At 72.1% G+C, this 115,343-nt stretch carries 85 protein-coding genes, 1 tRNA gene, 1 other RNA gene and 1 pseudogene (1 of these 88 cut by a window edge); 42 read left to right on the forward strand and 46 right to left on the reverse strand.

Going from position 1 to position 115,343, the window contains the following annotated elements; genetic code table 11:
* Positions 1 to 626: 626 nt before the first annotated feature.
* From WME98_RS08630 to WME98_RS08640, 3 genes are all read right to left on the reverse strand, one after another.
* Positions 627 to 1,091: a hypothetical protein gene (locus WME98_RS08630; protein WP_437950837.1), complete on the reverse strand. Its 465-nt coding sequence runs from the start codon at positions 1,089 to 1,091 to the stop codon at positions 627 to 629.
* Complete coding sequence (locus tag WME98_RS08635; RefSeq protein ID WP_437950838.1) at positions 1,088 to 2,278, reverse strand: AAA family ATPase; 1,191 nt, start codon at positions 2,276 to 2,278, stop codon at positions 1,088 to 1,090. The genes WME98_RS08630 and WME98_RS08635 overlap by 4 nt, the downstream gene beginning before the upstream one ends.
* A gap of 145 nt (positions 2,279 to 2,423) precedes the next feature.
* On the reverse strand, positions 2,424 to 3,299 hold the full coding sequence (locus tag WME98_RS08640; RefSeq protein WP_437950839.1) for a protein-L-isoaspartate O-methyltransferase family protein: 876 nt from the start codon (positions 3,297 to 3,299) through the stop codon (positions 2,424 to 2,426).
* A 131-nt stretch (positions 3,300 to 3,430) separates the two neighbouring features.
* Here WME98_RS08640 and WME98_RS08645 point away from each other — a divergent pair, with 131 nt between their 5' ends.
* From WME98_RS08645 to WME98_RS08655, 3 genes are all read left to right on the forward strand, one after another.
* Entirely contained in the window at positions 3,431 to 4,570 is a 1,140-nt protein-coding gene (locus tag WME98_RS08645) for a serine hydrolase domain-containing protein (protein ID WP_437950840.1), read from the forward strand.
* Positions 4,571 to 4,645: 75 nt separating this feature from the next.
* On the forward strand, positions 4,646 to 6,748 hold the full coding sequence (locus WME98_RS08650) for an AarF/UbiB family protein (protein WP_437950841.1): 2,103 nt from the start codon (positions 4,646 to 4,648) through the stop codon (positions 6,746 to 6,748).
* Between the two features lie 10 nt (positions 6,749 to 6,758).
* Complete coding sequence (locus WME98_RS08655) at positions 6,759 to 7,280, forward strand: hypothetical protein (protein WP_437332936.1); 522 nt, start codon at positions 6,759 to 6,761, stop codon at positions 7,278 to 7,280.
* A 51-nt stretch (positions 7,281 to 7,331) separates the two neighbouring features.
* Here the strand turns inward: WME98_RS08655 and WME98_RS08660 are convergent, their stop codons facing one another.
* On the reverse strand, positions 7,332 to 9,929 hold the full coding sequence (locus tag WME98_RS08660; RefSeq protein ID WP_437950842.1) for a protein kinase domain-containing protein: 2,598 nt from the start codon (positions 9,927 to 9,929) through the stop codon (positions 7,332 to 7,334).
* 158 nt (positions 9,930 to 10,087) lie between these two features.
* Between WME98_RS08660 and WME98_RS08665 the strand changes: the two genes are divergently transcribed.
* The 5 genes from WME98_RS08665 (at position 10,088) to WME98_RS08685 (ending at position 15,758) form a co-directional block, all read left to right on the forward strand.
* Positions 10,088 to 10,783 carry a TIGR00266 family protein gene (locus WME98_RS08665; protein ID WP_437950843.1) on the forward strand — a complete coding sequence of 232 codons (696 nt, stop codon included), beginning with the start codon at positions 10,088 to 10,090 and terminating at the stop codon, positions 10,781 to 10,783.
* Positions 10,784 to 10,802: 19 nt separating this feature from the next.
* Positions 10,803 to 11,471: a TIGR00266 family protein gene (locus WME98_RS08670; RefSeq protein WP_061623585.1), complete on the forward strand. Its 669-nt coding sequence runs from the start codon at positions 10,803 to 10,805 to the stop codon at positions 11,469 to 11,471.
* 16 nt (positions 11,472 to 11,487) lie between these two features.
* Positions 11,488 to 12,174: a TIGR00266 family protein gene (locus WME98_RS08675; RefSeq protein WP_061623586.1), complete on the forward strand. Its 687-nt coding sequence runs from the start codon at positions 11,488 to 11,490 to the stop codon at positions 12,172 to 12,174.
* A gap of 443 nt (positions 12,175 to 12,617) precedes the next feature.
* Positions 12,618 to 14,135, forward strand: coding sequence for an FHA domain-containing protein (locus WME98_RS08680; RefSeq protein ID WP_437950844.1), 1,518 nt, complete (start codon positions 12,618 to 12,620; stop codon positions 14,133 to 14,135).
* Positions 14,136 to 14,183: 48 nt separating this feature from the next.
* Entirely contained in the window at positions 14,184 to 15,758 is a 1,575-nt protein-coding gene (locus WME98_RS08685; RefSeq protein WP_437950845.1) for a GDSL-type esterase/lipase family protein, read from the forward strand.
* Between the two features lie 2 nt (positions 15,759 to 15,760).
* Here WME98_RS08685 and WME98_RS08690 read toward each other — a convergent pair whose 3' ends face one another.
* Positions 15,761 to 17,425: an NTP/NDP exchange transporter gene (locus tag WME98_RS08690; RefSeq protein ID WP_437950846.1), complete on the reverse strand. Its 1,665-nt coding sequence runs from the start codon at positions 17,423 to 17,425 to the stop codon at positions 15,761 to 15,763.
* A 229-nt stretch (positions 17,426 to 17,654) separates the two neighbouring features.
* Between WME98_RS08690 and WME98_RS08695 the strand changes: the two genes are divergently transcribed.
* The gene (locus WME98_RS08695) at positions 17,655 to 19,223 is read left to right on the forward strand and encodes a BamA/TamA family outer membrane protein (RefSeq protein WP_437950847.1); all 1,569 of its coding nucleotides are present in this window, start codon (positions 17,655 to 17,657) and stop codon (positions 19,221 to 19,223) included.
* Positions 19,224 to 19,245: 22 nt separating this feature from the next.
* Here WME98_RS08695 and WME98_RS08700 read toward each other — a convergent pair whose 3' ends face one another.
* Positions 19,246 to 21,021: a hypothetical protein gene (locus tag WME98_RS08700; protein WP_437950848.1), complete on the reverse strand. Its 1,776-nt coding sequence runs from the start codon at positions 21,019 to 21,021 to the stop codon at positions 19,246 to 19,248.
* A gap of 53 nt (positions 21,022 to 21,074) precedes the next feature.
* Entirely contained in the window at positions 21,075 to 22,157 is a 1,083-nt protein-coding gene (locus tag WME98_RS08705) for an alpha/beta fold hydrolase (RefSeq protein WP_437950849.1), read from the reverse strand.
* Positions 22,158 to 22,501: 344 nt separating this feature from the next.
* On the opposite strand from WME98_RS08705, the gene WME98_RS08710 reads away from it, so the two are divergent.
* The gene (locus WME98_RS08710) at positions 22,502 to 23,281 is read left to right on the forward strand and encodes a hypothetical protein (RefSeq protein WP_437950850.1); all 780 of its coding nucleotides are present in this window, start codon (positions 22,502 to 22,504) and stop codon (positions 23,279 to 23,281) included.
* Between the two features lie 215 nt (positions 23,282 to 23,496).
* Here the strand turns inward: WME98_RS08710 and WME98_RS08715 are convergent, their stop codons facing one another.
* Positions 23,497 to 23,787 (reverse strand): oxidative damage protection protein, encoded by a 291-nt coding sequence (locus tag WME98_RS08715; RefSeq protein WP_437950851.1) that lies wholly within the window; start codon positions 23,785 to 23,787, stop codon positions 23,497 to 23,499.
* 501 nt (positions 23,788 to 24,288) lie between these two features.
* On the opposite strand from WME98_RS08715, the gene ssrA reads away from it, so the two are divergent.
* Positions 24,289 to 24,633, forward strand: a transfer-messenger RNA (tmRNA) gene (gene ssrA / locus WME98_RS08720).
* A gap of 912 nt (positions 24,634 to 25,545) precedes the next feature.
* Positions 25,546 to 26,319, forward strand: a complete 774-nt coding sequence (locus WME98_RS08725) for a hypothetical protein (RefSeq protein WP_437950852.1) — start codon at positions 25,546 to 25,548, stop codon at positions 26,317 to 26,319.
* 501 nt (positions 26,320 to 26,820) lie between these two features.
* On the opposite strand, the gene WME98_RS08730 is transcribed toward WME98_RS08725, so the two are convergent.
* The gene (locus WME98_RS08730; RefSeq protein WP_437950853.1) at positions 26,821 to 27,687 is read right to left on the reverse strand and encodes a hypothetical protein; all 867 of its coding nucleotides are present in this window, start codon (positions 27,685 to 27,687) and stop codon (positions 26,821 to 26,823) included.
* 800 nt (positions 27,688 to 28,487) lie between these two features.
* Between WME98_RS08730 and WME98_RS08735 the strand changes: the two genes are divergently transcribed.
* Positions 28,488 to 29,270: a response regulator gene (locus WME98_RS08735; protein ID WP_437950854.1), complete on the forward strand. Its 783-nt coding sequence runs from the start codon at positions 28,488 to 28,490 to the stop codon at positions 29,268 to 29,270.
* A gap of 709 nt (positions 29,271 to 29,979) precedes the next feature.
* On the opposite strand, the pseudogene WME98_RS08740 reads toward WME98_RS08735, so the two are convergent.
* A pseudogene (locus WME98_RS08740) lies at positions 29,980 to 30,684 on the reverse strand (hypothetical protein); the annotation flags it as partial.
* Positions 30,685 to 31,106: 422 nt separating this feature from the next.
* Here WME98_RS08740 and WME98_RS08745 point away from each other — a divergent pair.
* A complete protein-coding gene (locus WME98_RS08745; protein ID WP_437950855.1) occupies positions 31,107 to 31,691 on the forward strand; it encodes a hypothetical protein in 585 nt (194 codons plus the stop codon).
* A 96-nt stretch (positions 31,692 to 31,787) separates the two neighbouring features.
* Here the strand turns inward: WME98_RS08745 and WME98_RS08750 are convergent, their stop codons facing one another.
* Entirely contained in the window at positions 31,788 to 33,200 is a 1,413-nt protein-coding gene (locus tag WME98_RS08750) for a hypothetical protein (RefSeq protein WP_437950856.1), read from the reverse strand.
* Positions 33,201 to 33,396: 196 nt separating this feature from the next.
* Positions 33,397 to 34,011 (reverse strand): TetR/AcrR family transcriptional regulator, encoded by a 615-nt coding sequence (locus WME98_RS08755; protein WP_437950857.1) that lies wholly within the window; start codon positions 34,009 to 34,011, stop codon positions 33,397 to 33,399.
* 295 nt (positions 34,012 to 34,306) lie between these two features.
* Between WME98_RS08755 and WME98_RS08760 the strand changes: the two genes are divergently transcribed.
* From WME98_RS08760 to WME98_RS08770, 3 genes are all read left to right on the forward strand, one after another.
* Positions 34,307 to 35,107 (forward strand): GNAT family N-acetyltransferase, encoded by an 801-nt coding sequence (locus tag WME98_RS08760; RefSeq protein ID WP_437950858.1) that lies wholly within the window; start codon positions 34,307 to 34,309, stop codon positions 35,105 to 35,107.
* A gap of 270 nt (positions 35,108 to 35,377) precedes the next feature.
* On the forward strand, positions 35,378 to 36,664 hold the full coding sequence (locus tag WME98_RS08765; protein WP_437950859.1) for a hypothetical protein: 1,287 nt from the start codon (positions 35,378 to 35,380) through the stop codon (positions 36,662 to 36,664).
* 129 nt (positions 36,665 to 36,793) lie between these two features.
* Entirely contained in the window at positions 36,794 to 37,837 is a 1,044-nt protein-coding gene (locus tag WME98_RS08770; protein WP_437950860.1) for an AraC family transcriptional regulator, read from the forward strand.
* A 15-nt stretch (positions 37,838 to 37,852) separates the two neighbouring features.
* On the opposite strand, the gene WME98_RS08775 is transcribed toward WME98_RS08770, so the two are convergent.
* From WME98_RS08775 to WME98_RS08800, 6 genes are all read right to left on the reverse strand, one after another.
* Complete coding sequence (locus WME98_RS08775; protein ID WP_437332962.1) at positions 37,853 to 38,413, reverse strand: DUF6817 domain-containing protein; 561 nt, start codon at positions 38,411 to 38,413, stop codon at positions 37,853 to 37,855.
* 52 nt (positions 38,414 to 38,465) lie between these two features.
* Complete coding sequence (locus WME98_RS08780) at positions 38,466 to 39,671, reverse strand: cytochrome P450 (RefSeq protein ID WP_437950861.1); 1,206 nt, start codon at positions 39,669 to 39,671, stop codon at positions 38,466 to 38,468.
* A 35-nt stretch (positions 39,672 to 39,706) separates the two neighbouring features.
* The gene (locus tag WME98_RS08785) at positions 39,707 to 40,969 is read right to left on the reverse strand and encodes an MFS transporter (protein ID WP_437950862.1); all 1,263 of its coding nucleotides are present in this window, start codon (positions 40,967 to 40,969) and stop codon (positions 39,707 to 39,709) included.
* A 26-nt stretch (positions 40,970 to 40,995) separates the two neighbouring features.
* Positions 40,996 to 42,057: an aspartyl/asparaginyl beta-hydroxylase domain-containing protein gene (locus WME98_RS08790; protein WP_437950863.1), complete on the reverse strand. Its 1,062-nt coding sequence runs from the start codon at positions 42,055 to 42,057 to the stop codon at positions 40,996 to 40,998.
* Positions 42,054 to 43,226: a cytochrome P450 gene (locus WME98_RS08795; protein ID WP_437950864.1), complete on the reverse strand. Its 1,173-nt coding sequence runs from the start codon at positions 43,224 to 43,226 to the stop codon at positions 42,054 to 42,056. Before WME98_RS08795 ends, WME98_RS08790 begins: the two co-directional genes overlap by 4 nt.
* A gap of 541 nt (positions 43,227 to 43,767) precedes the next feature.
* On the reverse strand, positions 43,768 to 43,914 hold the full coding sequence (locus tag WME98_RS08800; protein ID WP_437950865.1) for a hypothetical protein: 147 nt from the start codon (positions 43,912 to 43,914) through the stop codon (positions 43,768 to 43,770).
* A gap of 382 nt (positions 43,915 to 44,296) precedes the next feature.
* On the opposite strand from WME98_RS08800, the gene WME98_RS08805 reads away from it, so the two are divergent.
* A tRNA-Gly gene (locus WME98_RS08805) sits at positions 44,297 to 44,371 on the forward strand.
* Positions 44,372 to 44,435: 64 nt separating this feature from the next.
* Here the strand turns inward: WME98_RS08805 and WME98_RS08810 are convergent.
* From WME98_RS08810 to WME98_RS08820, 3 genes are read right to left on the reverse strand one after another with little or no spacing between them, the layout of a single operon-like run.
* Positions 44,436 to 45,455, reverse strand: coding sequence for a DUF2891 domain-containing protein (locus tag WME98_RS08810; protein ID WP_437950866.1), 1,020 nt, complete (start codon positions 45,453 to 45,455; stop codon positions 44,436 to 44,438).
* Between the two features lie 10 nt (positions 45,456 to 45,465).
* On the reverse strand, positions 45,466 to 46,422 hold the full coding sequence (locus WME98_RS08815; RefSeq protein WP_437950867.1) for a DUF979 domain-containing protein: 957 nt from the start codon (positions 46,420 to 46,422) through the stop codon (positions 45,466 to 45,468).
* Positions 46,419 to 47,111, reverse strand: coding sequence for a DUF969 domain-containing protein (locus WME98_RS08820; RefSeq protein ID WP_437950868.1), 693 nt, complete (start codon positions 47,109 to 47,111; stop codon positions 46,419 to 46,421). Before WME98_RS08820 ends, WME98_RS08815 begins: the two co-directional genes overlap by 4 nt.
* A gap of 205 nt (positions 47,112 to 47,316) precedes the next feature.
* On the opposite strand from WME98_RS08820, the gene WME98_RS08825 reads away from it, so the two are divergent.
* Complete coding sequence (locus WME98_RS08825; RefSeq protein WP_437950869.1) at positions 47,317 to 47,772, forward strand: GNAT family N-acetyltransferase; 456 nt, start codon at positions 47,317 to 47,319, stop codon at positions 47,770 to 47,772.
* 67 nt (positions 47,773 to 47,839) lie between these two features.
* Here the strand turns inward: WME98_RS08825 and WME98_RS08830 are convergent, their stop codons facing one another.
* The 3 genes from WME98_RS08830 to WME98_RS08840 are packed head-to-tail and all read right to left on the reverse strand — an operon-like array spanning position 47,840 to position 51,227.
* Positions 47,840 to 50,122 (reverse strand): molybdopterin cofactor-binding domain-containing protein, encoded by a 2,283-nt coding sequence (locus WME98_RS08830; protein ID WP_437950870.1) that lies wholly within the window; start codon positions 50,120 to 50,122, stop codon positions 47,840 to 47,842.
* A gap of 2 nt (positions 50,123 to 50,124) precedes the next feature.
* Positions 50,125 to 50,583 (reverse strand): (2Fe-2S)-binding protein, encoded by a 459-nt coding sequence (locus WME98_RS08835; protein WP_020739441.1) that lies wholly within the window; start codon positions 50,581 to 50,583, stop codon positions 50,125 to 50,127.
* Entirely contained in the window at positions 50,580 to 51,227 is a 648-nt protein-coding gene (locus tag WME98_RS08840; RefSeq protein WP_437950871.1) for an Isoquinoline 1-oxidoreductase subunit, read from the reverse strand. The genes WME98_RS08835 and WME98_RS08840 overlap by 4 nt, the downstream gene beginning before the upstream one ends.
* Before the next feature lie 642 nt (positions 51,228 to 51,869).
* Between WME98_RS08840 and WME98_RS08845 the strand changes: the two genes are divergently transcribed.
* The 7 genes from WME98_RS08845 (at position 51,870) to WME98_RS08875 (ending at position 62,741) form a co-directional block, all read left to right on the forward strand.
* Positions 51,870 to 53,324 (forward strand): serine/threonine-protein kinase, encoded by a 1,455-nt coding sequence (locus WME98_RS08845; protein WP_437950872.1) that lies wholly within the window; start codon positions 51,870 to 51,872, stop codon positions 53,322 to 53,324.
* Between the two features lie 12 nt (positions 53,325 to 53,336).
* Positions 53,337 to 54,272, forward strand: coding sequence for a PEGA domain-containing protein (locus tag WME98_RS08850; RefSeq protein WP_437950873.1), 936 nt, complete (start codon positions 53,337 to 53,339; stop codon positions 54,270 to 54,272).
* Positions 54,269 to 54,991, forward strand: coding sequence for a hypothetical protein (locus tag WME98_RS08855; RefSeq protein WP_437950874.1), 723 nt, complete (start codon positions 54,269 to 54,271; stop codon positions 54,989 to 54,991). Before WME98_RS08850 ends, WME98_RS08855 begins: the two co-directional genes overlap by 4 nt.
* 136 nt (positions 54,992 to 55,127) lie before the next feature.
* Positions 55,128 to 58,898 (forward strand): ATP-dependent RNA helicase HrpA, encoded by a 3,771-nt coding sequence (hrpA, locus tag WME98_RS08860; protein WP_437950875.1) that lies wholly within the window; start codon positions 55,128 to 55,130, stop codon positions 58,896 to 58,898.
* Positions 58,899 to 59,022: 124 nt separating this feature from the next.
* Positions 59,023 to 60,054, forward strand: a complete 1,032-nt coding sequence (locus WME98_RS08865; protein ID WP_437950876.1) for a hypothetical protein — start codon at positions 59,023 to 59,025, stop codon at positions 60,052 to 60,054.
* Positions 60,048 to 61,499: a serine/threonine-protein kinase gene (locus tag WME98_RS08870; RefSeq protein WP_437950877.1), complete on the forward strand. Its 1,452-nt coding sequence runs from the start codon at positions 60,048 to 60,050 to the stop codon at positions 61,497 to 61,499. Before WME98_RS08865 ends, WME98_RS08870 begins: the two co-directional genes overlap by 7 nt.
* 162 nt (positions 61,500 to 61,661) lie before the next feature.
* Positions 61,662 to 62,741 carry a hypothetical protein gene (locus WME98_RS08875; RefSeq protein WP_437950878.1) on the forward strand — a complete coding sequence of 360 codons (1,080 nt, stop codon included), beginning with the start codon at positions 61,662 to 61,664 and terminating at the stop codon, positions 62,739 to 62,741.
* A 68-nt stretch (positions 62,742 to 62,809) separates the two neighbouring features.
* Here WME98_RS08875 and WME98_RS08880 read toward each other — a convergent pair whose 3' ends face one another.
* The gene (locus tag WME98_RS08880) at positions 62,810 to 63,676 is read right to left on the reverse strand and encodes a LysR family transcriptional regulator (RefSeq protein WP_437950879.1); all 867 of its coding nucleotides are present in this window, start codon (positions 63,674 to 63,676) and stop codon (positions 62,810 to 62,812) included.
* A gap of 97 nt (positions 63,677 to 63,773) precedes the next feature.
* Here WME98_RS08880 and WME98_RS08885 point away from each other — a divergent pair, with 97 nt between their 5' ends.
* Together WME98_RS08885 and WME98_RS08890 are read left to right on the forward strand one after the other, a co-directional pair.
* Positions 63,774 to 64,688: an MBL fold metallo-hydrolase gene (locus tag WME98_RS08885; protein ID WP_437950880.1), complete on the forward strand. Its 915-nt coding sequence runs from the start codon at positions 63,774 to 63,776 to the stop codon at positions 64,686 to 64,688.
* Between the two features lie 202 nt (positions 64,689 to 64,890).
* On the forward strand, positions 64,891 to 65,910 hold the full coding sequence (locus tag WME98_RS08890; RefSeq protein WP_437950881.1) for a saccharopine dehydrogenase NADP-binding domain-containing protein: 1,020 nt from the start codon (positions 64,891 to 64,893) through the stop codon (positions 65,908 to 65,910).
* A gap of 55 nt (positions 65,911 to 65,965) precedes the next feature.
* Here the strand turns inward: WME98_RS08890 and WME98_RS08895 are convergent, their stop codons facing one another.
* Together WME98_RS08895 and WME98_RS08900 are read right to left on the reverse strand one after the other, a co-directional pair.
* Entirely contained in the window at positions 65,966 to 66,703 is a 738-nt protein-coding gene (locus tag WME98_RS08895) for an enoyl-CoA hydratase/isomerase family protein (protein ID WP_437950882.1), read from the reverse strand.
* Positions 66,704 to 66,830: 127 nt separating this feature from the next.
* On the reverse strand, positions 66,831 to 67,442 hold the full coding sequence (locus WME98_RS08900) for a Dps family protein (protein ID WP_061628737.1): 612 nt from the start codon (positions 67,440 to 67,442) through the stop codon (positions 66,831 to 66,833).
* A gap of 361 nt (positions 67,443 to 67,803) precedes the next feature.
* Here WME98_RS08900 and WME98_RS08905 point away from each other — a divergent pair, with 361 nt between their 5' ends.
* Together WME98_RS08905 and WME98_RS08910 are read left to right on the forward strand one after the other, a co-directional pair.
* On the forward strand, positions 67,804 to 71,658 hold the full coding sequence (locus tag WME98_RS08905) for a serine/threonine-protein kinase (protein ID WP_437950883.1): 3,855 nt from the start codon (positions 67,804 to 67,806) through the stop codon (positions 71,656 to 71,658).
* A 243-nt stretch (positions 71,659 to 71,901) separates the two neighbouring features.
* Positions 71,902 to 73,458, forward strand: coding sequence for a formylglycine-generating enzyme family protein (locus WME98_RS08910; RefSeq protein ID WP_437950884.1), 1,557 nt, complete (start codon positions 71,902 to 71,904; stop codon positions 73,456 to 73,458).
* 81 nt (positions 73,459 to 73,539) lie between these two features.
* Here WME98_RS08910 and WME98_RS08915 read toward each other — a convergent pair whose 3' ends face one another.
* On the reverse strand, positions 73,540 to 74,838 hold the full coding sequence (locus WME98_RS08915; protein ID WP_437950885.1) for a hypothetical protein: 1,299 nt from the start codon (positions 74,836 to 74,838) through the stop codon (positions 73,540 to 73,542).
* A gap of 545 nt (positions 74,839 to 75,383) precedes the next feature.
* Between WME98_RS08915 and WME98_RS08920 the strand changes: the two genes are divergently transcribed.
* Positions 75,384 to 76,607: a hydroxymethylglutaryl-CoA synthase family protein gene (locus WME98_RS08920; RefSeq protein ID WP_437950886.1), complete on the forward strand. Its 1,224-nt coding sequence runs from the start codon at positions 75,384 to 75,386 to the stop codon at positions 76,605 to 76,607.
* A gap of 82 nt (positions 76,608 to 76,689) precedes the next feature.
* On the opposite strand, the gene WME98_RS08925 is transcribed toward WME98_RS08920, so the two are convergent.
* Positions 76,690 to 77,112, reverse strand: coding sequence for a hypothetical protein (locus WME98_RS08925; protein WP_437950887.1), 423 nt, complete (start codon positions 77,110 to 77,112; stop codon positions 76,690 to 76,692).
* 500 nt (positions 77,113 to 77,612) lie between these two features.
* Between WME98_RS08925 and WME98_RS08930 the strand changes: the two genes are divergently transcribed.
* The gene (locus WME98_RS08930) at positions 77,613 to 81,254 is read left to right on the forward strand and encodes a DNRLRE domain-containing protein (RefSeq protein WP_437950888.1); all 3,642 of its coding nucleotides are present in this window, start codon (positions 77,613 to 77,615) and stop codon (positions 81,252 to 81,254) included.
* A 28-nt stretch (positions 81,255 to 81,282) separates the two neighbouring features.
* Here the strand turns inward: WME98_RS08930 and WME98_RS08935 are convergent, their stop codons facing one another.
* The 6 genes from WME98_RS08935 to WME98_RS08960 form a co-directional block, all read right to left on the reverse strand.
* On the reverse strand, positions 81,283 to 82,752 hold the full coding sequence (locus WME98_RS08935) for an NCS1 family nucleobase:cation symporter-1 (protein WP_437950889.1): 1,470 nt from the start codon (positions 82,750 to 82,752) through the stop codon (positions 81,283 to 81,285).
* Positions 82,753 to 82,836: 84 nt separating this feature from the next.
* Positions 82,837 to 84,225, reverse strand: coding sequence for an NAD-dependent dihydropyrimidine dehydrogenase subunit PreA (gene preA, locus WME98_RS08940; RefSeq protein ID WP_437950890.1), 1,389 nt, complete (start codon positions 84,223 to 84,225; stop codon positions 82,837 to 82,839).
* 3 nt (positions 84,226 to 84,228) lie between these two features.
* Positions 84,229 to 85,638, reverse strand: a complete 1,410-nt coding sequence (locus WME98_RS08945) for an FAD-dependent oxidoreductase (RefSeq protein ID WP_437950891.1) — start codon at positions 85,636 to 85,638, stop codon at positions 84,229 to 84,231.
* Positions 85,639 to 85,669: 31 nt separating this feature from the next.
* Complete coding sequence (gene hydA / locus WME98_RS08950; protein ID WP_437950892.1) at positions 85,670 to 87,073, reverse strand: dihydropyrimidinase; 1,404 nt, start codon at positions 87,071 to 87,073, stop codon at positions 85,670 to 85,672.
* A gap of 184 nt (positions 87,074 to 87,257) precedes the next feature.
* The gene (locus tag WME98_RS08955; protein WP_061622469.1) at positions 87,258 to 88,130 is read right to left on the reverse strand and encodes a nitrilase-related carbon-nitrogen hydrolase; all 873 of its coding nucleotides are present in this window, start codon (positions 88,128 to 88,130) and stop codon (positions 87,258 to 87,260) included.
* A complete protein-coding gene (locus tag WME98_RS08960) occupies positions 88,130 to 89,578 on the reverse strand; it encodes a CoA-acylating methylmalonate-semialdehyde dehydrogenase (RefSeq protein ID WP_437950893.1) in 1,449 nt (482 codons plus the stop codon). Before WME98_RS08960 ends, WME98_RS08955 begins: the two co-directional genes overlap by 1 nt.
* Before the next feature lie 595 nt (positions 89,579 to 90,173).
* Between WME98_RS08960 and WME98_RS08965 the strand changes: the two genes are divergently transcribed.
* Entirely contained in the window at positions 90,174 to 90,602 is a 429-nt protein-coding gene (locus tag WME98_RS08965) for a hypothetical protein (protein ID WP_237244411.1), read from the forward strand.
* A 75-nt stretch (positions 90,603 to 90,677) separates the two neighbouring features.
* Entirely contained in the window at positions 90,678 to 93,023 is a 2,346-nt protein-coding gene (locus WME98_RS08970; protein ID WP_437950894.1) for an Rv1355c family protein, read from the forward strand.
* 27 nt (positions 93,024 to 93,050) lie between these two features.
* Here the strand turns inward: WME98_RS08970 and WME98_RS08975 are convergent, their stop codons facing one another.
* Entirely contained in the window at positions 93,051 to 93,431 is a 381-nt protein-coding gene (locus WME98_RS08975; RefSeq protein ID WP_437950895.1) for an STAS/SEC14 domain-containing protein, read from the reverse strand.
* Positions 93,432 to 93,575: 144 nt separating this feature from the next.
* On the reverse strand, positions 93,576 to 95,717 hold the full coding sequence (locus WME98_RS08980) for a hypothetical protein (RefSeq protein ID WP_437950896.1): 2,142 nt from the start codon (positions 95,715 to 95,717) through the stop codon (positions 93,576 to 93,578).
* Positions 95,718 to 96,114: 397 nt separating this feature from the next.
* Here WME98_RS08980 and WME98_RS08985 point away from each other — a divergent pair, with 397 nt between their 5' ends.
* Both WME98_RS08985 and WME98_RS08990 read left to right on the forward strand, forming a co-directional pair.
* Complete coding sequence (locus tag WME98_RS08985; RefSeq protein WP_061624282.1) at positions 96,115 to 96,900, forward strand: TerC family protein; 786 nt, start codon at positions 96,115 to 96,117, stop codon at positions 96,898 to 96,900.
* Between the two features lie 168 nt (positions 96,901 to 97,068).
* Positions 97,069 to 97,527, forward strand: a complete 459-nt coding sequence (locus WME98_RS08990; RefSeq protein ID WP_437950897.1) for a response regulator — start codon at positions 97,069 to 97,071, stop codon at positions 97,525 to 97,527.
* Positions 97,528 to 97,608: 81 nt separating this feature from the next.
* On the opposite strand, the gene WME98_RS08995 is transcribed toward WME98_RS08990, so the two are convergent.
* The 3 genes from WME98_RS08995 to WME98_RS09005 all read right to left on the reverse strand — a co-directional run bounded on the left by WME98_RS08995 (position 97,609) and on the right by WME98_RS09005 (position 101,860).
* Positions 97,609 to 99,723, reverse strand: a complete 2,115-nt coding sequence (locus tag WME98_RS08995; protein WP_437950898.1) for an alpha/beta fold hydrolase — start codon at positions 99,721 to 99,723, stop codon at positions 97,609 to 97,611.
* A gap of 182 nt (positions 99,724 to 99,905) precedes the next feature.
* Entirely contained in the window at positions 99,906 to 100,664 is a 759-nt protein-coding gene (locus WME98_RS09000) for a ferritin-like domain-containing protein (RefSeq protein WP_437950899.1), read from the reverse strand.
* Positions 100,661 to 101,860, reverse strand: a complete 1,200-nt coding sequence (locus WME98_RS09005; RefSeq protein ID WP_437950900.1) for a hypothetical protein — start codon at positions 101,858 to 101,860, stop codon at positions 100,661 to 100,663. The genes WME98_RS09000 and WME98_RS09005 overlap by 4 nt, the downstream gene beginning before the upstream one ends.
* 172 nt (positions 101,861 to 102,032) lie before the next feature.
* On the opposite strand from WME98_RS09005, the gene WME98_RS09010 reads away from it, so the two are divergent.
* From WME98_RS09010 to WME98_RS09035, 6 genes are all read left to right on the forward strand, one after another.
* A complete protein-coding gene (locus WME98_RS09010; protein WP_437950901.1) occupies positions 102,033 to 103,559 on the forward strand; it encodes a deoxyribodipyrimidine photolyase in 1,527 nt (508 codons plus the stop codon).
* Positions 103,560 to 103,795: 236 nt separating this feature from the next.
* Positions 103,796 to 104,470 carry a VTT domain-containing protein gene (locus WME98_RS09015; RefSeq protein ID WP_437950902.1) on the forward strand — a complete coding sequence of 225 codons (675 nt, stop codon included), beginning with the start codon at positions 103,796 to 103,798 and terminating at the stop codon, positions 104,468 to 104,470.
* Between the two features lie 105 nt (positions 104,471 to 104,575).
* A complete protein-coding gene (locus WME98_RS09020; RefSeq protein ID WP_437950903.1) occupies positions 104,576 to 106,171 on the forward strand; it encodes a serine/threonine-protein kinase in 1,596 nt (531 codons plus the stop codon).
* On the forward strand, positions 106,162 to 107,175 hold the full coding sequence (locus WME98_RS09025; RefSeq protein ID WP_437950904.1) for a tetratricopeptide repeat protein: 1,014 nt from the start codon (positions 106,162 to 106,164) through the stop codon (positions 107,173 to 107,175). The genes WME98_RS09020 and WME98_RS09025 overlap by 10 nt, the downstream gene beginning before the upstream one ends.
* Before the next feature lie 260 nt (positions 107,176 to 107,435).
* Positions 107,436 to 107,861 carry a YciI family protein gene (locus WME98_RS09030; RefSeq protein WP_437950905.1) on the forward strand — a complete coding sequence of 142 codons (426 nt, stop codon included), beginning with the start codon at positions 107,436 to 107,438 and terminating at the stop codon, positions 107,859 to 107,861.
* A 75-nt stretch (positions 107,862 to 107,936) separates the two neighbouring features.
* On the forward strand, positions 107,937 to 109,232 hold the full coding sequence (locus WME98_RS09035) for an RNA polymerase sigma factor (protein ID WP_437950906.1): 1,296 nt from the start codon (positions 107,937 to 107,939) through the stop codon (positions 109,230 to 109,232).
* A gap of 12 nt (positions 109,233 to 109,244) precedes the next feature.
* Here the strand turns inward: WME98_RS09035 and WME98_RS09040 are convergent, their stop codons facing one another.
* From WME98_RS09040 to thrS, 6 genes are all read right to left on the reverse strand, one after another.
* Positions 109,245 to 110,060, reverse strand: a complete 816-nt coding sequence (locus WME98_RS09040; protein WP_437950907.1) for a Uma2 family endonuclease — start codon at positions 110,058 to 110,060, stop codon at positions 109,245 to 109,247.
* A 102-nt stretch (positions 110,061 to 110,162) separates the two neighbouring features.
* Complete coding sequence (locus WME98_RS09045; protein WP_437950908.1) at positions 110,163 to 111,494, reverse strand: aminotransferase family protein; 1,332 nt, start codon at positions 111,492 to 111,494, stop codon at positions 110,163 to 110,165.
* Between the two features lie 273 nt (positions 111,495 to 111,767).
* Entirely contained in the window at positions 111,768 to 112,088 is a 321-nt protein-coding gene (locus tag WME98_RS09050; RefSeq protein WP_061622141.1) for a hypothetical protein, read from the reverse strand.
* A 259-nt stretch (positions 112,089 to 112,347) separates the two neighbouring features.
* A complete protein-coding gene (locus WME98_RS09055) occupies positions 112,348 to 112,824 on the reverse strand; it encodes a MarR family winged helix-turn-helix transcriptional regulator (protein ID WP_437950909.1) in 477 nt (158 codons plus the stop codon).
* A gap of 99 nt (positions 112,825 to 112,923) precedes the next feature.
* Positions 112,924 to 114,357, reverse strand: a complete 1,434-nt coding sequence (locus tag WME98_RS09060; RefSeq protein WP_437950910.1) for a cytochrome P450 — start codon at positions 114,355 to 114,357, stop codon at positions 112,924 to 112,926.
* Positions 114,358 to 114,476: 119 nt separating this feature from the next.
* A protein-coding gene (thrS, locus tag WME98_RS09065; protein ID WP_437950911.1) for a threonine--tRNA ligase crosses the window boundary here: on the reverse strand, positions 114,477 to 115,343 show its 3' portion. Its footprint extends 333 nt past the window's final position; only the last 867 of its 1,200 coding nucleotides appear in the window; its start codon lies off the right edge, out of view — the gene reads right to left on this strand; its stop codon occupies positions 114,477 to 114,479.

Raw genomic sequence — 115,343 nt, forward strand, 5'->3', positions numbered from 1 at the left:
CGCGGATGCGGATGCGGAGGGAGCGCGATCCCGAGACGCACGCGCCGGCGGGGGTCTCCGCGCGGCGGGGGCGGGTGGGCGCTCGGCCATCCGCCAAGACGGGAGCGTGGGCGCTTACGCCGAGAACACCGCCCGGCATGTCTCACTTCGGGCCATGCCTCCTGGGACGTTTCGTCGCGCGCCACACAAGGCGCGCCTGAGACGCAGAGCCCCCTGAAACCTTATGGCACCTCGTTCGGTGCTCGCCGCGCCCACCCGCCCCCGCCGCGCGGAGACCCCCGCCGGCGCTCACCGCAAGGCCGGAAGACGGCGGATTCGATGAGCCACGAGGCGCCGAACGCTGGCACGGACCGTCACAGCTCGCACCCGGACACGGAAGTGTGTCATCCGGACGCGAAAGAGCGCCATCTGGACAGGGAGGTGTGTCATCTGGACAGGGAGGTGTGTCATCTGGACAGGGAGGTGTGTCATCTGGACAGGGAGGTGTGTCATCTGGACATGCTGCGGGTCGAACCGGACGACACAGCCCTCGGGGCTATGGCCGTGCGGCGGCTCCCGTGGTCGAGGCGACGGAGCATCGGGTCCGGAAGCGCAACGAGCGCCCCGCGGCCGAGGACAGGGGCATCTCAGCCGCGTTCCACGATCGGCACGAGATGCTCGCGCAACTCGCGCACGAAGCGAGCGAGGCCGCACGCTCCACCATGCGCCTCGAGACGTTCGAGGGGAACGTCGGCCCAGCGCACGAGGGCATCCCGCCCGGTCGTGGTCAGCACCGCGAGGACCCGCTTGACGTCCTTACGATCCGCTTCGTTCTTCGAGGTGAGCTGCTCCGGCTTCGTGCAGGGGTCGAAGTGGAGCTCGCCGCGAAGGGCCGCATGCCGCTTGCGCTCTCGGTCGTCCTCGGGGATCCACGCTGCAATCAGCCGCCAGCTCCGGCACGGGGAAAGGCCGTCCTCCATCGACGCCCGACACCCCTCGAAGGTCTCCGCCACCCAGGAGATCTCGTCGATGAGCACCCGGTCCACGAGGGTCTGGACGATCCGTACGTCGCCGGCGCTCTCGGCGGCGACTCCCAGGGCGACAGCGCTCACCCCACGCCCTCGCTCACCCACCCCTCATCGACGAGGCTCCACAACTCACCCGGACGAAGGTAGGCGCCCCGCTTCTGCGACGTCGGATGCTCGTCGAGCCGACGCAGCGCCGAGCCGCGCGCTCCAGCGCGACTCATGACGATCACCTCCTGCACGCGCAGCTCGTCGAGGAGGAACGGCGAGTGGCTCGTCGCCACGATCTGCAGGTGAGGCGTGGTGTCGAGCACGCCACGGAGGTGCGCGACGAGCTTGCGCTGCGCGACCGGGTGCAGCGCCTTGTCCAGATCGTCGAGCAGGACGAGGCGCGGCGCGTCGAAGCGCACGACCGTGATGAGGCCGAGGGCGAGCAGCGTCCCCTCGGAGAGCTGACCGGCAGGCACCCACCCCAGCCCTTCCCACTCGACCTCGAAGCGGGCGCCGGTGACGTCGCGCGATTGTTCGGTCCAGAAGTCCTGACCATCGACGGAAATCCGATGTGTTTCCCGACGCTTGAGGCGAGCGGGGAGCGCGCGGATGCGCCGCGCGCCGGGGACGATGGTCGCCAGATCGTGCTCGATGGCTTCCAGCGTTCCGTCTCGCAGCCCCTGCACGTATTGCAGCACGGAAGCCAGACCCTCACCGTCGTGGCCGACGCCTGGAATCTCCTCTTCGGAGTAGTGCTCGGCGGCGAGCGTCTCGGCGTGCAGCTTGAGCCGGACGACCGATCCGAGCTTCGCCTCGCGGGGGCCTCGAAAGAAGAGCCGTTCTTCCTCCTGGTCGCCGCTGGGCAGACGGAGCTCCGTCTCCTGCCCTTCCTTGCCGAACCACAGGTGGAACCGCTCAGGTTCCGGCTCCTCCTTCGCGGCCCCTGCGCGGATACCGAACCGCCTGCCGTCCGCCAGGACGGCTTCCAGCGCGAGCTCGGTGGCGTCCGGCTTCGCGACAAGGTCTTCCACCGCGCGTTTGCTCCAGAAGGGCGACCCCGGACGGAGGGTCGCGGGCTTCGCGGCGGCAAGCTGGAGCAGGTAGTGCATCCCCTCCAGCACGGTGCTCTTGCCCACGGCGTTCGGGCCGACCAGCACGTTGAGCGGACCGAGAGGCAGCCTCACGTCGCGAAGCAGCTTGAAATTCTTGAAGTGCGCTTCCGTCAGCATCGCCGCTCTCTCGTTAACCCGAGCTTGGGGCCGGGTACAGGAGCCTCCCCGCACCGCTGCGGCGCGGCGCCGTGAACCAGGGGGCGCGCATGGCCAGCCTCCGATAGCCCCGGGGCGCACACCCGCGCGCGATGCGCCGGCGGACGCGGGCCGGCCCGCCGCCGGCGGCCGCGCTCACCGGCTTCGCCCAGCGAGCTGCCTACCCGCGACCGCGCTCCGCCACGTAGCGGACCGCGCCGTGCACCTCGCGGAGGAGCGCGCCCTGCCGGCGCTCGACCCGCATGAGCTCCTGGTGGCCCTCCCACGCGCCGACCGGCGCGACCAGGACGCCGCCGTCGGCCAGCCGCTCCTCGAGCGCGGCGGGGGGCTCGATCAGCGCGTAGGTCACCGCGACCTTCCAGGGGCGCTCCGACGGCATCGCCCGCCCGGACGCGAGCACGCGCTCGGCGAGCGAACGCCCGTCGCCGCACAGCAGCGCGACGCTCGCGCCCTCGTCGGACGGACCGGCGCCGCTGCCCGCGAGCGCCGCGTCGTCGCCATGGCGATCCGGCCGCGCGCCGAGGAGCCGCGCCGCGCGCGCGTGCAGGGCAGGATCGATCTCGATCGAGGCGACGTGCCCGGCCGGGCCGACGATGCGCCGCGCGAGCGCCGCCCCGTAGCCCGTGCCGGTGCCCAGCTCGAGCACGCGATCGCCCGGCGCGAGGCCGAGCAGGCTGAACGTGAGCAGGTACGCGTGCGGCGCGCTCACGGTCGCGTGCCCGGCCCGGTCGAGCGGCAGCGGCGTGTCGTCCGCGGAGGCCGCGAGATCCTCCGGGAGGACGAAGCGCTCGCGCGGCACGAGCAGGATCGCGTCGAGGTAGTGCGCGGGGAACTCGAAGCGGCGCGCGAGCTCGGCCACGAGCGGCGCGCGCGCCACGCGCCCAGCCTCGGCGAGCTCGACGTCGAACGCGATCGCGGCGTCGAGCTGCTCGGGGACCGGCGCCCAGCGATCGGGCCGGCGATCGTCGTACCTCGCCGCGAGCGCGGCGAGCGACGCAACGGCGGCGCGTGATTCGGTGCTCGAGGGAGAGTTCACCGCGAGATCCTGAAGCAGGACCGGCCGCGCCGCTCGATCTTTCGAGGAACGTTCCGCGTTTCCCCGAGCCCGGTCCAGCCCGCCTCCAGAGCGCGTTTGACAGGGGCGCACACCCCTCCTCATCCTCGGCCATGGCCCTCGTCGACCTCACGCCGATCGCTGCGCTCGCGGTCGAAGAACACCGCGCCGCGCCCTGCGCCTGCGTCGCCGCCGCCGTGCGCACACGGGACAACGTCCGGTACGGATCGGGCGCGGCCGGACGGCTGTGGTTCGAGGACAGCCCGCCGGCGGGCGCGGGCGGCGCGCCGCCCGCGGCGACGATGGACGCGATCTTCGACCTCGCGTCGGTGACGAAGCCGTTCACCGCGCTGGCGTTCGCCCGGCTCGTTCGCGCCGGCAAGGCGAGGTACGACGAGCCGCTCGGAGAGGTGCTGCCCGAGCTCGCCGGCACGCGATCGGCGCGCGTGCCGCTCGAGCTCCTCGCCGCGCACCGCGCCGGGCTCGAGGCGCACCGCACGCTCCACCCGCCGGACGACAGCGCGCCGATCGATCCCCTCGAGGCGCTGCGCGCCTGCGCGGACGGGCGCCGCGAAGGGTGCGCGGGCGATCCGCCCGAGGGCGGGTTCCCGCCGGTGTACAGCGACCTCGGGTACCTGCTCCTCGGCGCCGCGGTCGCGCGGCGCGGCGAGGCCGAGCTCGACGAGGTCGTCGCGCGCGAGGTGACCGGCCCCCTCGGGCTCGCGGTCGCGCCGGCCCGCGCGCTCGGGCGCCGCGATCCGCGGTTCGACGAGCGCGTCGCGCCCACCGAGGACGTGGCGTTCCGCGGGGGCGTGATCCGCGGCGCGGTGCACGACGACAACGCCTGGACGATCGCGCAGGGCGGGATGGCCGGGCACGCGGGCCTCTTCGGCGACGCGATGTCCGTGGCGCGGCTCGGGGTGGCGCTGCTCGAGGCGCTCGCGGGCGAGCGGCCGGAGTGGCTCTCGCGCGACGAGGTCCGGCGGCTGATCGAGCCGCGGCCAGGCGGGTCGCTGCGCGCCGGGTTCGACGGCAAGAGCGGCGAGAGGCCGAGCGCAGGCGCCCGCTTCGGCCCGCGGACCTTCGGCCACCTCGGCTTCACCGGGACGAGCCTCTGGATCGACCCGGACGCCGAGCTCGTCGGCGCGCTGCTCACGAACCGCGTCCACCCGACGCGCGCCTCCGACGCGATCCGCCGCGCGCGACCCGCGGTCTACGACGCGATCGCGGAGGCCATGGCGGTCGCGCGATGACGCGACGAGGGCATGGCGCGCCGCATCGAGCCCGCGTGTTCGCGGGCTGACGCCGAGCGATGCTAGGCTGCCGCGGTGTCACACGGCGCCGCCCCGGAACAGCAGGGCCCGTCCCCCGGGTTGCTTCGCTCGCCCACCGAGCCCGCGCGCGCGCCCGGCGAGCTGCGCCCCGGCGCGATCCATCGGGAGCCCGACGGCGCCACGCCGATGCCGCCCGACGGCACGGCCACCACGTCGACGCCGCCCGAGGGCGCGGCCACCGCATCGACGCCGCCCGACGGCGCGGCCACCGCGTCGACGCCGCCCGACGGCGCGGCCACCGCGTCGATGCCGCCCGACGGCGCGACCACCGCGTCGATGCCGCCCGACGGCGCGGCCACCGCGTCGAGGCCGCCCGACGGCGCGACCACCGCGTCGAGGCCGCCCGACGGCGCGGCGACGTCGAGGCCGCCCGATGCTGTCGGCGCCGCGCCCGCGGCCCTCGAGCCGGCGCGGCGCCCCGCGGCGGCGCCCCGCTCGTTCCGGCAGAACGCCGCGCAGAGCGGCCGCTTCGTCCGCGCCTACCTGACGACGTTCACCGTCATCGCGAGCTACCTCTGGTTCTTCTTCCTGCGCCGCCTCCTCGGCGACGCGTGGGCGCAGGGCCGCGTGGACGAGGTCCACGCGAGGAACGCCCGCCGCATCGAGCGCACGATCGTCGAGCTCCAGGGCCTCTTCATCAAGGTCGGCCAGATGCTCAGCATCATGGCGAACTTCCTCCCCGCGACGCTGCGCGCGGGGCTCGAGGGGCTCCAGGACCAGGTGCCGCCGCGCCCCTACGAGGAGATCGAGGCGCGCATCGCCGAGGAGCTCGGGCGCCCCATCGACAAGGTCTTCGCCCGCTTCCACCGCGAGCCGCTCGCGAGCGCGTCGCTCGGCCAGGTCCACGAGGCGTGGCTCATGGACGGCACCCGCGTCGCCGTGAAGGTCCAGCACCGCGACATCGACGAGATCGTCCGCCTCGACCTGCTCACCATCCGCCGCATCATGGCGATCGTCGCGAAGTTCGTCCCCGTGCAGGGGCTCGACGCCTACTACCACCAGATCCGCTCGATGATCCTGGAGGAGCTCGACTTCGTACGCGAGGCCAGGAACATCGTGCGCATCGCCGACAACTTCGCGAAGCAGCCGCAGGTCCGCTTCCCCCGGCCCATCGAGCCCTACTGCACGCGGCGCGTGATGACGACGACGTTCGTCGAGGGGATCAAGGTCGGCGACGTCGCGGCCCTCGAGGCGCACGGCGTCGACCGCAAGGCGCTCGCCCGGCACATCGTGCAGGTCTTCTGCCAGCAGATCTTCATCGACGGCATCTACCACGCGGATCCGCACCCGGGGAACATGCTGGTCGGGCCGAACGGGGAGCTCATCCTGCTCGACTTCGGCGCGGTCGCCGAGCTCTCCCAGGAGATGCGCGAGGGCATCCCCGAGTTCCTCGAGGCCGTGATCCGCCGCGACACCGAGGGGATCATCAAGGCGCTGCGCAAGATGCGCTTCTTCTCGCGCCGCGACACCGTCGACGTCAGCGAGAAGGTCGTCGAGTTCTTCCACCAGCGCTTCCAGGACGAGGTGAAGCTCGAGTCCTTCAACCTGAAGGACATCAAGCTCGACCCGCAGAAGGGCATCGAGAGCCTCATCGACCTCAGGCGCATGAACATCGGCCTGAAGGAGCTCTCCGGCGCGTTCCACGTGCCGCGCGACTTCGTGCTGCTCGAGCGCACCCTGCTCCTGCTCACCGGCGTCTGCACGCAGCTCGATCCGGACCTCAACCCCATGGATGTCGTGCGCCCGTACCTGCAGGACTTCGTCCTCGGCAGCCGCGACTGGGCGCAGATCGCCCTCGACGCGGCGAAGGACATGGGGATCAAGGCGCTGACGATCCCGGACGACCTGCGCAAGTACCTCACGCGCGCCAACCGCGGCGAGGCCGAGGTGAAGATCCGCGGCCTCGCCCAGGCCGCGTCGCTCGTGTACACGGGGGTGCGCCAGCTCATCTACGCGGCGCTCGCGATCGCCGCGGGCTTCGCGGGGCTAGAGCTCTACCTCGCTGGCCACGCGGCGCTCGCGCGCTATTGCCTCTACGGCGCCGCGGCGGCCGGCGCGCTGCTCGCGGGGAGCATCCTGTTCACGAACCGAGGTTGACGACAACGCTATGAGCTCGATCGATCTGTCGCAGTACGAGGCCGAGATCGCGGCCGCCGAGGCCGAGATCACGCGGATCAGGGAGGCGAACGCGGAGCTCGCCGAGGCGTACCGCGGCGACCCGGGGGAGGACGCGCGCGAGATCCTCCGCCGCGGAGCCGCGTCGCTCGCCGCCGCACGCGACCGCCTCGAGGCGGCGCGCGTGGCGCTGACGCTCGCGCGGACGACCGGCTCGCCGCACGGGCTGCTCGCGCGCGAGGGGGTCGTCACGGGCTCGGTGGCCGTCGCCATCCCCGCCGGCTCGTCGAGCGGCGAGCGGTCCCGGCTCATCGACGCGGCGCTGTCGGCCGAGCTCACGAGCGCGGCGCGCCAGCTCGGGGTCGTGCTCGCCGCCCCGGCGGCGCGCTACACGCGGGAGCGGCCCGGGCGCGACGCGGAGGGGCGCACCCTCCTCGACGTCGCCGGGCACGTCGAGGGCGACGTGCTGATGCCCGCCGTCTCCCGCGGCGCCAAGAGCGCGCGCAGGGGCTGAGCGGCGAGCTGGGCGGCGAGCTGGGCGCCGATCGCGCGCGGCCCGCGGCGCTCAGGCCCTGAACGCGGCGACGACCGCCGCGGCGCGCTCCTCGACGCGCGCGCGGAGCGGGGCGAAGCGCGCGGAGGACCGCGCGCGATCGAGCACCGCGCAGCGCTGCATCCAGAGGGCGTCGAAGAGCCCCGCCTCCACCGCGCCCGCGAGCGTGCGGAAGAGCGCGTCGTCCTCGCCGAGGAAGGCGAGGATCTCCGCCTCCATCTGGAGGAAGAGCGGGCGCAGGCGGCTGCCCGGCTCCGAGCCGTCCGACTTCGCGCGCAAGTACGCCCGCTGCTCGTCCGAGAGCCGCGACGTCGCGAGCACGTCGCGGTAGATGCGCGCGTACTGGACCGGGACGTTCTCCGCCGACGGCGGCAAGAGGTCGTCGATGGGGTACGGGGCGCCGCGCCACAGCCCGAACCGGGCGCGCATGATCGCCTTGTGGAAGCGGCTCGACGGGTCCTCCGCGGGCGTGTCGAGCAGCACGCCGGCCCCCGCCCAGTCGCCGACCAGCGCCCGGCCGCGCGCGAGCTCCCAGCGCGGGAACAGCTCGCCCGGGTCCAGCGACAGCGCCGTGTCGAGCCGGAAGACCGCCTCGTCGACGAGCCCCGCCTCGAGGAGGATGCGGCCGAGCAGCTCGTGCGCCTTGGCCAGGCTCGGCGCGCGCTGGAGCGCCTTGCGCAGCGCCGGCACGGCGCCGATGGGGTCGCTCGCGCTGAAGCGGACCGTCGCGAGCGCCACCCACGGCTCGCCGAGCGAGGGGGCGAGCGCGATCGACCGCTCGGCCGCCTGCTGCGCCTTCGCGAGCTGCGCCCTGCCGTCGCCCTGCGCGGCCATCAGCCGCGCCGAGGCGATGGCGTAGCCGGAGAGGATGCTCGGGTCGTTCGGAGAGAAGGACAGCGCCTCCTCGAAGAGCGACACGGCCGGCGCGGCGTCGCCGTACCAGAGGTGCCGCAGCTGGTGGCGGGCGCGCAGGTACAGGTCGATCGCGCGCGGGTCGCTCGGCGCCTCGCGCTCGCGGCTGGCGGCGTCGACGGTGAGCGCCCCGGCGATGGCGCTCGCCGCGTCGTCGCTCACCGCGAGCAGCGCCTCGGGCGAGCTGTCGAACCGCTTCGCCCAGAGCTGGAACCCGTCCTCGACGCTGATGACGCGCGCGGTCACGCGCACGCCCGCCGGCGGCAGGCGCGAGCCCGGCCGCGAGTACGGCGCCGACGGCTGCGAGCGCGGCGCGTCGTGCCCGTAGCCGCCGCCGGTGCGGCGGAGCGACCCCTCGACCACGACCTGCACGCCGAGCTCGCGGCCGATGTCCCGCGGGTCGCGGCCGTCGAGCCGCACCCGGGACACCGCGGCGCGCGGCCGCACCTTGAGGCCGGCCGTCATCGAGAGGGTGTCGGTGAGATCCTCGGTGAAGCCGTCGGCGAGGTACTCGTCGTCCGGGGCGCCGACGTTGCGGAACGGGAGCACGGCGACCGTCTTCAGCCCCGGCGAGGACGCGGACGAGGGCGGCGACGTGGGCGTCGGCGTGGGCGCGGGCGCCGACAGCGTCGGCGACATGAGCCGCGGCTGCGGCGCGGTGACCGCCTCGACCGACGCGGCGACGCGGGTCGGGTTCTGCTCGATCGGCTGCGGCGCGGTCGGCGCGGCCGTGGCCGCGGACGCGGCGATCACCGAGGCGAGCGACTGCGCCGGCTGCGGGGCGATCGACACCCGCGAGCGCGCGAGCAGGAGCGCGCGGTGGGCCTCGGCCGCGCTCGCGTAGCGATCCTCGCGGCGCGTCGCCATGCACCGCAGGACGACGTCCGCGACGGCGAGGGGCACGTCCGGACGGACCGAGCGCGGATCCGGCGGCGGGGACCTGAGCCGGGCCATCGCGGCCGCGATCGCGCCGGCGCCCGGCCAGGCGCGCCGGTGGGTCAGGCACTCGAAGAGGATCATGCCGAGCGCGTAGATGTCGGTGCGCGCGTCGATGTCGGGCTCGCCGGTCAGCTGCTCCGGCGACATGTACGCGGGGGAGCCGAGCACGAAGCCGGACGACTCGCCGGCGCTCGGCCCCGACGAGGTGCGGGCGATGCCGAAGTCGGTGATCACGACCCGCCCGCCCCTGTCGAGGAGCACGTTCTCGGGCTTGAGGTCGCGGTGCACGATGCCGGCCGCGTGCGCGGCGCCGAGCCCGTCGCACAGGGCGCAGCCGATGCCGATGACCTGCTGCGCCGGCATCGGGCCCGTCCGCGCGAGCACGCTGTGCAGCGACTCGCCGTCGACGCACTCCATCGTGAGGAACTTCTCGCCCTCGTGGTCGCCGAAGTCGAACGTCCGCGCGACGTTCCGGTGCGTCACGCGGCGCGCGAGCTTCACCTCCTGCCGGAAGCGCTCGAGCATCCCGGCCGAGTCGGCGAGATCGCGCCGCAGCATCTTGAGGGCGACCACCTCGTCGAGCTCGAGGTCGCGGACGCGATAGACGCTGCCCATGCCGCCGGTGCCGAGCAGGCCGAGGATCTCGTAGCGCCCGGCGATGCGCTGGGGCGCGGCGACGAAGCCGGACCCCTGGCCCTGCTCGCTGCGCGGCTCGGTGCGGGGCGTCGGCTCGGAGGCCGTAAGTCGCCTGTCGCTCACGCGCTCAGTCTACCCACGCCGAAGGGTAGAAGTCAGCGCGAGCGAGCCGCTGGACAGAAAACATGAAATACGCCGCGCCGGCTCACCTCGACACACCTTCTTCCCGCTTCCGCTCCCGCCGTGGGTCCGTTATATGTACGTGCCCCGCGGGTAGACGAATGCAGCATCGCACCAAGCATGAGCCGTCGTCCGCGCTGCTGGAGGTCAGCCTCGATCCGGGCGAGGCGCTGCTCGCGGAGGCGGGCGCGATGGTCGCGCGCTCGCCGAGCCTGCGCACGGTCGTCCGGCTCAACGCCGGCCGCGGCGCCGGGCTCTTCGGGCGGCTCAAGGCGCTAGTCGTCGCGCTGCTCCGGAAGCTCGCGGGCGGCGAGACGTTCTTCGTGAACCACATCGAGGCGCCGGAGGGCGGGTGGGTGTGGCTCGCCCCGCCGCTCAGCGGCCGCGTCAAGCACGTCCCCCTCCGCGGGGAGACGATGCTCTTCAGCGCCGGCTCCTACCTCGCGAGCGCGGGCGACATCGACGTGAAGGTGCGCTGGGGTGGGCTGCGCGCCGTCCTCGCGCGCGAGGGCGTCTTCTTCATCGAGGCCTCCGGCGTCGGCGATCTCTGGATCACGAGCTACGGCGCGATCGAGGAGCTCCCCTGCGACGGGTCGCTCATCGTGGACAGCGGGCACCTCGTCGGGTTCGACGCGTCGCTCGCGCTCAAGATCAGGAGCCCTGGCGGGGGGCTCATGGGCCTCATGGTCTCCGGCGAAGGCGTGGTGTGCGAGTTCACCGGCCGCGGCCGCGTGCTGATCCAGTCGCGCAGCGCCGGCGCGCTCGTGGGGTGGCTCGCGCCGCTGCTCCCGCCCTGAGGGGCGACGGAGACGTCCGATGCAGGTGAATCTCCTCTACCGTCCCTCCCAGGCCCTCGCGCAGTGCTGGCTCGCGCCGGGCGAGCACGTGATCGCCGAGAGCGGCGCGCTCGTGGGCATGTCGACCAACGTGCGGGTGGAGACGCAGTCGGGCGGCATCATGTCGGGCCTGAAGCGGATGCTGGCCGGAGAGTCGTTCTACCGGAACTCGTTCATCGCGGAGGGCGGCCACGCAGAGGTGCTGTTCGCGACGCCGCTGTCCGGGGACATGGCGGTGCTCGAGGTGGGCGACAGGCAATGGTGCGTCCAGAGCAGCGCCTATGTCGCGTCCAGCCCGGAGGTCGACGTGAAGACGCGCTCGGGCGGCCTGCGCGGCTTCTTCTCGGGAGCGGGGCTCTTCGCCCTCGAGACGGCCGGGCAAGGTCAGATGATCATCGGCGCCTTCGGCGCGCTCGAGGAGCTCCCGGTGAGAGGCCACGTCGTCATCGACACGGGCCACCTCGCAGCGTGGGAGTCGACGCTCTCGTGCCGGATCGGCAAGAACACGTCGACGTGGCTCGGCACGTGGCTCTCGGGCGAGGGGCTCGTCTGCCACGTCGAGGGCAGCGGCAGCCTGTGGGTCCAGTCGCGCAACGCCGGCCGGTACGGCGCGGCGATCGGCGCGCGGCTCGCCCCGCGGCAACCCTAGAGACCGAGGGGACGGCGTGCGCGACGAGATCCGAGACAACCCCGAGTTCGGCGTCCTCCACGTGACCTTCGAGCACGCCGGCGAGCAGATCATCGCCGAGAGCGGCGCGATGGTCGCGCGCGACGCGGCCATCGACATGAAGACGAGCCTGCAAGGCGGGCTCGCCAGCGCGCTCAAGCGCAGGCTGACGGCCGGAGAGAGCCTCTTCCAGAACACGTTCACGGCGACCGCGCCCATGCAGTCCATGCGGCTCGCGCCGGCGCCCGAGGGGTCGATCGAGCGCATCATCCTGCGCTCGGGGATGGAGGTCTTCCTCCAGTCGGGCGCCTATCTCGCCTCCACGCCCGGCATCACGCTCGACACGAAGTGGCAGGGGGCCAAGGGCTTCTTCGCCGGCGGCCTGTCGCTCCTGCGGGCCTACGGCGAGGGGCTGATCTGGTTCTCGAGCTACGGCGGTATCCACGCGATCGACGTCGGCCGCGAGCACCAGGGATATATCTGCGACAACACACACCTGCTCGCGTTCACCGAGGGCCTGCGGTATCAGGTGCGCAAGCTGGCCGGCCTGAAGGGCCTGTTCCTGTCCGGCGAGGGGCTCGTCTGCGAGCTCCAGGGCCACGGGCGGCTCTGGCTGCAGACCCGGAACCCGGGGGCGCTGTCGGCGTTCCTCCACCCGTTTCGGCCCGTGGGAGGCGGCCATTAGCCCGCTGCGCGCCGCGCCGAGCGCGGACCCGGGGCGGAACGCCGCGCGGCCGCGACGTTCCGCCGCGGCTGTGCGCGGGCGCGGCGACGCCGCTTGCGGGCGCGGCGACGCCGCTTGCGGGCGCGGCGACGCCGCGTCCAGCCGGCGGCGCGCGGCGCACGGCGGCTCTCGGCGCCTGCGAGCGCGCCCTCGCCCGCGCGCCCGCCTGCTGGCCCGCCGGGTTCTTGCCCGGCGCCGTCGGCCGCCGGCCGCCGGAGGCCGGCGAAACGCCGCGGTCCCGGCCGCTCGCCATCGGCCGACGCGCCGTCATTGCCTTCCCGGAGGCGGACTCGCTAAAGTAGTCCGGCCTCGAAGAGGAGGCTCGCACGGCGAGCGGCGGATGCCACCGATCCACAGCGGCTCGCGGGGCGAGCCTGGCGTCGCCTGAATGCCCCGAACCCGCTATGTGGAAGCTGACGATCGAGGATGACGAGGGGAAACAGACGGGGCTCCCCCTCGCCCATGAGGAGTATGCGCTCGGGCGCGGAGAGTCGAACTCGATCCGGCTGACCGACCGCAACGTCTCGCGGCGCCACGCGACGCTGGTCAAGAACGGCCAGGGCTGGATCATCCGCGATCTCGAGAGCTACAACGGCACGTTCGTCAACGGCGGCCGCGTCACCGGCGAGCAGCACCTGCGCCACGGCGACCTCGTGCAGCTCGGCGACTACCGCATCGAGATCGTCGATGAGGCGCTCTCGTCCGCGGTGACGAGCCCGACGCCGCCGCCCGGCAGCCGCAGCACCGCGCACCTGCCGCTCCACACCCGCCCGAACCGGCTCGTCATGGTCGTCGGCCCGACGCCCGGCGCGGAGTTCCCGCTCGACGGGGAGCGCTTCACCATCGGGCGCTCCGAGGACGCGACGATCTCGATCAACCACAGCTCCGTGAGCCGCCTGCACGCGGAGCTCATCAGCCTGGGCAACGGCCGCTACGAGGTCGTCGACAAGCAGAGCGCCAACGGCGTGCGCATCAACGGCGTCGAGCTGAAGCGCGGGCTGCTCGAGGCGGGCGACGCGCTCGAGCTCGGCGACGTGCGGCTCCGCTTCGTCGCCGCCGGCAAGATCTTTCGCGCCGGACCGGACGGCGGCGGCGCCTCGGCGGGCGTGTACGGGAGCGTGGCGCCCGCGGTGCAGTCGTCCCGCTCGCTCGGCGGGGCGAGCAAGGCGGTGGGGATCCTCCTCGCGGTGGCGGTGATCCTCGCCATCGCCGTGGTCGCGGTCACCCGCGCGCGCTCGCAGGGGCCGGCGGCGCCCGAGCCGGACGCGCGGCCCGCGACGCCGGAGGTCGGGGGGAACGACGCGCAGATCCTCGACGCGGCGCACGAGCACCTCCGCGCGGGGAACATCGACGCCGCGCACCGGAAGCTGCAGGAGATCGCCGAGACGGCGCCGGCCCGGGAGACGCAGCGCTTCCGGGAGATCGAGGAGCGCTGGGCGGAGGGGATGTTCCAGCAGGTCGAGCGGGCCGCGACGAAGAGCGAGAAGCTCTCGCTGCTCAACGAGATCGCGAAGACCCCGGGCGTCCCGACGGCGCTCCGCGAGCGGGTGGCCGAGATGCGGCGGCAGGTCGACCCCGAGGCGCCGCCCGAGCCGGAGCCCGCGCCGCAGGGCGCGCCGCAGATGTCCTGGTCCCCGCAGCAGCACGCGCACACGCCCACGCCCGCGCCGCCGGCCTCCTCGACGCCCAGCGCCGCGGGCACCGGGGCCCCGCAGGCGAGCGCTCCGCTCGACTCGAGCTCGTACCCGGCGCAGCGAAAGGCGCTCGAGCCGAAGGTCTGGGGCGGGCGCGCGTCGGCCAGCGAGATCAAGCTGCTGCGCGCGATCTGCATCCACCAGGGCGACATGAGCTGCCGCGACAGGGCGACCGCGGCCCTGGACAAGCTGGAGAAGCGCAACGCTCCTCCGGACGCCGGCCTCTGAGCGGGGACGCCGTCGCAGAGCGCCCCCTCCTCTCCCGTCCGCGCATCGATGATGTCCACGAGCAGCACCAGCGCCCACGAGCCGGCCGTCCACGGGCCTTCCGATCGCGAGCCGGCCGACCACGGCGCTCCCCCGCCCGGCGGCGCGCCGCCCGCGGGAGGCGCGCCGGCGGGCTCGCCGCCGCGGAACGGGCTCGTCTCGCCGGCGGCCGGCGCGCTGGCCACGCTCGCGCTGCTCGTGCTCTTGCCCTACGCGCACCCGCGCCTCTCGCGGCTGCGGCTGCTCACGCCGCTGCCCGAGGGCGAGGGGCTCGTCGTGGTCCCGGCGCCGGCGCCCGTCGCGTCGGTCGGGGAGACGACGCTCGCCACGGAGACCACCGAGCAGGCCGAGCTGCGCCAGCCCGAGGAGGTCGCGCTGCCGCCCGCGGCCGCCGAGCTCGTGCCGGCCGCGGTCGCCTCCGAGGGGAAGCCGCCGCGCCCGATCGAGGACCCGAGCGGCAAGGCGATGACGCCGTTCTTCCGCGCGCTCGCCGCGGTGGAGCGCAAGGCGCCGGGGTCGATCGCGCGCGTCACCTACTTCGGCGACTCCATCGTGGCGAGCGACTTCGTGACCGCGACGCTGCGGCGCAAGCTGCAGAAGCGGTTCGGCGACGCGGGCCACGGGTTCATGCTGATGGCCAACGCATGGCCTGGATATTTCCACAACGACGTGGTGCGCTCCGCCGGCCCGGGCTGGCAGGTGAGCCGCGTCGTCGGCCCGTTCGCCAAGGACGGGCTGTACGGGCTCGGGGGCGTGTCGTTCCGCTCGCAGGGCGCGGGGGTGTTCTCGCGCTTCGCGACCGCGGAGACCGGGAGCTACGGGCGCGCGGTGTCGCGGTTCGCCGTCGATTACCTGAAGCACCCCGACGGCGGGCGGATGGAGATCAAGATCGACGGCGAGAGCCGCGAGACGATCGACACGCGGGCCGACGCGACCAGCTCGGCGATCGCGACCTACGAGGTGCCCGACGGGCCGCACGCGCTCGAGGTGTGGGCGCGCGGGCCGGGGGTGCGCGCGTTCGGGGTCTGGATGGAGCGGGACACGCCGGGGGTGGTGCTCGACGCGATCGGCATCCAGGGCTGCCGCATCCGCTTCCTCGACAAGAGCGACGACGCCCACTTCGCCGAGCAGCTGCGCGCGCGGAACCCGTCGTTGACGGTGTTCCAGTACGGCATGAACGAGAGCGAGGACGGCGAGCTGTTCCCGCTCGATCAGGTCGAGTCGACGATGAAGGCGGTGCTCGATCAGGTGAAAGCGGCGCTGCCCGAGTCGTCGTGCCTGCTCGTCGGCCCGATGGACCGCGCCGACAAGAAGGGCGAGGTTTACCGGAGCCGGCCGGTGATCCCGAAGCTCGCGGCGATCCAGCGCCGGGTGGCCGGGCAGGTCGGGTGCGGCTACTTCGACACGTTCGGCGCGATGGGCGGCTCCGGCTCGATGGGGGTGTGGGTCCAGCGGGGGCTCGGCGGCGCCGATCTCGCGCACCCGTCGGGCGCGGGGGCCGAGGTGATCGGCCGCTGGGTGTACCTGGCCCTGATGGAGGCCTACGAGGCCTGGAAGGCGGAGGCGGCGGCGGGCCGGCCCTGAGGCTACGCGGCCTTCAGGTCCTCGGCCTCCGGCTCGTCCGCGGCGCGCCGCTTGTGCTCCCGGGCGATGCCGACCACGACGCCGAGCCACGCGAGCGCGAGCGCGATGTTGACCATGGCGAAGTGCCGGACGGAGAGCGCGAGCACCTGGCCGACGATCACCCCGACGGCGGCGAGCACGTCGCCCGCGCGGACGACGAAGGTGTCGATGGCGGCCTTGGCGCTGTACTTCGCGTCGCGGCCGACCGGCAGGAAGAGCGCCTGCCGCGCCGTGTTCTGGACCGAGTAGTCGGTGCTGTTCTCGGCGATCTTCGCGACGCGCACGACGGCGAGCGCCGGCAGGACCGCGAGGGACGCGTTGCCGAGGAGGGCGATGGTCGGGAGGATGAACAGGGCGAACCGCACGCCGAAGTACTTGAAGATGCGGGAGACCAGGAAGAGCTGCAGGACGACGCCGAGGGTGTTCACCCAGTAGAAGAAATCGCCCTTGAAGGTGCCGATGATCGCGCCGAGCGCCGCCTTTTTCCCCTTCTCCGTGCGCGGGTGGACGAGCCCCTTCTCGGCGCCCTCGACGACCTTGCCGCCGGCCTCGACGTCGAACGCGCCGCCCTTGACCGCGGCGATCTTCCCCTCGAGCAGGCGCGACGCCTCCGGATCGACGAGGTAGACCGGGGCGCCCGCGGCGAGCGGCGCGCCCGGGTCCGCGCCCTCGGCGGCGGCCGGCGCCTCCTCGCCTGCGGCGGCCGGCGCCTCCTCGCCTGCGGCGGCCGGCGCCTCCTCGCCTGCGGCGGCCGGCGCGCTCTCCTGGCCGAGCGCGCTCGTGGCGGACTCGATCAGGGTGCGATCGAGGATGTACTCGCCGGTCGAGTTCACCCAGTTGAGGACGAGCGTCAGGGCGGCGATGAGGAGGAGATAGCGGTCGCCGGCGATGATCTTGAAGCCGCCGGCCGCGCCGCCGGGCGGCGCATCGGCCTTCTTCGGCCCGCCGCCTGGGCCCGCGAGGTCGTCGCGGTGGACGAGGTAGGTGAGCCACAGGCAGGCGAGCAGCACGCCCGCCGCGACGAGCATCATGTTGTAGGGGCCGATTGGCACGTAGACGCGCTTCGCGATCTGCGCGCCGAACATGGCGCCGAGCGAGCTCCCGATACCGACGATCGCGAAGAGCCGCTTGCCCTGCTCGGGGGTGTACACGTCGTTGGCGAACGACCAGAACTGCGCGATCACCGTGAGGTTGAAGCAGCCCACCCACAGGTAGAACGGCACCCCGAGGGGGACGCCGAGGCGCGCGAGGAAGAAGAAGAGGACCAGGTTCCCGGCGAAGAAGAGCGTCAGCGCGGTGGTGAGCTGCATGCGCCCGAAGCGCCGGGCCATGGCGCCGTAGGCGCGGACCACGCCGACGAGGAGCAGCGCCTGGCCCGCCGCCGCGTAGGCCTTCACCTCGGGGCCGTCGAGGTCGAGCTTCTGCCCGCCGATCTCGAGCCCGCCGCCCGCGAGGATGAGCGGCTCGCGAACCACCTTGAGGAGATAGTAGCCCGTGAGCAGGAGGAAGACGTTCAGCGTCAGGACGAGGACGCTGAAGACCTCGCGCGGCTTCACCTCGGCGAAGATCGACAGGAGCCGGTGAAGGACCCCTCGGGCCGGTGTCTCGTTCTCGCCAGTGCTCGCCACGCGCCGCTCCATCCCGGGACAACCGCCGTTCAGGCGGCACCGGAACAGGACCGATGCCCGAGCGCGGGAGGCTATCCAGCCTGGTCCCGGCCGGCAACCTCCGTCGCGGCGCCGCGTGTGTGAAGCGCCGTACAGGGCGTTGGACAGAGGCGCGCCGCGCGGACAAACGTCGCGCCGGTCGGGAACTCCGCTAGGCTCCCGCGCGGCGACGTGCGAGAGACGAGGCGGATTGGGACCTGACGAGAAGGGATGGACGCGCGCGATCGGCACGGGGTTTCGGCGGCGCACGGCCGCGCTCGCGAGCTGCGCGGTGCTGTCGCTGTGCGCCGAGGCGCAGGCCGCGCCGCAGGCGGGGGCCGCTGAGCCGCGGCCGGGGGCGGCCGCGCAGCAGCAGACGGGGGGCGCGACTGGGGCGGCCGCGCCGCAGGCTGGGGCGGCCGCCCCAGCGGCCGCGGCGCCACCTCCGGCCCCGGGATCTCCGCCAGCGCCCCGCGCGGCGGCCGCGCCGGCGCGGCCTCCCGTCGCGGCGCCGCAGGCGCCCAGCGCGAGGCGCCCCCTGCCCGACTACGATGGTCGCCCGGACGAGGGGGCGAGCGCCGGCGACGCGCTCCTCTGGGTGCCGCGCGTCCTGTTCTTCCCCGCCTACCTCGCCAGCGAGTACCTGGTCCGGCGGCCGCTCGGCTACCTCACGGTCGCGGCGGAGGAGGGCGAGTGGATCGAGGAGCTCAAGGACATCTTCACCTTCGGGCCCAACGACACGATTGGCATCGTCCCGACGGCGCTCTTCGACTTCGGCTTTCGCGAGAGCGTCGGGGTCTACTTCTTCTACGACGACCTGTTCTTCCCGGGCAACGAGCTCCGCGTGCACGCGGCGACGGGCGGGATCGACTGGCTGCGGCTCACGATCGCCGACCGCATCCCGCTCGACGGGCGCGCGTACCTGAAGCTCCGCGGCGAGGCGGACACCCGGCCTGACTGGCTGTTCGCGGGGATCGGCCCGAGGTCCCTGGGGCGCGACTGGGCCCGCTACGCCGCCCACAGCATCCAGGGGAGCGCGACGGTCCACGTCGATTTCGACGCGTTCAGCTTCGTCGAGGCGTACACCGGCGCGAAGACCGTCGAGTTCGAGGACATCTGCTGCGAGCCGACGGTCGGCTGGCGGGTCGCGAACGGGCGTTATCCGCTGCCGCCCGCGTTCGACACGGGGTACACGGCGTACCGCATCGGGGCCCGGGCCGCCCTCGACTCGCGGCGGCCGCGCCCCGAGCGGGGCCACGGCGTCCGGCTGGAGCTCTCGGGCGAGCACGCCGCCGACCTGGAGCGGCCGCTGCAGAGCCGGTGGATCCGCTACGGCGGCTCGCTGGGCGGGTTCGTCGATCTCACCGGGCACGACCGCATCGTGAGCCTGGTCCTCTCGGCGGCCTTCGCCGACCCGCTCGGCCCCGACGAGGTCCCCTTCACCGAGCTCACCGAGCTCGGCGGCGGCGCGCCGATGCACGGGTTCCGCGAAGGGCGCCTCCGCGGGCGGAGCGCCGCCGCGGCGACGCTGGAGTACCGATACCCGATCTGGGCGTTCCTCGACGGCACGGTGCAGGTGGCCGCGGGCAACGTGTTCAGCGAGCACCTCCGCGACTTCGAGCTCGACCTGCTGCGCATGTCGTTCGTGCTCGGCCTGCGCACGAGCAGCGCGCGCGACCACTCCTTCGACTTCCTGATCGGCTCGGCGACCGAGACCTTCGCGCAGGGGGCCGGCCTGCAAGATCTGCGATTGATGGTCGGCGCCAGCCGCGGTTTTTAAGCGAGCGGCGGGGCGAAGAGGGTCAGTCGGGCGCGGAGGGATCGTCGGGGCGCTCGATGCCGACGAGCTTGTAGCCGCGGCGCGGGCCGAGGTCGTAGAGGTGGACGCGCAGCGGGCCGGGCGCCTGCCCGTTGAGGATGTCGACGATCGCGTAGCGCGAGGCCGCGTCGTCGGGCGCGCCGCCCTGATCGGCGATGTGCGGGAGCGACAGGCACACGCGGCCGTCCGGCGAGGGGCGCACGGCCGGCCGCGCGCGCAGGGCGAGCGCCTCGCCGGCGTACATCGCGGCCTCGTAGCGGAGATCTTGCGCGCGCGCGACGCCGGTGCGCCGCGCCAGGTCGACGCCGCACAGCTCCGCCGGCGAGGCCACGGCGACGTCGGCGATCGGCGACAGGCGCGTGAGGTACCGCGCCATGATCGCCTGCTTTCGCTGGAGGAGCTTGTCGATCAGCCACGCGGTGTGCCGCGGGGCGGTGAAATCGCCGGCCCGCACCGCGGCCTCGACGAGCTCCGGCGTGAAGCGGGCGAGCGTGCGCGCGGCCCAGGCGCCGTCGAGCTCGGTCATGCGGCCGAAGGCCGGGTTGGGGTAGCCGCCCCGCCAGCGCTCCGGGCGGAAGTCGCGGGCGTTGAAGAAGCCGAAGATGTCGCCCTGGGGGTCGCGGGTCGCCCGGTCCCACGGCCGCTCGGGGATGCCGAGCGTGACGAAGTCGAGGAGCACGTACTCGGCGTCGAAGTAGTAGGCGTGGCCGAGGCGCTTCGAGATGCCCTCCCAGTCCCACTCGCTGCCGAAGCAGTCGCCGAGATCGATGTAGTAGTGCCGCACGTGGCCGGGCGATGCGTCCTTGTCGTCCTCGTCCTCGGAGAGCCAGACATCCATCGAGTTCTGCTCGCGCGAGTCGAAGTGGTTGAGCCACGCCGCGAGCAGGCGCCCGCCGCGCAGGTCGCGCCGGTCCTCGTGCGGGATGACGTCGTTCGGGTCGTCCTCCCGGGTCCCCTCGTACTTGAACGGCCCGAGGGCGCGGCCCGGCAGCCAGCGCGAGGCGACCATGCGGACCCGGTCCCCCCGCTTCGCGGCCTTGGCGAGCACGCCGTCGAGCGCCGCCTGATCGAACGGCCTCGAGGTGCCGCTGTTGTCGGTCACGGTGAGCCCGGGCGAGAGCTTCAGGACCGACGGCTTCAGGTAGACCACCGAGTCGCACGGCGCCCAGTAGCCGGCCGCGTGGTAAAGGCGCGCCGCGATCGCGGTGGCGCCGGTCGCCCGCTCGGGCTGCTCCGCGGGATCGGCCTTGAGCATGAACTTGCCGACCCCCTCGACCTTGATCCGGAAGCCGGGGTTCGCGCCGTTCGGCTTGCCCATGTCGATGACCCAGGACCCGTCCGGCGCCTCGGGGTCGAGCGTCTTGTCGCCGCACGGCCCGCTCACGAGCTCCTCGACGGAGAGCGGCCGCTTCCCGATCCGGTTCGTGAACCAGCTCGAGTCCGGCACCTCGTCGACGCTGTTGACGTTGACCGCCTCCCCGCCCGGATCCACGGCGAGGAACCGCGTCACCGGCCGGAAGACGAGGTTGTCGGCGGCGTCCCACGCGAACGACGACTCGTACGGCTCCGGCGTGCAGAGGCGGTGCCGCGGATCGTCCTTGGGGGCCTCGGGATCGGGCCGGCAGGGCAGCGAGACGGGGTTCAGATCGGCGTCGCGCCAGACCGGATCGCGCAGGGGGAACCGGCGCACGTCGCTGCTGCAGGCCGCGCTGAGCAGGGCGAGCAGCGGGAGCGACGAGGTGAGCAGCGCCTTGAGCATCGGCCGGGCATGGTACTGGACCGGGCGCCGCTCGGGGCGGTTTTCGACGGCGATCAGAAGCCTTCTTGCCGGAGCCGCTCGATCACGGCGCGGTAGAAGTCGATATAGAGCCAGGTGTTCCCCTCGCCCGGGCTCTGCCCGAAGAGCTGGCCGATCTCGTCGAAATGGTCGGCGGGGAGACAGCCCCAGAAGTTGCCCCAGCGCGCGTCCCGCGCGCGCACCAGGCCGTCGTTCGGGATCGACTCCCCGAAGCCGCCGTCGAGGATGGTCTCTGTCAGCGAGAGCAGCGGGTGCACCGGATCGAGGCCGTCGTCGAACTGCGCGACGAAGGGCGCCGGGGCGAGCGTCGTGCAGTCGCGGCCGCCGAGCGCGCGGTCGGTCCTGCCGCCGAAGGAGGCGTAGAACACCCCGGGAGAATCGGTGTACCTCGCGTTGAACTCCTCGATGCCTGGCGTCGAGAACTGCTCGAGCGACGCAAACACGCTCGTCTCCTCGCCGATCTGGTCGTAGAGCGGCGCCCCGATCGCGTTGAGCAGGTCGTCGAGGACGTCCTGCAGGCGCTCGTGGGCGACGAGCTGGAGCGCGATGTCGGCGATCTTCGACCCGAGGTGCGGCGTGGCGACGGTCACGACGGAGGCGACGAGATCGGGCCGATCGTGCGCGACCACGCGGGCGTCGAGGCCGCCTTGCGAGTGGGCGATGATATTCACCTTCTCGTGGCCCGTCTCGGCGAGGATCTGCTCGATCCGCGCGATCAGCTGGGCGCCGCGGTATTCGGAGCTGTTGAACGGATCGACGGAGGGCGTGAACACCGCTTCGTTGCCCTCGGCGAGGGTCTGCTTGACGTTGTAGAAGTAGCTGACGTATCCGGCGCCCGCGAAGTCCTCGAATCCGAAGAAGCCGTGGGCGAGCACGATGGGATACGGCGGCCCGAGCTTCGCCGACGACGGCCAGCCGCCCCCGGTCCCGCCCGAGCCGTCCGCGGCGCTCTCCCACCCACCCGAGGCGGAGCCGCCGCCTGCCCCCGTGATCACCTCGCCGGTGTCCCACGGCTCGAGCTGCTCCTCGGCCGCGCCGCAGCCGGCGAGGAGCGCCCAGGAGGCGAGTATCGCACACCCGCCGAGACCAGCGGACACCCGTCGTCCCCACGAACGAGCGTCTGTGTGAGACTTCCACTTACGCGAACCGCCAACACGCGATGATGATGATGCGGACGAAGAAAGATCCAGCATGACCACCTCCTGCCGGAACCGGCTCAGACTCTGCTGATGGGCAGCTGATGTCAAGCGCTGTCGGAAAACTGAACCATCATGGCCGTCGTGGGGACCGTCGAGACGGGTGGCGCATTGCGTTGTGAACGGTGGGGTGAATTTCCTGCGTTGCGCCACGATGTTTCGCGGCTGTGCTAGCGCATTGCGTCGTGGGTTGTTGACGTTTTTCCATGCGGAGGGGCGTGCCGGCTCCGGTAGGTTCGTGGGCCATGCGATCTGTCCAGAGCTCTTTTGTGCTTGTTCTGATCGGTTCCCTTGTCGCTTGTGGCGGCGCGGCGCCCCCTCCGTCGGCGCCGGAGCCTGCGGAGGCCGAGGCGGCGGCGTCGGCGCCGGCGCCGGGCGGCGAGGCGGCGGAGGACGGGGACGGGAAGAAGGAGGAGGACGCGGCGGCGGATGCGTCAAGGCAGATCCCGACGACGTGCGAGCAGAAGGGCGATGTGTGTGTGCCGCCGGCGGCGTTCGTGAAGCGGCTCTGCAGCGGGTTCTATCCGGACGTGGCGCTCAGCCTGTTCGCCAAGGGGTCGCCGTTCACGCGCGGGTACCTCACGCGCGACACCGAGGCGTGGAACGCGTCCGGCGGGTCGTCCTCGAACGACAAGCTGCTGTTCGATGAGGAGGTGCTGATCCTCTATCACCGGGCGCCGGACACCGGGGGCATGGTCGTGAGCGGTGCCGGGGGCGGCTACGACGTGCTGCGCTGGGACGGGACGTGCGCGTCGCTGATGACGGAGGAGGTCCGGCAGCACGTGCCGCCGAAGCCGAAGTTCGCGCCGATCCCGTGGAAGAGCCTGGATGAGAAGACGCGCGAGGCGTTCCAGGCCGACGAGAAGGTGGGCAAGATCGTCGCCGAGCGGCGGAAGGAGTGCAAGGGCGCGACGATGGGGGCGGTCAGCGCGAAGTGCGAGAAGGTCGACAAGCAGATGGGCGCGGCGCTGATCGAGTACGTGCGCGGCGGGGGGGCGCTGCCGGCGCCGGGGCCGCTGAAGTGACGGGGTGAGCCGGGGGGGCCGGGGCCCGGGAGGGCCAGGGGGCCCGGGGGGCCTCGGATGGCGGGCGCATCCGCAGGGGTGGGGCGCATCCGCAGGGGTGGAGGACGCCGGCGGGCGCAGCTGGTCGGGAAGAGCGAAGCCGGACAGGTGGGCGGCACGACCGCAGCCGGCAGGTGGACGGGAGCGCCGCCGGCGGCAGGGCCGACGGGGAGCGGCTACTCCTGCTTGTCCTTGGGCGCCACGAAGTCGGGCGGCGGCTGCGCGGCCTCGTTCCCGCCGCTGAAGAAGTACTTGTCGAGCTCGGTCATCCAGATCCGCTGGCCGGCCTCGGAGATCAGATCGAGGCGGTACTCGTTGATCAGCATCTTCGAGTGCTCCAGCCACATCCGCCACGCCTCCTTCGAGACGCTGTCGTAAATCCGCTTGCCCACCTCGCCCTTGAGCGGCGGCTTCTCCAGCCCCTCAGCCTCGCGGCCGAGCTTCACGCAGTGGACCATCCTCGTCATAAGCTGCCCGTCTCCTTTTCCTTTTCGCGGGCTTCTTAGCCGAGCCAGGGGGAGCCGTCGAGAGCGGCTGGCGAGCAGGCGGAGGCGACGGGAGGCGGGGAGCGATGGGGGCGGAGGGAGGCGGCGGGGGCGGCGTGAGCGGGGGAAGCGGCGCGAGGGGGCGGCAGCGGGGAGTGGCGCGAGCGGGGGAAGCGGCGCGAGCGCCTGGGGGGCAGGCCCGAGCGCGAGCAGGTGCAAGCGCGGGAGCGGGCGCGGCAGGACGCAGCGGAGCGGACGCTGGGGGAGCGCGGCGGCGCCGCGGAAGCGGACGGCTGCGTGAGGGACGGCGCCGAGGGGCAGGCCGAAGAGAGAATGCCCGGAAGAGGCGGACCGACCCGGGCAACCCGAGACCGCGGACCGACGGCCGCCGCACGGCGCGCTCAGCGGCAGAGCGATCTGACGCGAAGGGGTTGACGGCAGCGCAGTTTCTAGCAATGTTTGGTCCGTCTGAACGAACCACGAGGGGGCGATCGGCTTCGACGTGGGGACTGAAGGTCTGTCTGCGTGCTGGCGGCTCCTGCTCCGCCTATCAAGCGGGACGTTACAAGTGCGAACGACAACGCATACGCTGTTGCGGCCTAATAACCGCTAAGCCATCCGAGGAGAAGGTCGTCCTAGTACTCTAAGGGTGTCAACCACAGGGCTGGGTCGCGTGAGGGTGCCCTCGATAACGCGGCCGAGATTCAGTGAGGGATAGGTCGTAGCCGAATCTACGAACGCCGTCGCCGGCGCATGGCGACTACGCACGTGAACGAAGGTAGACTGGATGCCTTGCGGACCCGGGTTCGATTCCCGGCGCCTCCACCAAGAAGACACGGCGAGAGCCGTGTCTTCTTGCTTTTGTGGGACCTGCGTGTGACCTGACAAATTTTGGCGCCGCTGGATTTTGGGATGGGGCCGGTGTGAGAGGGACCACCGGGGACGGGCGCAGCGGGGGACGCCAGGGTACGGAGCTCCACGAGGCTCCACGGCGGGCGAGCGGCTGACACCAGGCCTGCGGGACCAACCCCGGGTCCGAGCTGGCGTGCTGGCGCAGCGGGGCGTTCGTGGTCCTGCCCGCAAACGTGATCCCGCCGTCCTGTCCCGCCGACGAAGCTGTCGTACGCTCCGCGAGAGCGCCGACGGGCCTTCCACAGATCCTCAAGCGGCGGTCATGGGTGACTCGGCCGTGCCGGCGGCTGAAGAAGACCGGCGGGCTCAACTGCGCCCGCCAACGCAGCGCGTCGCGACCCACTCACCCGTCGCAAGCTGCGTGCCAGCCCGCGGCCGCATCGCAGAAAAGCTGCGCGCCAGCGCGGCCGCACCGCAGAAAAATAAACAAACTAATCAGCCTAAATAAATAGGCCAATCAACCCCAATAAACTGATCAGCTTAAATAAATAAACCAATCAACACAAATAAGCCAATCAGCCCAAATATTAACAAGAATCTATCTTTAGTTAATTGATTTCTTTGACGTGCGCGCGCACAATTTAGAATGGATATTTCGCGTCCGCCCCCTTGACATGGGCGAATCGCGCGATATCGTGTTCTCACGACGCCGGCAGCAGGGTGCACCGGCAGTTCGTCTCGGAAGGCCTCGGGCGCGGCAGCACCGGGACAGGGCGGCCGGGCCGCTCCCCCTGCGGGAGCAGCATGCCTCGTCTTGACACGGGACGGCCCCTCCGCTGGCATCGAGAGGACCGCAGCCAACTTCAGTCGCGACGCAAGCGAGACATTATGCAGGGCAAATGCAAGCTATGCCTCACGATCCAAGATTTGAGAGACAGCCACATCATGCCGCGGTGGACGTATCGGCGGCTATATAAGAGTGCTCCTCCCACCACCAGTGGAAACCAAGCGCCTGTCCAGGTTCACGACGGAACCGCGCTCATCACTAGCACTCAGATCTCAGAGTACCTGCTATGTACCTCGTGCGAGCAGCGATTCTCAAAAGTCGAGGGCGCGGTCGCTAACGTCGCGCTGCAGCCCGATGATACCTTCCCTGCGCTGAAACAAGTGACTCTTCTGCAGGGCGATCCTGATGGCTTCAGGGTTGCAGATGGACGACAGATCCCCGCCGATCTCGGATTCTTCGCGTTGAGTGTCCTGTGGCGTGCAAGCGTCAGCAGCCACTATCCCAAGATTGACCTCGGCGAGCGCTATAATGGTGAATTTCGAAATTACTTATATGGCACCGCAGGGCTGCCGTCAAACGTACGTGTAATGATTGAACTGCTCGATGTCCAAGGAGGCACCGGACCTCGGATCGACCGGCTGGTGATTCATCCCGAGGGGCAGCGGCAAGACGGCTATCACGTGTACCAGTTCGCGATCTTTGGCTTCTTCTACTTCATTGTAGTGGGTGCCAAACGTCCGGGAATTGTCGATCAATTCTGCTTTCCGCGAACGCACCGCATTCTCCTGAGCGACGGAGCACGTGTGCTCCGATCTGTGGCGAAGGCCGCGACCAATGCGACGCCGAAAGGGATCCTTGCCAAACGTGGAAGGTGACGACCAGAAGACCTCGATGGATGTATCGCACGTATGCGTTCGGTAGAGCCCATCCTCAAGCCGAGCAGACCAGGGACATAGGCTTGCCGTGCGATGCGAGAGCGACGGCAGGGCGCCGGCACCAGCGGCGAAACCGGACTGAGCAGACCGGAGGCGGTGGCCGAGGAGCGCGCGGCTGGCGACGTCGGCATGCGGAGGCGGCGCGCCGGCAGACCGAGCGCCTCTGCTGCGGAGCCGTCTTCCACGACCTGCCCTTCGGGCTCTCGCTCCAGCTCTGGCTCGTCGATGGCGAGCTCTGCGGCGCGCTGTGGCTCTTCTGCGACCGCTACCTCTGCGAGACCTGCGTGGGCGAGGCGTAGGTCGGACGAGCTCCCGCGCGTCGCTGACGACGGCCGCCCGGCGGATCCGGAGGTCCAGCTCGGGTGATCAGTGCTCGCGAGGACGCGGTACCGCACTGCCGCGGGCTGCGGAGACCTGAGCCGGGGCGAGTGGAGCGGGATCCTACCCCTCCGCCTCACCATCCATGGCCGGCGCTGCCTGCTGGGCAGGAGCGGGCGGCGTGCTCACCTCCAGCAGGAGTCCCCATTCTGGGAACACGGTTTCTCCATGTTCAGGCAACGTCAGACGACCTCTCATGGTGTACCATTCGACGTACTTGGAGAGCGCGAAGATGCCGAGGATGACCGCCCCTAGCCCATCGGTTCCCCACACTGGTGGAAGTTTCCACGGTTTCTCTGGATCCAAGATGTCGATCTGGACCTCCCAGCCGTCATCCGGCCGCTGTTGAGGTCGACCGACGCGAAGCGAAATTTCGCGTTCTTGCTCCGCTCCGGCTGGCCGAAAGACAACTTTCCGTTCGCCGATGATGTCCATGCTGGCATGATAGCACCCGATCTTACCCCAGCCCGTCAACTGGGTCGTCAGGGACAACGTGCGTGGCATGCAGCATTTCCAGCAGCTTTCGCGAGATGGCAGCGAATCTTCCACTTCACTGGAACTTGCGAGCAGAACCTGTCGATAACCCCATAATAGGTCATACAGGCGTCCTCGCATCTGCCGCGGAGCCGCATCCGGTGTGACATCCGTCGCCTGTGGCACGGCCAAGAACTCGGGGCTTTCCGACTCGTCCAAGTCCTGCTGGCTGTCCCGCACACCGCCGGCCATGGCCGTGATCCAGGCCTCGGTGTCGTCGTCCGTCTCCCACGTCGCTCCCGGGCTCAGGGCGCACGAGGCAGCACCGAGCGCACACGAGAGGGAGAGCAACATTCTGAGGCGAGATGATGTGTTCGCATGTGCGCCGCCCAAGCGAGCCGCGAGCCACCACGGAACGATCACCGAGGGAACGACCTCGGCGCGGTCGTGCTCCATCCGCCTGTTGCGTACGTCCACAGCGGATCGATCAGCGGTTCCGGCCTTGGTTACCGGCAGCCCTCAGGATTCGCCACGCCGTGTGACCTCCGTGTGCCCCGACTCCAGGGCACGGGGCTCCACGAGAGGGATCGGGAGGGTACGAGAGGAATCGAGCCCTCGATGGCCTCTGACACCGCTCCGACGCGTCCGACGCGGCGTCTGCCGTATCTCCCGCGCATCCGCCCCGCAGGTTCAGCTCCGGGTTCGATTCCCGGCGCCTCCACTCAGAAGACACGGCGAGAGCCGTGTCTTTTTTTTTGCGTGTGCCCTGCGTGTGGCCTGACAAAATTCAGCAGGGGTCGATACCGTGCGGCCGGATCTAGGGGGAAGCACCGGGAGCGGGCGTTGCAGGTGACGCGGCGGTACCGGGCTCGATGGAGCTCCACGGCGGGTCGCCGGACAGCGGGCCGAACGCTAGGTCCGAGCCCGCGATGCTGACGCAGTCAGAGCCAAGCGAGCGGCCGTGACCGCCTGGATGCGGGCAGCGGGTACCCCCTCCCCCGCGCGGCCGGCCGCCCTCCCGACCCGCTGGATGTGTGCCCGCCGGGCGGGCTCCTCTTGACAAGGTACGGCATTTCGGGTGCCCTGTAGGGTGGGGTAGCCATGGGGGTAACTGGAGCGGCAGAAAGGACCACGGAGATGCCTCCGGGCGCCTGCGCGGAGCGGTGCGGAGCTCGCTCTTACGCTACTGCTTCAGCGGGGACCAGTCCCGCCCGCGGCTCGTGGTGCCGAATACCAGTTACCTGAAGGAGACCGAGATGGGCGATCAGACGATGAAATTCGGTGATACGGCAAAGTCGCTGTCGCGGAATCCGCTCGGCATCATCGCGCTTTTTATCGTGATGGTGTACGGGTTCGCTTCGTTGGTCACAGCCTTCGCCGGGTCGTTCACTCCCGCAGAACGACTGCCGCTCATTTATTTCATGATCTTGTTTCCCATACTCGTCCTCGGCGTCTTCGCATGGCTTGTCAGCAGGCACAGCGGCAAGCTTTTCGCTCCGAGCGACTTCAAGAACGAGGAGAATTATATCAAGATGCAGATGGCGGTCGTCGCGTCGCTCACCGCAGCGAGCGCGAAGAGGGACACCCCTGCATCGGAGGCTCAACTGCACAAGATCGTCGAGGTGGTGAGAGCAGCGGGACCGGCAGCCGTCTCGGCTGCGGACGGCTGGAGAAACCACATTCTTTGGGTCGACGATCGCCCCAACAACAACACGTATGAGCGTCAGGCATTCGAGACGATGGGAATCCGCTTCACACTTGCGCGGTCCACCGGCGAAGCATTCGAGATGTTGTCGCAGGCCAAGTACGCAGCGATTATATCGGACATGGGTCGTCGCGAGGGACCCCGTGAGGGGTACGTGCTGCTTGATCGACTGCGAAAGCAAGGTGACCGCACTCCGCTGTTCTTCTATGCCTCCTCCGATGCGCCTGAACACAAGCGCGAGACCCGCGAGCATGGAGGACAAGGATGCACCAACAACGCCGAGGAGCTCTTCGAAATGGTCACGAGAGCGATCATCCAGAGGCAGACAGCGTGATGGTGACAAAATCGAAGCAACGCACGACGACGCCCCACGCCCGTCGCATCGTGCCCGAGCACCTGCCGGTCTAGACGCTCGTGCTCACGCCATCGCCTCTGCCGGAGGAGGCGATCCAGATCGGCGCCGTGATCAGCTGGCGTCTGGGCTATCGGCGAGCCTCCTATTACCGGCTTCGCGGTGCGGCCGCTGTTCGTGGCGTCCGAGGACGCGGCCGAGACGAGCACGGAGGTGGCCGCGACACGGCTGCTCGACACGGAGCTGCCGCGGCCCTCTGGCGGCCCTGGGCAACTGGCGCAACCCGCCTCGACGCGGAGCACGCGCACGTCGCGCCGCCCGCAGCGACCGCCCCGCCGGGCGATAGCACGACCGCAGACGCCTGCGGCGGCAGCAGCGCCCTGGCGCCGGGCGTCGTGGGATCGAGCGAGCCCGCCGCAACGAAGGCTGCCCCCCAACAGCAAGACAGCCCCGGGCGCGACGCCATGGCCGGTGATCTGCTCGATCGCACGATCGTGGTAGCGCCGGCGCCCGACGGGCTCATCCCGCGCGGGCTGTCGACGCCCGACCTGTTCGCCCACGTGCTCGAGGGCAAGTTCGCCGACAAGCGGCCCGTCAACCGCCAGGTAGGCATCAGCGCGCGCGAAGGCGTACCCATCACACGCGGCACGAGACGGTGGCAGGCCGCCGGCAGGCAGAGCTGCGGCGTCGTTCAGGAGCCCGTCGTGACGAGGAGCTCCCTGGCGTCGCTGACGACGGCCGCCCGGCGCAGCCAGCGATCCAGCTCCGCCACGTCGGTGCTCACGAGGACGCGCTCCCGCACATCGGCGGGGACCTCCAGCCCGCGGGCCTCGAGCACGACGAGCACGGCCTGCGCCTTGGTCTTCAGGGTGCCCTCGCGCATCCCTTCCTCCCGGCCCTCCTGCCGACCCTTCGCTACATAGCTGCGCGCGAACTCGCTCTGGAACTCATAGCCGCTCTTCATCATCGCCTCCAACGTCCGCCTCGCCGCTTCGTTGAGCGAGGATAGCACCAGGTCCCCGTACAAGGCGCGGCGCTCCTCATCGAGCCCGGCCGCCGCTGCCAGGAACGCCATGCCGATCGCCTCTCCAGCCTCCTCCTGCCCGTGCGCCATCGCCGAGAGCACGACCACCTCGGGCGCCGCCTTTGCCTGCTCAGCGTCCGTGACGACCGGGACGCCCTCGGGGCCGAGGACCAGCGGGGTCAGGATCCAGCCGGGGTGGCCCGTGTCGATCGGCTGCGAACACCACCGGGCCATGTTTGCGTCGATCGTCACGGCCAGCAGCCGGGTCGGGCAGCGGTGCCGGGCCCTCGTCTGGGTGACGTAGACCGGCCAAACATACGGCTTGTCCGGGTCCACGCCGAGCTGGACCTCGACGACGATCGCCATCGCGGGCAGCGTCCCGGATCCGTCACGTCGTGTGACCTGCGTGTGCCCCGAGTCCAGGGGGAGCTCCGCGGCGGGCACCAGGCCGGCGGGGCGGATCCCAGGTGCGAGTCTGCGCGCTGGACCGCGCTGGCGAGGCCAAGCGAGCGGCCATCGCGGCATGGCCACCGCGGCTCGGCTGAGAGGCGGTGGTCTGGCTCTGTTCGCCCGCGGAGCGCCACCGGGTTATGGATCCTGCATGCCGCACGTGATCCGCCTCCATGCTGACCCGCGCCGCGTCCGAGTCGAGATCCCCTCCCTCGGGATCTCCCTGGAGGAGGAGGCCACTATCGCTGTCATGTACCGCCGGCCGAGTCGCGGTTCCCCGCCCAGCTGCGTGCTCGCGGTGGGCCGGAACGCGCTCCAGATGCAGGAGAGCGTCCGCACCATGGATGGCTCCCCCGGCGACCACGGAGGAGGACCGGCTGGCGAGGGTCGTGCCCCTGGAGCAGGCGACATGGTGGAACAACGGCAGGCTCCTGGAGCGCGACGCCCGCTTCGACCCGGCGCACATCGGGGAGATCCTCGTCGTCCGCCCGGTCGCCCGGGAGACCTTCTCCGCGCCGCTGTGCGATGCGATCCTTCGATACATGCATTTCTTGGCGGCGTGCCAAGCGGGAGGAGCCCTCCGGCGGTGGTACTTCCGCAGGCTGCTCTGGTGGGCTCCTCGGGTCGAGCTCTCGCTGGAGCCATTGCCCGACGATGATGCCTCGTACGACGCGCTGGTGCGCCAGCTCAGGTCGTCCTTTGGCGCGTCGGCCACGCTCGGTGGGGCTCCCCTGCGAGTGCGTCGCCCGCGAGGTCTCGCCGATCTCCGGAGCCGCCATCTCGGGCAGCTCGCGGCGATCCTCGCGGCCAGCGCGGTGCCCATCGCGCTGCACCCCAGGTTCTGGCTCACTGGCGTGCGCGTGACGGTGTTGGGAGCGATGCTCGTCTTCTGCCTGGTGCGCTGGTACAGGAGATTCCGGTACGACTGAGCGAGGATCTCGTGCCCAGCAGGCGCGAAGTCCAGAGCCAGACCGTCGATGCTGCTGCCCGTCTCCCGCTTCTCAGCAAGTTGTGCGGCGCGCCCGTCAGTTCTTCACGAACCCGTTGAAGAGCCCGATGCACATCTCGTCGAGCGAGCTCTCGCCGAGGACGATATCCCTCGGCGCCGTGAGGTTCTCCTCCTTGAGCGCTTTCCGCACGAACGGGTTGTCCATCGTGTTGTCGTAGAGGCAACGCAAGCTCATGACATCGCCGGTCTTCAGGACGGGGAGCTCCTCGATCGGCGCGTCGATCGTGTACGTCTGCTGCCAGTTGAAGTCCCACTTCGGCGTCTGGACCACGCACTCCTCGGCCGGATCGGCGCCCTGCGGGCTCGGGCGCTCGACGTCGACCTTCATGTCGGTCCCGACATAATGCATGTGGGTCATCGCGCTGGAGAGCCGGATGCCCTCCACCAGCGACTCCCCCATGAACGTCTCGGGGAGCGTCATCTTCATGACCTCGGTGTGCTCCTTGGCCCCCGCAGGGACGAAGAACTCGACCCCTTCCCTGTCGTTGGGCCCCGGCTGGAGACCGTCGCCGTTCGGGAATTGCGAGGGGAAGTTGCCGAACGCCACGAAGACGACCCGGTACTCCGGCGGCTCCGGGAGGAACCGCAGCTGGATCTTCGTCGCGTCAGGCTCGGCGGTCGCGCCCGCCGGGTGGTAATGGACCTGCATCACCAGCCTCGAGCCCGCGCGGACGAGGAAGCCGGCGTTGGACGGGAACTCGGTCGGCCGCCCGCCGGGCACCCACACGCCGAGGACCTGGGTGTCCTGCACACCGGAGCTGCCAAAACACTCGTAGCCGCCGTCGGCGTCGGCCATGGCGTCGCTCTCCGCGTGCGGGTCGGTGAAGACGACCACGTGGTGGACCACCTTCGAGTTCCCCGGAATCACGTTCATGCCGTTCACGAACGTGTCCTCCGTGAGCTTCGGATCCATCACGAAGCAGCGGAACTGGTCCTCGTCGCCGCCCGTCACGTACGGCTTCAAAGGCTCGATGGTCGCGCTGACACCCTCGAGTCCATGGATCCCCGACGCGTCGATCGCCGGGGGCGCGTCCGCGGGGTCGCCCTCGGGGGCGCCGGCGTCATGCCAGGCCTCGAGCGTCGCGAGCTCCGCGTCGGTGAGCCTGCTGTCGTCCTTCCAGCCGAACCGCGGCGTGCACTCGTCCGTCTCGATCGCGCCCCAGGGCGGCATCGTCCGGTCCTGCGTCACCGCCACGATCCGGCTCGAGACCTGCTTCGCGTCCGCGTACTCGGTCAGGCTGAAGGGCGCGATCTCGCCGGGCGAGTGGCAGCCCTGGCAGCGCTTCTGCAGGATGGGCGCCACGTCCTTGTGGAACGTCGGCCCCGCCGTGGGGCCCTCGACCAGAGGATTCGTGCCCTCAGGCTCGCTGCTGCAGCCCAGGATCGGGACGAGCGAGGCGAGAACGATACTCCAAGGCCTGTTGAACATGGTCATTGTCTCCTCTTCTTCCACGCGTGATGCAGACGCGAAGGAATGCTGCTTGCCTGGGCGCCTCTCGCCCCTGCCGCTCCGCGAGCGCCTCTCCGCGGCCAGGGGCCCGCGGCGCGGCACAACGCCGCTGCCAGCGCGCGCCGCCTCCCGCTCAGCAGAGGAGCGGCCCATCCCGTCGCGGCGCGCGGGCGGCCTACCGGCTTGCCGAGGCGCCGGTCAGAAAGAGCGCAGCGGTCCGCTGGAGCGCCGTGCTGAGCGGCAACGCCGGCTCGGCGAGCCACGCGATCGTCGTCGTGAACAGCTGACCGAGCAGGATGCTGCAGAGCCACTCCATCGGGAGCGCGCGGCCGAGCTCGCCGCGATCGGCCGCCAGGCGGAACCGCTCGGTGAGCAGGCGCCCGACCGGGCTCATCTCCGCAGGGGGCGTGCGCACCATGCCCTTGCGGATCATCGCCGCGGCGAGATCCGGGACGAGCGAGCTGTCGCGCTCCCACTCCAGGCTGAAGGCGGCGCACAGCGTGTCCAGCAACACACGCAACGGCGCGTCCTCGGCGAGCGCCGAGAGCGCGGCGACGACGCGCTGGTCGAGCTCCCGGTGGTGCTGGAAGAGCACGTCGTCCTTGGTCGGGAAATGAAAGTAAAACGAGCCGTGACTGACGCCCGCCGACCGGGCGATGTCCTCGATGCGGGCGGTCGCGAAGCCGTCGCGCCGGAAGACGGCGATGGCCGCCTCGTAGATGCGCTGCCGGGTGTCCTCGCGCTGGCGATCCCGAACCGTGGAGCCAGCCTTCACCGGACGAGGAGTCATGAACCGATGCCGCCTTCGCGGGAGATCTATCGGAGAACCCGACTCCGCTCCAGCGCAGATCGTCCGTTCCCAGCAGATCGATCTGCATATTGACACTCGTCATTGACGTTTGTCAATGACTGCGCGCGGGCCGGGCGTCAACAAGGAAGCTCTTGGTCCAGGCGTCCGGTCGCGCCCGAGGCACGCCTGCGACCGAGGCCGGGGTGCTGGCCGCCTCGGCCTTCGAGATGGCAGGATCGCAGTCGTGCATCATCGCGTACGACCTGCTGTCGTCGGACTGCCCACCATGGCCTCCGTGAGCACCACCGAGCTCCTCGCGCGCTTCGACGCCCAGATGCGCCGGGATCTCCCGCCGCCCAGCCCGGCATGGCGCGTCGAGCGCGACGGCCGCGTGGTGAGGTGGGTGTCGCCTCCGGAGCTGCCATGGGGCTGCGGCGTGCAATGGAGCGACCTGGACGAGGACACGGCGGACGGCGCCATCGCCGAGCAAGTGTCGTATTTCGCCGGGCTGGCGCGCCGCTTCGAGTGGAAGACCTTCGGCCACGACCGGCCCGCGGATCTCGAAGCGCGGCTGCGCGCCGCCGGGCTCGAGGCGGGGGACGAAGAGGCGCTGCTCATCGGGGCCGTCGACGAGGTCGCCGTGACGGCCGCCGGCGCCGCGCCGCCCCCGGGGATCACCGTGCGCTGTCTCGACGACGGCGAGCCGCTCGACGGGATCGCCGCGCTGCAAGCCGCCGTCTGGGGCGGGGACTGGGGCTGGCTCATCGCCGAGCTGGGGGAGGAGCGACAAGCCGATCCAGGGGCGATATCCATCCACGTCGCCGAGGCAGAGGGTCAGATCGTCTGCGCCGCCTGGGCGCGCTTCCATCGAGGCACCGAGTTCGCGAGCCTGTGGGGCGGCAGCACGCTGCAGGCGTGGCGCAGGCGCGGGATCTATCGAAGCCTCGTCGCGCGGCGCGCCGCGCAGGCCCGAGAGCGCGGGCTGCGCTACCTGCAAATCGACGCCTCGCCGGACAGCCGCCCGATCCTGCAACGGATGGGGTTGCGCGTCGTCTCCACCACCAGGCCTTTCGTGTGGAGCCCGCCGTCTCCCTGAGCCCCCGCGGCTGACACCGCCGCTCGCGCGGCTGGCTCTCCGCGAATTCGAGGGATGAGCGTCGGCGCCGACGCCGCGCTGGCCGCCGCCGCTTCACGCCGCGCTCGCCGCGGCGCCCCGCCCGGACGCGGGGTGGCCGCTTCGACCAACTCCATGGCCGGCACGACCAAGCCGATCCGCGGCGGCACGCCTACATCCTTCGACGCGTCCACCACGGAGCGCGGCGACGCGCTTCATCACGAGGCTTGGAGGTTGTTCATGATCCATCGAATGCGAATCTCGCACAACCCGACGAACCGCCGGATCGCCGTGGCCATCGCCGCGGCCATCGCCGCCGCGGGGTGCTGCGCGAACCCGAGCGACGACAGCCACGCGGGGAGCGGCGGCTCGCCGGCCAGCGCGGGCTCGGGCGGCAGCGGAGGCTCGGAGGGCACCGGCGCCTCGGGCGGCAGCGGAGGCTCGGGAGGCGACGGCGGCGCCGGCGGCAGCCTCGCCCCGACGCACGCGGGCATCATCTCCATCCAGGATGTCTCCATCCTCGGCGCGCCGCAGGCCGGTCACGGCCTCACCGTGCAGATCTTGTTCACCGCGGCAAAGGCCCCAAGCTACGAGGAAGCGCCCGGTCAGCTCACCGGGTGCAAGGCCTGGATATACGACGCGCAGGACGACCCGCCGCCGCCGCTCACCGATCAGGGCGCCGTCACGATCACCGGGCTTGCGGGCGGCGCGCTCGATTGCCGCTTCCAGGGCAATGGCTATGTCTGCCCGGCGCACAGCGGAACGGGCGAGGCGAGCGTGACCCCCGGGACGACGGGCACCGCGGCCTACGTGCTCCGCGGCGCGGCGCTCTCCGCGGACGACGTGGGGCGCTACCTGCGCGTGAACGGCGCAGCGACGGCCGCAAACAACGGGGCGTTCCCCATCGTGGCCGTCGAGTCGAGCGAGACCGCGATCGTGGCCAATCCGCGCGCGGCCGAGGAAGCGTTCGTGGCCGACCATGTCGTGCTCGCCGGCGCAGGGCCCGTCCCGAACAACCCGATCGATCCCATCGCGAGCGGCGATGAGGTCGTCGTGGGGATCGAGCCCGGCGGCGCGATGGCCTTCGAGCTCGCCGATCTGGGGCCCATCGCGGCAGGGGGCGAGTTCCAGCTCGACGGCGCGTCGCAATCCACCCTCGGCGCGGTGCCGCTCGACGGCGCGCCGATGACCCTGGGCTGCGCCGGGGAAGGCGGGAGCTGCGGGGCCGCGCAAGGCACGCTCGTGCGCATCACCAGCACCGACGGCGACGTCGAGGGAGCGCCGCCGTTCGCGATGCCGCCGCCCAAAGGCAAGCAGGTGGAGATCCAGTGCGTCACCCTGGGAGGCGACGGATCCATCACGGTACCCGCCGAAGCGATGAAGCTGCTCCAGGAGGCGCACCAGGCGTCCGCCGTCACGCGCATCCGGACCGCGTTCATGCGCGAGGGCGTGGCGAGCGCCACGAACCCCGAGCCGCAGCCCCGGAACACCGTCCACGTCCTGGCCGGGCACGGGATCCTCGGCTTCACGAGCCCCTGAGCCCGCAGGAAAAGCGCGCTCCCCTGACCCGTGCGCCATGCCTGACGCGCCCACGATCGCTCTCGTCGCGCGGATCGCCGCCCACGAGGAGCTCCGGTCTCTGGCATGCAGCATGCTGGCGCGGGGCGCATGGTACGACCCCAACCGACCGTCGTGGCGCGGGTGGTCCAGCGTATCGTCGACCACGCGCTGCGGGACGGCGTCCGGCTCGACGCCATGCGCCGCGCGGCGCGCCTGCCGCCGTCGCTCGCCGAGGACCCCGCACGACGCATCGAGCTCGACGGCGTCATCGACCTGTGGACCTACCTGGGTCGGACGCTCGACGATCCTTCCTTGCCCATCCGGGTAGCGCAGGCGGCCGCCATCGAGGACCTGCACGTGCTCGGCTTCGCGATGATGACCGCGCCGTCGGTGCGCGACGCGGTCGACACCGTCGCTCGCTACGGCCCGCTGCTCACCGACTCGGGCCGCTGGGAGGTGACCGAGACCGCGAGGCGCGTCCACGTCCGGTGGTACCGCGCGCGGCCTCTCACCCTGGGACACCGCCTCTCCAACGAGACGGCCGTCGCCCAGGGCCTCGGTTGCCTGCGGCGGATCGCCGGCGCGGATCTGACGCCCATCGAGGTGACCTTCCGGCATGCCGCGCCGCCTCGCCGGGCCGGACACGGCGCGTTCTTCGACTGCCCCGTGACCTTCGACGCCCCCCACGACGGGCTCTCCTTCCGCCGCGAGCTCCTCGACGCGGTGCCGCCATCGGCCAACCGGACGCTCTGGGAGTACCTGTGCAGGTCCGCGGAGGCGCTCTCGCGAGAGCTCGCCCCGCGATCGCGCGAGGACGCCGTCCGACACGCGATCGTCCGCACGCTGTCGAGCGCCGACGGCGGCGTCCCGTCGCTCCCGCGCGTGGCCCGCGCCCTCGGCACGACGGAGCGGACCTTGCGCCGGCACCTCGACGCCGAGGGGACCAGCTTCCGGCGCCTCGTCGACGACGTGCGCCGCGAGCGCGCCGGCAGCCTGCTCCGCAGGGAGACGATCAGCGTGACCGAGATCGCGCTAGAGCTCGGCTTCGCGGACACGACCGCGTTCAGCCACGCTTGCCAGCGATGGTTCGGTCGCGCGCCGCGCGAGCTGCGGGGGAGCCTCCGCGCCGCGTCCGGCCCCGCGACGCCCTGACCGCTGCCCCCGGGGTCACGCGTGCTGATGCGCGCTCGCCGGCTCGCCCAGGACGGCCTGGCAGTGCGCCCAGGCGCCGTCGCTGAGCAGCGGCCGCGTGCGGGTGAACAGCTCGAGCAGGTCGGCGCCGTACCTGGCGCGAAACGAGGGATTGTGGCTGGCGATGTCGACCTCGTTGGCGGCGGTGATCTCCATGAGATTGCGGAGCCGCTCCTCGCTCGGCGTCTTGATCTCGTTCGTGAAGCGATCGCGCCACTGGTCGGACGGCTCCATGAGCCGAGGATAGGTGTACTCGCGATCGCACGCGCCATAGAAGTAGACGAGCTCCTCCGCGTACGCGCCGATCATCGCGGCCACGCGCGGGCGCTCGGTGAGCGAGAGCATCGTGTAGTAAGGATCGGGCGAGCCGTCCGGCGCGAAGAGCGCATGAAGGATCCCCGCCTCGCGGACCTCGTCGCTCGCCCCCCATTTCCGCAGCATCGTCTCGACCCGGAGGAGGTGCGCCAGCAGCGTGCCCCCCGGATGCTTGACGTTTCCTGCCCCGAGGGACACCAGCAGTTCGACGCACTGTTCCATGATGTTGTTCCTCCAAGAAATTCGATGCTTCTCGACGATTGGATCCGGCCCGTCACCACGCGACGGGCAGCCGGTACAGTCCAAAGGTGCGGCGGTCGTACTTGAACGGCAGCTCCTCGACGTCGCCGACGATGCGGAGCGCCGGCAGCCGCTCGAACAACGTGCGGTAGCCGATCTCGAGCTCCGCGCGCGCCAGGTTCTGCCCGAGGCACCGATGAATGCCGTAACCGAACGCGAGGTGGTGGCGCGCGCCGCGATGGATGTCGAGCGCGTCGGGATCCGCGAACGCCCGCTCGTCGCGGTTGGCCGACGCGCCGAGCACGAAGAGCCCCTCGCCGGCGCGCACGCGCTGGCCGCCGATCTCGAGGTCCTCGAGCGCGACCCGATCGAACGCCACCCAGTCGACGATGGAGTGGTACCGTAAGAGCTCTTCGACGGCGTCGGGCCACAGCTCGGGCCGGGCGCGCAGCTCGGCGAGGAGCCCGGGGTTCTGCAGGAGCGTGAACACCCCGAGCGAGAGCATGTTCGCGGTGGTCTCATGCCCGGCCACGAGCAGGAGGAACACCATGCCGACCAGCGCGTCGTGCGACAGCTCGCCGGCCGCGCGCCGCTCCAGGGCCAGGCGGCCGATCAGGTCGTCGCCCGGGCTGGACTCGGCCGCCGTCACCAGCCCATCGAGGTAGTCCCAGAGCTCCTTGCGCGCACAGGTAGCCTCCTCCGTGCTGAAGAAACCGGCGATCATCCGGGTCGTGCGCGACTGGAAGTACGCGCGATCCTCATAAGGCACGCCGAGCAGCTGGCAGATGACCAGGGTCGCGACCGGGAAGGAGAACGACTCCACGAGATCCGCCTCGCGGCCCTTCGACATGTCGTCGATCCGCTCGTTCACCACCCGCTCGATGAACGAGCCCAGCTCGCGGATGCGCCGCGCGCTGAACTCGCCCGCGAGCATCCGCCGATAGACGTCGTGCTCGGGCGGATCCATGTCGATGAACTGCCCCGCCTGCTCCTGCGGCGTGCCCACCATCGCCGCGAACGGGTGCCCCGGCCGCGTCGGATCGGTGCTGATGCGGCGATCGGTGAGCACGCGCTGCGCCTCGGCGTGCCGCGTCACGAGCCAGATCGGCGGACCGTCGCGGAACGACACGCGCACGAGCGGCGCCTGCCGCCGCATGGACTCGTATTCTGGCGGCGGCGCGTACGGGCAGCGCCGCGGCATGGGGAAAGCCGGGAGGTTCTCGTCGTGGACATCGACCATGGCGTGGCTCCGTGGAGAGTTCGATCGAGCGCGCATCAGGCGGGCTCCATGCCCGCGTCGGGCAGGTCGCGCATGCGGACCAGCGGTGACAAGAGCAGCGGCAGGAGCGAGAGCAGCAGGCCGGCGATGCCCATCCACAGCGCCGCGCGGACGCCGTACCGCTCGCCGAGCGCGCCGCCGAGGAGCGAGCCGAGAGGCATGGTGCCCCAGACCAGAAAACGCATGGTCGCGTTCATCCGGCCGAGCAGGCGCTCCGGCGTGATCGCCTGGCGAAAGCTGATCTGCGAGACGTTGTAGACGACGATGCCGATCGCCTCCACGAACGTGCCGGCCACGAAGAAGGCGAGCCTTATCCCAGGCTGCGTGAACGGGACGAGCAGCACGAACGGCTGAAACAGGAGCGGGCCGAGCCAGAGGATCCGCGCCGAGCCGATGCGCCGGGTCATCGGCCCGACCACGGCCCCGCCGACAAGCCCGCCGACCGCGCCCGCGGCGAGGAGCGTCCCGTAGACCTCGGGCGAGAGCCCGAGCTCCCGGAGCAGGAACAACGCCTGCACCGCCAGCGCGGCCGAGAAGGCCAGGTTGGCGAGCGCGGAGCGCAGCGCGATCATGCGCAGGATCGGGTGGCCGATCACGAAGCGCACGCCCTCGCGGATCTCCCCCAGCAGCCCACGGGGGCGGTCGCGCGGCGGCGCCGGCTCGGCGGCGTCGATGCGGCCGAGCAGCAGCGCCGAGCACACGAAGCTCACCGCGTCGGCGACGATCGCGACGGGCGCCGAGAGCAGGTTGACCAGCCAGCCTCCGACGCTCGGCCCCGCGACCTGGGCGCCGGAATTGACGATCTCCAGCTTGCCATTGCCGTCCACGAGCCGATCCCGGTCGACCAGCGTGGGGACGTAGCTCTGGTAGGCCACATCGAAGAACACCCGGGCGACGCTCACCCCGAGCGCCACGACGTAGAGCTGCAGCAAGCTGAGCTTGCCGAGCCACCAGGCGACAGGGATCGAGCCGAGCAGCGCGGCGCGGATCAGATCGGTGCGAATCAGGATCGAGCGCCGGCGCATCCGGTCCACCCACACCCCCGCCGGCAGCCCGATCAGCGCGAAGGCCGAGGTCTGGGCGGCGAACAGGAGGCCGACCTGGAAGGGCCCGGCGTCGAGCGCCAGGATCGCCACGAGCGGCAGCGCGACCAGCGTGATCTGCGTGCCTACCTGGCTGATCGTATCGGCGCCGAAGAGCAGCATGAAGTTCCTGTGGCGGAACAGGCTCGGCCCCGCCGGCGCTCGGGGCCGCGTCACGACGGCCCGCGTCACGACGGCCCGCGTCACGACGGCCTCACGCGCTCCGCGGGCAGCTCGAGCGCCCGGGTCTGGTCCCCCACGCGCGAGCGCAGCGTCACGGTCGGCGCGCGGCGCGCATCCAAGGTGACCTGCACGGTCCGCTCCATCGTCCAGCCGGCGAAGCGGAACTCGCCGCCTCCGACGTGCACGAGCGAGAACGCAGGCTCGCCGTCGAGCAGCAGCACGAGCCGATCGCCGCGGACGTCGATCGTGGCCCGCCGCGCGCGCGGCGCCGTGAGGAAGGCGCCGTCCGGCTCCTCGAACGACGGGAACGAGCTGGGCATCTGGAAGCTGCACCGGCACGCGTCGCGCTCGGCGGGAGAGAGCGGCACGACGGGCGCCGCGAAGAGCGTGTTCGCCAGAGCGGCGGAGGTCTGGAACGCCGGGGGGAAGAGCGCCAAGAGCTCGCGCGTGGGCTGGCAGTCGATCACGAGGTGAATCCGCGTCACCGGGTCGCTGTTGCGCACCACGTGCGGACGGGTGAAGTCGGCGTACCAGAGCTCACCCGGCGGCCAGCGGTGGGTCTCCTCCTGGATGGTGAGGATCGCGCCGGGCGTCGTGACGATCGGGACGTGCAGCCGGACGATTCCCCACGGCAGGCTGTGCTTCGTGTCGTTGTGCACCGGGCTCGCCGCGCCCGGGCCCAGCGACTGCAGCCGCACGCAGCGCAGCGGCGCCGGAATGCTGGCCAGGAGCTCGGCCAGGTACGGCGCCTCGCGCAGCCATCGCGTGTCGGCGAACTCCTCGAGCGAGGGGCCGCCTGGATCCGTCCGATCGGGGTCGCCCCCGATGCTGCGCAGCGGCAGCTTGCGCCAGTCGACGTCGGCGCCGCGGCTGACCCCTTCTCCGGTGAGGATGGTCGGCTTGGACCACTCCTTCGCGCGCAGCGCGCTGACGTCGGCGAGCATCCGCTCGACGTCGAAGCCGAGCGAGAGGCGCGCGGTCGCGGGCAGCACGGCCAGGATGGGCGAGAGCGGCCAGGGATCGAGCTCGCTCGCGCGCTCGTCGTGCGCCGGCGTGGTCATGGGTGCGGCTGTCGTGATCATGAGGCCTGCAAGGTGAGGGGTAGACGATCGGGATATCGAACCGTGGCGCGGCGCTGCCGGTGCACGGGACCCGCGAGGCGCAGCGGCGCGGGCAGCTGGAGCATGCTGCCGAGCAGCGCCTGCAGGACGATCCGCGCCAGCTGGGTCCCGGTACATGCGTGGGGTCCCCGGCCGAAGGCCAGGTGTCGATTCGGCCGGCGATCCAGCACGAGGTCGTCGGGCGCGGCGAACTGCTCGGGATCGCGGTTGGCCGCGCCGAACAGGAGGAGCACGACCTGGCCACGCTCGATCCGGGTCTCGTCGATCGTGGTCGCCTCCAGGCAGATGCGGCTCGTGCCCTGGATGGGCCCGTCATAGCGCATGAGCTCGTCGACGCCGGTCTCGAGCAGGCGGAGGTCGCGCAGGCGCTCGAGCGCGTCGGGGTGCCGGAACATGGCCAGCACCATGTTGGCGGCCGCCGACACGGTGGTGCTGAAGCCGGCGAGGAACATCACCCGCACCGTGCTCCACACCGCGGCCTCCGGGACACCGGCGCTGTGCCGCTCGTCCAAGACCTGCGCGAGCAATCCGGGCCTGAGCCCGCCGCCGGCCCACGATCTCATGAGATCGTTCATCTGCCCCCGGGCCGCCACCGCCGGCCCGATCGCCTCGGGGACGAGCGCGGCGTCCATGGCGCGCTCGACCGCGTCGGACAGCGCCACGATCGACGCGATCGCGGGCGGCTCGATGCCGAGCAGCCGGGACATCGCGGAGAGCGCGAGCGGGCGCGCGACATCCGCGGTGAAGTCGAACGAGGGCGCGTCGGCGAGGCGCGCGAACGCCGCGGCCGCCTCCTCGGCGACGAGCTCGCCGAGCCCGGACATCGCCTGATCGCGCAGCGCGCCGGCAAACAGGTCGCGGACCGGCGTGTGCTCGGGAGGATCGAGCCCCTGCAAGCTGGGGTGCTCCGCGCCGGGAGGCGCCACCTGACCGGCGCGTCGCGCGTCGCTGGCGAACCTGGCCGGATCGCGCAGCACGGCGATACAGTCCTTGTAACGAGTCAGGACCCAGGAGTCGAGCCGCTCGTGCCACAGCACCGGGCACGACGAGCGCAGGCGTGCGTAGATCGGGTATGGGTCTGCGACGGCTTCGGGAGACAGCGGATCATAGTCGCTCGGGCTGCGGCGCATCGGGTCCTCTCGCGTCTTTCGCTCTCATGAAAAGCAAGAGGGGCCAGGCCGCTTCTCGGCCTGGCCCCTCGCCGTGCGTATCACCAGCAGTACTTCACGGGAGCCTCCTTTTGGAGAGATGTTGTAGCCGCGAACTCAACCGAAGGTATGCGACGACATGACAGCCGTCAAGACAACCTCATGTCGATTTGCTGCCATAGCAATGTACCGGTAAGCGAGCGCGAGCAGCGGAATCAGCCTATGACAACGTCGCCATGGACACACGGAACCCAGCTATTTTCACCGCCATGCACACCTAGTTAATTTAGGTTATGCACTGTTAAGTTGTGTTGCGCATATGCCCGAGCCGTAAGATTCCTCAGCTCAGCGGAGGCTCGATTCACCGCGTAGGGCTCCGGCGACGATCATGCCAATCGTCACGAACACAGGTCTCACATGTAGCTCTGGAGCGGCGTTCGGACGAGAGGGCATGAGCCGCCAAGACGCCGAGAGCGCCAACCGAGAAGACGCTCGGACGAGAAGAGGAGCATTCACCGAGGCGTCAACGAGAGAAGATGCGCCAAGACGATGAGCAGAGGTCGTGGCGATCGAAGACCACGATCGGGTGGAGGTCGCCGTCGCCCGCGCGCGCCACCGTCCCGACGGTGGTCTGCGCCTCGTCGGCGATCGCCTCGATGCGCCGGAGCATCTCCGGCAGGAGCGCAGCGGCACCGCGACGTCGTCGACGAGCACCGTGCCGAGCCGCTCGAGCGCCGTGAGCGGGAGGCGGCGCGCCGTGAACAGCGACCGCGGGACCGCGGAACGCGAGGCGCTGCCCCCGCGCGCCGCGCCTCACGGGCAGGGGGCTCCCCGGGGACGCGGGCCGGCCGGGCGAGCTCGTGCCGTCCGACACGCACGATCGCTCCAGGAGCACGCACTTCGGCGCTTGACTACGGCGGCGCCGGTTGATACTCCTCCGCCGCCTCGACGGAGACAGCCCTCCGGCGGTGGCTCGGCGCAGCTCGGGATCTTCTCCGAGCGGCCCCGATGAGGGTGCTCTCCAGCTCCCTCCGTTTCTGTGCCCGACGTTTGCGGGAGTAACTCAGTGGTAGAGTGCAACCTTGCCAAGGTTGACGTCGCGGGTTCAAATCCCGTCTCCCGCTCCACGATCTCGACGTCCTAGACGCTGCGGCGCCAAGCAGGCGCCGCGCAGCGCCCCCCTTTAGCGCGTCACTCCGCCCCGGCGCCCAGCGCGAGCAGGGCGAAGCTCGCGAGCCAGTGCTCGCCCATGTAATCGCCGGCCACGTGCGGCAGGCTGGCGTCCAGGTGCCGCTCGGCCGCGTCGAGCGCGCGGGCGCGGACCGGATCCCCTTCGGGCAGGGCCGCGGCGAGCGAGCGCCAGCAGAAGGCGCGGCTCAGGTTCAGCCCGTCGAGGTGGGCGATCTTGCCGTCGCTGCGGTCGCTGACCGTCGCCGGCGCGAACAGGGCCGCGGGCTCGCCCTCCGCCGCGCGCGGCAGGAACCGCGCGAACCAGCCGCGGAACTCCGGTCCGGGCAGGACCCGGCGCATGCACTCGGCCTCCATGAGGGCGGGCGAGAGGAAATCGTCCTGCGAGGGCTCCCACGCCTGGCAGTCCGCGTCGCGGCCGTACCACGCCCGCGCGGACCCGGCGCAGCGCCCCGCGAGCCGCTCATCGCCCTTCACGGCGGCGTACTCCAGCGCGAGCGCGAGGGCGAAGGCGCTGTTCGTGTGCGCGCCGGCGCGGACCGGGTACGTGGCCCGGGGCAGGTACTCGAGGAGCCGCTCGGCGAACGCGTCGCCGAGCGGGGCCAGCGCGGCCGACCACCGCCGGCCCTCGTCGGTGCCATAGCGCGCGAGCTCGGCGGCGAGCAGGAGCAGCCACGCCCACCCGTACGGCCGCTCGAAGCCGCGGCTCGCCGGCCGCCGGAGATAGTCGAGCTCGGCGGCGACCTTGTCGGCCGTGAGCTGCGCCTCCAGGAGCGCGCGGATCGCCGCCGCGCCGGGCGCGCCGGGGAAGAGGCGGTACACCCGCGCGAGGAGCCAGTGGCCGTGCACGCACGAGTGCCAGTCGAAGCTGCCGTAGAAGAGGGGGTGCAGGTCGCGCGGGCCCTTCACGTCCTCGGGGCCGGACATGACGTGATCGAGCTTGTTCGGATACTCCCGCGTCACGTGCCCGAGCGCGATGGAGGCGAGACGCGAGGCGATGTCCGGTGTGAGCACGTGTGCCATGGATGGAACCTCAGCGCCGGAAGGCGAGCAGGTACATGAGGAGCGTGTTCCCGACCAAGAGGAGCAACGCGGTGGGGAGCTGGGCCTTGATCACGCCGTCGCGGTCGGGCAGCTCGAGCAGGGCCGCGGGCACGATGTTGAAGTTGGCGGCCATCGGGGTCATCAGCGTCCCGCAGAAGCCGGACAGCATGCCGATGGCGCTCATCACCGCCGGGTCGCCGCCGAGCCGCCGCACGATCAGGGGCAATCCCACGGCCGCGGTCATGACCGGAAAGGCCGCGAACGCGTTCCCCATGATCACCGTGAACACCGCCATGCCCACGGTATAGGCCGCCACCGCGGCGAGGCGGCCGCCGAGCGGGAGCGCGCTCCCGGCCAGCCCGCCGACCACATCGCCGACGCCCGCGGCCGCGAACACGACCCCGAGCGCGGCCAGCATCTGGGGCAAGATCGCCGCCCAGCCCACGGTGTCGAGCAGGCGCCGGCCCTCCTGCAGCGGGGCGAGCAGCGGCGGGCGCAGCCACGCCACCGAGGTCGCGAGCGCCAGCACCACGCCGAGCGCCAGCGAGATCAGCGTGGCCTGGCCAGGGTGGAGCAAGGGAGATCCGTGGATCTCGACCCGCCGGAGGACGAGCGCGCCCAGGAGGGCGGTCGCCGGGATGATCAGCGCCGGGACGAAGAGGCGATCCCCGCGCCGCTCGGCGCTCGCGCGCCGCTCCGCGGGCGTCGTCGTGGCGGGGCGGCCCTGGCCCAGGCCCCCGACGCCGGCCAGGAGGACGAGCGCGATCGCGAGGACGCCGTTCGCGAGATCCCCGAGGCGCGCGCCGAAGAGGAAGCTCGCCGCGAGGAGGCCCCAGAAGAGGGCGTTCTTCCAGCGCTTCGGGTTGTCCCGGTCGACCGCGCTCAGGGCGGACGCCGCCGCGAAGAACAGGCCCGCCGCGACGTAGCCGACGTCGAGGGTGATCACTCGCGCGCCTCCCCGCCGTCCGCGCGGGCGAGCTCGCGCCGGAGCCGCCGGTCGAGCAGGAGGAGCCGCGTCCCGTGGACCAGGAGCGCCAGGATCGCCGTGGGGATGGCCCAGACCGACAGCTGGAGCGGCTCGACGAGGATCCCGTTCTGCTCGAGGAACCCCTTGATGAGCAGGATCGACGCGATGGCGAGGAAGATGTCCTCGCCGAAGAACAGCGCCACGTTGTCGGCCGCCGCCGCTGCGGCGCGGATCCGGAAGCGCGCCGCGTCCGGAAGCGGCCCGTGCCGGTTCTCGGCGGCGGCCTCGGCCATGGGCGCGATCAGCGGCCGGACCATCTGCGCGTGGCCGCCCAGCGAGGTCAGGCCGAGGGCCGCGCTGAGCTGCCGTATCATGAAATACGCGAGCAGGAGGCGGCCGGTCGTGGCGGTCTTCACCCGCGAGACCAGCGCGCGCGCCCGCTCCTGGAGCCCGGAGCGCTCCAGGAGGCCGATGACCGGCAAGACCAGCCAGACGAGGCTGACATAGCGGTTGTCGTTGAAGGCCTTGCCCAGGGCGGAGATCCCCTGGACAAGGCTCATCCCAGCCGAGAGGCTGGTCACGACGGCGGCCGCGGCGACGACCAGCAGCGGATGGATCCGGACGACAAAGCCGACGACCACGACCGCGACCCCGAGGAGCGTGAGCATGCTTCTTCCCCCGTGTTCGCGGGCAACGTCGCACGCGGGCGGCGGCATCGTCCATGGGCGCGCGCAGCACGGCGCGCCCGGCGGGGCTGTCCTTGACGCCGGCCGGTGCCTCGGATTGCCTGCCGCGAGGCGACGGCTTCACAGATCGCTGACGGGGCCGCGAGGGTGAGGCCCCGCAGCCCGCACGCACAACGGAGGATCCGGAGTGGACCACCAGGCAAGCGAACAGCTCGTCATCTCGTCGGACAAATCGCTCCTCGATCGCGCGCTGATCCACAGCGTTCTCGCCTCCGCGTACTGGAGCATGGGCATCCCCCGGGACGTGGTCGAGAGGGCGATCGAGGGCTCGCTCTGCTTCGGCGCTTACAAGGGCGGCGCGCAGATCGGCTTCGCCCGGGTGATCACCGATCACGCGACGTTCGCGTACCTGGCCGATGTGTTCATCGTCGAGGCGGAGCAGCGCAAGGGGTACGGCAAAGCGCTGATGGCCCACGTCACCGAGGCCCTCGGCCGGCTCCGGCTGCGGCGGACGCTGCTCGCCACCGCGGACGCGCACGGGCTCTACCGACAGTTCGGCTTCGCACCGCTCGAGAAGCCGGACAGGTTCATGGAGATCAACATCCCGGACATCTATCAGCAGGGCAAGACAGGGACGCCGTAGCCGCGGCGCGCTGCGCTGCCGCAGGATAGGGCCGCGTCGGAGAGGGGATCCGCCGCGGCCGCCCCCGTCACAGCCCCAGGCGCCGCAGCGGGAGCTCCCGAGCGCGCGTCTTCGTCAGGGCGAACACCGCGTTCGCGATCGCGGGCGCCACCGGCGGCACCCCGGGCTCCCCGACGCCGCCGGGCGGCGCGTCGCTCTTCACGATCTCCACGTGGATGCGCTTCGGCACCTCCGTGCTCCGCACCACCGGGTAGTCGCGGAAGTTCGTCTGCTCGACCGCCCCGCCCTTCACCGTGATGGCGCCGTGGAGCGCGATGCTCATCCCGAAGACGACCGCGCCCTCCATCTGCGAGCGCACGCGATCCAGGTTGACGACCGTGCCGGGGTCGGCGACGAGCCACACCTCGTCGACCTGCACCTTGCCGAGCGCGTCCTTCGACACCGCAGCGACCACCGCCACGTAGGTGAGGAAGCTCCGGTGCGCGGCGAGGCCCACCGCACGGCCCGCCTTGCGCGCGGCGGCCCACCCCGAGATCTCCGTCACGCGCTCGATGACGTGCCGCAGCCGGCCCACGTCGACCGGGTGCTGCTCGATCGGCGCCCCGTAGTTCGGGACCTTCTGCACCCCCAGCTCGGCCGGCGACGCCTGCCGGGCCGGGCCGAGCACCTCGAGCAGCACGTCGCGCGGATCGGCTTGCCGCGCGTGGGCGATCTCGTCGATGAAGCTCTGCACCGCGAAGGCGTGGAAGATGTTGCAGACCGACCGGAGCCACCCGATCCGGACGTGCGCCGGCGCGTCGCACGCCTCGGCGCGGACGTTCGGGGACGCGAGCGCGAGGTCGAGCACGCCGAGGCCGAGCTCGTTCTCGCTCGGGGTCTTCACCTTCCCGTCGAACGTCGACGGGATCGGCGGAAACGCCGTCCGGTGCAGCCAGGCGCTCACCTTGCCGTCCGCGTCGAGCCCCGCCTTGAGGTACTGCGCACTCACGCTGTGGAAATACCCGCTCTGCACGTCGTCCTCGCGGGTCCACTGCACCCGCACCGGCGCGCCCATGGCGCGCGCGAGCAGCGCCGCCTCGGCGCAGTAGTCCGGCTTCGACTTCCGGCCGAAGCCGCCGCCGAGGAACGTCACGTGCACCGCGACCTTGTCCTCGCCGACGCCGAGCGCCCGCGCCACCTCGGTCCGCGCCGCCTGCGGGTTCTGCGTCGGCGCCCACACCTCGCAGCCGTTCGCGTCGACCCGCGCCACCGCCGACGGCGGCTCCATCGCCGCGTGCGCCAGGTGCGGCACGTAGTACTCGGCCTCGATCGTGCGCGCCGCCTTCGCGAACGCCCCGTCCACGTCGCCGACCTTGCGCACCACCTTGCCCGGCGCCCGCACCGCGGCCGAGAGCGCCTGGCGATAGCTCCCCGAGTCGTACGCCGCGTTCGCGCCGTGATCCCACTCGATTTGCAGCGCCGCGCGACCGCGCATCGCGGCCCACGTCGTGTCCGCCACGACCGCGACCCCGCCGAGCGGCTGGAACCCGACCGCGCCGCCCGTCGGGCCCGGCAGCTCCACGAGCTTCTTCACGCCCGGGACGGCCAGCGCCCGCGCCCCGTCGTACCGCGCTACCTTGCCCCCCACGACCGGCGGGCGCGCGATGACCGCGGTGAGCATGCCCGGCAGGCGTACGTCCGCGCCGAACTGCGCGGCGCCCGTCACGATGGCCGGCCCGTCGAGCAGCGGGAGCGGGCCGCCGACGCGCTTCAGCTCGGCGACGGGGCGGAGCGCGACGGTCTTCGCGTCGGGCACCGGGAGCTTCGCCGCGTCGGCCACGAGCTCGCGGAAATCGAGCGAGCGCTTCGACTTCGCGTGGTGGACGGCGTGCTGCTCGGCCACGCACTCGGCGGCGGGCACGCGCCACTTCTTCGCCGCGGCCGCGACCAGCATGGCGCGCGCCGTCGCGCCCACGCGCCGCATCGGCTCGTAGCCGTTGCGCACGCTGCGCGAGCCGTCGGTGTTCTGATCGCCGTAGGCCTTGTCGCCGTCGCCCTGCACGATCTTCACCCGCGCCATGTCGGCGCCGAGCTCGTCGGCGACGAGGACCGGCAGCGAGCTCCGGATCCCCTGCCCCATCTCCGACCGGTGGCAGACGATCGAGACCGTGCCGTCGGTCCCGATGTGGAGGAACACGCCGGTCCGGAGCCCCGGCTCGGTCGGCAGCGTGGAAGGCCCGGGCGTCGGGGCCGGCGGGGGCGGCGCGGCATCGGCGTCGCCCTCGGCGAGCCCGAGCGCGAGCCCGCCCATCGCGAGCCCGAGCCCCGCGAGGAAGGAGCGGCGGAGGAGGACGACGCGTTGCTGTTCCATCTTCACTCCGTGGGCAGGCCGGCGGCCTTGCGGACCGCGGCGCGGATGCGCGTGTACGTGCCGCACCGGCAGATGTTGCCGGCGAGCGACTTGTCGATGTCCTCGTTCGAGGGGCGCGGGTTCTTCCGCAAGAGCGCGGCCGCGCTCATGATCTGCCCCGCCTGGCAGAAGCCGCACTGCGGGACGCCGAGCTCCACCCACGCGCGCTGCAGCGGGTGATCGCCGGCCGGGCTGAGCCCCTCGATGGTCGTCACCGAGCCGCCGGCGGCGCGCTTCACCGGCGTCACGCAGGCGCGCACGGTCTCGCCGTCGATGTGCACCACGCACGCCCCGCAGAGCGCCTGGCCGCAACCGTACTTGGTCCCCGTGAGGCCGAGCACGTCGCGCAGCACCCAGAGCAGCGGCATCTCCGGATCCACGTCGAGCTTCTGCTCGGCGCCGTTCACCTTCAGGATGATCATGGTCGGGACTCCTCGGGCGGGCACGCGGCGCCCGCCTTCACCCACGCATCGATGAGCGCGCCGAAGCCCGCCTGCGAGCCGGGCGCCTTCGTGCGGCCGTGCCCGGGCGCCCACCCCCACGCGACGAGCTCGTCGTGCGCGGAGTGCTCGACGATCTGCGCGAGCGTCTTCTTGCCGTTGCGCGCCGGATCCTTGATCTGGGCGCAGATCGCCGCGGGCGAGCGGCCGAGCCAGGCCATCTCGGCCGGCGCGAGGTGCCAGCCCGGCGCCCCGGGCACGCGGGCGAAATCGAGGTTCTGCACCTGGTGGCACGACGTGCACTCCAGCGCCGCGAGCCCGCGATCCGCCGGGCCGCGCTCGACGGGCGGGCTGTGGCGCTCGCCGGCGTCGCCCTGGCGCGGGACGCCGTCGTGCGGGTGGCAGTTCACGCAGCGCGGATGGAGCAGCACCTTGCTCGCCTCGAGGAAGAGCGAGGCCGCGCGCGCGTCGTCGTCCCGGATCGACGCGAACGCCTCCGGGCTGCGGAGCTCGCCCGGGGGCACGGGCGGGAGTTGGACCGGCTTGGGCGCCTCCGCGGGAGGGGCATCGCACGCCGCGGCGAGGAGGCCGACGCCCGCCAGGAAGCAGAGGAAGAGAGGCTGCATCGCTGCGCGTAGACTGCTTGCTTCGTCCGCGCGACACAACCCCTGATCGACGGCCGCGCTCGCGAGATCGCGCAAGCTCTGCCGGCCGTCGCTCGCCCGCTCGCCCGCTCGATTGGCGCCGCGCGAGCGCGGTTGTCTCGACACTCCCCGGCTCCGGGGTGCGCGCCCCGGAGCGGCCTCGTGTCGGCAACGGCACAGATACGTTGCGCGTCATCATCCATCCGGCAACGCCGAGCTCGGACATGCGCCCGATCGCGTCGCTCTCGACATCACACCTCGGGCGGCCGCGCCCGCGCGGCGCGCCGACGACCTGCGCCGGCCGCGACGGCGCGCGGTCGCCCGGAGCGCACGGCGGGCGACATCGCGAGTCCAGGCGGCGTGACGGGCCGATCGGCGCGGCGGCTCCCGGAGATGTGGCGCAGCCCGCAAGGCGCGATGCGCGCGACCGTATTGACGTGGAGCGCCGCGAGGCGCGCCCACGTCGGTAACCTCGCCTGTAGCGAACTGTCACGAGGGCTCTGTGCGGCGCGGCCTCGCGCCACGATGCGCCACGCCGACTCCAGCCCATGTCCTTGGAACCGTTCAATCGAGACGCTGGCTCGCCGCATGCAAGCCCCCTCCGGCATGAGCAAGACGGTAGGAATGGGTGAGGCCACACAGCCATCGCCGTGCCTGATCGCCCCAGCTGAGGCAAGGTGCCACACCGCGCCGTCGAGCTCGGACCGCGCGCCGCTGCCGGGGATGCAGGTGGGCGCGCAGCTGCGGCTCCTCCGCGCGCTCGGCCAAGGCGGGATGGGGAGCGTCTGGCTCGCCGAACACGTCGGGCTCAAGACGCAGGTCGCGGTCAAATTCCTCCGCGACATCTACGCCGATCACCCGCTCGCCGTCACCCGGCTCCGGCGTGAGGCGGAGGCCGCCGCCCGGATCCAGAGCCCGCACGTGGTGCGGGTGTTCGACCTGGGGTTCACCGATCAGGGCGTCCCGTACATCGTCATGGAGCACCTCGAAGGCGAGACGCTCCACGACCTCGTCGAGCGCCGCGGGCGGCTCTCGCTCGACGAGACGGCGACCATCCTGCGCCAGACGTGCGCCGCGCTGGCCAAGGCGCACGAGGCCGGCATCGTCCACCGCGACGTCAAGCCCGAGAACATCTTCCTCGTGGCGGGCGAGAGCGAGCCGTTCGTGAAGGTGCTCGACTTCGGCATCGCCAAGAACACCGCCGAGGAGGCCGAGCGGCTCACGGTCACGGGCGCCATCATGGGGACGCCGCACTTCATGTCGCCGGAGCAGATGGCGGGCGGCGCCAAGGTCGGGCCGCACAGCGACCTCTGGGCGCTCGGCGTCGTGGCCTATTTCTGCCTGACCGGACAGACCCCGTTCGGCGGGGCCACCATCGCCGCGGTGGCGGTCGCGATCGACCGCGGGCCGCCCCCGCCGCCGTCCCGCCTCGTCCCGGGCCTGCCGCCCGCGATCGACGCCTGGGTCCTCTCGCTGCTCGAGCCGGACCCGGCGCGCCGCGTCCAGAGCGCCCGCGCCGTCCTCGAGGCGCTGGACGCCGCCGTCGCCGCCCCGCGCGACGCGCGGCCCGCCCTGACGGAGATGATGCCCCCGCGCGACTCGCTCGCCTCGGGCGAGGGGTTCTCGTCCCTCGTGACCACGCTGATGCCGTTCGGCACGCTCGGCGCCATCTCGCCGCGGCAGCGGTCGCGGGCGCGCACCTGGGCCGTGGCGGCGGCCGCCGTGATGGGGGTGAGCACCCTGGCGTGGGCCGGCGTCACCCGGACGGCGGCGGCGCCGGCCGCGCACCTCGCGTCGCTCACGATGCTCGGCGCCGGGCCGTCGGCGCACGCCGCCCCCGCCGCCGAGCCCGCGGCCCAGTGCGCGACGAGCGCGCCGCAGCCCGAGGCCCCGGCCAGCGCGCCGCGCCCCGCGGCGAGCGCGTCGCAGCCCGACATCCAGCCGGCGGCCGAGGCCCCGGCCGCGGCGCCGGCCGCGCGCAAGGCGCCGGTCGCCGCGCAGGCGCGCGCGGCGTCCGGCGAGCCGCCGGCCAAGAAGGTCGCGACGCGAAGCCGCGCGCGGCGCGATCTCGGATTCTGACGGGGGAAATCCATGCACTCCCGGCCCACGACCCTGATGATGATCGCCGGCCTGCTGCTCGCGGCCTCCCCCGCGCTCGCCGGCGAGGACGCGGGCGCCGCCAGCGGCGAGGCCGGCGACAAGGCGCGGACCGAGGCCCGGGAGCTCGTGTACACGGGCGACGAGCTCTTCGCCCAGAAGCGCTACGCGGAGGCGCTCCGCGCCTACCAGCGCGCCGAGCGCCTGGTCTGCGTGCCCACGACCTCCATCGAGGTCGCGAAGACGCTCACCGCGATCGGGCGGCTCAGCGAGGCGCGCGAGCTCGCGTCGACGATCGCCTCGTCGCGCGCGACCCCCGGAGAGCCCTGGCCGTTCACGCAGGCGCGGCGCCGCGCCGACGCCCTGCGCAGCGAGCTCGATCAGCGCATCCCCCGGCTGAAGGTGAGGCTCACGCCGAGCCCGGCCGGCGCCAGGCTCAAGGTCGACGGGCAAGAGGTGAAGGTCTCCGCGGAGGGGTCGCCGATCGACCCGGGCAACCACTGGGTCGAGGTCGAGGCCGACGGCTACGTCGGCGCCCGGCAGCGGGTCTACGTCCCGGAGCGGGAGGTCACGACGCTGGACGTCGCCCTCACCCCGGAGCCGTCCTCGGGCAAGGCCTCGGCGTGGGCCATCGGCGGGTTCATCGCCTCGGGCGCCGGGCTCGCGGTGGGGCTCGGCGCGGGCGCGGCTTACCTGGGCGCGCGGAGCGACCTCGAGGACGCGTGCCGGCAGGGCACCGCGCGCTGCTCCGACGGCGCGCGAGGCAGCGCGAACGCGCTGGGCTGGGTCTCGAACGTGGGGTTCGGCCTCGCCATCGCCGGCGCGGCCGTCGGGGGCGTCGCCCTCGGGCTGGAGAGCGCGCGGGCGCCGGCCTCGAACGTCACCTGGGCGGTCGGCCCGGGCTACATCGGCGTGCGGGGGACGTTGTGAAGGCGCGCTCCGCGATCGCCTGCGCGCTCGCCGCGTGGCTCGCCGGCTGCCAGGTCATCGCCCCGCTGCCCGGCGAAGGCGGCGAGGGCGGCACCCTCGCGACCGACGGCGGCAGCGTGGAGACCGACGCCGACGCCGGCGACGCGGGCCAGGACAGCGGGCCCCCGCCGGCGGCCACGCCGCCGCCGCCCACGCCGCCGCCGCAGCAGCAGATCGGCCCCTGCGAGATCGCCGAATGTTCGACGCACTGCATCAATTCGATGGATCGGTGCGAGCTCGCGCCGCAGTATCCGTCGGTCGAGGCGTGCTGCACCGTGTGCGAGGCGATGCCGTCGCCCGCGGGCTATGCCGCGTGCCGGCCGGTGGAGACGGGCGATCCCGCCGGCTGCACCGACGCCGGGCCGCTCGGCCCGGACGGCGCCGACGGGTGCGCCGGGCGGTGCGAGACGCTCTGCACGCTGTACGCGGCCCTGTGCCCGCTGCGGGTGCCGGATCTCGAGAGCTGCACGGTCATGTGCTCGCTCTGGCCGGCGCCGACCGTGTTCAACGCGTGCAGCCGGCTGCGCGTCGAGGGCACGCTCGAGTGCCGGATGCAGCTGATCTTCGCCGCGCTCGACGAGGACCTGGACGAGAAGAAGCGCGACGAGCTGTGCCGCGACATCGTCCAAGGCCGCTGCCGCGATCCGAAGTGCGAGGACGGCGGCGACGACGAGGATTGACCGGTCGCGCGCGCGCCGGCGGAGGGGCGGCGCGCCCTCGGAGCCGCGCGCTCCCCACGGCGGCGCGGCGCCGCGCCCCGCGAGCGCACGGCTTCGACGGCGCGCCGCGGCGGGAGGTGCTACCCCCTCGCGCACCGTGAGCTCCCGCGTTCCGCACGAATCCTCCCCTGCGCCGGCCGCCCCCGGCGGCCAGACGTCACCGCCGCCCGCGTCCGCGAGCCCGGTCCGCTTTCCCGAGGAGCTGCCCATCTCGGCGCGGGTGCTCGACATCGCCCGGGCCATCGAGGGGCACCCGGTGGTGATCGTCGCGGGCGAGACCGGCTCGGGCAAGACCACGCAGCTCCCCAAGATCTGCCTGGCCATGGGCCGCGGGCTCCACGCGCGGATCGGCGTGACGCAGCCGCGCCGCATCGCCGCCACCAGCGTCGCGGCCCGCGTCGCCAAGGAGCTCGGCGTCGAGCTGGGCAAGGAGGTCGGCTACAAGATCCGCTTCTCGGACAGGACGAGCCCGGCGACGTACGTCAAGTACATGACCGACGGCATCGTCCTCGCCGAGATCCAGGGCGATCCGCGGCTCTCGGACTACGACACGCTCATCATCGACGAGGCCCACGAGCGCAGCCTCAACATCGATTTCTTGCTCGGGTACCTCAAACGCCTCTTGCCGAGGCGGCCGGATCTCCGCGTCATCATCAGCTCCGCCACGCTCGAGACCGATCGGTTCGCGGCCTTTTTCGACGGCGCGCCGGTCATCGAGGTCTCCGGCCGCACGTATCCCGTGGAGGTCATCCACCGTCCCCCCGAGAGCGGCGAGCCGGAGATCGCCGACGCGGTCGCGAGCACGGTCGAGGAGATCACCGAGATCGACCCGCGCGGGGATATCCTCGTCTTCCTCCCGGGCGAGCGGGAGATCCATGACACGATGGCCGAGCTCGAGCGCCACGGCCTGCCGCACACGACGCTCTTGCCGCTCTACGGGCGGCTCCCGCAGGGCGACCAGCAGCGCGTGTTCCAGTCGATCCCGGGGCGGCGGATCGTGCTCGCGACCAACGTGGCGGAGACGTCGCTCACCATTCCAGGCATCGTGTATGTGGTCGACGCGGGGCTCGCCCGGGTCAACCGATACAGCCCCCGCACCGGCGTCACCCAGCTCCAGATCGAGCCCATCTCGCGCGCGAGCGCCGATCAGCGCAAGGGGCGCGCGGGCCGCGTGCAGAGCGGCGTCTGCTTCCGGCTCTACGCCGAGCAGGACTATCAGGCGCGGCCTGCCTACACCGATCCGGAGATCCTGCGCGTCGGCCTCTCGGGCGTGATCCTGCAGATGAAGGCGCTCGGGCTCGGGGCCATCGAGGATTTTCCGTTCCTCGACCCGCCGTCGAAGCGCGCCGTGGACGAGGGCTATCGGGTCCTCGAGGAGATCGGCGCGCTCGACGAGTCGGGCGCGCTCACGGACATCGGCCGGAAGCTCGCGCGGCTGCCGCTCGATCCGCGGCTCGGCCGGATGGTCCTGGGCGGCGAGCGCGAGGGGGCGCTCGCCGAGGTGCTGATCATCGCCGCCGCGCTCGGGGTGCAGGATCCGCGGGAGCGGCCGCTCTCGGCGCAGAAGCAGGCCGACGACGCGCACCGGAAGTTCAAGGACGAGACGTCGGACTTCGTGGGGCTGCTGAAGCTGTGGAGCTTCTACCAGGACGCGCAGGGCCGGCTGACGCAGAACCAGCTCCGGAAGGCGTGCCGCGATCATTTCGTGTCGTACCTCCGCATGCGCGAGTGGGCCGACGTGCACCGGCAGCTCAGCCGCATCACGAAGGAGATGGGCTTCTCGCCGAACGGCGCGCCCGCGAAGGGCGACGCCATCCATCGCGCGCTCCTGCCCGGCCTGCTCAGCCGTATCGGCATGTGGAACCAGGAGAACCGGGTGTATCTCGGCGCAAGGCAGACGCGGTTTCAGCTCCACCCGTCCTCGGGCCTCGCGAAGAAGCCGCCCGCGTGGATCATGGCCGCCGAGCTGGTCGAGACATCGCAGCTCTTCGCCCGGATGGCGGCGGCCCTCGATCCCGCGTGGATCGAGGCCGCGGCCGGGCCGCTCTGCAAGCGCAGCTACGGCGATCCTCACTGGGCCGCGAAGCCGGCGGCGGTGATGGCCAAGGAGCAGGTGACGCTCTACGGGCTGCCGATCGCGCGGGACCGCAGGGTCGATTACGGGACGATCGATCCGAAGGCGGCGCGCCCGATCTTCCTCCTCCACGCGCTGGTCCGGCAGGAATACACGACGCGCGGGGCGTTCATGGAGGCGAACCGCCGGCTGTTCGAGGAGGTGAGCCGGCTGCGCGACAAGGCGCGGAGGAGCGAGATGCTGGCGGACGAGCACGCGCTCGAGCTCTTCTTCGACCGCCGCGTGCCCGAGGGGGTGTACAGCGGAAAGACGTTCGAGGCGTGGCGGAAGGAGGCCGAGGAGAAGGACCCGCGGGTGCTGTCCCTGTCGCTCGCCGACGTCCTGCTCGACGAGGCCGCAGAGCTCACGCCCGAGCGCTTCCCCGACGCGCTCGACCTCTACGGCGCGACCGTGCCGCTCTCGTACCGCTTCGATCCTGGCGAGGACGACGACGGCATCTCGCTGTCGCTGCCGCTGGTGCTCCTGCCGCAGGCCGATCCGGACGAGCTCGAGTGGATGATCCCCGGGTGGCACGCCGAGAAGATCGCCCTGCTGCTCGAGACGCTGCCGAAGTCGCTCCGCAAGGCGCTGGTCCCGCTCCGGGAGGTCGCCCGGGAGATCGCGGCGGATCTCCGGCCGTTCCAGGGCCCGATGCGGCCGGCGCTCGCGGCCGCCGTCGAGGATCGCACCGGCGAGCGCGTGCCGGCGGACGCGTTCCGGCCCGACGATCTCCCGCCGTACCTGCGCTTCTATTTCCGCGTGATCGGCGAGGACGGCCGGGTGATCGGGGAGGGGCGCGACCTGCGGGAGCTCAAGGAGCGGCTGTCCGGCCGGGCGCGCGAGGCCTGGGCGAGGGTCGGCAAGGCGGGTCTGGAGCGGGACGGGCTGACGTCGTTCGGGGTCGACGCGCTGCCCGAGCGCGTGCAGGTCGACGCCGGGGGGCAGAAGGTGTTCGGCTATCCGGCGCTGATCGACAACGAGGCGTCGGTCTCGGTGCGGGTGCTCGCGTCGAGGGCGGCGGCCGCCGAGGCGACGCGCGCCGGGCTGCGGCGGCTCGTGCTGCTGCAGATGGGGGGCAAGATGAGCCAGCTCGAGCAGCCGCTGCGCAGCGCCGTGGCCGTGAGCGGGCTCGGCGCCAAGGTGGCCCCGGGCGAGCCGAGCCTGGCCCGGCAGATCGCGCTGCGCGCGCTCGACGAGGCGTTCCAGCTCGGCGATCCCGCGGCGTTCCCGAGGACGCGGGCCGCGTTCCAGGCGCGTCTGGACGAGGGCCGGCGGTCGCTGCAGGGCGTGCTGGGGAGGCTCTCGGGGATGGCGCGCGAGATCGGGGTCGAGCTCGATCGCGTGCAGTCGATGCTCCGGTCGATGGCGGGGAAGCCGGGCTCGCCGAGGCAGGCGCTCGACGACGTGCGCACGCAGGTCGACTTCCTGCTGCCGGTCGGGATGTTCGCGCGCGCCCCGCTCGACCGGCTCGCGCACCTGCCGCGCTACCTGCGCGCCGTCCAGATCCGGCTCGAGCGGCTGCCGAACGGGCCGCAGAAGGATCAGGCCAAGGCCGCGCAGGTGCTGCCGTTCTGGCAGGATTACCTCAAGCATCAGCAGGCGCTCCTCAACAAGGGGGTTCCCGCGGAAGAGCTGGAGTCGTTCCGCTGGCTGATCGAGGAGCTGCGGGTGTCGCTGTTCGCGCCCGAGCTGAAGGCGGCTGTCCCGGTGTCGACGCAGCGGCTGTCGGAGCAGTGGAAGCGGCTGCTGGGGTAGCCGGGGGCGTGGCTGCGAATCGAAGCATTACGTCGAAGCGTCCCCAATTGCCACCGATCCAGTGTTTTTGGGGATCTCCTGCAAGCTCCCCTCGGCGTGATCTGTTTTTGGTATGTAGCTGCTGGTGAACATCACGCCGTCGCGAGCGCTCGTTCGATCGTTGCTCTCCCTGGCGCTGGTCCTCGTGCCTTTGGCCGCTGGCGCGGACGCCCCCCCGAGCGGCCCCAAGGCTCGACTCCAGCGCTCGGCCGACCGGGCCGTGGCGGAGGGTCAGCTCGCGGAGGCGCGGGACCTGTGGTTGCAGCTGTGGCAACTCGAACCGTCGGAGAAGGCGGCGTGCAACGTCGGGCAGCTCTCGTTCCGGATCGGGGACATGCCCAGAGCGGCCGAGTTTCTCACGGCGTGTCTGGAGAGGACGCCGGCGCCGGCGGACGCCGGGGCGCGTGAGCGGCACCAGAGCCGAGCGCTGGATCTCGCGCGGGCGAAGCAGGCGGTCGGCGCGTTGACCTTCGCCGTGCCCCGGGGCGCGGAGCTGTCGGTCGACGGCCGGCCCGTTGGGCGGGCGCCGCTCGGGCGCGCGGTGTTCGTCGCGCCCGGCGCGCACCGCGTCCGGGCGGCGCTCGGCGAGGCGGCGCAGGAGACCACCGTGGAGGTGCGCGCGGGGGACGCGCGCCAGGTCGTCCTGGATCCCGCCGCGCCGACGGACACCGGAGCGGCAGCGGCGCGCCCGCCGGCGCGGGTCGAGCCGGGCGCGGCGGCGCCGCGTCCACCGGCGCCGCGCGCGCCGGCGCGGGCCGAGCCGGGCGCGGGGCCCGCGCCGGGGCTCGTCCTGCTGGGCACCGTCGCGTCCGCCGGGTGCGTCACGCTCGGCGCGGTGCTGCTCGCGCGGTCGGGCGAGCACGAGCGCAGGTTCGACGACCTGCTCGAGCGCAACCACGGAGGCTACCGGATCGCCGGCCTGGAGCTCCAGCGCGCGCAGCGCGCCTACAGCGCGATGGAGCTCGCCGAGGAGCGCGCCGCGGTCGCGCTGACGGCCGGCGCGCTCCTGGCCACGGCGACGCTGATCTACGCCTTTTATCCCCGGAGCACCCCGAGGAGCCGCGGCCCGAGGTTGACCGCGGTGGGGACGCGGCTCCACCTGGAGGCGGCGTGGTAGATGGGTCTGGACTGGGATACCGGATCGTCGAGCGGCTGGAGGGCCTCGGCCGTGTGGACGTCTATGCCGCCGTCGATCGCGACGGCCGGGACGCGCTGCTCTACCTGAGCGAGGCGGTGCCCGGCGGGTTCCGCGACGGTCTCGAGCGGCTGCGCGCCGTGAGCCGGCGCATCGAGGAGGTCCCGCTGGTGCTCGACGGCGGCCTCGGGGGCTCGTTCTGCTGGGCGGCGACGGAGCGGTGCGACGGCCGGTCGCTGCGCGCCCTTCTCGAGGAGCGCCCCGGGAGCATCACGCCGCCGTGGGTGCTCTCTCAGGTCGCCGAGGTCGCCGAGGTCCTGAAGATCGCGCACGCCGCGGGGATCTTCCATGGGGACCTCTGCCCGGAGCGCGTGATCCTGCTCGACGACGGCTCCTTCAAGCTCACCGGCCTGGGTCTCGCGCAGCTCTTCGGTCTGAGCGCGGCGGACGCGGCGACGGCGCCGGCGTACCGGGCGCCCGAGCAGCTCGCGGAGCCCGCGGTCCTGGACGAGCGGACCGACGTCCACGCGCTGGGCCTCGTGCTCTACGAGCTGATCGGGCTGCGCCGGCCGTTCGCGGAGCGAGCGCCGGAGGAGCTCGTCCGCTGCATCCTGAACACCACGCCGCTGCCGCTCGAGACCTTCGTCCCCTTGCCGCCGCTGGTCGCGGGCGTCGTGAGGCGCGCGACCGAGAGGGCCCCGGAGGCCCGGTACCGCGACATGGCGGAGCTCATCGCGGCGCTGCACGGCGCGCTCGAGGGCTGGTGTCGCTGGCAAGGCGAGGTCGACCGGGGGGCCGGCGCCGGGGTGCGCCGCGCGTCGACGGCGTCGCGCGGCGGGGGGTCGCAGCGCCCGGCGCCGCTGTCCGACGGGTTGGCGCGGCCCTCGGGTGCGGCAGGCCCGAGGTCTGGGGGCGCGACGCCGCAGGACCGGCGGCCCGAGCCGCAGAGCGAGGAGGTGACGGAGCGGCCGCGCGACGTTTCCTCCTCGATCTCGACGGGGTCTGCGTCTGCGCCCGGCGCGCAGGTGAACAGGCCACCTTCGCCTCCCGGGAGGCGGACTCGGATTGCGCTCACGGTGGGAGCAGGCGGCCTGGTCCTCGCGGCGGCGGCGGCAGCGCTCCTCGGACGGCTCCATCTCGGCTCGCCGTCTGCGGCGCGCCCGCCGGCCGTCGCGCGGCTCCCGCGCGTCCTCGTGCTGGCTGCGCGCGCCGCGCCGGCTCCCGGGGAGCTGGACGCTGTCCCGAGGAAACGCCCCCTCCGCCCGAGGCCCGCGCTCGGGGCGAGCCCGGAGCCCACGGCCCCCGCGACCGCGGCGGCGCCGGCGCCTGCTCCGCCGGAGCCGAAGGAGCCGGTGCCGCCGTGCAACGCGGACTGGTACGAGTGCGGGGCAAGCTGGCCCGACGCGCGTTCCAGCACGTTCCGTTGACGCCCTCGACATTTCCAGCCTTTAGCAGGGCTTTCTGTCGATTTCTTACGCGCTTCTGCGACTCCGGTGCTGTATAGGAGGAGCCGTGTAGAGGGCAGTCCGCGCCCCTCGCTGGTCTCTTTTTCCGGCGAGCGAAGGGTCGTGCCCGGAGGCTCTGTTCGCATGAATACGCTATTTCGCCGCGTGGTGCTCGCCGCGTCGGTGCTCGCTGGCGCCGCGTGGTTCGTGGGCTCTTGTGCCGGGGATTCTCCTTCTCTGGGAGGCTACTGCGAGGACGACGCCGATTGTCACACAGAGTACCAGGACATCCCCGGAGCGACCTGCGTCGGCGATCGTTGCCAGTGTGTCGACTTGGAAGAGCATATCTGTTGCACTCCCAGCGAGGCGGCGGATCCGGATTGCCCTCTGTCATGCAGGCCGTGCGCGGAGTGCGCTCCGGGAACGGAGGCATGCGAGCCTGATGGCGGCGTCGACGCTGGCTGCAAGAGCGACGCGGAGTGCCCTGGGCCGCCGAGCCGCGCGTGCGGGGCCGGGCGGTGCGTCGAGGGCGCGTGCACCGTGGAGATCCACCCCGGGCCGGTCGCCTCACAGCGAAAGGGAGATTGCCGGCGGGTCGAGTGCACGGTCACGGGCGAGCTCATCGAGTTCGAGGACCCGTCCGACGTCTACGACGACGGCGAGCAGTGTACGTACGATAGCTGTGGCGAGGGCGGGCCGGTCAACAAGCCGCTGACCGAAGGCGCGGAATGTCCGGACGAGCAACAGAGGATGTGCCATGTGGGCACGTGCGTGGCGTGCTTTGATGGCGACGTGACCATGAACGACTGTCCCAACGGCCTGGCTTGCTCCGGCGTGGTCTGTGTGCCGTCCCACTGCACGAACAACGTTGTCGATGTCGCGCTCGGGGAGACCGCGAGGGACTGCGGCGGTACGTGCCGCCCATGCACCACCGGTGAAGCCTGCGGGACGAGAGCAGATTGCGAGAGCAAGGTCTGCGGCGGGGGTCTCTGCGCGGCGCCGACGTGCGAGGACGGCGCGCAGAACGGGGATGAGACGGGGGTCGACTGCGGGGTGTTCCCCTGCCAGCCCTGCGCGGCGGGTCAAGGCTGCAGGACGGGCGCGAGCTGCGAGAGCGGCGTCTGCTGGGCGGGTGCGTGCCAGGAGCCCTCATGCACCGACGGCGTGATGAACGCCGGCGAGACCGGCGTGGATTGCGGCGGCAGCTGCGCGCCCTGCGGGTGAGCCGCCGATCTCGCCGCGCCCATCCACCGCGCCACCATCAGGGGCTGAGCCTCGCGGGGAGGGGCGACTCAAAGGAGGGAGGACACCTTTCCTGGGTCAGTGATGAAATCAACCAGCGCCCGCACCCGAGCGGGAACATGGGCTCTCGAAGGCATCACCAGATAGAGCGGCAGCGCAGGGACTCGATGGATGGAGGACAGCCTCGCCAGGGCGCCGGATTTCACCTCCTCGGCGCACAGGCTCTCCGGCAGCAGGGCGATCCCGCGCCCTTGCAGCGCAAAGGTCTTTGCAAGCTCGAAATTGCGCGTGGAGAGCGGGGACGGCTGCAGGCTTGAACGAGCGCGCTTCCGCAGGCGCTGCGCAGGGTCGTAGATCGCATGCTCGTGCAGGTGGACGAGCGTCTTCCCAACGCGCCGCGTCTTGATGTACTCGGGGCTGGCATGAAAGGCTAGTCCGCCCTCGCCGAGCTTGCGCGCCACGACGCCCAGGGTGCCGGGGGAGCCGCCACGCAGGGCGAGGTCGATGTTGTGGGCCACCAGGTTCAAGAGCTCGTCGCTGACCACGGTCTCAACTCGGATCCCGGGATGCCGCTCGATGAACGCGCCGAGCAAACGTGCCAATGCCGGCTTGGGCATGTCGAGCGGCACCGTGAGCCGTATCGTGCCGGCGAGCTCGTTCGACCGCGTGAGCTGGCTCTCGGCTTTCGTGAGCACGTCGATGGCTGCTTCGCACTGCTCCATGTAGGAGCGGCCCTCGTCCGTCAGCGTGACGCGGCGGGTGGTTCGATGTAGCAGGCGGACGTTCAAGCGTGCTTCCAGGGCACGCACCCGCGCGCTCACCGTGGATCGCGGCAAAGATAGGTGCTGGCTTGCCGCGGCGAAGCTGCCCGATCGTGCGACCTCGATGAACGCCTGGATCTGCGGGAGGCTGATCATTGAACAAGTTTTTTAGTCAGTCTCGGCGAGATTGTCCATCTCGTCTGCCCCCACTGCAGGCGCTACGCTTTGCCCGTCATCACCACGGAGCAGGCGAATGGATTCTACTCGGCGCAATTTTCTCTGGGCTCTTTCGCTGCTGACGCTGCAAGGCTGCGCGCTGCGGCCTGACCGCACCTCCGCGGCCCGGTCGAGCGAACCTGGGCAAGAGCCCGTGCTCCACGTCACGTGGGTCGGGGGGCCGACGATGGCGATCTCGTTCGGCGATCTGACCATCCTGACGGATCCGGTGCTGGGAGAGAGCTTCTCGATGGGCGACCCCAACGAGCCCGTGGACTACCGGAAGGTCGTGCAGCACCATCGGTCGACGCCGTTCAGCGGCATCGACCCCAAGGTAGCGGACCTCGTTCTGCTCAGCCATGCCCATGAAGACCATTTCGATCAGCAGGCGTGGGCTGATCTTGATCGTTCGCTGCCTATCCTGCTGCCGATGGCCGACGTGAGGACGGTGACCGCCAAAGGGTTCAGGCGCGTGGAGGGTATGCAGTGGGGAGACATGCGGAGGCTGGCTGCTGGCGCAGGGCGCGCAGTGTTCATCACCGCCATGCCCGCGCACCATTCGAGCGATCCGAAGATTGCCGGGGCTCTCGGCAAGGGAAACGGATACTGGGTCGAGCTGACGGAAGGCAGCTGGCGGCGAGCGATCTACTGGACGGGCGATTCGATGCCGACCGAGGAGGTGATCGCTGCAGCCCGGTCGCGGGGTAGACCGGATCTGCTGGTACCCCATGTCGGTGGGGTGGGCGCGACCGGGCCTTTCGGGCTGATCAGCATGCGGGCGTCGGACGTGGTCGCGCTCGCCCGGGCCGTTCAGCCGCGACACGTGCTGCCCATTCACCATTCGACCTACGAGTTCTACCGCGAGCCGATCAGCGAGCTTGCCGCGCGCAGCGAAGGCGAGGCGTACCGGCTGGATTTGATCGCCGCCGGGTCGACGGTCGTGTACCGGTAGGCGGCCTCCGGAAGCGGGCGGGCTCAGGCCGCCTCTGCATCTCGCCCGCGATCGAGGTACCGGCGCCCCCGGGGCGCGCAGGGCGGAGAAAACGCCGCGGGCGCGCTTGACAGGGCGGGCCCTCGTGTACATTACCATTGGTAACTTACCAACGGTAAGTTGTTCACGCCCGGTGGATCGGGCGGAGAGGAGCTCATCCATCATGACGAACATGGCGAAGGGCACGAGGGAGTCCGTTCTCATCGTCGGAGGGTCCGGCGTCGTCGGCTCTCGGACCGCGAGGACGCTGCGCGCGCTCTACCCCGACCTGCCGATCGCGATCGGCGGGAGAGATCTCGCGAAGGCCGCGGCGGTCGCGGAGCAGATCGGCCGCGCGCGCCCTGTCCGCGTGGACCTCGAGCGGCCCGATCTCGGGCAGCCGGCGGGCGAGGTATACGGCGCGGTGCTCATGTTCGTGAAGGACGAACGGATGAACGCGCTCCGCTTCGCGCAGGAGAACGGCGCGGCCTACGTCGACATCTCGACGGTGGCGTTCGAGCTCGCGCCCGAGGTCGCGCTCCACGCGCAGCGGCCGAGGAGCGCGCCCGTCCTGCTCGCGAGCCACTGGCTCGCCGGCTCGGCCACGTTGCCGACCCTCCACTTCGCCAGGGGCTACGCGCGCGTCGAGAGCGTCGCGATCGGCGTGGTCCTCGACGAGCAGGACGTGGGCGGCCCCGCCGCGTACGCCGACTTCGAGCGCCAGACCAGGGCCGGGATGAACGGGCTCCTCCTGAAGGACGGCCGGTGGATCTGGGTGGCTGGAGAGGAGGGCTCACGGTCGTTCGTGACCGTCGACGGCACCGAGGTGAAGGGCCAGATCTACCCGGTGCTCGATCCCATGAGCATCGCCGCGGCGACTGACGCGCGCTCGATCCGGTTCGATCTCGTGCTCGGGGAGACGGCCAGCCGCCGGCGAGGCGAGCCGTTCTCGACCGAGATCGTGATCGAGCTCGAGGGGGTGAAGAAGGACGGCGCGCGAGGGCGTTCGCGCCACGAGCTCGTGCACCCGGAGGGCCAGGCGCCGATGACCGCCGTCGGCGTCGCCGTGGCCGTGGAGCGGCTGCTCGGGCTCGCCGGCGGCGAGCCCGTGGCCCCAGGCCTCTACCATCCGAACGCGCTGATCGACCCCGAGCACATGCTCGACCGCCTCGCCGCGTTCGGCACGCGAATCCGCAGCGCGTGACCCGGCGCGCCCGCCGGTAGCACTTTGCCGGAGCCGTCCGGGGCGCTTCGGCACCTCACCCCGCGAGCGTCGCCGTCAATACCTGCTTCGCCGAGAGCAGCGCCTCGACGAAGGCCTCCCGCTCCTCGGGCAGCGGCGCGGCGATCCGCGCCCACGCCTCCTTGCGGTGGGTCGCCTTGACGAAGCGGAACGCCGCCGCGGGGCGGCTGCACGCCGTGGCGAGCCAGCGGCGCGCGTCCTCGAGCGGCTCCTTGGAGAGCGCGTCGCCGACGCCCATCTCGAACACCTCCGCAGGAGAGTGGCTGTCCGCCCCGAAGACGAGCCTCCGAAACGCGCGGGTGGGACAGGCGGCGCGCACGATCTCGAAGGCGACGCGCGGAAACGGGATCCCCACGACGAGCTCGGGGAGCCCGAACTTATGATCGCCGTCGCCGAGCGCGATGTAGTCGGCGCACATCGCCAGCACGGCGCCGCCCGCGAGCGCGTGGCCGTGCACCGCGGCGGCGAACGGCTTCGGGAAGCGGAACGCGGCGCCGAAGGCGGCGTCGAAATCGTCGAGGAAGCCCGCGAGCCGCTCTCGATCGAGCGACGCGACCTCGCGCAGGTCGAGCCCCGCGGACAGGCACTTGCCGGCGCCGCGGACGAGGACCCCGCGCACGGCGTCGTCCTCCCCGAGCCGCCGGAAGACGTCGGCCATCTCGCGGAGCACCGCCTGGCTCATCGCGTTGACCTTGGGTCGATTCAACACGACCTCGGCGATACCGCCGCTCTCGAGCACCTCGATGAATTGCATCGGCAGAGCATCGCGCACCGCCGATCACGGCGCAAGACCGCGCGTCCGGCGGCGATCCGACGGCCTCATCCACCCTGGTTATCCCGACCACCCCCGGCCGCGCTCAGCGCGGCATCGCCCCCGCCGCCTACCGCGCCCGGACGAGCGGCGTGTCCACGAGGTGCTCGGACAGGAACCACACCTGCATCTCGTTGACGCGGACAATCTGGCTTACGAGCAGGTCGTTCGTCCCGTCGTCGCCGCCCTGCGCCGCCTTGCCCGCCGCCTCGCGCGCCTCGATCAAGATCTGCTCGTGCGCCTCGAGCAGCCGCGAGATCTGCACCGGCACCTCCTCGCGCCCCCGCGGCGGCCGCTCGATCTTCGACATCTCCGCGACGTCGTGCGCCATCGCGATGGCGATACCCCCGAGCGTCTGCACCCGCTCGGCCAGGTCGTCGACGAGCTTGGCTTGCTCCTCGTAGTGCTTGTCGAGCAGGAGGTGCAGCGAATAGAAGGTCGCCCCGGATACCTGCCAGTGGTGCTTCTTGTACATGTCGCGCAGCACCATCGTGTCGCTCAGGATCTGGTTGAGCGCCTTGACGCTCGCCGCGCGCACGTCGTCGCCGAGCCCGAGCGGATAGCGCGCCAGCGCCCCGTACGGCTGAATCTCCTCCGCGCGCTGGCGCAGGATGGGTTGCGCCTCGGGCCCTGGCCTGCCGTCCCCGGTCGTCTGCTCACGCAACTGAGTCATCGTCGCCATGATCGCTCCTCTCGCCCACCCCGCCTTCTTCGCGTTCGAGGCGCCGCATGGCAACCCCTCCACCCGCGCCGCGAGGCCGCCTGTGCGCGCCTGCCGCGCTCACCCCACCTGCCGCGCTCACCCGCCTGTCGCGATCACCCCACCTGCCCCGCGGCTCCCCCGCCCTGCCCTCTGTTTCGATGAGATTTCCAGCGCGCGCCCCGCACACGCGCGCTCGTCCGCCCCGGCCGGCTCTCCCCCCCGGAGACGTACGCCGGACCGGGCGCGAGGCCGCGCGAGGCGGAATGAGCACTGGACGCAGAGCTTGACTCGCTGGCAGTCTGCCCGCCGGTGAGCACCCTCCCGGGGCGCTCGGTGAGCGATGCAGGCAGGAGACATCATCGACGGCCGCTTCTGCATCGAGCACCTGGCGGCCTCCGGCGGCATGGGCGCCGTCTACCGGGCCCGCGATCGAGAGACCGGCGAGGCCGTCGCGATCAAGCTCCTGACCACCGAGGGCAGCCAGCACCTCGGCCGCTTCGCGCGCGAGGCGCAGGCGCTCGCGGCGGCCCGCGTGCCCGGCGTCGTGCGCTACGTCGCGCACGGCGCCACCGCGTGGGGACAGCCGTACCTCGCCATGGAGTGGCTCGACGGCGAGACGCTCTCCGACCGCCTCACGCGCCAGGGCCTCACCCTCGAAGAGACCCTGGAGCTCGGCCTGCGCGTCGCGACGACCCTCGGCGAGATCCACAGGCTCGGCCTCGTCCACCGCGACCTGAAGCCGAGCAACCTGCTGCTCCAGGGCGGCTCGCTCGACCGCGTGAGCCTCATCGACTTCGGCCTCGCGCGCGCCGCCACCGACGAGCCGCTCACCGCCGCCGGCCTCGTCCTCGGCACGCCCGGGTACATGGCCCCCGAGCAGGCCCGCGGCGAGCTCAGCGCCGACGCCCGCGTCGACGTGTTCGCCCTCGGGTGCATCCTCTACCGCTGCCTCACCGGCCGCGCCGCCTTTCAGGGGAACGCCGGCCTCGCCGTGCTGATGAAGGTCCTCCTCGAGGACCCGCCCCGCGTGCGCGAGCTCCGGCCCGGCACCCCCGCCGCGCTCGACGACCTCGTCGCCCGCATGCTCGCGAAATCGCCGAACGATCGTCCGGCCGACGGCGACGCCGTCGCGGCCGAGCTCGCCAGGATCGACGCGCCCGAGGGCGGCCTCGGCGGGCCGCGCTCCTTCCCGCCGCGGGCCGTGGAGCTCACGACCGGCGAGCGGCGCGTGATGTGCCTCGTGGTCACCCGCGAGCACCCCGCCGAGGGCGACGGCGCCGAGGAGCCGCGCCGCGCACAGCTCTGGCAGCTGCACGACGTGGCCGAGCAGTACCGCGGCGAGCTCGAGCTCGTCGAGGGCCGCTCGCCGCTCATCGTGCTGTCGGGCGCGGGCACGCCGACCGACCTCGCGGCGCGCGCCGCCCGCTGCGCCCTCGCGCTGAAGGAGCTGCTCGGCGGCGCGCCCGTCGCGCTCGCCACCGGCCGCGCGGAGCTCTCCGCGCGCGTGCCCGTCGGCGAGCTCATCGACCGCGCCTTCCAGATGCTCGCGGCCGACGACGGCCGCTTCCCCCTCGCGGGCGTCCGCATCGACGAGGTGACCGCGGCCCTCATCGGCGCCCGCTTCGACGTCACCGAGGACGCCGCCGGCCGCGTCCTCCACGGCGCGCGCGACGAGCGCACCGCGCAGCTGCTCGGCAGGCCGACCACGTACGTCGGCCGCGAGCGCGAGCTCGCGATGCTCCTCGCGGAGGTCGATCGCTGCATCGACGAGGGCGCCGCCGGCGCCGTGCTCGTGACCGCCGAGGCGGGCATGGGCAAGTCGCGCCTGCGCCAGGAGCTCATCCGCAAGCTCCGCGAGCGCGGCGACCGCATCGAGGTCTGGATCGGCCAGGGCGACCCCATGGGCGCGGGCTCCGCCTTCGGCCTGCTCGCGAGCGCCCTCCGCCACGCCCTCGGCATCGCCGACGGCGAGCCGCTCGAGGCGCGGCAGCGCAAGGTCCGGGGCCGCGTGGAGCAGCACGGCCTCGACGCCGCCCGCGTCGCGCCGTTCCTCGGCGAGCTCGTCGGCGCGCCGTTCCCCGACGAGCACGACGTGCAGCTCAGGCTCGCGCGGCGCGACGCCGTGCTGATGGGCGACCAGCTCCGCCTCGCCTGGGAGGCGTTCCTCGGGGCGGCGTGCCGCGCGGGGCCGGTGCTCCTCGTGCTCGAGGACCTGCAGTGGGGCGATCTCCCCACCGTCACGATGGTGGAAGAGGCGCTGCGGACGCTCAAGGACGCGCCGCTGCTCGTGCTGGCGCTCGGGCGGCCCGACGTGCGCCGGCTCTTCCCGGGGCTCTGGGAGGGCCGGCTCGCGCACGAGCTGCACCTCTTGCCGCTCCCGCGCCGGGCGAGCGAGCGGCTCGTGCGCGAGGCGCTCGGCGCGCACGCGCGGCACGACCTCGTGGCGCGCCTCGTCGAGCGCGCGGACGGCAACGCGTTCTTCCTCGAGGAGCAGATCCGCGCCGTCGCGGAGGGCAAGAGCGAGGGCCAGCCGGAGACGGTGGTGGCCATGGTGCAGGCGCGGCTGGAGACGCTCGACGCCGAGGCGCGGCGGCTCCTCAGGGCGGCGAGCATCTTCGGCGAGACGTTCCGGGCGAGCGCGGTCGCCGCGCTGCTCGGGAGCGTCGACATCGCGCCGCTCCTCTCGGAGCTCCTGCGGCGCGAGGTGATCGTGCGGCGAGGCGAGGGGCGGCAGCGCGACGACGCGGAGTACTGCTTCCGCCACGCGCTCGTGCGCGAGGCCGCCTACGGCATGCTGACCGCGCGCGACCTCCGCATCGGCCACGCGCTCGCCGGCGGCTTCCTCGAGGCGGCCGGCGAGGGCGATCCGCGCGTCCTCGCCGAGCACTTCGAGCGCGGCGAGGAGCCCGAGAAGGCCGCCGAGTGGTACCTGCGCGCGGCCGACAAGGCGCTGCGGGGCAACGACCTCGCCGCGGCGATCGCGTGCGCCGAGCGCGGCATCGCCTGCGGGCCGGGGGAGGCCGCGGTGGGCGCGCTCCGCCTCGTCGAGGCCGAGGCGCTGCTCTGGCGCGGGGAGCCCGCCCTCGCCGAGCAGCGCGGGGTCGAGGCGACGCAGCACCTCGCGCCCGGCTCCGTGGCCTGGTTCTCGGCGTTCACGCAGCTCGCCGGCGCGGGGCACAAGCAGGGCCAGTACGAGCGCGTCGAGCGCTGGATGATGGTCGTCCTCGGCGCCGAGCCCCTCGAGGGCGCGCGCGTCGCGAAGAACGCCTGCCTGCTCGAGGGGGCGATCGTGCTCCTGCTCGGCGGCCGCTACGAGTGCGTCGACGCGCTGATCGACGCGGTCGAGCAGGCGACGGAGGACGCGTCGGCCGCGGATCTGCTGATCGAGGCGAAGCTCCTCTACCTGCACGGGCTGCTCCGGCAGCACAACGGCGATCCGAGCGCCTGCATCGCGAGCATGGGCGCGGCGCTCGCCGCCTTCGAGGACATCGGCGATCGCCGCGAGGCGTGCCGGGCGCGGCTCAACATGGGCCTCTGCTACGTGCAGTTCGGGTACTTCGAGGCGGCGGCGGAGGTCCTCCGCGCCGGGCTCGCGGAGGCGGAGCGGATGGCGCTCGACGATCGGGTGCCGAACGCGCTGCAGAACCTCGGCCTCGCGCTGGCCCACTCGGGCCAGGTCGACGCCGCCAAGGCGGCCCTGCGGAGCTCGATCGAGGCGCTGGAGCGCCGCGGCGACCGGCGCCGGGAGTGCGAGAGCCGGCTCCAGCTCGCGCGCGTGCTGCTCCTCGCGGGCGAGCCCGCGCTCGCCGAGGTGGAGTCGCGGGCGGCCGAGGCGCTCGCGCGGGACGTGCCCGAGCGGCTCCCCGCGGCGATCGCGACGCGCGCGCGCGCCCTGCTCGAGCTCGGGCGCGCCGGGGAGGCGCTCGCGGCCACGACCGAGGCGCTGTCGCTGCTCGAGTCGGACCGCCGCGAGGAGGAGGGCTTCCTGGTGCGCCTGGTCCACGCCGAGGCGCTCTCGGCGACGGGCCAGGCGGCCGAGGCCAAGGGCGCGATCGCGCTGGCCCGCAACGGGCTGCTCGTGCGGGCCGGGAGGATCGGCGATCCGGTCTGGCGCGAGCGCTTCCTGAGCGACGTGCCCGATCACGCGCGGATCCTCGCGCTCGCGCGCGAGTGGCTGGACGAGGTCGCTCGCTGAGGCGCCGGCGGCCTCGCGGAGCGCCTGCGGCCTCGTGGAGCGCCTGCGGCCTCGTGGAGCGCCTGCGGCCTCGCGGAGCGCCTGCGGCCTCGTGGAGAACGGCCTGCGCGGCGCACGGGGAAGCACGTATCCGGCGATGGTTTCGGCCCGCCGGCCGGTGTTTTGTCGCGCTGGACAGCCGATATCGCAAGTAAGCTGAGCGTCTTCCTCTGACCTCGTGATTGCATGCAGGGAGGCAGCTCCATGATCCGGTCGTCTGTCGTTCTGATTCCTCTGGCGGCCCTCGCCGTGGCCGTCTCGTGCAGCAGCAGCAACGATGCGGGCCGGCCTCCGACCCAAGGGAACCTCCCCACGGGCAGCGTCACGACGGGCACCAGCGGCACCGGCGGGCAGGGCGGCGGCACCGGCGGAGACGGCGGCGGCACCGGCGGACAGGGCGGCGGCACCGGCGGACAGGGCGCGGGCGGCGCTGAGCCCTCGCCGGGCTGTACCAACGGCATGAAGGACGGCGACGAGACCGGCATCGACTGCGGCGGCGAGGGCTGCGATCCTTGCCCCGCGGGCCAGGCGTGCGCGGCGCCGACGGATTGCATCTCACGGCGTTGCGAGGAGAGCGCGGGCAGCGGCGGGCCCACGTGCGCGGAGGCGCGGTGCGATAACGGCGTGAAGGACGGCGACGAGACCAGCATCGACTGCGGCGGCGGCGCGGCGCCGCGCGACGGCAACCCGGCGTGCCCTCCCTGCGCGGACCTCCTGGACTGCGTGACGGGCTCGGATTGCGAGTCGCTGAGCTGCGTTGGCGGCAAGTGCCTGGCGGCGAGCTGCAGCGACAGGGTGAAGAACGGCGATGAGACCGCCGTCGATTGCGGCGGGCGCTGCGCCGGCTGCGCGCCCGGCGAGGCATGCAGCCTGTCGACCGACTGCCGCGAGCGCGTCTGCGCCAATCAGATCTGCCAGACGGAGAGCTGCAGCGACGGGGTGAAGAACGGCAAGGAGACCGACGTCGACTGCGGCGGGATGGTGTGCCGCACCAAGTGCCCTGCGGGGCAGCAGTGCACGAGCCGCGAAGACTGCGCGACGAACGTCTGCAACAGCACGACCCATCTCTGCGCCTGCCCCGACGGGATGTTGATCGCGCCCGTGGCGGGCGGAGGGAACTACTGCATCGATCAATACGAGGTGACCAAGAAGGAGTACAACGCCTTCCTGGGGGCGAGCCCGATGCTCGCCGGCCTGCCGGCCGAGTGCTCCGGGAACATCTACCAGCCCTCGGACGGGTGGCCCTACAGCGAGGAGAGAGCGCCCGTCAACTATATCGACTGGTGCGACGCTTACGCGTACTGCATGTGGCGGGGCAAGCACCTCTGCGGCAAGATCGGCGGTGGAGCGAGCTCGCCCGCCGATCTCGCGAACGCCGCGCAAAACGAGTGGTACAACGCGTGCTCCGGCCAGGGGGTGAACGAATATCCCTACGGCCACGCGTATGCGGCGAGGTGCAAGGTCAACGATCCCGACGGCGAGTTCGCCCTGAAGTCCGTGGGTCCCGCCCCGATTCCGCCGGTGACGATGTGCGAGGGCAGCGTGACGGACCTCTATCACATGAGCGGCAACGTGGCCGAGTGGGAGAACTCCTGTGACGCGGAGGGCAACTGCCTCATCCGCGGCGGCTCGAGGGCGTCGGTGCCGGACGCGGACGATGTCGCGAAGCGCTCGCTCAAGGCGGCCAGGTGCGATGCGAGCTTGTCCGCGCCCCGGCGCGACGACACGAACCCGGACATCGGCTTCCGCTGCTGTCTCTGAGGGTCCGAGCCTGACGGCGCGCAGGGCGGCGCGCCCGGGCCGGCGGCGGCGCTGGCGAGCGCCGCCGCCGCTCGCGCGAGCTCAATCCGCCGCTTCGGGATCGCAGCCGTAGAGGACGTCGATCGCCGCCCCGGCGTCGGCCTGGACCGCCTGGCACGCGTCGGGGCAGAGCTTGATCATGTCGTCCTCGATGAAGAACGAGCCCGCGGCGCACGCCGCCGCGTTCGGCACCTGACGGAACGACTGCGGATCGCCCCCGTCGCCCGGGGTGTACTGGACGACCACGGTCGAGAGGTCGATGACCTCCCCCGGCGGCGAGTCCGGCACGGCGAACTCGCACTCGACCACCGCGCCGGTGATGACGCCCTCCGCGATCGCCTGGAACACCACGTCATAGGAGCTCGTCTGGCAGAGCGGGAACCTGAGGCCGCCGGTCCTCTTGCTGAGCGTCTGGTAGCCCGTGCCCGGCGCCACGGCGGTGCCGCACATCTCCTCGACCACGTCGCCGTCGGGCCCGTAAGCGTCCGTGGCGGGCGTGTTCTCGCGGAGCCCGACGATGCTGTGGAAGACGTAGTTCGGCGCGGTGACGTCGCCGAAGACCACCGGATCCAGGCCGAACAAGAGCCCCTCGAAGTCGTCGGCGACATCTTCCAGATCCTGCCGCGTGTCGTCGATATAGATGTTGCGCGGGAGGTGCGTCGACTGGCAGCCCACGTGATCGTCGGTGATCACCGTGATCACCTTGAGCGAGTCCGGGCGCACCCACTCGGACCAGCCGGACGGCGCGACGCCGTGCTGGTCGGGCAGGCCGCCGTTGTAGCTGCCGAGCAGGACGCAGAGCGCGTCGTTGCTCCTGATCTCGTGGCTGTAATGGTAGAAGACGGGCGGGTTGTTCCCGGGCGCCTCCGGCACCGGGTCGCAGCTCGCCGCGCTGAGCGGGGCGCCGACGCAGATCGAGTCGTCGACGTTCGCGGCGCCGTGCGCGGAGATCATGATGACGCGGTAGTCGATGCCGCTCGCGCCGATGATCGCGGCGAAGCTCTCGTTGATGTTGTTCTGTACGCTGATGATCTCGTTCGCCATGCTGGGCGAGTTGTCGATGACGAACACGATATCGACCGGCCGCTTCGTGAGGGTGGCCTCGGCGACCGTGGCGACACACGCCGTGTCGGGCGTGACCGGCGGCGCGCCTCCCGTGTTGTGGCCGGAGCCCGCGCCGATCTGGTCGTCGCCGCCGTCGCCGCCGCCGCCAGCGGTCCCCCGGTCGCCCCCGGCGCCGCCGCCCGCGCCGCCGCCTCCGCCGACGTTCGCCCCAGCCGTCTCGCCTGCCTCGCCCTCCGCTCCGGAGCTGCAGGAGCACCCCGCGGCGCCGGTGATCATCAGAACACCCAACCCAAGAAGCGGAACCAACATGGTAGACCGGGAGAGCTTCACATGAACCTCGACCGCTAGGGCGCAAGAACGCGCCATATCAGATTGCACAACTGCAACGAGATGTGGTGGTGAATTTGACCTGAACGCGATTTTTCTCGCTGGCTGCTCGCTCGCTGGGTCGTGTGAGGGTCGTTGTGCGCAATGCGCGGCGCGCCGCGCGCTCTTCCAGACCCGATGAGCTGCGGTCCGGCTCGAGGCTCCGCTTCATGCGCGTTGGCGCAAAGCACGCACGTCTGGGCGCGCGCGCGCACATCGGTCCACGGACCGCAGAGAGCCACATCGGTCCACGGACCGCAGCGAGCCATATGGGCCCACGGACCGCAGCAAGCGAGGTGCGCGCGGCGAGGGCGCGGCGCCGCGCCGCCGGGTCGCGGCGCCCCCCCGCGGCACCCCGGGGGCGCCATAACGCGTCGCACCATAATCTGCGCCGCTCCTCGGAGCTTCCGCGCGGGCTCGATGGTCTCTGCACAATGCGCCCCTAGGATGCAGGTATGAGCCTACGTCATGACTTTCCTCCCATCGGCATCGATGCGATCGCCCTCGCCGTCCCTCGCCGCTACGTCGAGCTCAGCGAGCTCGCCGAGGCCCGGGGCGTCGCGCCGTCCAAGTACCTGACCGGCCTGGGCACCCGCCGGATGGCGATCGCGGCGCCGGAGGAGGATCCGATCACCCTCGCGGCCAACGCGGCCCGCCGCCTGTTCCAGCGCTCGGGCGCGAGCCCCGCGGACATCGGGCTCTGCGTCGTGGGCACCGAGACCGCCGTGGACCACTCGAAGCCGGCGGCCTCCTTCCTCCACGGCCTGCTCGGGCTGCCCAGCGCGTGCCGGGTCTTCGAGGCCAAGCACGCCTGCTTCGGGGGCACCGCCGGCCTGCTCAACGCGGTGGACTGGATCGCGTCCGGCTCGGCCCGCGGCCGCGCCGCCCTCGTCGTCTGCTCGGACGTGGCGCGCTACGCGATCGGCTCGGCGGGCGAGCCGACCCAGGGCGCCGGCGCCGTGGCGCTGCTCGTGCGCGAGCGCCCGCGCCTCGTCGAGATCGAGGTCGGCAAGACCGGCACCTACGCGCGCGACGTCTACGACTTCTGGCGGCCGCTCCACCACAAGGAGGCGCTCGTCGACGGCCACTTCTCGGTGCAGTGCTACCTCGACGCCCTTGCCGGGGCGTACGCCGAGTGGCGCCGCGTCACCGGCGACGGCGAGCCGCTCGCGCGCACCTGCTACCACGTCCCCTACGGCAAGATGGCCCGCAAGGCCCACCGCCACCGGCGGATGATGGACGGCCTGACCGAGCAGGCCGCCGACGAGAGCTTCGCCGCCGAGGTGGAGCCGTCGCTCGATCTGCCGGCGCGCATCGGCAACATCTACACGGGCTCGCTGTACCTCGCGCTCGCGTCCCTGCTCAACGCCGAGGCCCGCGCCCTGGAGGGGCGGCGCATCGGGCTGTTCAGCTACGGGTCGGGCTGCTGCGCCGAGTTCTTCGCGGGCAGGGTCCGGCCGGAGGCCGCCGCGCTCGTGGCCGACCTCGCGATCGACGCCCCGCTCGACGGGTGCCGCCACGCCTCGGTCGCCGAGTACGAGGCGCTGCGCCGGAGCGACGAGGCCGCCGACCGGCGGCCGGCGCCGGAGGACGCGGAGCGCGGGGGCGCGAGCCTCGACCGCCGGGTCGTGTACCTGGGGCTCGATTCGAGCGAGCGGCGCGTCTACGCGAACGAGTGAGCGCCGGGCCCGCGGGCGCCGGACGCCGCCCGGCGCGCTGGGGCCGGACGCCGCCCGGCGCGCTGGGCCGGGCGGGGGCGGCTCAGCCGGCCGGCAGCTCCGACGCCTTCACGGTGAAGAGCTCCGCCCCGCCGGCCGCCGCGACGACGACCCGCAGCGTGCCGGAGGGGACCGCCCTCTTCATGTCCGCGGCGACCGCCTGCGTGACGGGCGAGAGCGGGGCGATGATCTCGGCCAGCGCCGAGCGCGACATCACGCCGGCCAGGACCGGCGCGCGCACGCCGGAGGCCAGGGCCGAGCGGAGCGTGCGCTCGGGCTCGAGATCCGGATCGCGCTCCTGCAGGCCGACCGCGATGAGATAGCCTGTCGGCTCTCGCAAGGAGAGGAGATAGCCCGAGAGCGACGCCACGGCGCTGCGGCGCGGGGGCATGCGCCGCAGCAGGCGCCCGAGCTCCGGGCGGTGCTCGTCGAGCAGCTCGGCGCGCTCGTCGTGATCAGAAGACATGCGCCACCTGCCCTTTCTTCTCGAGGGCGATCGTGGGGAGATCGCGATTCAACCGGATTTCCGTCGCTGCGAGTTTCATGACCATGTGCCTCCAGCGAGGGCTCGTGCCCTCGCTGTTGTTTGTTCCGGTCACCCCGCCACACGTGCCACGGAATCGGACGCGGCGCCGCGGCGCCGCAGCTCCGGCGCGAGGCGCCGCCCCGCAGCGAGGCGCCCGTCCGCGGCCCCGCCGGCGGCCGGCCCACGGGGCCATGGCCGGCCAGTGGCCCGGAGCGCGCGGCGAAGGCGCCGTCGGCTCGGCCCGGATCGACCGAGCGCGCGAGGCATCGGCGGCGCCGCGCGCGTCCACCGCCGGGGGCGCGGTCCTTGCGAGCGTGCGCCGCGGCTCGCTGCCCTGCCGCGCGGAGCGCTCCGGCGCCCGGTGCGCGCGCGCGAGGGAGCGCCAGCCAGATGGGGAGATCCAGCTTATGGGAACTCGAATGGGGCGGGTGGGACGGGTGATGGCTGCAGCCGCCATGATGGGGGGCTGCGCCTCCACCGAGGCGCCGCAAGGCCCTTCATCGTCCGTCGACGGCGCGGCGGCGCCCGCGGCGCCCGGCGCGGCGGCGCCCGCGGCGCTCGACGCGGCGGCGCGCGCGCGCCTGCGGGCGGCGTACATCGCTGCCGTGCAGTCGAGCGCGCCCGAGAGCTACAGGGTCGTCGAGGCGCCCTCGGCGGGGAAGGCGCCCGGGCTGCGCGCGCCGAACCCGGCGCACCGGCTCACGGCCGACTTCAGCGCGTCGGGCGTGCGGATCGCGCCCGAGGAGGGCGAGGGGCGGTGGAGCTTCTCGATGGCCCCGGCGCGGTACGGGTGCGCGGGCGATCTGCGCGCGGTGGCGAGCGCCGCGCCGCGCGCCGCGGACAACCGCGTGGAGCTCCGCCGGCAGGGCGCGTCGCCGGGCGAGGAGCTCGTGGAGTGGTACGTGAACGGGCCGCTCGGGCTGGAGCAGGGCTTCACCGTGCCCGCGGCGCCGCCCTGCCGCGCGCAGGGCGATCGGGACCTCGTGATCGAGCTCGCCCTCGGCGGCGACCTCCGCGCGGCGCCGCTCGGCGGCGGCGAGGGGGTCGCGCTGCGCGACGCCTCGGGCGCGGTGGCGCTCCGGTACACGGATCTCCACGCCACCGACGCCGCGGGGCGGACGCTGCCCGCGTGGATGGAGCTCGGCGCCGGCGAGCGCGCGCTGTCGCTGCGCGTCGACACTGCCGGGGCCGCGTACCCGATCACGGTCGATCCCCTCGCCGCCTCGCAGCGGACGGCGCTCATCGCGGTCGACGGCGCGAGCCAGGTCCACCTCGGCGGCGACGCGATCGCCATGTCCGGCGACACCGCGGTCGTCGGGGCGCCCGGGAGCGCGTACGTGTTCGTGAAGAGCGGCGGCGGCGCCTGGGCGCAGCAGGCCAAGCTCGTCCCGAGCGATGGGGGCGCCGGCGGCTCGTTCGGGCGCTCCGTCGCGGTCTCGGCGGACACGATCGTGGTCGGCGCGCCCTGGGGCACCGGGGGCGCCGGCGCCGCCTACGTCTTCGTGCGGAGCGGCGGCGCGTGGTCCGAGCAGGCCAAGCTCGTCGCGAGCGGCGGGACGGCGAACCCCATCGGCGAGGCCGTCGCGGTCGACGGCGACCGGGCCGCGCTCTCGGCCGAGAGCTCGGTCTACGTGTTCGCGCGGAGCGGCGCCGCCTGGAGCGAGGCGATCGAGCTCGCCCCCCCGGCCGGCGAGAACCCCTGGGAGACGCCGCCCGTCGCGATCGAGGGCGGCACGGTGGTCGTGGGCTCGCCGGGGAACGCGTGGTGGCTGGAGCACGACGGCGTGGGCGCCGCGTTCGTGTTCGACGCGAGCGACTGGAGCGCCCCGCACAAGCTCGTGGCCGACCCGCCGGAGGCTCTGTACGACCGCTTCGGCAGCTCGGTCGCGATCTCGGGCGCGCGCATCGTCGTGGGCGCGCCGGGCGTCCTCAGCCCGCCGATGCCGTGGTACCAGCTCGGGCGGGGCCTGGCCTACGTGTTCGACCGCGCGGGGAGCGGCTGGCGCCGGGATTCCCGGCTGATCGCGACCGACGGCAGGACCGGCGACGGCCTGGGCGAGGCGGTGGCGATCTCGGGAGACATGGCGGTGGCCGGCGCGCTCCTGGCCGACCGCCTCGACCAGCCGGACGCGGGGGCCGCGTACGTGTTCTCGCCGGCGGCCGGCGAGTGGATCGAGATCGAGCGGGCCAAGCTCGCCGGCACCGGACCGACCGGCGGCGGCTTCGGCAAGACCGTCGCCGTGTCGGGGAGCTCGGTCCTGGTGGGCTCCCCCGCCTATGCGATCGAGGTCGCGCAGGACGGCGACGGGGACGGGGTGGTCGACGCGCAGGACAACTGCCCTGCCGCCGCGAACCCGTCGCAGGTGGACGGCGACGCCGACGGCCTCGGCGACGCGTGCGACCCGCGGTGCGTGACGATCCGCCGCGGCCTCGGCGGCGCGGTGGCCGACGCGACGATCTGGCAGGTGTCGCCCGGCTGGAACGACGGCGCGAGCACCACGCTCACGACGGGCACCGGCACGGGCGGCGTCCGGCGGAGCCTGCTCCGGTTCGACCTCGCCGGCGTCCCGGCGAGCGCGGAGATCGCCTCGGCGACGCTGTCGCTCTACCAGACCTACAAGATCGAGAGCAGCGCCGTGCGCGTCCACCGGGCCACCGCGCCGTGGTCGGAGTCGACCGTCACGTGGGGTAGCTTCGGCGGCGGCAACCACTTCGATCCGGCGGTCGAGGCCTCCTTCGTCACCGGCGGGCCCGGCGGCACCACCGGCTTCCGCAACGTCGACGTGACCGCGCTCGCGCAGGCCTGGGTGAGCGGCGCGCAGGGCAACCACGGCGTGCTGCTCGAGGAGGACGCGGTCACCCGGAGCACCCTGCGGAGCAGCGAGAGCGCGAGCGCCGCGGAGCGGCCGGCGCTCACGGTCTGCTACCACGACACGTGCGAGGACGGGATCCGCAACGGCGCCGAGTCCGGCGTGGACTGCGGGGGCCCGAGCTGCGCGCCGTGCGCCCCCGGGAGCGTCCTCTGGAGCAGGCTCTTCGTCAACGGCTGGAACGAGGGGATGCGGGCGTACACCGTCACGGTCGGCGGCGGGGACAGCGTGATCTTCGGCGGCTACGGCTATGGCCCCGTCGATTTCGCCGGGCAGGGCGAGCCGACGTCGTTCGAGCTGTTCAACACGAGCTTCCTCGTGAAGCTCGACGCCGCGGGGGGCTACGTGTGGGACCGGCGCCCGGCAGGCGACAACATCTTTTTGAGCGTCGCCGAGTCGGGCTCCGGCCAGGTGCTCGCAGTCTCGAACTTCGGGCTGCGGCGGTTCAGCGCGTCGGGCGACCTCCTCGCGCAGATCGACGACCTCGACCAGATCGAGGTCGCCCGGGCCGGCTCGGGCGCCGCGCTCGCGGCCGTCATCTGGGACACGGTGGATCTCGGCACTGGCACCCTCGGCGGCGGGCCGGGCAGCGAGCTCTTGATCGCGCGACTCGACGCGGCGGGCGCGCCGATCTGGGCCAAGACCTTCCCGACGAACGCCTACGAGAGCGGCCCCAGGAGCGTCGCCGTCGACGGCGCCGGAAACGTCGTCGTCCTCGGCAAGTACTTCGGCATCCTCGACCTCGGCGGCGGGCCGCTCACGAGCTCGCCGGTGGACGACGGCATGTACCTGGCGAAGTTCGACGCGGCCGGCAATCACGTATGGAGCCAGATCGTCTCGGGCACGGCGCAGCCGGGCGACGTCGCCGTGGCCCCCTCCGGCGACGTGGTCGTCGCCTTCCGCGGCGCCGTGACGCGGTTCACCGCCTCGGGCGCGCCGCTGTGGAGCGTCGACACGACCGGCTTCGGCTCCGGAAACGACATCTACAGCGACAGCGCCGTCGCCGTCGACGCCGCCGGCAACGCGGTCATCACCCCGAACGGCACGATCGTGAAGCTCTCGCCGTCGGGCGACGTGCTGTGGTCGGCCGATCCGCTCGGCGCCGCGAGCTACGGCGGGATCGTCGATGTGGCCGTGGACGGCGCCGGCAACGTGATCGGCGCGGGCTCGTACGACAACGGGAGCGCGTACATCGTGAAGCTCGCCCCCTGACCCGCGCTCGGCCAGCCCCCCGCCCGCCTCAGCGCGCCGGCGACGCCCCGCGCGCCGCGGCGGGCTCCGCACGGCCGGCCAGCGAGAACAGCAGGTAAAGCCCTCCCGAGACGAAGAACCCCACGAACCACGCATACGTGTAGATCGAGCGCATCACCTCCGGGACGGCGCCCTTCATCGACGGGATCGCCTCGGCCAGGAAGCCGGGCAGGTTGATGAGCACGCCGATCGCGAGGGCGGCCATCGCCCGCCAGTTCACCCCGCCCTGGTACTCGTAGGCCCCGCCGCGCCGGTACAGGTCGCCCACCTCGAGCTGCGTCCTCCGGAGGAGGAAGTAATCGGCGATCAGGATCCCGCCGATCGGCCCGAGGAGCGCCGAGTAGCCGACGAGCCACGTGAAGATGTACCCCTGCGACGACTCGATGAGCTTCCACGGCAGGATCACCGCGCCGAGGACGGCGGTGATCACGCCGCCCGCCCGCGCCGAGATGCGGTGGGGCGCGAGGTTGGAGAAGTCGTTGGCCGGCGAGACGACGTTGGCGGCGAGGTTCGTCGACAGCGTGGCGACCGACAGGCCCACCATCGCGAGGACCATGATGAACGCCCCGCCGATCCGGGCGAGCAGCTTCACCGGGTCCCAGATGAGCTCCCCGAAGATCACCGGCGTGGCCGAGGTGACCGCGACCCCGATGAACGAGAACAGCACCATCGTCGCCGGCAGCCCGAGCGCCTGGCCGATCGCCTGATCGCGCTGGCTGCGCGCGTACCGCGTGAAATCCGGGATGTTCAGCGAGAGCGTGGCCCAGAAACCAACCATCGCGGTGAGGCCCGGCGCGAACACGCTGAGGAGCTGCCCCTCGGGGATCTTCGACGGCTGCGACAGCATCGGGCCGAACCCGCCCGCGCGGACGTACGCCCAGCCGAGCATCGCGAGGCCCATCACGATGAGGAACGGCGCCGCCCACGTCTCGAGGAACTTGATCGACTCCGTCCCCTTCAGGATGAAATGGAGGTTGATCGCCCAGAAGACGGCGAACCCGAGGAGCTCGCCGGGGTGGATGCCGATCGCCCCCTTGAACGCCGCCGAGGTCAGCGGCGCCTCCGCCGAGGGCAGGAGCGCGACGAGGAGCTGCCAGAGCGCCTGCCCGCCGAGCCACGTCTGGATGCCGAACCACCCGCAGGCGACCAGCGCGCGCAGCACCGCCGGCACGTTCGCGCCCGTCACGCCGAACGACGCGCGGGCGAACACCGGAAACGGGATGCCGTACCGGGTGCCCGCGTGGGCGTTCAGGAGCATCGGCAGGAGCACGATGACGTTGCCGAGCGCCACGCACGCGAGCGCCTGCCGCCAGCTCATCCCCTGATCGATGAGCCCGGAGGCCATCGTGTACGTCGGGATGCAGACGGCCATCCCGATCCACAGCGCCGCGAAATGCCCGAGCTTCCAGGTGCGCGCCGCCTCCGGCGTGGGCGCGAGATCTTCGTTCGTCAGCGACATCGAGGCTCCTCCCAGCGAGCTCCGCCGGCGCGTGCGCGTTCGCGATCGTCGCGGGCTCCAGGCCGGCGGGTCGGGAGCCCGGGATCAGGAGCTCCGCGCGCGGGCGGTCGTTTCCAGCCCGCCAGGCACGAAGTCCGTCCCCTTCTGGACACGGTCGTTCCACGTCTCAGGCGGCCTGCCTGAAGGCACCTCCCTCATCGTGATGCACCCCGACACCGGGCACACCAGCGCGCACAGGTTGCAGCCGATGCACTCCTCCTCGTCCACGAACGGGACGCGCGACGGCGCGGCGGCGCCGCTCGGATCCGCCGTCACGGGGCGATCCGGGATGACCTTCGGGATGTGGGTGTGGCCCGCCGCGCGCGCCTCCGCCTCGGTCCTGCCCGGCAGGTGGATGCACTGGTGCGCCCCGTCCATGCAGGCGACGTAACAGAGCTGGCAGCCGATGCACTTCTCGGCGCTGATCTCCGCGACGACCCGGTACGAGAGATCCAGCTCGCCCCACTCCTGCACCTGCGGGACCGCCCTGCCCCGGAGCTCGCTCACCGAGCGCATCCCGTGATCGTCGAGCCAGTCGCTGAGCCCCTCGATCATCTCCTCGACGATGCGGTAGCCGTAGTGCATCACCGCGGTGCACACCTGCACGCTCGTCGCGCCGAGCGCGATGAACTCCGCGGCGTCGCGGGCGCTCGAGATGCCGCCGATGCCCGAGATCGGCAGCCGGCCGATCTGGGGGTGGCGCGCCAGCTGGCTCAGGAGGTGGAGCGCGATCGGCTTGACCGCCGGCCCGCAGTAGCCGCCGTTCGTCGACGCGCCGCCGACCCGCGGCAGCGGGACCATCCGCTCCAGATCGACGCCCATCAACGACTTGATCGTGTTGATCAGCGAGATCCCGTGCGCCCCGGACCGGAGCACCGCCTCGCCCGGCTCGAGGATGTCGCCGACGTTGGGCGTGAGCTTCACGATGACCGGCGTCGTCGCGAACTCGACGGCCCACCGCGCGATCTCCTGGAGGACCGCCGGCTCGTTGCCGACGGCCGAGCCCATGCCGCGCTCGCACATCCCGTGCGGGCAGCCGAAATTGAGCTCGAGCCCGTCGGCGCCCGTGTCCTCGGCCTTGCGGATGATCTCGCGCCACTCGTCCTTCGTCTCGACCATGAGCGAGGCGATGAGCGCGTGGCCCGGGTAGCGCCGCTTGACCTCGCGCATCTCCCTGAGGTTCACGTCGAGCGGGCGGTCGGTGATGAGCTCGACGTTGTTGAGCCCCATGAGCCGCATCGTGCCGTAATCGATGCCTCCAAAGCGGCTCGACACGTTGACGATCGGGTTTCCGAGCGTTTTCCAGACGGCGCCGCCCCAGCCGGCGTCGAAGGCGCGCCGGACCTGATCGCCGGTGTTCGTCGGCGGCGCCGAGGCGAGCCAGAACGGGTTCGGGCTCTTGATCCCGGCGAAGTCGATAGAGAGGTCGGCCATCGCTCAGCTCCCTTGCGGTGCGGGCCCGGGCGCCGCGCCGCCCGCCCGCGTCATCATCGCTTCGTGCATCGCGCGCGCGGCGATCTTTGCCTCGGCGACCGCGTTGACGACCTCCTTGCCGCCGTTCACGCAGTCGCCGCCGCTGTAGACCTTCGGGTTGCCCGTGCGGTGCGTCGCCGGGTCGACCACCACGCGCCCCCGCGCGTCGAGCGCGACGCCCTCGAACGCGAGCGCCACCCGCGTCGCCCGGCTCTGCCCGATGGCGACCGCGACGAGGTCGGCCGGCACGAGCTGCTCCTCGACCGGCGCCGGCGCGGGCCCCTGCGCCTCCCGCCGCGCGTCGCCGTCCGCGCGCGCGACCCGCAGCGCGACGACCCGCCCGTCCTCGCGCACCACCTCGACCGGCACCCGGTTCTCGACGAGCCGCGCCCCGGCGACCCGCGCGCCCTCGAGCTCGTGCGCGTAGCCGGACATCTCGGCCTCGGAGCGGCGGTACACGATCGCCACGTCGACCCCGAGCAGCGCGAGTTCGTGCGCGACGTCGAGCGCCGTGTTGCCGCCGCCGACGACGGCCGCGCGCCGCACGCCCGCGAGATCGAGGCGCGGATCGGCCTTGAGCCGCTCGATGAACGCGGTCGCGCCCACCACGCCCTCGCCGTCCTCCCCGGGGATGCCGAGGCGCGCGTCGGCGCCGAGGCCGAGCCCCAGGAAGACCGCGTCGTAGCCCGCGATCAGGTCGCCTGCCGACACCTCGCCCGGCGCGGCCGCCCGCTCGACGACCGACACGCCCGTGCGGAGCTCGACGTCCCCGAGCGACAGCACCCACTCGAGCTCGCGGAGCGCCTCGTCCCCCTTCATCTTGTAGGGCGCGATCCCGAGCGTGTTCAGGCCGCCGGGGATCGACTTCTGCTCGAAGATCACGGCGCGGTGCCCCTCGAGGGCGAGGTAGCCGGCCGCGGCGATCGACGCGGGCCCCGCGCCCACGAGCGCGACGCGCTTGCCCGTGGGCGGCTTCGCCCGGAAGAGCCGCGGATCGCGCGCGAGCGCCGACTCGACCGCGTAGCGCTGGAGTCGGCCGATCGCGATCGGCTCGCGCCCCCACGCGTTGTAGACGCAGTCGCCCGCGCAGAGGACCTCGACCGGGCACGCCTGCCCGCACGACTGGCCGAGCAGGTTGGCCGTGAGGATGGTGCGGGCGGCGCCCTTCACCTGGCCCGTCGCGATCTTCCGGATGAAGCTCGGGATGTCGATGGAGGTCGGGCACGCCCTTACGCAGGGCGCGTCGACGCAGTAAAGACACCGGTTCGCCTCGGCGATCGCCTCGGCCTCGGTATAGCGCGGGCTCTTGTCCTCGAATCGCTCTTCGATCCGGCCGGACGGGAGGGGTGAGGGGCGGCTTGGGTCTTGGCTCATGCTCGTGCTCGCGCGCTTTGGCGGCCTCGCATCACGCGGCCCGCGAGCCCTGGGTGGGGCCGAGCCGCCGCGGCAGGTAGCGCCCGGCGCCGCGCTCCACGTCGAGCTTGCCGTCCGCGTACTGAACCCGGCCGTTCACGATGACATGCGTCGGCCTCCCCTTCACCTCGAACCCCTCGAAGATGCTCCGGTCGCACCGGTGGTGGTGGGTCTTCGCGGAGATCGTGCTCGTCCCCTTCGGGTCGAAGACCACGAGATCCGCGTCGCCGCCGGGCACGATCGAGCCCTTGCGCGGGTACAGCCCGAAGATCTTGGCCGGCTGCGTGGAGACGAGATCGACGAAGCGGTGGACGTCGATCCGCCCCTCGAGCACCCCGTAGGTCCAGAGGAGGGCGAGCCGGTTCTCGATGCCGGCGGCGCCGTTCGGGATCTTCGAGAAATCGTCCTTGCCCATGTCCTTCTGGCCGACCTGGTTGAAGGGGCAGTGGTCGGTCGCCACCGTCTGGATGAGCCCCGTCGAGAGCGCGGCCCACAGCGCATCCTGGTGCCCCTTCGGCCGGATCGGCGGGCTCATCACGTACGCCGCGCCCTCGAAGTTCGGCTTGTCGTAGACCGAGTCGTCGAGCAGGAGGTACTGGGGGCACGTCTCGGCCATGACCACCTGGCCCCGGCTGCGCGCCTCGGTGACCGCGGCGAGCGCCTCCTTGCAGGTGAGGTGGACGATGTAGATCGGCTCGCCGATCATCCGGGCGAGCATGATCGCGCGCCCCGTCGCCTCCCCCTCGATCGGCGCGGGGCGGCTCTCCGCGTGGTGCCGCGGGTGGGTCTTGCCCTCCCTGAGCAGCCGCTTCTGGAGCGCGACGACCGCGTCGCCGTGCTCGGCGTGGACGGTGACGAGCGCGCCGAGGCCCTTGGCCGCCTCCATCACCTGGATGAGCTCCGGATCGTCGACGCCGATGGCCCCGCGGTAGGCCATGAAGGTCTTGAACGACGGGATGCCGTGCTCGCGCGTGCAGACGGCCATCTCCTTGAGCGTCTCGTCGCCGAACCAGGTGACGGCCATGTGAAAGGCGTAATCGGCCACCGCCTTCTTCGCCTTCTCGTGCCACATCGCGAGCCCGTCGAGCAGCGATTGCCCGCGGCTCGGGATCACGAAATCGATGATCGACGTCGTGCCCCCGGCCACGCCCGCCGCGGTGCCGGTCTCGAAGTCGTCCGAGCTCTCCGTCCCCATGAACGGCAGCTCCATGTGCACGTGGGCGTCGACCCCGCCCGGGAAGACGAGCTGCCCCGAGGCGTCGATCACCGTGTCTCCCGCGCGCTCCTTCGCGAGCCCCGCGCCGACGGCGGCGATCTTCCCGTCCTCGCAGTAGACGTCGCCGACGAACCGGTCGCTCGCTGTGATGATCTCGCCGTTCTTGATCAGGATGCCCATGTTGCTTCTCCGCGGGTGCGCGCCGGGCGGCGGGTCCCCTCCGGGGGGCGGCGCCGCCGTGGCGAGGGAAACGCCGGGGGAGCGTGCCGTCCGCGACCAGCGCCCCGGCGCTGCTTCTGGCTTCGCGGTGGACGTCGCATGGCCGGGCTAGCGATCTCCGTCGCCTCGCCGCGGCCGGTGGCCCTCAAGGCAGCTGCTTCGTGAGCTCACCGTAGCTCTCGGGCCGACGATCGCGGTAGAACTGCCATGTCCTCCGGACCTCCTCGATCATGTCGAGGTTCATCTCGGCGACCACGAGCTCGTCCTGGTCCTCGCTCCCGGTCGCGAGGAAGGCGCCCCTCGGGTCGCAGAAGTAGCTCGTGCCGTAGAACTTGCCGATGTTCCACGGCGCCTCGGTGCCGACGCGGTTCGAGGCGGCGATGAAGTAGCCGTTGGCCACCGCGTGCGCGGGCTGCTCCAGCTTCCAGAGGTACTGGGAGAGCCCGGCGACCGTCGCCGACGGGTTCCACACGATCTCGGCGCCGTTCAGGCCGAGCAGCCGCGCCCCCTCCGGAAAGTGGCGATCGTAGCAGATGTACACGCCGATCCGCGCATACCGCGTCTGGAACGTCGGGTAGCCGAGGTTCCCCGGCTTGAAGAAGAACTTCTCCCAGAACCCGTTCGTGTGCGGGATATGGGTCTTCCGGTACTTGCCGAGGTACGTCCCGTCGGCGTCGACCACGGCCGCGGTGTTGTAGTAGACGCCCGCCATCTCCCGCTCGTAGATGGGGATGATCATCACCATCTTGTACTTCTTGGCGTAGGCGGTGAGCCGCTCGACCGTCGGGCCCGGGACGGGCTCGGCCACGTCGCACCATTTCGCGTCCTGAGAGGGGCAGAAATAAGGCGTGTTGAAGACCTCCTGCAAACAGAGGATCTGCACCCCCTTCTTCCCCGCCTCGTCGATGAACGGGAGGTGCTTCTCGAACATCGCGTCCCGGATCGAGAGCACCGAGGCGCCCTCGTCCAGGGCCGGGGTCGAGCACTGGATCAGCCCGCCAAGTACGTTTCGTGCCATCAGAACCACCTCGTGATGACGACCTTGCGCTCCGTGTAGAAGTCGATGGCGGTCGGGCCGTGCGCCTTCAGGTCGCCGAAGAAGCTGCCCTTCCGGCCGCCGAAGGGGAAGAAGGCCATCGGCGCCGCGACGCCGATGTTCACGCCGACCATCCCGGCCGTGACGCGGTGCTGGAACTCGCGCGCGGCGCCGCCGCTCGACGTGAAGATCGACGCCGCATTGCCGTACTCGCTCCGGTTCGCGATCGCGATCGCCTCGTCGAGGTCGCGCGCGCGCATCAGGCAGGCGACCGGGCCGAAGATCTCCTCGGTCGCGATCACCATCCCCGGCTTCACGTCGTCGAAGACCGTGGGCCCGACCCAGTTGCCGTTCGGATACCCCTCGACCCTGGCGTCCCGGCCGTCCAGGAGGAGCGTCGCCCCCTCCGACACGCCCTTGTCGATGTACGAGATCACCCGGTCGCGGTGCGCCGCCGAGATCACCGGGCCCATGGTCACGCCCTGCTTCGACCCGTCGCCCAGCACGATCGCCTTCGCGTAGCGGACGAGCCCCTCGCGCACGGCCTCGTACGTGTCGCCGACGCACACGACGACGCTGCCGGCCAGGCAGCGCTGGCCCGAGCAGCCGAAGATCGACTCGGCCACGTTGCCGATCGTCTTCAGCCGCTCGGCGTCCGGCATCACCACGAGGAAGTTCTTCGCCCCGCCGAGCGCCTGGACCCGCTTGCCCGCCTCCGCCGCGCTCCTGTACACGTGGCGCGCGACCGACGACGAGCCGACGAACGACACGCCCGCGATGTCCTTGTGCGCGCAGAGGGCGTTCACGACGTCGCGGCCGCCGTGGACCAGGTTCACGACCCCGGGCGGCAGCCCGGCCTCCTGGATCAGCTCGAAGATGCGCTGCTGCGAGAGCGGGACCTGCTCCGAGGGCTTCAGGACGAAGGTGTTCCCCGTGGCGATCGCGTAGGGCAGAAACCAGAGCGGGACCATCGGAGGGAAGTTGAACGGCGTGATCGCCGCGAACACGCCGAGCGGCTGGCGGACCGTGTGGCAGTCGATCCCGGACGCCACGTCCCCGAGGCCCTGCCCCATCATCAGCGACGGGATGCCGGCCGCGTGCTCGACGTTCTCGATGCCGCGGCCGAAATCGTTCCTGGCCTCGGCCAGCGTCTTGCCGTGCTCGGAGGTGCAGATCGCCGCGATCTCGTCGCGGTGGGCGTCGAAGACCTCGCGCAGCTTGAAGAGGTAGCGCGCCCGCTGCACCGGCGGCGTCGCGCTCCAGCCGGGGAACGCCGCCTGCGCCGCCTTCACCGCCGCGTCGACGTCCGCCGCGGTCCCGAGCGGGACCTTTGCAAGAGATTCCCCGGTGGCCGGGTTCTTCACCTCGAGGTGCGTCGTCCCCGAAGAGCGAGACCAGGCGCCGCCGACGAAGTTTTCCAGCACGCGCATCGCGAAACACCTTTCCCCCGGCGAGGTGGTCACATTGACATCCGCAGCAGGCCGGGCGCCGGCCCTGTCCGCTGGACAATACAACCCACCGATCGAGCGCTACATGTGGTGGGGGCCCTCCGTCAAGCCTCGCTGCGACGCCGCATGCGCCGGAGCCGCTGTGAGAAAGACCGTCCACGCACATTCCGTAGTATAGACCACAGCGTGGCTGACAGGCCCCGGTGCAACTGCCCAGCAGCACGTCATGAAATCCTTTGGAAACAACTCGGGTACGCCCTGGTCATGCCGCGTCACGCCGCGCGATCGCGCGCGGTCGTCCCGCTCGGGCGGCGTCATCGACGCGCGTTCGAGGCCGAGCCGGCCCGACGCCACGGGCGCGGCGCGCGGCCCGGCCCCGCGCGCCGCATGGCGCCACCACCGCGTCGAAAGTCGCCGCCGAACGTTGCTGCGTCGATCGAACCGTCCTAGGTGCAACGCCATGGATCTCGCGACCCCTTGCCCCATCGCCGGCCGCGCGGCGGTCCCAGCGGACGCCGCCGCGATCTGGCGGCTCGGCGACGCGACGACGTAAGCTCTGCGAGCGCTCGGTGAGACGATGACCCTACCCACCATGCTGTTCGACACGACGGAGCACGTGCTCATCGCCGTCCACGGCAGGGAACCGCCGAGCGACGAGGACTGGGAGCTCTACATGCAGACGGTGCTGGCGCTCCCGCCCACCTGCTCCAAAACGCTGGTGGTGACCGCCGGAGGCGGCCCCAACGCGAAGCAGCGCGCGTCGGTGAACGACTTCGTAAGCAACCACACACTCACTGTGGCAATCTGCACCGATGCGCTGCTGGTCCGGCAGATCACGATAGCGCTCAGCTGGTTCAACCCGCGGGTGAGGTCGTTCCGGGGCAACGACATCGCGGGCGCCCTGCGCTACCTCGAGGTCAGCGGGCCCGAGGCCGCCACGGTGCACCACAAGGTCGCCAGGATGCGGCTCGAGATCGAGGGCCGGGCGCCCCGCACGCCGCGCTGATCGGGGGGCCACCGCGGGCGGCGCCGGCCGGCGGGCGCCGCGACGCGCCCGGAGAGACCTGGTACCACGGTGGCCATGACCCGCTGGCAAGCGCTCCTCTCCTCCCCTCAGCGACGAGACGCAGAATCGACCGAGTGGCGGCCGCGCCTCTTCCGGCCGGCGCGCGAGGCGGACGCCGAGGCGCTCGGGCGCCTGCTGCGCGACGACGCGCGCGTCCGCGTCTTCGACGCGATCGACCGGCAGCTCGCGGATCTGGTCAAGACGCGCCACCCGAGCCGCACCCTCGATGCGCGCGAGATCGCGCGGCTCGTCGAGGAGCACCTCGGCGGCGCCCCGCGGGAGGCGTACGGCGTCTGGGTCCATTACCCGTGGTCGCACCGCCTCGTGCACCTGCTCGATGAGGCCGAGTTCGTCGAGCTCCGGACCAACCGCAACAAGTACAAGATCAGCGCCGAAGAGCAGGAGACGCTCGCGCGCCGGCGGATCGGCGTCGTCGGGCTCTCCGTCGGCCAGTCCGTGGCGCTCACCATCGCGCTCGAGCGGAGCGCCGGCGAGCTGCGCATCGCCGACTTCGACCACCTCGAGCTCTCGAACATGAACCGGATCCGGACCGGCGTGCACAACCTCGACGTGCCCAAGGCGGTCGCCACCGCGCGCGACATCGCCGAGCTCGACCCGTTCTTCAAAGTAACGTGCTTTTCCGAAGGGGTCACTCCGGACAACATCGATCGCTTCCTGCTCGGGCTCGGAGGGGACGAGGGCAAGCTCGATATCGTCGTGGAGGAGTGCGACAGCCTCGATATCAAGCTGGAGATCCGCTACCGGGCGCGCGCCCACCGCATACCGGTCGTGATGGACACGAGCGACCGGGGGCTCATCGACGTCGAGCGCTTCGACCTGGAGCCGGACCGGCCGATCCTCCACGGGCTCGTCGGCGATCTCAGGCCCGAGCGCATCCGCGGCCTGTCGACCGAGGACAAGGTGCCTTATGTGATGCAGATCATCGGGCAGGACACGCTCTCCGCGCGGTTCGGCGCCACGCTCATCGAGGTGCAGCAGACGGTGAGCACGTGGCCGCAGCTCGGCTCGGCGGTCGTCCACGGCGGGGCCGCGGCCGCGGACACGGCGCGCCGGATCGCCCTGGGGGAGCCGGTGCGGTCGGGCCGGTACTTCGTCGACCTGGAGCAGCTCATCGGCGGCCCCGAGGGCGACCCGGCCGCGCCGCCCGCGCCCGCGCCGCCCGCGCCGCCCGCGCCGCGCGGCCCGGCGCAGGGCCCCGCGGCGCTCGCCCCCGCGGCGCTCGCGCTCCCGCGCGGCGGGGAGGCCGGCGCCGTCGCGCTCGATCCCGAGCGGCTCCGGCGGCTCGTCGGGGCGGGGATCGCGGCGCCCTCGGGCGGCAACTGCCAGCCCTGGCTCTGGGTCTACGAGGCGCGCCGCCTCGGGCTGTTCCACGACCGGGCGCGCTCCGAGTCGCTCGCCGATTTCCAGGGGGCGGGCGGCGTGGTCGCGCTCGGCGCGGCCGCCGAGAACGTCGTCCTCGCCGCCCACCGCGAGGGGCTCTCGGTGCGCCTCTCGCCCTTCCCGCTGGGCGGCGAGGACCTCGCGGCGACGTTCGACTTCTTCGACGCGCCGGTGAGCGGCGCGGAGGACCACGCGATGGATCCCCTCGCGGACGCCATCGGCCTCCGGCACACGAACCGGCGCCCCGGCGCGCGGGCGGCGCTCGCGGACGAGCATCGGGCCGCCCTCGCCGCGGCGGTCCGGTCCGTCCCGGGGGCGGACCTCCAGCTGCTCGAGTCGCCGGCGGCGCTCGACGAGATCGCCGCGCTGATCGGCGCGGGCGATCGCGTCCGGCTGCTCGCGCGGGGCACGCACGCCGACCTGATGAAGGAGATCCGCTGGACCGAGGCGGAGGCGGCGGCGCGCCGGGACGGCATCTTCGTCGGCTCGTTCGAGCTCTCGCCGGCCGATCTCGCGGGGTTCACGATGTGCCGGGACTTCCGCAAGATGGAGCTCGTGCGGCGCTGGGGCGGCGGCCGGGCGCTGGAGAAGACGGCGCGCAAGGCGATCGCCGGCGCGATGGCCGTCGCGCTGATCACGATGCCGCGCGCCGGGCTCGCGGACTACTTCCACGGCGGCCGGGCCGTCGAGCGGGCGTGGCTCACCGCCGCGCAGCGGGGGATCGCCGTCTACCCGATGGCGACGCTGCCGTACCTGTTCGCGCGCCTGATCCGCGGCGGCGGCGAGGGGCTGGATCCGGAGACCGCGGCGGTCGCGCGGGAGCTCCGGGAGCGGTACGTCCGGCTGTTCGACGTCACCGACGCGACGGCGGAGGTCCTGCTGTTCCGCCTCTCGCTCGCGGGCCCGCCGTCGGCGCGCGCGCTCCGCCGCCCCCTCGAGGACGTGCTCGTCGTGCGCTGACCCGGGCCGCTCCGGCGGCCGCCCGCCTCACGGCGCGGCGCGGTCGCCGAGGAGCCAGGCGCGCGCGGCGCCCTCGTCCTTGAAGACCCGCACGAGGTCCGCGGTGCCCGCCTCCCGGGCGATGCGGGCCGCCTGCAGCGCGGCGAGGTCGCTCTGGACGAGCTCGGCGGTCCGGATCACCCCCAGCGCGGCCGACGTCGCGCCGATGTCGCGGAGGAGCTCGGTCGCCTCCTCGGAGGCGATGGAGAACCCCCGGAAGTCCACGAGGACGCGGATCCTCCGGCCGCAGAGCGAGCCGAGCGCCCTCCTGTACTCGGCGCCGTACGCGTGCGCCTCCTCCGCGCGCACGACGCCTTGCAACGTGACCTCGATGAGGGCGTTGATCCTGTCGATCTTGATACGGTACATGCCGCCTCGTGGGGGAGCTAAGACCGTAGCGCGCTGTCGCGGCGGAGCCAGCTCGCCGGCGCAATGCGCGCCTCGCGCTCGCGCTCGCGCTCGCGCTCGCGCCTGGCCCTGAGCCCTGAGCCCTGAGCCCTGAGTCTTGCGCGGCTAGCGCTGCACCTGCTTTGGCTCGGTGAGCTGGTAGACATGCTCGGCGAACGCCGGGACGAGCTCCCGGGCGACGATCCACAGCCGCCCTTCGCCGAGGTCGTTCAGGCCGGCGGGCCCGTCGTAGCTGAGCCTGCCGCGCTCGCCGAAGTAGATGAACGACGGCCGATCGTGGCTCCGGAACCAGCCGCACGCGGCGTCGATCAGCGGGGCGAAGGCGGCGTCGCCGCCGGGGCGCATGGGGACGAGGCGGACCGAGTCGAGCAGCCGGAAGAGGTTCGTGCCGAGCTCGCCGAGCTCGAGGACGGCGGCCGCCGCGGCCTCGCCGCGCTCGCGTGCGATGAAGATCGCGCGCTCCCGCTCGAGGCCGGCGCTGCGCCAGCGCTCGACGCAGGGGCCCATCGCGAGCCTGCCCGGCACGAGGTCGAGCGCCTCCGCGTACGGGCGCGGCGACGTCGCGCACAGCTGGCCGAGCAGCGCCGCCTGCTCCGACGGGGTCGCCTCGCCGATCTCGACGCCGCCCGCCCCGGAGGGCCCTCGGGGCAGCGCCGGGACGTCGACGCCCATCAGGCGGAACGGCAGCGAGAGCGCGAGCCCCGTCGCCTCGTGCCTGCGGGCGAAATCGAAGAACGACCGCTCGTTCCACGAGACGCGCGCCTCGGCGTAGACGATGACCCACCGGCACTCCGGGTCGGCCAGCGCGTACTCGCAGCAGCGCGTGAAGATGTCGCGGAGCACCTGGCGGGAGCTCAGGTTGGAGGCGCTCTTGGGCCGCTTCGCGAGCTGATGAAACATCCACGTGCCGTGGTAAGGCTTCATCACCGAGAAATTGCCCTCGATGCCGTGCTCGGAGAGGCAGGTGACGTTGTGCAGGAGGTGCGGCACCGCCGCGGCCCGCTGCGCCATCCTCATGAAGCTCGGCCGCATGGCCTCGAAGTTCTCCGGCCGCCGCCCGGAGAGGTTGAAGTAGCCCGACGAGGCGAAGAGGTCCCAGAACTCCGCCTGCCAGGCCGTCCCCCCGTAGGTGGTCGCGTGCAGGATGCGCGACACGAGCCGCAGCCAGCGCCGCTCGTCCTCGCGCTTCGCGGCGACGACGCGCACGTTGCAGAGCTGCCCGGCGCCGCCCTCGGCCGCGGACACCGACCGCACCTCGCCCTTCAGGTGGATCACCCCGTCGTCGCCGTCCGGGAGCTCCAGCGCGAGCTTGAGCCTGGGATCGAGCGGCGGCTGGCCCTCGCGGACCGCGAGCCGCAGGCTCGAGAACGACACGTCGACCACCTCGGCCACGACCGGCGGCAGGTGGAGCCACTCCGGGTGCAGGAAGCGCGCGGTGAGCTCGACCTCGACGCCCCGCTCGTGGAGGCTCTGCCGCAGGCGCTCCACGCGCGCCGGCAGCGCGGACACGATCTCGCCGGGGCGCACCTGCTCCGCCCGGATGTTGAACCGGAAGACGGAGCTGTGCCCGGCGATCTCGACCGGGGAGGCCTCGCTCCAGCCCTCGATGCCGAACCAGCGGACCGTCCCGACCCCCACCTCGCTGAGCATCACGCACAGGGACGGCGCGCTCTCGGCGGCGCGGCGGACGATGCCCTTCTTGCGCAGGAGGACGCTGAGGATGTCGCGCACCCGCCGCGGGTCGTCGATCACCTCGCGCACCTGCCCGGCCTCCGCGGCCGACGACCGGAAGAGGCTCGAGGCCGCGGCCTTCGCCGCCCCGGCGTCGACGAGGGCGCGCAGCGCCTCGCGGATCTGGCCGGTCGCGCGCGCGGAGACCTCCTGGAACGAGAGCCCGATGAGCGGGCCCCGGAGGCCCATCGACTGCAGCACCAGGAGGGCGGGGATCGGGCCGATCTCGTCGCCGCGGAACGACAGGCGCACGAAGACCACGCTGCCGAAGGGGAACGACGTCTGATAATCGGGCTCGATCCAGGCGCCCATCGCGCCGAGCAGGACGACCGGGTAGCTCGGCTCGAGCCCCTCGATGCGCAGCCAGACCTCGTCGCCGTCCAGCCAGCACGCCTCCGGCGCCTCGACCGGCGGATCGCCCTGCAAGCGCGCTCGCCCGAGCGACAACCCGTCAGCGCCGCCGCGGGCAGCCCAGCCCCCCTCCTGCCCGAATCCGATCTTCGGAACCAGCGTCACGAGGTCTTCCCCCCCTCCATGAGACTACCTGTTGCAGGTGGAGAACAGACGACCACGCCGCTTCGCCGGTGTGGCGAAAAGACACAGCGCCCCGCAGCGAGCTCGCCAACACCCCTCAGGAGCTCGCCTGGAAGCCAGGAAGGAGGCAGATCCACTTGATCGTACTTCCATATCATCTGTACCGGATCGCAACATCCTGCGTCAAGCGCCGGGCTTTTCAACGCCACGCCACGCCACGCCGCGCGCGCGAGCGGCCACACCGACGCTGGCGGCGGCCCCGCGCCCTGGACGCGAGGGCAAGATCGCCCTGGAATTGGCCGGGGAGCGGGCCATCGACGGACGACGTCGCGGGCGTTCGCGGCGCGTCATGCTACAAAGGGCCACCCCGATGCCCGACATGAGCGCCTTTCTGCACGCCGACGGCTGGATCACGCTCGCGACGCTCAGCGCGCTGGAAATCGTTCTTGGAATCGACAACATCGTCTTCCTTTCCATCATGACGGCGAAGCTGCCGCCCGAGCGGCAGCCGCTCGCGCGCCGCATCGGCCTCTTGCTCGCCCTCGGGATGCGGCTGCTCCTCCTGCTCGCGATCTCATGGGTCATGGGGCTCAAGGCGACCCTGTTCACCCTGTTCGGACACGGCTTCAGCGGTCGTGACCTGATCCTGCTCGGCGGCGGCGTGTTCCTGATCGGCAAGGCGACCCACGAGATGTTCGACAAGCTCGAGGTCGAAGATCACAAGGACGCGCCGTCGAAGGGCGGGGCGTCGTTCCCCTCCGTCATCGCGCAGATCGTGCTGCTCGACATCGTCTTTTCGCTCGACTCGGTCATCACCGCCGTCGGCATGGCGCAGCACATCTCGATCATGATGGTGGCCATGTTCATCGCGGTGGGCGTGATGCTCGTCTTCGCCGGCAAGATCGGCGCGTTCATCCACCGCCACCCGAGCATGAAGATCCTCGCGCTGAGCTTCCTGCTCCTCATCGGCGTCGTGCTGGTGGCCGACGGCATGGGTCAGCACATCAGCAAGGGCTACATCTACTTCGCCATGGCGTTCTCGCTCGGCGTCGAGCTCATCAACATGCGCCTCCGGCTGCGCCAGAAGCCCGTCCAGCTGCGCACGCGGATGGGGAGCTCCTCGGACCTCTTGCAGGCGCCCGGGCAGGCTCCTCCGGGTGGCTGAGGCCGCGCGGGGTCGCCCGCGGTGCGCCGGCGCGAGGGCGGAGATCGGGGTCGCCGGAGCGAGCTCCGGGAGAGCCTGTAAACAATTCGCACAGATGCGGTGTCCGAGGGTAGACGGCGAGAGCGGCCGGTCCCAGAAGTGACACCGGAGTTCTCCACCGAGGTGAGCGTGAGCGACGAGCAGGGAGACGCAGGACGGGGAAGGCGGCGGCGCGTCGTCGTCGTCGACGACGACGACGCGATCGTCGAGACGCTGGAAGAGGTGCTGCTGGCGGAGGGCTATGACGTCGAGGGGTACACCGATCCCCTGGAGGCCCTGGAGCGGCTGCGCTCCCAGGCCCTGCCGGACGTCATCATCCTCGACTGCGTGATGCCGTTTCTGGACGGGCCGCGCCTCCTGGAGACGCTCGTGGCCGAGGGGAGAGCGGCGCCGGTCGTGCTCGTGACCGCGCTCAGCGATCCCGGCTTCTGCATCGACCCGGACCACCCGGACGCGACGAGGATCATCAACAAGCCGTTCGACCTGGAGCAGCTGCTGGAGACGCTCGACGACCTCTCGAGCGCGCCCCCGGTGAGCGGGCCCGGGTCGCGGCGGCGCCCGCGGGCCTCGTCGACGCAGCAGACATAGCGGCGCGGCGGCGTTCGCCGGCGCGGCGGCGTCCGGCGAGGCGCGCGGCGCGCGGCGTCGGCGCGCCTCGGCAGGCGGGGATCAGGGCCGGGGGAGCGCCGCGGCGAGGCCGTGGACGACCTCGGCGCCGACGGGGACGGTGAGGCTCGCCCCCTGGAAGTCGCCGCCGATCGGCTCGTAGGAGCCGCCGAGGCACTGGGCGAGGAAGGTCTCCGCGATCGCGTTGAACGACATGGAGTTCTCCGGGCGGGCGAAGCCGTGGCCCTCGTCGGGATACAGCGCGTAGGTCACCGGGATCCCCTTGCTCGTCATCGCCTTGACGATCTGATCGCTCTCGGCCTGCTTCACGCGCGGGTCGTTGGCGCCCTGGCCGATGAGGAGCGGCCGCTTGATCTGGTCGGCGCGGTAGAGCGGCGAGCGCAGGCGCAGGAGCTCGCGGCCCGCCTCGGTGCGGGGGTCGCCGACCCGCTTGGCGAAGAGCTCGAGCATCGGCGCCCAGTAGGGCGGGATCGACTCGAGCAGGGTCACGAGGTTCGACGGGCCGACGATGTCGACGCCGCAGGCGAAGGCCTCGGGCGTGAAGGTGAGGCCGACGAGCGTCGCGTAGCCGCCGTAGCTGCCGCCCATGATCGCCACGCGCTCCTTGTCGGCGATGCCCTGCGCGACCGACCAGGCCACCGCGTCGAGCAGGTCGTCGTGTATCTTGCCCGCCCACTCGAGATCGCCCGCGTTGACGAACCTCTTGCCGAAGCCCGTCGAGCCGCGGAAGTTGGGGCTCAGCACGGCGTAGCCGCGGTTCGCGAGCCACTGGTGCATCGGGTCGAGGCGGAAGGAGCTGCGCGCCCAGGGGCCGCCGTGGACGAGGAGCACCGTCGAGAGCGGCTTGTCCGGCTTGCCGTCCCCGTCGGGGTCGGCGGCGCGCGGCAGCGACAGGTAGCTCACGAGCTCGAGGCCGTCGCGCGCCTTGATGACGACGGGCCGCATCTTCACGAGCGGCTGCGACTCGAGCGCCGTCCGGTTCGTGAAGAGGAACGTCGCCTTCTTCGAGGGGCGATCGTAGAGGTAGTACCGGACCGGGCCGTCGGAGACGGTGTAACCGACGGTCCACCGCTTGTCGTCGAGCGAGCGGCTCAGCACCTCGAGGTCGCCGTCGGCGACCGCGCGGAGGGCGTCGAGGTCCGGCTGGAGGCTCTTGTCGACCACGTGCCAGCGCTTGCGCTCGTGCTCGGAGGCGGCCGCCTGCACCTTGCCGGTCGCCGGGTGGACGATCACCCCGCTGACATCGGCCTTCGGGTCCTCGGCGACCACCGCGGGCTTCGCGGTCCTCGGGTCGAGGGTGACGAGCGCGGCGGTGTCGCGGCCGCGGCTGTCCCGGAAATAGAGCGTCTTGCCGGTCGCGTCGAAGCCGATCGCCCCGCTGGTCGCGGCGTCCTCGTGCCCGAACGCGACGAAGGGCTTCGGCTCCTTGCCGGTGATGTCGAGGAGCTCCTGGCCTCCGTCGGCCGTCATCCGCACCGCGAGCCGCGCCTTGAAGTCGTCGTCGGCGACGAACCCCGCGAACCCGTCGTTCTGCCGCACGAGCTTGCGCTCGCCGGTGCGGACAGAGACGCGGTAGAGGTCGTGGTGCTTCTTGTCCCGATCGTTCATGCCGATCAGGATCTCGTCCGGGATCTTCTTGCTCACCCCCTCGAACGTCGCGGAGATGCCCTCGAACGGCGTGAGGTCCTTGATCTGCCCGGTCTTGAGCTCGACGGCGTAGACATGCCAGTTCTCGTCGCCGCCCTTGTCCTGGCGGTAGAGGACGTAATCGCTCGCGTACGGGAACAGGAACGTGCGAACGCCACGGGTCTTTTCCTTCGTGACCGGCTTGGCCGCCGCTGGATCCGAGGCGGGGCCGATCCACAGGTTGAGCACGCCCTCCGAGGGGGCGAGGAACCCGAGCCGCTGGCCATCCGGGCTGATCTTGGGAGACGCGCGATCGGGGTTGCCGAAGAGGACGCGCCGCGGGAGGAGCGTCGCGTCGGCGCGCGGCGCGGCCTTCGCCGGCGCGGCGGGCGCCGCGGCGGCCGGGGCTGCCGGGGCCGGCGCGGCGGCCTGCTGGGGCGGCGCGGGCGCCGGCGCGGGAGCGCCGCCGCAGGCGAGCGGCGCGAGGAGGGGCAGCAGGAACAGCGATCGGAGCTTCTGGGGCAGGTCCATGGATTCACCCGAGGCGCGGAGCCATCGGCGGCATTCCGCATGCGCCGCGCCCGCGCCCCGAGGGTCATACCGAGATCGCCGAGGCAGGTCTACGGCCCGCCGCGCGCGCCGCGCGCCTCATGGCGATGCCCGATCGCCCGGCCCGCGGGGCGGCTCGCTGCGGCGCCGTCGTGGTGGACGCGTCAGGCGGCTTGCTGCGGCGTCGAGGTGGTGGGCGCGCCGCGCGCGTCGAGCGCGAGCTTGCAGGACAGCCACCCGCGCACGAGCTCGAGGTGGCGCGCCTCGTGCTGCTCGGCCACGCGGAACTCGGCGACCATATCGTCCTGGCCGTACGCGGTCGCCAGATCGATGAGCATCCGCCAGCTGTCGTTGTCCGTGAGCTCGGCGACGAGCAGCGCCTGCAGGCTCTGTCCGAAGTTGATCCTCGGCTCGACGGCGACCGCGAGCACGCCGGCCGACGCCAGGCCGATCATGTCGGCGCTGGGCGTCATCGCGGTCGGATCGGCCCCGAGCCGCTCGATCGCGCGCTTCAGCAGCGCGAAGTGCCGGAGCTCGTCGTCGCGGATCGCCTCGAGGTCCGCGCGCGTCGGCCCTCCCTCGAAGCCCCCCTCGGCGTCGTGCTTGGCGATCAGCGCCTCGTAGAGGCGCGTGCCCGAGCGCTCGAACTGGAGGCGCTCGCCGAGCTTGTCGATGAGGAGCGCCGGCGGCCTGCCCTGGATGAGCTCCCCGGCCGCCTTGACCATGCCCTTGAGGCTCACCGGCGGCGGCACGCTCCCGACCGTGCACGACTCCCGCGCGTACTCGCTCCTGACCGCCGCGGCGTCGGCCTCGCTCCCGGAGGAGCTCGGCGGGATCGCCTGCGCGAACGCGATGAGCTCCTTGCTGTCGATGGGCGAGGTCGCGATGCCCGTGGTGTTGGTCCCGATCGTGATCTGCTTCATGGCGTCGCCTCCTGCTGTCCGTCGATCTTCTCGGCGCGCCGCGAGAGCTCGGTGCCGGGCGTGAACCGGTAGCCCGCGGCCACGATCTCGGAGGGCGAGCCGGCGGAGTTCATCTGCCGCCGATACGCGAGCGTCGCGGCGCTCTCCGGGATGACGGCCGGGTCGACGATCTGCTCGCCGACGGCGCGGAGGTGCACCTCCCGGGAGAGCACGTCGCGCACGAACTGGCGGTGGCTCTTGTGGGAGACCGGGTCCGGCAGCGAGGCGGGCAGGATCTCGGCCGCGTCGCGCCCCTCGAGCCTGTTGAAATGGTCGATGGCCACGTGGAGCTGCCCGAGCTCGTAATCGAGGAACCGCTCCCAGATCCGCTTGACGTGGGCGTTCTGCTCTTGCTGGAGGCAGCTCCAGTAGTTGTAGACCTCATTGGCCTCGTGCAGGACCCACTTCTCGAGCCAGGTCTCCTCGGGGTTGATCATCGCCTCGTACTGGGTGACGTGCTGCTCCTCGATCGAGGCGATCTCGGCGTAGAGCAGCCGCGCCACCGGGTCGGCGAAGAACGGCCCGACGTTGACGTAGTAGTTGTGCGTCTGCTGCTCGGCGGCCATGATCGTGAGCGCGTTGAGCTTCGTGATCGGGCTCGCGGTCTCGCGGTCGTACGGCGCGCGCACGTCGTCCTCGGGGGCGCGGTGCTCCACCGCGGTGGGGCGACCCACGGTCACGTCGGTGTACGATTGCAGGAGGTTGTTCGCGTCCTTGCCTTCCAGGCGATCGAGGAGCGCCGAGTAGCGGTAGAGGTGGTCGTAGTCCTCGAGCATGCCGAAGCGGTAGACCTGCGCGAGGTACGGGTCGGGCTCCGACAGGGCGGCGTGCGCGGTGATCTCGATGGCGACCTGCTCGTATCCGATGGTGGTCTCGAGCGGCGACTGGTCCGGCGGGTTGAGCCAGTTCACCAGCGTGACCTGGTGGTGGTCGACGCGCCGCACCTGTGCGAGCACGCGGCGGAGATCCCGGTTCATGCGCGCGAAGCTGTGCAGGAACCGCACGCTCTCGAGCTCGATGCCGTTCATCAGGATGATGCGGACCCGGGTGAACGCGTCGTCGTCGAGCTTGCTGTACGGTACCTGGACGAGATCGCGCCAGCTGAACGACTGGCGGTCGAGCGGTATCCCCCGCTCTTTCAGGAGATCAAGAGCCATGTTGCCCCTCCTCGCGCGTCGCGCTCGTGCGCCGATGAGCGACCGCTGCGGCGGTACCTGAGGCCGCCCTCACCGCGGCGCAAGGATGGGCGGGTCCCGAGGGGCCGGGCCCCTCCGGGCGACCCTGCCCGGCGGATCTGCGCGCCCCTGCCGCGCCGTGCTAGGAGCTCTCGTGATCTCGAGCAGCGTCCCCGATCTCCGGCTCCGCACCCGCAACGCGATGCCCGTCCGCGAGGACGGCGATTACGTGCTTTACTGGATGATCGCGAGTCGCCGGACCCGGTACAATTTCGGTCTGGAGCGCGCGGTCGCCTGGTCGCTGGCGCTCGATCGGCCGCTCGTGGTGCTGGAGGCGCTCCGGTGCGGCTACCGCTGGGCGAGCGACAGGCACCATCGCTTCGTGATCGACGGCATGGCCGACAACGCGCGCCGCCTCGCGGCGGCGGGCGTCCTCGCGCACCCGTACGTCGAGCCCGCCGCGGGGGCCGGCAAGGGCCTGCTCGGCGCGCTCGCGGCGCGGGCGTGCGTGGTCGTGACGGACGACTACCCGTGCTTCTTCCTCCCCCGGATGGTCGCCTCGGCCGCGCGGCAGGTGCCCGTCCGCCTGGAGCAGGTGGACTCGAACGGACTCCTGCCGATCCGCGCGGCCGATCGGGTGTTCACGACCGCGCGCTCGTTCCGCATCTTCTGGCAGCGGGTCATCGGCGAGCACCTCGGCGCGCAGCCGGCGGTCGATCCGCTGAAGAAGGCGAGGCTCCGGCCGGCGGCGCCGCTCCCCCGCGCGATCGCGCGGCGGTGGCCGGCCGCCTCTCCGGCGCTGCTCGAGGGCGACCCTGCCGCGCTCGCCGCGCTCCCCATCGATCACACCGTCGCGCCGGTCTCGCGCCGGGGCGGCCCGGAGGCGGCCGGCGAGGAGCTCGCGCGCTTCGTCGCGGAGCGGCTCCCGCGCTACCTGGAGGGGCGCGATCACCCCGACGCCGGCGCGGCGAGCGGCCTGTCGCCGTACCTGCACTTCGGCCACCTCGGGGCGCACGAGGCCTTCGCCGCCGTCGCCCGGCGCGAGCGCTTCCGCGCCGAGCGGCTCGGCCGCCCCGAGGGCGGCGTCGTCAGGCCGAGCGGCAGCCGCGAGGGGTTCTGGGGGATGAGCGCCTCGGCCGAGGCGTTCCTCGAGCAGCTCGTCACGTGGCGGGAGCTCGGGTTCAACGCCTTCGCGCTCGGGGCGAGCGAGGGAGACGGGCCGCGCCTCTCGTGGAAGCGCGACCCGACCGATTACGAGTCTCTCCCGGACTGGGCGCTCGCGACGCTGGCGAAGCACGAGCGCGACCGGCGCCCCCGCCTCTACCCGCTCGAGGCGCTCGCCGCCGGAGCGACCTACGATCGGATCTGGAACGCCTCGCAGGTCGAGCTCCTCCGCGAGGGCCGAATCCACAATTACCTGCGCATGCTCTGGGGCAAGAAGATCCTGGAGTGGTCGCGGACGCCGCGCGAAGCGCTCGAGGTGATGATCGAGCTCAACGACCGGTATGCGCTCGACGGCCGCGACCCGAACTCCACGTCGGGCATCTTCTGGGTGCTCGGCCGCTACGATCGGGCCTGGGGTCCGGAGCGGGAGATCTTCGGCACGATCCGTTACATGTCGTCCGAGAGCGCCGCCCGAAAGCTGCACCTCAAGGAGTACCTGGCGCGCTATGCGCGGTAGCGCGCGCGGCCACGCCGTCGCGGGCGGCCGGCGGCTCGTCTCCTGGGGCGCCTCCGGGGGCTGGGCGCCTCCGGGGCGCGGGCGGAGGGCCGGGCGAGGCGGCGCGGCGTCCCGCGGGCGCGGGTCGCGGCCGGCGGCGCGCGCGGGAGCGGCCGCGCTGGACGCCGGCGGCGGGGGCGCGGGCGGGGGTGCACGCGGGGTTCGACGCGGCCGCCGAGGTGAGCTATCGAGCGGGCGTGGAACTCCTCCGTGAATTTTTCAGCAGGCTGAGGGAGCTCGAGTCGCTCCTCGAGTGGGGCGGCTACCCCGTCCTGATGATCATCATCTTTGCCGAGACGGGGCTGCTCATCGGGTTCTTCCTTCCGGGGGACTCGCTGCTCGTCACGGCCGGGGTGCTCGTCAATGCGGGGCTCATCAACCCACTCAATCTGACGAACTTCCAGAACCTGCTCCTGATGAACGTCACGCTGATGACCATGGCGATCGTCGGCGACGCGGTGGGCTTCTCGATCGGGCGGCGCGCCGGGCCGAAGATCTTCACGCGCGAGCAATCGCTCCTGTTCCGCAAAGATCACCTGATCGCGACGCAGAAGTTCTACGAGAAGCACGGCGGCAAGACGATCATCCTCGCGCGCTTCATGCCGTTTGCCCGGACGTTCGCTCCGGTGGTGGCGGGCGTGGGGCAGATGGCGTACCGGCGCTTCGCGATGTTCAATGTGGTGGGCGGCGTGCTCTGGGTCTTCTCGATGACCTTCCTCGGGTACTTCCTGGGCAAGGTCTTCGACGCGAAGCAGATCGAGCGGGTCGTCTATCTGATCATCTTCGTCTCGGTGGCGCCCGTCATCTTCGGGGCGATCAAGCACCGGCTCCAGCAGAAGAAGGCCGCCGAGCGGCTCGGGGCCGAGCCGTAGCCTGCGCCATCCTGCACGCTCGGCCGGCGACGCCGCCGCTCGTGCTCCGAAGGCCGCCCGCCTCTTGTACTCTGCGCCACCGCGCGGCTACGCTCTCCACCCACCATGCCGCAGCAGCCCGCCGTCCCCTCCGGCGTCCCCGTGCCCGGCGACGTCCTCGCGGGCAAGTACCGCATCGAGCGCGTCCTCGGCGCGGGCGGCATGGGCGTGGTCCTCGCGGCGTGGCACCTCGTCCTGGAGCGCCGCATCGCGGTCAAATTCCTCCTCCCCGAGGCCGCGGCGCTCCCCGACGCCGGCGCCCGCTTCCTCCGCGAGGCCCGCGCCGCCGCTGCCCTCGACGGACAGCATATCGCGCGCGTCCTCGACGTGGGCACGCTCGACACGGGCGCGGCCTACATGGTGCTGGAGTACCTGACCGGCGACGATCTCGGCCACGTGCTCCAGACCCGCGGCCCCCTCCCGCTCGCCGAGGCGGCCGACTACCTCCTTCAGGCCTGCGAGGCCATCGCCGAGGCCCACGCGCGCGGCATCATCCACCGCGACCTCAAGCCGAAGAACCTCTTCCTCACCCGCCGCCCCGACGGGACTCCCCTCCTCAAGGTCCTCGACTTCGGTCTATCGAAGTTCATCGCCACCGGCGATTCCGTCAAGGAGGCGAGCCTGACCGCGACCGGCTTCATCATGGGCTCCATCCATTACATGTCGCCCGAGCAGATCCGCAGCCTGAAGTTCGCGGATGTGCGCACGGACATCTGGGCCCTCGGCGTGATCCTGTATCGCATGCTCACGGGGCGGCACCCGTTCGAGGGCGACAGCGTCACCGCGGTCACGGCGGCCATCATGATGGACACGCCCGCCTCCGTCACGACGCTGCGGCCGGACGTGCCCCCGGCCGTCGCGGCGCTCGTGAGCCGGTGCCTCGTGAAGGACCCGAACGCCCGCGTCCAGAGCGTGACCGAGATCGCCCGCGTGCTCGCGCCTTTCGGGACGCACCGCGCGAGGCTCGCGTTCGAGAGCATCGACCGGCTCCTGCCGGAGCCCGCGCCCCGCGCCGACTCCTCGCCGGCCGTGGCCGCGCCCACCGTGGCGGCCGGCGCGTTCACCGCGTCGTCGCCCTCGTGGGTCGGAGCGCCCGAGCACGCGACGACGGCCCCCATGCCGGCGCCTCCTCCTGGCACGCCGTCGTCGCCCGGCAGCGAGGCGGCGGAGACGGCGCACGCGACGCTACCCCACGCCTCCTGGGGCAACACCACGCGGACGCGCACGCCGCGGAGCCGCGTGGCGCTGCTCGCTGGCGCCGCCGGCGCGTGCCTGCTGGCCGGGTTCGTCCTCGCGTGGCGGCTGACGGCCAACGGGCCGGCGGGCGACGGCGCGCCCGTGACCTCGATCGCAGCGCCTGAGCCTCCTCCGGCGTCCCTCGTCGCCGCCGGCGCGGCGACGGCCGCGCCCGGCGCGCCCACCGTGGCGACGGCCGCGCCCTCCGCGGATCCCACGGAGACCGCGGCCCCTGGGCCTGCGGTCAGCTCGGATCGCCCCGAGAGCGCCTCTGCCGGCCCCACGGCGAGGCCAGCGGCGTCTCCGCCAGCGCCCGCCCCCAAGCCGAGCGCGAGCGCCGGGACCGCATCACCACGTAAGCCAACACCGCGCCCGACGGCGGCCCCGCCGAAGAAGCCCGTGGATCCAGGAACGCTATGGAACTGACGAAGCAAGCAAGGGCTCGCGCGGCGGCGCGTGGCCTCCTGTCGTTCGCCCTCGTCTGCGCGATGAGCCGGGCGGCGGCCGCGCAGCCCACGAGCTCCAGAGCGGCCGACGCGCAGGCGCTCTTCGAGCAGGGCCGCGCGGCCCTGGAGGCGCGAGACTGCGTCCGTGCGATTCCGCTCTTCCGCAAGAGCCAGGAGCTGTATCCGGCTCGCGGCACCCTGTTCAACCTCGCGCAGTGCGAGGCCGAGCTCGGGCGGTTCGTCAGCGCAACGCAGCACTACAAGGAGCTCCTCACGCAGCTGACGCCCGGCGACCCCCGCCTCCCGATCACCCAGCAGCGCATCGCGGAGCTCGAGCCGCGCCTGCCCAAGCTGGTCGTGCAGATCGCGGACGGCGCGCCGGCGCCCTCGGAGGTGGTCCTCGACCGGGCCGCGATGCCGCAGGCCAGCCTCGGCAGCGAGCTCCCGGTCGATCCCGGCGACCACGTGATCGTCGCGAGGTGGGCGGACGGCCGGCAGGCCGAGGCGCGCGTGTCGGTCGCGGAGGGCGCGCGCAAGGACGTGCGCCTCGAGCCGCCGCCGGTCGCCGCCGCGCCGCCGCCCCCGCTCCCCGTGTCCGCCGCGCCGCAGGCCCCCTCGCCGCCCCCGGACGCCCCGCCGCCCCCCGCCTCCAGCGCGCGGCGGACGCTCGCGTTCGTGGTCGGCGGCGTCGGCGTCGCGGCCCTGGGCGGCAGCCTCATCACGGGCGGGCTCGCGATCGGCGCGAAGGGGGATCTCGAGAAGGAGTGCCCGGATCCTTCGCGGTGCAGCGACGAGGGCATGTCGCTGAGCTCCCGGGGCCAGACGCTCACCACCACGAGCACCGTGCTCGGCGCCATCGGCCTCGCCGGGCTCGGCGCCGGCCTGGTGCTCTTCTTGACGACGCCGGAGCAGCGCACCTCGGTCGCCCTCACGCCCGCGATCTTGCCGGGCGGCGGCAGCGCGCTGCTGCACAGCCGCTTCTAGCGAAACCCCGGCAGCGCCGGCAGCGCCGGCCACGGCACCCCGGAGAGAGGGCCGCTGGAGGCGGCGCTCGAGATCCCGGTCGGGAGCCGGCCGTCGGAACGCGAAAAATTCAATAAGTTCGCCGACTTATCATCATCCGCAAAAAAGATCGCCCCGCGTGTCGATCTTGCCCCCTCCGGTTCGTCGCGTCGGTAGAGCCAGGGACGCACCCCTGCCGGAGCCCGGAAGCCCGGCTCCCCACGGAAGCAAGGAGAACGACCATGCGATTCATGATCCTGATCAAGGCCACCAAGGACAGCGAAGCGGGCGTCATGCCGAGCGAGCAGCTCCTCACCGAGATGGGGAAGTTCAACGAGGAGCTGGTGAAGGCTGGCGTGATGGTCGCGGGCGACGGGCTCCACCCGAGCGCGAAGGGCGCGCGCGTCAGGTTCTCCGGCGACAAGCGGACCGTGTTCGACGGGCCCTTCGCCGAGACCAAGGAGCTGATCGCGGGCTTCTGGATCTGGGAGGTGAAGTCGAAGGAAGAGGCCATCGAGTGGGTGAAGCGCTGCCCCAACCCCATGTACGAGGACTCCGAGATCGAGATCCGCCAGGTGTTCACGGCGGACGACTTCGGCCCCGCGCTCACGCCCGAGCTCCGGGAGCAGGAGGATCGCCTGCGGGCGCAGGTCGAGGCGAAGAAGTAGCCACGGCGCGCCCCGGGGGATCGCGGCGGCCGAGGGGGCTTGCGCCGACGGAGGAAGCTGCTCTGATCGGTCGCCGTGACGGCTCCCGACGCGCATCGCGCGATCCACGCGGTCTTCCGGATCGAGTCGGCCAGGCTCATCGCCGGCCTCACGCGGATGGTGCGCGACGTCGGCCTCGCCGAGGAGCTCGCGCAGGACGCGCTCGTCGCCGCGCTCGAGCGGTGGCCGGAGTCGGGCGTCCCGGACAACCCGGGCGCGTGGCTCATGGCCACCGCGAAGCGCCGCGCGATCGACGAGCTCCGCCGGAGCAAGCTGCTCGAGAGGAAGCACGAGGAGCTCGGCCACGAGATCGAGGCCCAGCGCGCGATGGCCGCGCCCGATCCGGACGCCGCGCTCGACGACGACGTGGGCGACGACCTCCTGCGCCTCGTGTTCACCGCCTGTCACCCGGTCCTCTCCACCGAGGCGCAGGTGGCGCTCACGCTCCGCCTGCTCGGAGGCCTGACGACCGAGGAGATCGCGCGCGCGTTCCTGGTCCCGGAGCCGACCGTCGCCCAGCGCATCGTCCGGGCCAAGCGGACCCTCGCCGAGGCGCGCGTCCCCTTCGAGGTCCCCCGCGGGGCCGAGCTCGCGCCCCGGCTGTCCTCGGTGCTCCAGGTCGTCTACCTCATCTTCAACGAGGGCTACTCGGCGACCGCCGGCGACGACTGGATGCGCCCTGCCCTCTGCGAGGACGCGCTCCGCCTCGGCCGCATCCTGGCCGAGCTCGTCCCGAAGGAGCCGGAGGTCCACGGCCTGGCCGCGCTCATGGAGATCCAGGCGTCGCGCGCGAGGGCGCGGGTCGGCCCGTCGGGCGAGCCCATCCTGCTCCTGGATCAGAACCGCGCCCTCTGGGATCACCTCCTGATCCGCCGCGGCCTCGCCGCGCTGGAGCGCGCCGAGCAGCTCGGCGGCGCGCGGGGGCCCTACGCGCTCCAGGCCGCGATCGCCGCCTGCCACGCGCGGGCGCGCGCCGCGGCCGAGACCGACTGGGCGCGCATCGCGGCGCTCTACGCGGCGCTCGCCCAGGTCACGCCGTCGCCCGTGGTCGAGCTCAACCGCGCCGTCGCGCTCTCGATGGCGTTCGGCCCGGCCGCGGGCCTCGCCGTGGTCGACGCGCTGACCTCGGAGCGCGCCCTCGAGAGCTACCACCTCCTGCCGAGCGTGCGCGGCGACCTCCTCGCGAAGCTCGGCCGCCTCGACGAGGCGCGCGTCGAGTTCGAGCGCGCCGCGTCGCTCACGCGCAACGCGCGCGAGCGCGAGCTGCTCCTCGGGCGCGCCGCCGCCTGCGCGCCCGGCTCGGCGCCGCCGCCGGCCCCCTCGGGCCGGTGACGGCCGCCGGCGTCACCCGCGATCCACCGCCGCCGCGAACGCCGCGCCGCTCGCCGCCGTCGCCGCGCTGGTCAGCCAGCGCCCGAGCGCCGCCGGGTCCTCGCACGCGAGCACCCGGGCCTGCACCGCCTCGGGCACCGCGATCCCCCGCGCGGAGAGCACCGCGAGGATCGCGCGCGCGTGGGTGCGCGCCCGCACCCACTCGTCCGTGAACCGCGACGCTTCGCGCTCCTCGAACAGCGCCGCGACCGGCACGGCGCCGAGGCCGTGCTTGTCCAGCTCCGGCAGGAGCGGCACCTCGGCGCCCGGCCGGTAGGTGATCGACGCCGTCCCCGGCCGCACGACCTCGAGCTCCCGCCGCTCCGCGTGCGCGATCCAGACCCAGGGCCACTCGTGCTCCAGGTACAGCTTCACCTTCTCCTCGAGGTAGCGCTTCGACTGGGTGCCCCGGATCTCCACGGCCAGCACCGGCGTTCCGCGGTAGGCGTCGTTCCGCGGCGACGAGAGGTCGCCCACGAGCACCACGTCCGGCGCCCGGAGCGAGGGCCCCGCCGGGTCGCTGAGGTCGCAGTACACGTCGGTCATCACCGTGAACCCCTCGCGCGCGTGCGTGCGGAACAGGGCGGCGAGGAGGGCCATCACGATGCCGTGGATATCCTTGCTGCCCATCTGCTCGATCAGCTCCCCGCGGTGCAGCTCCCACGGGCTGCCGTCGTAACAGTCGTCGGGCGTACCCAGCCGGCGGCCGGTCGGCCCGAAGTCCCGCAGCTCGATCGGCCCCGTGTTCCGGGGCGGACGGGTCGGGATGCCGTTCCAACGTGCGGTCATGCCCGCAAGCATAGCACGCCAGTCCCCTGGCCCGTGGGGGGCCGCGCCGGCCCGGGCCAGGCCGCCCGACCGCCCCGCGGGCCGCCTGGCCCTCGGGCCGCCTCAGGCCGAGAGCTTCTGATCGGCGACGTCGAGCGCCGCGTCGAGCGCCGCGATCCCCTCCTCGATCTCCGCCTCGCTGATGATGAGCGGCGGCGCCACGAGCAGGTGGCTCACCCACCCCATGAGCGACACCCCGCGCTTCGCCGCCTCGGCGACCACCGCGTCGACCACCAGGGGCCGCCGAGCCGCCTTGTCCTGCGGCACGTTGAACGGCTCCTTCGTCGCGCGGTCCTTCACGAGCTCCACCGCCCAGAACAGGCCGATCCCGCGCACATCGCCGATCGAGGGGTGCTTCTCCTTGAGGGCGCGGAGCTTCTCGCCCACGACCTCTCCCATCTTCGTCGCGCGGTTCAGGAGGTCGAGCCGCCGATACTCGTCGATCGCGGCGACCACCGGGGCCAGCGTGAGGGGGTGGGCCTCGTAGGTGTGGCCGTGGGCGAACATGTTGTCATCGAAGTAGTCCGCGATCGCGCGCGAGGTCGCCACCACCCCGAGCGGCGCGGCCGCGTTCGTCACGCCCTTCGCGGTCGTCAGGATGTCCGGCACCACCCCCCAGTGATCGACCGCAAACCACTTTCCGGTCCTTCCCCACCCGCTCATCACCTCGTCCGCGATGAGGAGCACGCCCCGCTTGCGCGCGACCTCGGCGATCCGCGGCAGGTACTCGGCCGGCGGGATGAGGACGCCGTTCGTGCCCACGATCGGCTCGACCAGCACCGCCGCCACGTTCTCCTCGTGGTCGATCATGTAAGCCAGGTAGTCGGCGCACGCGACGCCGCACTCGGGGTAGCTCCGGCCGAGCGGGCAGCGATAGCAGTTCACCTCCGGGCCGAACACAACGCCCGGGATCTTGCCGGCCGGCTCGATGAACCAGCGGCGGAAGTCGCCGGTCGCCGCGACCGAGCCCGCCGTCGAGCCGTGGTACGACGTATAGCGCGCGATGATCTTGTGCTTGCCCGTGTAGAGCCGCGCCATCTTGATCGCCGCCTCGTTCGCCTCGGTGCCCGACGTCGCGAAGAAGAACTTGTCGAGCCCCTTCGGCATCACCTCCAGGAGCTTCTGCGCCGCCCGGACCCGCACCTCGCACGTGTGCGCCGGGCTGATGTAGGCGAGCTGCCTCGCCTGCGCGCAGATCGCCTCGATCACGGCCTCGTTCTGGTGTCCGAGGTTCGAGCAGATGAGCTGCGAGGACAGGTCCAGATAGCGCTTGCCGGACGCATCCCAGAACGCGCATCCCTCCGCGCGGGTGACGTGGATCGGCTTCCAGCCGCGCTGAGCGCGCCAGGTGCCGTACGTGTGCTTCGTGGTCAGCTCAACGATGTCATCGCTCATGGTAGCCTTCGCGGTTCGAGGAGGTGCCCAGCGTAGTGGGTGATCCCACCCCCCCGCACGCGAATTTCCCGGCGCCGCTCGCCCGGCTCCCGCGCGCCTCGCCCCACGATTCCGCGCGGCGCCTCGCCGCCTCTGCCGCGATGTCCGGACGGCACGAGAGCGCTCGCGGCGCCGCGACATCGCATAACAAGGACGTCCGTGATCCGTCCTTGTCGCCTCGCCTGCACGTCGGCTGTCCTCTCCATCGCGGACAGCGATCGCCTCGGCGCGGCCTCAGCCGGCGGCCCCGCCCTCGGCGCGCGCCACGTCCCGCAGGCGCGCGACGCGGTACTCCAGCCGGGAGATGACCTCCTCCTTCGTCGCGCCCTCGCCCACATCCATCAGCACCTTCTGGCACATCGCGCACATCTGCAGGAGGTGGGAGCGGAGCTCCTCGGGGGTGCACGCCCCCTTCCTGAGCTCGTCGAGCCGCCGCGCGAGGCCCTCCTTCTCGCGGCCCGCCTCCGATGGATCGCCGGCCGCCGCCGGATCGTTCCAGCGCGCCGCGCTGGCCTCGCACAGGAAACACGCACCTTCGATGGGTTTCTGCAGCATGGCTCTCCTCGTACAGTAGGTGTGTAAGGACAATCTGGAGCCGCTCGCCCGGATCACAAGCCGGCCCCGCATCTCCGGGCCTGGATCCCTCGCCGATAGCGGGCGAGCGCGGCGTGGCGACGGGCCGATCCACCGCCGGATCAGGTCGAAGCGAGCTGATCGTCTCCGCGCGGGTCGGGGGCTGCTCGAAGGACGTGGGCGCGAAGAGCGCCGCCCGCTCGCGGATTCGCACGAACGGACTCGAGGGCGCGTGCGAGCTTCATTTCTCTCTCCTCCTCATCGGTGGCACGGGCGTGTCGTCGATCTCGAGATTGCCGATCATGTCGGCGAGGACACGCCTCGTCGTCTCCAGCTCCGCGGCCGGGATGCCCCGCGTCGCGCGGCGCTCCACCTCGACCACCACGTCCTGGGCCCAGTCGTACTCCGCGCTCTGACGTGTGCAGCGCACGCGGAACGCGCGCGCGTCGCTCTCGTCGGGGGTCCGCTCGACGAGCCCCTTCTTTTCGAGGCGGCCGACGAGGGCCGAGAGCGACGCGGCCGTGATCTGCAGCCGCTCGGCGAGCTCGCGCTGGGTGAGCCCCACGCGCTCTCCGAGCAGCGCGCCGATCAGGCGGAACTCCGCGAGCGTGACCCCCCGCGCGGCGAGGCGCCCCTGGATCAGCTGCAAGGCGGTGCGATCCACGCGAGCGATCCGCGCGAGCAGCAGCGTGGTGAAGACGGTCAGCGTGTCGGTCACCCCCAATAGTTAGTAAGGCTAACTAACATCGTCAAGCGGGTTCGCACGGCCGGCGAGACCCCTCGCCGGCCGGAGTGCGCGGCGAGGGGGGTGCCCCGCTCAGGAGAAGCCCATAGGGCACCGCGCTGCGGGCCTCGACGCGACGCCCTGAAGGGCCGGATCCGCCTGGCTGCCCTCCGCCGCTGCGCCGCCGCCCGCCGTCCTGGGCCTCTCCCGCTCGCCCTCCAGGATCATCGCCATGCCCCCGCTCGGCCCCATGGTGAGCCCGCGGCGCACGTGCTGGATGGGCGCCTGGCTCTCGAGCCGGAGCCGGTATCTCCCGAGGATCGTGCCGAGGACGACCTTCATCTCGTACATCGCGAACGCCGCGCCCAGGCACCGGCGGGCGCCGCCGCCGAAGGCGATGAACTCGAACGGAGAGAACTTCCGATCGAGGAAGCGGGAGGGGCGAAACCGCTTGGGCGACGGGTAGAGATCCTCGCGGCCGTGCAGGAGCAGCGGTGAGGGGGCGACGGACTCGCCGGCCGGGATGGTGTAGCGCCCGAGCTGGAAAGGCCTCATCGCGACGCGGCCGACGTCGACCACCGGCGGGTGGATGCGCAGCGCCTCGAGACACACCGCCTCCAGGTACGGCAGCGACGCGAGCGCGTCCGGCGCGGGCGACGGGCCGAGCGCGTCGATCTCGGCGCGGAGGCGCGCGAGCACGGCGGGCTCGCGGTGCAGCCAGTACATCGCCCATCCGAGCGACATGGCCGTCGTCTCGTGGCCCGCGAACAGGAGCGCGCGGAGCTGATCCGCGATCTCGGCGTCGCTCATGCCCCCGCCGTCGTCGTGCCGGGCGCTCATCATCAGGCCCAGGATGTCCTGCGAGGCGTCCTCCGCCGCGCGCCTCCGCTGGACCTCCTCGACCAGCAGCGCGTCGAGCGCCCTGGCCGCGCGCCGGTTGCGCGCGTAAGGGCCGAAGCCGCCGAACTCGCGCCGGAGCGCGGGGATGACGAAGAAGCTCGGGCTCAGCGAGTCGATGAGCGCGAGCACGGCCTGGCGGGTCCGCCCGACGCGCTCGTCGCCCCTCACGCCGAAGACCACGCGGACGATCACGTCGAGCGCGATCGCCTGGGTCGCCGCGAGCATCGAGAACGAGCGCCCCGGGCGCCACCGCGAGGCCTCGCCCAGGCTGATGTCCGCGATCGCTTCGCCATAACCGCGCATCGCGCCGGCGCCGAACGGCGGCCCGAGCAGCTTCCGATCGCGCCGGTGACGGGCGCCCGTCGTCACGACCACCGAGCTCGTCCCGAAGACCGGCTCGGCCAGCTCGGCGGCCCACACCCCGAACGTGTCGGGGTCGGCCGTGTAGATCGCGCGGATCGCCTCCGGATCGCCGGTGATGGTCAACATCCCGTTCGGAGCTTTCACGCGGAACGTCGGGCCGTGCTCGGCGGCGTAGCGCTTGAAGATGGGCTCGGAGGAGATGAATCCAGAGCGGATGTAGTCCACGAGGCTGAACGACTTCGGGCCGGGCGGCAGAGATCCCATGTTGCTCCGTGGGTGAGGTGAGGGTCGTCGTGCGGATCCCCGGGCCGGGAGAGCAGGGCCCCGGGGATCCGTACGACACGCGCGCCGGCGCCTGGTTCCGGGAGATCGCCGGCGCGCGCTCAGGCCTGCGGCTCACACCGCCGCACGACCTCGACGACAGCCTCGTCGAGCGGGAGCTCGCGCTGCTGTCCGCCCTCGCGCTCCCGGAGCGCCACGGAGCGGCGCTCGGCCTCGCGCTTGCCCACCACCGCGACCAGGGGGATCGAGGCGGCGTGCGCGAGGGCGATCTTCCGCGACAGCGTATCGTCGCCCGCGTCGAGGATCGCGCGCACCCCCTTTTGCCGGAGGCGCTCGAGAACCTCGTCGGCATAGGCGCGCTGCGCGTCTGTCACCGGCACCACGACGACCTGCTCGGGAGATAGCCAGAGCGGCAGCGCGCCCCGGTAATGTTCGAGCAGGATGCCGAGGAAGCGCTCCACGCTGCCGAACAGCGCGCGGTGGAGGATCGCTGGTCGCCGGCGCGCGCCCGAGGCGTCGACATAGGTGATGTCGAAGCGCTCCGGCAGCACGAGATCGAGCTGGATCGTCCCGCATTGCCAGCTCCGCCCGAGCCGGTCGCGCAGCACGAACTCGAGCTTGGGCCCGTAGAAGGCCCCCTCCCCAGGCTGGAGGCGGTACTCGAGCCCCGCGCTCCGCGCCGCGGCGGACAGCGCCGCCTCCGCCCGGTCCCACACGGCGTCGCTCCCGTAGCGCTCGGCGGGGCGCGTCGAGAAGCCGACCGCCATGTCGTGGAAGCCGAAGCCGGCATAGAAGTCGCGCAGCGCGCTCGCGAAACGCACGACCTCGGCCTCGACCTGCTCCTCGACACAGAAGATGTGGCCGTCGTCCTGCGTGAACTGCCGCAGCCGGAACAGGCCGTGCAGCGTGCCGCTCGGCTCGTCCCTGTGCACCATGCCGAGCTCGCCGATCCGGAGCGGCAGATCCCG

The sequence above is a fragment of the Sorangium sp. So ce296 genome, assembly GCF_051529605.1.
Taxonomy (GTDB): domain Bacteria; phylum Myxococcota_A; class Polyangia; order Polyangiales; family Polyangiaceae; genus Sorangium; species Sorangium cellulosum_D.

Coding starts and splice junctions, on each gene's coding strand:
- WME98_RS08645 (WP_437950840.1), top strand. CDS start 3,431: ATGGCCCTCGTCGACCTCACGCCGATCGCTGCGCTCGCGGTCGAAGAA.
- WME98_RS08655 (WP_437332936.1), top strand. CDS start 6,759: ATGAGCTCGATCGATCTGTCGCAGTACGAGGCCGAGATCGCGGCCGCC.
- WME98_RS08665 (WP_437950843.1), top strand. CDS start 10,088: ATGCAGCATCGCACCAAGCATGAGCCGTCGTCCGCGCTGCTGGAGGTC.
- WME98_RS08670 (WP_061623585.1), top strand. CDS start 10,803: ATGCAGGTGAATCTCCTCTACCGTCCCTCCCAGGCCCTCGCGCAGTGC.
- WME98_RS08680 (WP_437950844.1), top strand. CDS start 12,618: ATGTGGAAGCTGACGATCGAGGATGACGAGGGGAAACAGACGGGGCTC.
- WME98_RS08685 (WP_437950845.1), top strand. CDS start 14,184: ATGATGTCCACGAGCAGCACCAGCGCCCACGAGCCGGCCGTCCACGGG.
- WME98_RS08700 (WP_437950848.1), bottom strand. CDS start 21,021: ATGCTCAAGGCGCTGCTCACCTCGTCGCTCCCGCTGCTCGCCCTGCTC.
- WME98_RS08710 (WP_437950850.1), top strand. CDS start 22,502: ATGCGATCTGTCCAGAGCTCTTTTGTGCTTGTTCTGATCGGTTCCCTT.
- WME98_RS08715 (WP_437950851.1), bottom strand. CDS start 23,787: ATGACGAGGATGGTCCACTGCGTGAAGCTCGGCCGCGAGGCTGAGGGG.
- WME98_RS08725 (WP_437950852.1), top strand. CDS start 25,546: ATGCAGGGCAAATGCAAGCTATGCCTCACGATCCAAGATTTGAGAGAC.
- WME98_RS08730 (WP_437950853.1), bottom strand. CDS start 27,687: ATGGAGCACGACCGCGCCGAGGTCGTTCCCTCGGTGATCGTTCCGTGG.
- WME98_RS08735 (WP_437950854.1), top strand. CDS start 28,488: ATGGGCGATCAGACGATGAAATTCGGTGATACGGCAAAGTCGCTGTCG.
- WME98_RS08745 (WP_437950855.1), top strand. CDS start 31,107: ATGGCTCCCCCGGCGACCACGGAGGAGGACCGGCTGGCGAGGGTCGTG.
- WME98_RS08750 (WP_437950856.1), bottom strand. CDS start 33,200: ATGTTCAACAGGCCTTGGAGTATCGTTCTCGCCTCGCTCGTCCCGATC.
- WME98_RS08755 (WP_437950857.1), bottom strand. CDS start 34,011: ATGACTCCTCGTCCGGTGAAGGCTGGCTCCACGGTTCGGGATCGCCAG.
- WME98_RS08765 (WP_437950859.1), top strand. CDS start 35,378: ATGCGAATCTCGCACAACCCGACGAACCGCCGGATCGCCGTGGCCATC.
- WME98_RS08770 (WP_437950860.1), top strand. CDS start 36,794: ATGGTACGACCCCAACCGACCGTCGTGGCGCGGGTGGTCCAGCGTATC.
- WME98_RS08775 (WP_437332962.1), bottom strand. CDS start 38,413: ATGGAACAGTGCGTCGAACTGCTGGTGTCCCTCGGGGCAGGAAACGTC.
- WME98_RS08780 (WP_437950861.1), bottom strand. CDS start 39,671: ATGGTCGATGTCCACGACGAGAACCTCCCGGCTTTCCCCATGCCGCGG.
- WME98_RS08790 (WP_437950863.1), bottom strand. CDS start 42,057: ATGATCACGACAGCCGCACCCATGACCACGCCGGCGCACGACGAGCGC.
- WME98_RS08795 (WP_437950864.1), bottom strand. CDS start 43,226: ATGCGCCGCAGCCCGAGCGACTATGATCCGCTGTCTCCCGAAGCCGTC.
- WME98_RS08800 (WP_437950865.1), bottom strand. CDS start 43,914: ATGCTCCGGCGCATCGAGGCGATCGCCGACGAGGCGCAGACCACCGTC.
- WME98_RS08810 (WP_437950866.1), bottom strand. CDS start 45,455: ATGGCACACGTGCTCACACCGGACATCGCCTCGCGTCTCGCCTCCATC.
- WME98_RS08820 (WP_437950868.1), bottom strand. CDS start 47,111: ATGCTCACGCTCCTCGGGGTCGCGGTCGTGGTCGTCGGCTTTGTCGTC.
- WME98_RS08830 (WP_437950870.1), bottom strand. CDS start 50,122: ATGGAACAGCAACGCGTCGTCCTCCTCCGCCGCTCCTTCCTCGCGGGG.
- WME98_RS08835 (WP_020739441.1), bottom strand. CDS start 50,583: ATGATCATCCTGAAGGTGAACGGCGCCGAGCAGAAGCTCGACGTGGAT.
- WME98_RS08840 (WP_437950871.1), bottom strand. CDS start 51,227: ATGCAGCCTCTCTTCCTCTGCTTCCTGGCGGGCGTCGGCCTCCTCGCC.
- WME98_RS08845 (WP_437950872.1), top strand. CDS start 51,870: ATGGGTGAGGCCACACAGCCATCGCCGTGCCTGATCGCCCCAGCTGAG.
- WME98_RS08850 (WP_437950873.1), top strand. CDS start 53,337: ATGCACTCCCGGCCCACGACCCTGATGATGATCGCCGGCCTGCTGCTC.
- WME98_RS08875 (WP_437950878.1), top strand. CDS start 61,662: ATGAATACGCTATTTCGCCGCGTGGTGCTCGCCGCGTCGGTGCTCGCT.
- WME98_RS08880 (WP_437950879.1), bottom strand. CDS start 63,676: ATGATCAGCCTCCCGCAGATCCAGGCGTTCATCGAGGTCGCACGATCG.
- WME98_RS08885 (WP_437950880.1), top strand. CDS start 63,774: ATGGATTCTACTCGGCGCAATTTTCTCTGGGCTCTTTCGCTGCTGACG.
- WME98_RS08890 (WP_437950881.1), top strand. CDS start 64,891: ATGACGAACATGGCGAAGGGCACGAGGGAGTCCGTTCTCATCGTCGGA.
- WME98_RS08895 (WP_437950882.1), bottom strand. CDS start 66,703: ATGCAATTCATCGAGGTGCTCGAGAGCGGCGGTATCGCCGAGGTCGTG.
- WME98_RS08900 (WP_061628737.1), bottom strand. CDS start 67,442: ATGGCGACGATGACTCAGTTGCGTGAGCAGACGACCGGGGACGGCAGG.
- WME98_RS08905 (WP_437950883.1), top strand. CDS start 67,804: ATGCAGGCAGGAGACATCATCGACGGCCGCTTCTGCATCGAGCACCTG.
- WME98_RS08910 (WP_437950884.1), top strand. CDS start 71,902: ATGATCCGGTCGTCTGTCGTTCTGATTCCTCTGGCGGCCCTCGCCGTG.
- WME98_RS08915 (WP_437950885.1), bottom strand. CDS start 74,838: ATGATCACCGGCGCCGCGGGGTGCTCCTGCAGCTCCGGAGCGGAGGGC.
- WME98_RS08920 (WP_437950886.1), top strand. CDS start 75,384: ATGAGCCTACGTCATGACTTTCCTCCCATCGGCATCGATGCGATCGCC.
- WME98_RS08925 (WP_437950887.1), bottom strand. CDS start 77,112: ATGTCTTCTGATCACGACGAGCGCGCCGAGCTGCTCGACGAGCACCGC.
- WME98_RS08930 (WP_437950888.1), top strand. CDS start 77,613: ATGGCTGCAGCCGCCATGATGGGGGGCTGCGCCTCCACCGAGGCGCCG.
- WME98_RS08935 (WP_437950889.1), bottom strand. CDS start 82,752: ATGTCGCTGACGAACGAAGATCTCGCGCCCACGCCGGAGGCGGCGCGC.
- preA (WP_437950890.1), bottom strand. CDS start 84,225: ATGGCCGACCTCTCTATCGACTTCGCCGGGATCAAGAGCCCGAACCCG.
- WME98_RS08945 (WP_437950891.1), bottom strand. CDS start 85,638: ATGAGCCAAGACCCAAGCCGCCCCTCACCCCTCCCGTCCGGCCGGATC.
- hydA (WP_437950892.1), bottom strand. CDS start 87,073: ATGGGCATCCTGATCAAGAACGGCGAGATCATCACAGCGAGCGACCGG.
- WME98_RS08955 (WP_061622469.1), bottom strand. CDS start 88,130: ATGGCACGAAACGTACTTGGCGGGCTGATCCAGTGCTCGACCCCGGCC.
- WME98_RS08960 (WP_437950893.1), bottom strand. CDS start 89,578: ATGCGCGTGCTGGAAAACTTCGTCGGCGGCGCCTGGTCTCGCTCTTCG.
- WME98_RS08965 (WP_237244411.1), top strand. CDS start 90,174: ATGACCCTACCCACCATGCTGTTCGACACGACGGAGCACGTGCTCATC.
- WME98_RS08970 (WP_437950894.1), top strand. CDS start 90,678: ATGACCCGCTGGCAAGCGCTCCTCTCCTCCCCTCAGCGACGAGACGCA.
- WME98_RS08975 (WP_437950895.1), bottom strand. CDS start 93,431: ATGTACCGTATCAAGATCGACAGGATCAACGCCCTCATCGAGGTCACG.
- WME98_RS08985 (WP_061624282.1), top strand. CDS start 96,115: ATGAGCGCCTTTCTGCACGCCGACGGCTGGATCACGCTCGCGACGCTC.
- WME98_RS08995 (WP_437950898.1), bottom strand. CDS start 99,723: ATGGACCTGCCCCAGAAGCTCCGATCGCTGTTCCTGCTGCCCCTCCTC.
- WME98_RS09000 (WP_437950899.1), bottom strand. CDS start 100,664: ATGAAGCAGATCACGATCGGGACCAACACCACGGGCATCGCGACCTCG.
- WME98_RS09005 (WP_437950900.1), bottom strand. CDS start 101,860: ATGGCTCTTGATCTCCTGAAAGAGCGGGGGATACCGCTCGACCGCCAG.
- WME98_RS09020 (WP_437950903.1), top strand. CDS start 104,576: ATGCCGCAGCAGCCCGCCGTCCCCTCCGGCGTCCCCGTGCCCGGCGAC.
- WME98_RS09025 (WP_437950904.1), top strand. CDS start 106,162: ATGGAACTGACGAAGCAAGCAAGGGCTCGCGCGGCGGCGCGTGGCCTC.
- WME98_RS09030 (WP_437950905.1), top strand. CDS start 107,436: ATGCGATTCATGATCCTGATCAAGGCCACCAAGGACAGCGAAGCGGGC.
- WME98_RS09040 (WP_437950907.1), bottom strand. CDS start 110,060: ATGACCGCACGTTGGAACGGCATCCCGACCCGTCCGCCCCGGAACACG.
- WME98_RS09045 (WP_437950908.1), bottom strand. CDS start 111,494: ATGAGCGATGACATCGTTGAGCTGACCACGAAGCACACGTACGGCACC.
- WME98_RS09050 (WP_061622141.1), bottom strand. CDS start 112,088: ATGCTGCAGAAACCCATCGAAGGTGCGTGTTTCCTGTGCGAGGCCAGC.
- WME98_RS09060 (WP_437950910.1), bottom strand. CDS start 114,357: ATGGGATCTCTGCCGCCCGGCCCGAAGTCGTTCAGCCTCGTGGACTAC.